The following is a 114953-nucleotide window of genomic DNA, read 5'->3' on the forward strand; positions in this document are numbered from 1 at the left end:
TATCCCGACCGGCGTTCCGCTGGTGTACGAGTTCGATGAAAACTTCAAACCGATCAAACATTACTACCTGGGTGATGCTGACGAGATCGCAGCGAAAGCCGCGGCCGTTGCCAATCAGGGTAAAGCGAAGTAATTTTGCTTCCGTGCAAAAAGGGCCAGACAATGTCTGGCCCTTTTTTATTGCGCCCTGCTTACCTGCGACGCTTTATAACCGCATCGGCCAGCTGACGCAGCACCTTTTCGGTATCGGCCCAGCCAATACAGGCATCCGTGACGCTCTTGCCGTAAACCAGCGGCTCGCCGCTTTCCAGGCTCTGATTCCCTTCAACCAGATGGCTTTCAATCATCACGCCGATAATACCGCGCTCACCGTTGATCATCTGCTGTGCCACATCGTCCGCCACCTGCATCTGCTTCTGAAACTGCTTGCTGCTGTTAGCATGGCTGAAGTCGATCATTACCTGCTGAGGCAACCCGGCTTTTTCCAGACCGGCTTTCACCGCGCTGACATGACTGGCGCTGTAGTTCGGCTCTTTACCGCCGCGCAGGATGATATGGCAGTCGCCGTTACCGCGGGTTTCCACAATCGCGGAGTGACCGTATTTGGTCACTGACAGGAAACAGTGCGGTGAACCGGCTGCGTTGATGGCATCAATCGCCACTTTAATGGTGCCGTCCGTACCGTTTTTAAACCCTACCGGGCAGGAAAGGCCGGAAGCCAGCTCGCGGTGAACCTGTGACTCGGTGGTACGGGCACCGATGGCCCCCCAGCTCATCAAATCCGCCACGTACTGCGGCGTAATCATATCCAGGAATTCGCCAGCGGCAGGCAGGCCGGAATCGTTGATCTCCAGCAGCAGCTTACGCGCGAGGCGCAGGCCGTCGTTTAGCTGAAAGGAGCCATCCATGTAAGGGTCGTTGATCAGCCCTTTCCAGCCAACGGTGGTACGCGGTTTTTCAAAATAAACGCGCATGACCACTTCCAGCTCGCCTTTAAGCTGCTCACGCAGGGTTAACAGGCGCGCCGCGTACTCTTGTGCGGCTTCCGTATCGTGAATTGAGCAGGGCCCAATGACCACCAGCAGGCGATCGTCCTGGCCGGTCAGAATCTGGTGAATGGCCTGGCGAGCCTGAGACACGGTCTGCGCTGCACGTTCGGTGGCAGGAAATTTTTCCAGTAAGGCTACGGGGGGCAGGAGCTCTTTGATCTCTTTGATGCGTAAGTCATCGTTCTGGTAATTCATACTCATTCCATATAATTTCTGGCCCGGCGCCCGCCGGACACAACCCAGCCAATGTAGCCCGAAGCGCACAGGGTGTAAATTCCTGATGAGCGCATAATGTATGCGTGAAATTTGCATAAATGGGTTATGCGTCTAGACTTTTAAAGGTAATCACTGAGGAACGGTGGCTTACTTTTATTAACACCTGTCTTTAAGCTAACCAGCGAAATTTTATTTCGCTCAGGGCGCTTTTTCTCTGAACCTTATCTGGCAGCGGTTAGAGACAGCAAATATCATTTATTAACGGGAGCATAATGATGAATAAGTTTGCAATAATTTTTCTGACGGCAGCAATGACTCTGGGCAGTGGCGCAGCAATGGCTGCCAACGGAAACTCTAACCAGGCCGCAGCAGCAGGCGCAGTCGCCGGCGGCGCGAATGAGAATCTGCCACCGAACAAAGTGGATAACAGCAAAATTAATAACACCGGCACTGAGATGTCTTCTCCAACCCGAGACAGCACCTCCAGCAGCAAACACATGACTGCCGATGAAATTGACAAGAACACGCAGTGTAAAGATGGCAAATGCCCTGACATGAACAAAAAAGTGCATACCAAAAAAGGTGGCGGTCACGTTAATACCAAAACTGACGGCACCACGCAGTAATCATTGACTGTTGAGCTGATAAGGAGAGCCTGGCTCTCCTTTATTTTATCCCGCCGCAACTTCCGCTATGCTGAGCCTGTTAACTTGACAGGGAAATGTTCATGGCCTCACTGCTTCTGATAGACGATCATCCACTGGTTGAAGTAGCACTCGAAGCTGCATTGGCTAAATCCCCCATTCCTCTTCAACTTTATTCCGCCTGCAGCGAACAGTCTGCCCGCGCTTTTCTCTCGCTTCCGCCCGATATCATCGTGCTGGACATCGGCTTGCCCGATGGTGATGGGCTGGAGATCCTGCGTCGCCTGAAGATCCATTTACCCGACTGCCCGGTGCTGATTTATTCTGCCCAGCAAACTAGCCACTACGTCAGGCGCGCTCAGGCCCTGGGCGCGGCAGGCTATGTGGTGAAGAGCCAACGCATGGAGCAGTTACTCAGCGCGATTCTGGCGGTACTCGGTGGACACGTCGCCTTCCCCGACTGTCCTGACGAGCCGGAACTGCCGTTGACCAGTAAAGAGCGCCAGATACTGGCTTTGCTGGCCAGTGGCTTATCCAATCTGCAAATTGCCGAGCGGCTGCATATCAGTAACAAAACCGTCAGCACTCACAAAAAGAATATTCTGGAAAAAACCGGCACCCGCTCCGTCGTTGAGCTGGCTGATTTATGGAAAGCACAGCAGTGAGACGCTGGCTGCTCCTGTTCCTGCTGATGTTTACCACGCTAGCGCAGGCCGATGTGCGCCCGGTCAGCAGCATCAGTCTGCCCATGATGATGCCGGTCAAAGGCGCCGAGCTGATGCAGGGCAAAGTCTTGCGGGTCGGCCTGCTGGAGGAGAATAATGCGCCCTGGACAATGCGGGTGGGTAACGATCTCTACGGCATCGATGCCGATTACCTGGCCGCGCTGCACCAGTTAACCGGGGCGCAGTTCACGCTCAGTCTGTATGCCACTCAGGCTGACTTATTAGGCGCACTAACGGACGGCCGGATAGATTTTGCTTTGGGAATGATTGCCCCGCCCCTGCCAGCCAATACGGTCGCCAGCGACAGCTGGTTTAGCAGTCCGTTGCGTATTTATCGCAATCAGCAGAACCAGCGTGCCGTGATGTTCAATAGTCATAATGCTCAGTTGGCTATCAGTCATCTCACGCTGGCCCAGCTGCCCCCGGCCTTGGCGGCCCGTCATCAGTGGCGAACCTACGGCAGCGATCTTCAGGCGCTCTATACGTTGTTGAATCAGCAGAACGATTACGTTGTGGCGGATGAAACCAGCGCGGGTTTTCTGTTGAGTCAGTTGCAACAGGGACAAATCTACCAAATCGCTTCCGGCATCGATGCCGGTCAGCTCAACCTGCGCGCCGTGGCACGCGATCCGGCGCTTATCGCGTGGCTGAACGAGAGTCTGCGCCAGCTCCCCGCCGAGCTGATGAGTACCCTGCAGGCGCGCTGGAGCAGCAGTCTTCCCCGCTATCAGGACACGCAGACGCTGATGCTTAGCGCCAGCGAGCGCGAGTGGATAACGGCCCACCCGGTTGTGGCCTACGCGGCTGAAGCGGATAACTATCCCTGGAGTTACCGTGACAGCAACGGCACCGCGCGGGGCTACGGTATTGATCTGCTCAACGCGGTGGCCCAAAGCACAGGATTACGTTTTACCCCGCGCTGGGTTAGTAACCCTCAGGAGGCCGCCAGTCTGATCGCTCAGCACCAGGTGATGTTACAGCTGATGCAGCCGCTTAACGGCGAAACGCAAAGTACCAGCCTGCCGGTCTGGCGCGCGCTGTGGGGCATTTATATCCGCCAGCCAGCTGACTGGTCACACTGGAGCGATCTGGCAGGCAAGCGCATCGGAATTCTGCAGAATAACCTGGCGCAACGCCTTATTCCTGAGAACGCGCAGGTTCAACGCTACAGCGACCGAAACAGCCTGTACGATGCGCTGGCAACCGGGCAGATTGACGCCTTAGTCGATAACGTGTTGTCCGCGCGCTGGCGGATTGCCAGCCGTAACGATCCGCAGATTCATCTGGCTTTTGCCGCCAGCGATATTGCGTGGCCCATCGCGGTGGGCATCGCGCCCGATCGGCCCGAGCTGCGTTCCCTTCTGGATCGCGCATTGCAGCAGATCCCCGCCGATACGCAAAACCAGATGCGCGATCGCTGGTCGATGCCACCGCAACCTGGCAGCGTTGCGGCGATGCGTGTCCTGCCGGTGGCCGTATTGTTGACGGGCGGCGTCGCCATCGTGATTTTGCTGGTGCTGCTTGCCCGGCGTTACTGGCAACAGCGACGTGACCGTCAACAGCGTGAGCAGGCCGAACGCGCCAACGCGATGAAAAGCCAGTTTTTAGCGACGGTCAGTCACGAGCTGCGCACGCCCATGCAGGCGATACTGGGCTTGCTGGAGCTGGAAAAACAGCAGCGTTCCAGTGACAACCTGCAACTGCTGCACCGCAGCGCGCAGTCACTGATGACGCTGCTTAACGATCTGCAGGATCATGCGCGAATTGAAAACAACAGTTTTGCCCTGTCGCCCCGTCCGCTGGCGCTAGCCCCCTGGCTGGCGCAGCAGCGCCATTTCTACCACCCGCTGATGCGCCCGGAGGGGCCGCGGCTGCAGGTTGAAGCCCTGACCCCGCTGCCTGACGCGATTATGATGGATGCCGATCGCCTGCAGCAGGTCGTGAATAATCTCATCACCAACGCGTTTAAATTTACCCGGCAGGGCCTGATTCGCCTGACGCTGTCGGCCACGGACAGGTTGCAGTTAACCGTGAGCGACAACGGCAGCGGCATCCCGGCAGAGGAGCAGCGTAAACTGTTCGATCCCTGGTACCAGGCACCGTCGGGAAAAGCCGTATCGGTCCAGGGCAGCGGACTGGGGTTGTTTATCTGTCGGGAGATGGTGCAGCGGATGGGCGGCGATATTGCACTCCATTCCGTACCCGGCAAAGGCACGGATGTCACGATCGTGCTGCCACTGATCCCCTGTGATCCCGTTCCTGACAGCGACCCGACGGCCCTGCCGGGCTTTCCGGGGCTGCGCGTGGCGGTGGTTGACGATCATCCCACCAACCTGATCGTCATGGAGCAGCAGCTTGCCCGCTTTGCTGTTCAGGCTGACTGTTTTGAGCATGGCCGCGATCTGCTGCTGGCCGATGCGCGCTGCCCTTACGACCTGCTGTTTATCGATCAGATGATGCCGCGTCCTGATGGCACGCTGCTGCTGCGCCTGTTACGCCGTCGGCAACGACAGCGTGGCGGCAGGCAGCGACGGGTGCTGTGTTCCGCCGACGCGCAGTTACTTAACGTGCAGCTGGCTGCGAACGAGCGCGTGCTGATTAAACCAGTTCAGCTTCAGGATATCGGCGAGATACTGGCAGACTTCCGCGACGATCCGCTCGCGTCAGTGGAGGACAATCTGTGGCAGCTGGCACAGCAAAACGAGAAATTTCTTAACCGACTGGGTAAAACATTACGTGATACCCTGGAGAAAGATCGGGCACAGCTGTATGCCGCGCACCAAGCCGGTGACGCGACGCAGCTGGCCGAGTCAGCACACCGTATGAAAGGAAGCTGGCTGTTGATTGGCATTGAAGAAGGGGCAAGGCTCTGTCAGCAGCTGTCTGACAAGGCGAAGCACCAGCAGGACAGCTCAGCAGAATGGCAATTGCTGATATCATTGACCGACAGGTTATTACTCAAACTGGATACTTATGGCACACACCCACTCTCATAGCGGTCAGGACACCAACCGTAAGCGCCTGATGGCGGCCTTTGCCGTGACGGCGCTCTTTATGGTCGCGGAAGTGATTGGCGGCTGGATTTCAGGCTCACTGGCCCTGCTGGCGGATGCAGGTCATATGCTGACCGACGCCGCCGCGCTGCTGATGGCATTACTGGCCGTACAGTTTGCCAAACGTAAACCCAACGATCGTCATACCTTTGGTTTGCTGCGGCTTACCACGCTGGCCGCCTTCGTTAACGCCATTGCCCTGATCCTGATTACCTTCCTGATTGTCTGGGAAGCCATTGAACGCTTCTCCCATCCGCAGCCCATCACCGGCGGCCTGATGCTGGGCATTGCGATTGGCGGGCTGCTGGCGAATATTCTCTCATTCTGGCTGCTGCATCACGGCAGTGAAGAGAAGAACCTCAACGTGCGGGCGGCCGCCTTGCATGTGATGGGCGACCTGCTGGGTTCGGTAGGTGCCATCGTCGCGGCGGTCATCATTCTGTTGACGAACTGGACGCCTGCTGACCCTATTTTGTCGATTCTGGTATCACTGCTGATACTGCGTAACGCCTGGGCGCTGCTGCGGGAGAGTTTTCATGAGCTACTGGAAGGCGCGCCTGATTCGCTGGATGTGACTAAGCTCAGACGCGATCTGAAGCGTAATATTGCAGAGGTGCGCGATGTTCATCATGTGCATGTCTGGCAGGTGGGCGAGAAGCCGATTTTAACGCTGCATGTTCAGGTGATCCCGCCGCGCGATCACGATGGTTTACTGCGCCGCATTCACACCTATCTGCACGACCATTATCAAATTGAACACGCGACGGTGCAGATGGAGTTTCAGCCCTGTGTGGGACCGGACTGCGCGCTTAACACGCCGGTGATTGAGGGTGCTCACCACCATCACGAGCACGGTGAGCACGCACATCATCACTGAGCAGACAGCGCACGAGAACCCTGTTTTCGTGCGCTGATTATCCACATCCTTGAGCCATTGAGCGCAATCAACGTCAAAATAGCGTACTCCAGCGCCATCGCGTAAACCCCCTGACGGGCAAATATCATCACGCTGATGACGTTGATAATCACCCAAAGCAGCCAGTTCTCGACGTACTTACGCGTCATCAGCACCATGGCCACAATCGACAGCACCATCAGGCAGGCGTCCCAGAAGGGAAACGCATCCGGCTGCAGCGTGGGCATCGCCACGGCAAAGCCCGCCGCATTCATGAGGCTCACCGCCATTTGAGTGAGAAAGGCAAAGACCGGATCGATATACACCGTCATAAACGCAATCGCGATCACGCAGCCAACCGCCCAGCCAATGGCTTTTGCGCGCGGTAACCAGCGTATAGTTAACTCGGCCTGATGATCCGACGTTTGCCGACTCCAGGCGTACCAGCCATAAACGTTAGCCGCAAAAAAGAACAGCTGTAACAGCAGGCTGGCATAAAGCTGAATTTGAAAAAAGATCACCGCAAACAACGTGACGTTTAGCAGACCAAACGCATAGTTGACGATCTTTTCCAGACTGGCGAGCCAGATACACAGCAGGCCCGCCAGTGTCCCAATGGCTTCAATCCATGACAGATCGTAGCCCGTGGCCCCCAGGGGGATGTGCACTAAAATATTTTGTGTGCTAAAAAAATCCATATCAGCCACCTGTCAAAGACGCGCGTTACGCGTTTCCTTTCACGTTATGTTTGAGATTTGCAGCAAAGGATAGCATACGGTTCAGCGGCACCAGTGCGGCTTCACGCAGGGCCGCATCCACGTGAATTTCATGTGCCTGCCCACCTGACTCCAGCGCCTCGGCAATGGCTTGCAGTCCGTTCATGGCCATCCAGGGGCAGTGCGCACAGCTTCGGCAGGTCGCACCTTCGCCTGCCGTCGGCGCTTCCAGCAATATTTTGTCGGGCACCGCCTGCTGCATCTTGTAAAAGATGCCGCGATCGGTCGCCACGATCATCTGCGGATGCGGCAGGCTTTTGGCAGCCTGAATCAGCTGGCTGGTCGAGCCTACCGCATCGGCCAGATCCACAATCGCCTGGGGCGATTCGGGATGAACCAGCACCGCCGCATCCGGATAAAGCGCCTTCATCCGCTGCAGTGCCTGGGTTTTGAACTCATCATGGACGATGCAGGCGCCCTGCCAGCACAACACATCGGCCCCGCTTTTTTGACTGACGTAGCGCCCCAGATGCCGATCGGGTGCCCAGATAATCTTTTCACCCAGGCTATCCAGATGCTCGATTAATTCCACCGCGATACTGGAGGTGACCACCCAGTCGGCGCGCGCTTTCACCGCCGCCGAGGTATTCGCGTAAACCACGACTGTACGATCGGGATGGGCATCGCAAAAGGCGTTAAATTCCTCAATCGGACAGCCCAGATCCAGCGAGCATTCGGCTTCAAGCGTGGGCATCAGGACGGTTTTTTCCGGGCTGAGGATTTTGGCCGTCTCCCCCATAAACCGGACGCCGGCCACCAGCAGCGTACCGGCCGCATGCTGGCTGCCGAAGCGCGCCATTTCGAGCGAGTCAGAGACGCAGCCACCGGTTTCTTCCGCCAGGGCCTGAATCTCAGGATCGGTGTAGTAATGCGCCACCATCACGGCATTGCGAGCCTTAAGCAGCGCTTTAATTTTTTCCCGATAAAAGGTTTTTTGCTCGTCGTTCAGCCGGGCAGGCTTCGGCGGAAAAGGATAAACAGCATTTTCTGGATCAAAGATTGCGCTCATGACACCGCTCTCGTTCTGTAAAATTAACGAAAATCGCCAGTTAAGGCTTAACAGGACGTAAATATCGCCATCGTGTTTTATATGCTAAACACGATAGCGGAAAAGCGGCAGAGTGTCGTGTTTTATTTGTTCGCTACGATGAAGAGAGGTCGACAAGCCCCTGCTGGGGCGCTTCCAGCTTGAGTAAGAAGGCTTTGACCGCCAGCCCGCCCGCAAAGCCGGTCAGTTTGCCATTCGTCCCAATCACTCGGTGACAGGGCGCCACAATCGACAGCGGGTTTCGGCCATTCGCCGCGCCCACCGCGCGCACCGCGGCAGGATGACCAATCGCCTCGGCAATTTGTCGATAACTGCGCGTTTCGCCAAAGGGAATGGTGAGCAGTGCCTGCCACACTTTTATCTGAAAGTCGGTTCCGGCGAAATCCAGCGATAAGGTAAAACGCCGGCGCGTCCCCGCGAAATACTCGTGCAGCTGGGTTTCGGTTTCGCGCAGCACCGGATGGTTATCGTCGCGTTCTACCGGCGATAAGCGGGGATGTCTGCGCACTTCGTCCTGCCATAAAATGGCCGCCAGACCGCGATCGCTGGCGATAAGCGTGAGTTCGCCGACCGGGGTTGTCACAGGTTTGCAGTAATACATGCTGTTCCTCCCATCATCATTCTGTCGGGCATTATCGCACTTTTTTAGCGTCAAACTGGCTGTTTTCGGTCATTACAATAAACTGATGTGCTGTCCGAAAACAGCCAGTCAATCTCATCCGCCAGCGCTACGCTGTCGCTATTTGCCGGAGAGCAACCATGTTTGATCCAGATACGGCTTACCAGGCGTTAACGTCGCGGGATACGCGTTTTGACGGCGTGTTTTTTGTTGGCGTGACCTCAACCGGCATTTATTGTCGTCCGATATGTCCGGTTAAGCCGCCGATGCAAAAAAACTGCGTGTTCTTTAGCAGTGCTGAGGCCGCGGAGAAAGCGCGTTTTCGCCCCTGCCTGCGCTGTCGTCCTGAACTGGCACCCGGTAATGCGCCCGTCGACAATGCCCACAGAGTCGCTGACCGTCTGGTGCAGCGCATTGAAGAGGGGTTGCTGGAAGAGCACGCAGGGCTGGACGACATCGCCACCGAGTTTGGCATGAGTGCCCGTCAGCTGCGGCGGATTGTGCAGCAGGAGTTAGGCGTTACCCCGCTGGAGCTGAAACAGACACGGCGCATGTTGCTGGCCAAGCAGTTACTGACTGAAACCACGCTCCCGGTTACCGATGTTGCCTACGCCAGCGGCTTCGGCAGTTTACGGCGCTTTAATGACGTGTTCCAGGCCCGCTATCGCATGACACCCGGCGCCTTGCGAAAAACCGCGCCGCAAGCCACACAGCAGCCAGGCGATACCATGCAACTGCAGCTCAGCTATCGCCCGCCCTATGACTGGCAGGCGATGCTGGATTTTCTGCAGTTGCGGTTGATGAAAGAGATTGAAGCCGTTGAGGGCCAAACCTACCGCAGAACCGTGGCGCTGGGTCAGTATCGCGGCTGGGTCAGCGTTTCACCGCTCCCGGCCAGGCATGCGCTCCGCGTTGAGTTCACGCTGTCCCTGACGCCGGTATTACCTGCACTCCTGCGCCGCCTGCGCGATCTGTTCGACCTGAACGCGCAGCCGCAGCGAATTGCGGCTCACCTGCAGCAGGATCCTCTGCTGGCACAAAGCCTTCATGACGCTCCCGGCCTGCGCGTGCCTGGCGCGTTTGACAGCGTTGAAATGGGCGTCCGTGCCATTCTGGGTCAACAGGTCACCGTGAAAGCGGCGACCACCCTCAGCAGCCGTTTTGCCCAGGCGTTTGGTGAGCCCTGCTCGACGCCATTCCCGGACCTGTCCCGCTATACTGTCCAGCCACAGCGCATCGCACAGGCGACGGTCGATGAGATTGCCAGCCTTGGGATTGTCAGCGCGCGAGCCAGAGCGATTCTGGCGTTTGCAGGTGCCTGTGTTGAGGGCAGCCTGCGTTTTAACGCTACGCTCACGCCTGATGAGATCATGACGCGGCTGGTCGCGCTGCCGGGCATTGGCCCCTGGACCGCGCATTACATCGCCATGCGCGCACTGCGCTGGCCTGATGCTTTTCCCAAAGAGGATATTGCTATACGCAATAAGCTGGGAGGCCTGACGCCTAAGGCCGCAGAAGTTCGTTCGCAGCAGTGGCGCCCGTGGCGCAGCTATGCCGTGATGCATATCTGGAAAAGCCTGTAAGCCTTACGCGGCGCGCTCATAATTTCTGCATTATCAAAAAAATAACCGCGTTCTTACTAAACTCCTGCCCTGTGCAACCGATAACCAATTTGGCTTAACATCGTTGACATGGGCAGGAGGCAGAAGTCATGGGGTTGCGGTTAGAAAATACAAAAATTGCGCACAAACTCAGTTTAGGATTTGGACTCGTTTTATTGTTAGTGGTGGGCTCGGGCAGTATCAGCGTATTACGCTTTAAAAATATTCGTGATGTTTATGAACAAAGCACCCTGATTTACGATATCAACATTGATGTCTTTCAGGCCAAAGTCAACCGGCTCAAACTGCTTTATGGGGATGAAAAAGCCGGCAAAGTGATGGCAGATTACATTGCCCACGCCTCTCAGCTCACTCAGGATGCTCAGCAGTTCACATGGCAGCCTGAACAGCAGGCTGAACTTCAGGCTATCGCCAGTCAACTCAGTCACTTTCAAAGCAGCATCACCACCATGACCCAGGCAGTCCAGACGTTGGCCGCCACGGGTAAACAGCTCGATCAGCGCAACATGCAAAGCCAGTCAACCCTGTACGAAGCGTTAATTAAAACGCAGATGACCGATGCCAGCGTACTGTTCCAGCAGCTTCTCGCCATCAGCCAGCTACGCGATCAGCTTCAGTTACTGCGCTACGACCCGGTTAATGCCGCTACGCTTCAGGTGCAGCTTGAACAACAAGCCAGGACGATTCAGTCCAGCGTCTCCGCCTTATTACCGCAGTTGCCCCCGGAGGCACAGACGCAGTTGAACGCACTGTGGAGCGCAACGCTTGACGTGAAACAACTCAGTGAGCGTTACGCGGCAGGCTTTCGCGAACTCAGCGTTGCGGAAAGCGCCGTTAAAACGGACGGTGATAAAAGCAGTGCCATCATTAAAATGCTTCTGCAGCAGATGAAAGCGGAAAACAGCAACCTGACCCACGGTTCAATTAATCTGACGCTGCTGACGGTCAGCATTGCGGTTCTGCTGGGTATTCTCATCGCCTGGCTGATCAGCCGTCAGATCACCGCCCCTGTCCGAAACAACCTGCTGCTGGCCGAGCGCATCGCCAGCGGGGATTTAAGTGCCGATATCAAACCGGGCGGCCGTGATGAGCTTAGCAAGCTGGCCGGTGCAATGGGCGCAATGAATCACCGCCTGCGGACGATGATTCAGGAAGTCCGCGACAGCGTCTTCACCGTCTCCCAGGCGGCGAGCAGTATTAACAGCGACAACCACAACCTTTCCTCACGGACTGAGCAACAGGCAGCGGCTGTCGTGCAGACTGCTGCCAGCATGGAGCAGCTCACCGTGACGGTGAAGCACAACGCGGATAACGCTCGCCATGCCAGCCAGATAGCGGCGGAAGCCTCTTTGCAGGCTGAGCAAGGCGGTGCTGCGGTGAGTGAAGTGGTGCAAACCATGGGCGACATTTCTGCCAGTTCCAAAAAAATTGCCGAGATTACTGCCGTCATTAACAGCATCGCGTTTCAGACCAATATCCTGGCACTGAATGCGGCGGTTGAAGCGGCGCGGGCGGGCGAACAGGGGCGCGGATTTGCGGTGGTCGCCAGCGAAGTGCGTAATCTGTCTCAGCGCAGTGCTCAGGCGGCGAAAGACATTGAGCAGCTCATCAGTGCATCCGTTGGTCAGATTGCCGAAGGCAATAACCGCGTTGCGCGTGCGGGCGAGAGAATGGGACAGGTGGTGAATGCCATTTCCCGCGTCAATCATATTGTGGGTGAGATCTCTTCGGCTTCTGACGAGCAAAGCCGCGGTATTGAGCAGATCGCCCGGGCGGTATCGGAGCTGGACAGCACCACGCAGCAAAACGCCTCGCTGGTCTCCGCCTCTGCCCTGTCCGCCAATGCCCTGGAAGATCAGGCGCTGCGGCTCGAAACGCTGCTGAAACAGTTCAATCTCGAACCGGGCCAGCAGACCGCCGCACGCTAATCCTGCTGATGCCTCACGCCACACAAGCGCCCACAGGGCGCTTTTTTTATGGCAGATAGCAGCAAGGAGGCGGATGATTCAGTCGGCCTGTGGCGGGCGCTTATCGCACGTTTAACCGCACTGCACGCCTGACGAAATTCCCGGTGGGTGTGCTTTTGTGAATGGGTGGGTCGTGCAGGATTGCCTCGGCCGGCAGGCCTCGCCCTCCGGGTAATGCTGACGCATCAGCCTAATCGTTCCGCGATTCAGTCGAACCTGCTGCAGGTTCTCATCCCGCACGCTTAACTACGCGGCGCGACAAACGACAAGAGCGCCCACTGGGCGCTCTTTTCTGAATGGGTGGGTCGTGCAGGATTGCCTCGGCCCGGCGGGCCTCGCCCTCCGGGTAATGCTGACGCATCAGCCTGAATCGCTGCGCGATTCAGTCGAACCTGCGGCAGGTTCTCATCCCGCACGCTTAACTACGCGACGCGACAAACGAAAAGAGCGCCCGGAGGGCGCTCTTTTCTGAATTGGTGGGTCGTGCAGGATTGCCTCGGCCCGGCGGGCCTCGCCCTCCGGGTGATGCTGACGCATCAGCCTGAATCGCTGCGCGATTCAGTCGAACCTGCGGCAGGTTCTCATCCCGCACGTTTAACTACGCGGCGCGACAAACGAAAAGAGCGCCCGGAGGGCGCTCTTTCCTGAATTGGTGGGTCGTGCAGGATTCGAACCTGCGACCAATTGATTAAAAGTCAACTGCTCTACCAACTGAGCTAACGACCCGCTCGGGGCTGACAACCGCTCAAACACATTCACCAATAATGCCTGAGGTTAAGATGGTGGGTCGTGCAGGATTCGAACCTGCGACCAATTGATTAAAAGTCAACTGCTCTACCAACTGAGCTAACGACCCATCTTAAGGTTGTGAAGCAATACTGAAGGTTCTCTTGGGGAACAACGTCCTGCGGGAGATGGTGGGTCGTGCAGGATTCGAACCTGCGACCAATTGATTAAAAGTCAACTGCTCTACCAACTGAGCTAACGACCCATCTTCAGGCTTGCCAGACACATCTGCAATGTGTCCCGGCAACGGCGGCATATATTACTGATTTACCGAGGTAGCGCAACCCTTATTTTCTGTTAAAGGGTTCAATTGCCTACCTTTCATGCGGCAAGACCAGAAATCACTCGATATCCGGTCAAACCTGCACAAATTACATACCAGACAACCGTTTTTGCGCCTGCTTAGCAGATTCGGTATCAGGATAAAGTTTGATCACCTGTTGATAAACGGCTTTGGCTTTCGCCGTGTCGTTTTTCTCCTGCATGATCACGCCAACCTTTAACAACGCTTCAGCAGCCTTGGGGGATTTTGGATACTGCTTTACCACCGTGGCGTAATAATACGCGGCGTCGTCTTTCTTGCCTTTGTTATAAAACAGCTGCCCCAGCCAGTAATTGGCATTCGGCTGATACGTCGAATCCGGATAGCGTTTCACCCACGCCTGTAGCGCAGCGATCGCCTGGTCATACTGTTTTTTCTCCAGAATGAGCGCGACAGCAGCATTGTAATCGCTGTTGGCATCGCCACTCTGTACCGGCGCACTGCCGCCGGCTGCTGCGGCACCGGAATCCGTGCCAGAGGCTGCTGCCGCGCCCGCACCGGCGCTATCACCGGCACCTGCGGCTGGCTGGCTGGCGTTGCTGTTATTGCTGCTCAGACTGTCGATCTGCTGATAGATCTGCTTCTGGCGCTCAACAACCTGGTTCAGCTGATAGGTATTTTGCTGGATTTCCCCACGCAACGAGTCGATATCCCGCTGGTTATCACTCATCTGCTGCTGCAGTTGCTGCATCAGCTGTGCCTGGGCGTTTGAGATTCTTTCTAGACTGGTGACGCGGTCTTCGACCGAGCCGGAGCCAACGCTACTGATTGACGCTTGGGCATTAGCGGCCCAGGGGGCCGCTACGCCAATCAGTAACGACAGACTCAACAGGTGATGTCTGAAGTTACTAACCATATGATTCTCTTAGTATACCAGTACGGCACGACGGTTTTTAGCGTAAGCCGCTTCGTCGTGGCCCAGAACGGCCGGCTTCTCTTTACCGTAAGAAACGATAGACATCTGGTCAGCTGACACGCCTTTACCTTGCAGATACATCTTAACGGCGTTAGCACGACGCTCGCCCAGGGCGATGTTGTATTCTGGCGTACCGCGCTCATCCGCATGACCTTCGATGGTCACTTTGTATGATGGATTGCTACGCAGGAAGTTAGCGTGCTGATCCAGCATCTGAGCGTAGTCAGACTGAACGTCATATTTGTCCAGACCGAAGTAAACGATGTTGTTCTGTTGCAGCTGTTGCATCTGCAGACGCGCCTGCTCATCAGAAGACATGTTACCGTTGCCGTTCATGCCAGAGTTAGCACCGTAAGCGCCATCAGCACCTGCGCCAGACTGGTCATTGTTGTTATTTTTGTGTGAGCTACACGCCGCAACTGCCATGATTGGCAGAGCCAGCATTAAACCCTTCAGTACTTTGTTCAGTTGCATTTGAAAATTCCCATTATTGTTTATTTTTTTGTAATGTCAGAAAGCTCAAACATTACAGGTACGGCGACCAGGCAGGAAATTTGACCTGTCCATCAGTTGCCGGAAGACGCGCTTTGAAACGACCGTCAGTCGAGACCAACTGCAACACGGAACCCATGCCCTGAGTAGAGCTGTAGATCACCATAGTGCCGTTTGGTGCCAGGCTCGGCGTTTCATCCAGGAACGTGTCCGTTAACGTTTGAACGGCTCCCGTTACCAGATCCTGTTTGGCGACGTGTTGAGCACCGCCACTGGTGCTAATCATCACCATTGATTTACCATCGCTGGCCACATCAGCATCCTGGTTCTGAGCCCCTTCCCAGGTAATACGCTGTGGTGAACCACCATTGATACCAATCTTATAAATTTGTGGTGCGCCAGCCTGGTCAGAGGTGTAAGCCAGCGTCTGGCTGTCCGGGAACCAGGTCGGTTCAGTACTGTTATAACGGCCGTCGGTGATCTGACGAATCTGACCAGAAGCCAGGTCCATTACGTACAGATTCAGGCTACCGGTTTTCGATAAGGCGAACGCCAGTTTGGTGCCGTCAGGCGAGAACGCCGGAGCACCGTTATGACGTGGGAATGAAGCCACCTGACGCACCGCGCCGTTCGAGAGCGTCTGAATAACCAGCGCCGACTTGCCGCTTTCAAAGGTCACGTAGGCCACTTTGCTGCCGTCTGGCGACCAGGCCGGTGACATCAGTGGCTGTGGTGAACGATGCACGACGAACTGGTTATAGCCGTCGTAGTCCGCCACGCGCAGTTCGTAAGGGAACTGACCGCCGTTGGTCTGCACCACATAGGCGATACGAGTACGGAATGCCCCTTTGATGCCCGTCAGTTTCTGGAACGCTTCATCACTCACGGTATGCGCCGCGTAACGCAGCCACTGTTTCGTGATTTTGTAAGAGTTCTGCGCCAGCACGGTACCCGGAGCACCTGCCGTATCGACCAGCTGGTAAGATACCTGATAGCTGCCGTCGGCGTTAGGCTGAATCTGTCCTACGACGACAGCATCAATGCCCAGTGCACTCCATGCAGCAGGCTGAACTTCCTGCGCGCTGGTCGGCTGCTGTGGCAGGCGAGAACGATCGAGCGGATTAAACTTACCGCTGTTACGCAGGTCAGCCGCGACGATGCCACCGATATCTTCCGGTGCCGCGCCAGGGCCTGCCCACTTGAACGGAACCACACCAATGGGACGCGCGCTGTTGACGCCCTGGGTGATTTCAATGCGAACCTCTGCGTGCAGCACTGCTGCCCACAACAGGATAAAAAAGCCTAACGTTACGCGAAGAGCTTGCTTCATTTTATCTCCCTTATCTGAACCTGAGTCCGCGATAATTGGCACTGTTCCTGGAAACCACGAGTACAACTAGAGTACGGCAAGCTAACCATAGATCAACCTGCCGCCGGTTACTGCATTATTGCGGTCTGAAACGCATCGGCGCGTTTTTAAACACTTCGTACACCGCTTGTGAAGGCGGTTTCGGAATACGTGCCTGCTTCGCTGCCGCGATGGCAGCCTGACAGAGCGCCGGATCGCCCCCTTCTGATTTCACATCAATCAGCATACCGTCAGGAGCAAGTTTAATACGTAAGTCACAGCTTTTGCCGCTATACAGATCCGCATCGTAAAAACGGCTCTGGATAGCACTGGTAATCTGGCCAAGGTACGCGTTCACATCTGCGCCAGAGGCACCCGCTTTCTTCTGGTTGCCCTGCCCTGCAGCACCGCCAGAGGCGCCGCTTTTCGGTGCATTCTTACCGGACGCTAAGCCGCCCAGCAGATCGTCGACGTCGCTGTCGTTCGCTGCCTCAGCCGCCGCTTTCGCTTTTGCTTCCGCTTTTGCCTTCGCGTCTGCTTTGGCTTTTGCGGCAGCATCGGCCTTGGCTTTTGCTGCGGCTTCGGCTTTTTCTTTCGCGGCTTTCTCTTTGGCTTCAGCCGCCGCTTTCTCTTTAGCTTCCTGCGCGGCCGCGGCTTTAGCTTCGGCGGCGGCTTTCGCTTCTGCCGCTTTGGCTTCTTTAGCGGCTTCCGCTTTAGCCTGCTTCGCGGCTTCAGCCTTGGCCTGTTTCGCGGCCTCGGCAGCCTCGGCTTTCGCCTGTTGTTCAGCCTGTTTCTTTGCTTCGGCCGCGGCGGCTTTCGCCTGTTGCTCAGCCTGCTTCTTCGCCTCGGCCGCAGCCTGCTTAGCGTCTTCCTGAGCCTTTATTTTCGCGTCAGCGGCGGCTTTGGCCTGGGCATCGGCTTCCGCTTTAGCATCCGCTTTGGCTTTCGCGGCGGCCGCCTCGGCCGCTTTCTGCTGAGATTCAGCCTGTTTCGCCGCCGCTTCGGCTGCTTTCTGCTGTTCAGCCTGGGCTTTCGCCTGCTGCTTCGCGTCTTCCTGGGCCTGCAGGCGTTCTTTTTCCAGCTCTTTCAGCCGCTGTTGTTCAGCCGCCTGCTTCTGCTGGAGCTCTTCGGCCTGCTGTTGTGACTGTTTCTGGCGCTGCTGCTCGGCACGCTGACTGTCGCTTTGCTGATTCTGCTGACGATTATATTGCTCGACCACCGCACCGGGATCGACCATAACTGCCTCGATATCGCTCCCGCCGCCGCCGCCGCTGGCTTCAATGTGCTCATTAAATGAGCTCCATATCAGCAGCGCAATCAGCACGATATGCAGAATCACCGAAATGATTATCGCGCGCTTTAATTTTTCGTTTTGCTCGGTTGCCTTCGACACACTCGGTTCCCAAAAACGGTTCGACTTTAAATCGGCTGCGTCATCAAACCGACAGATTTAACTCCAGCCTGATGCAGCAGGTTCAGCGCCTTAATGATTTCATCATAAGGGACCTCTTTGGCACCGCCGATCAGAAAGACAGTTTTCGGATTGGCTTCCAGACGACGTTGCGCTTCGCTAATCACCTGTTCAGGGGGTAGCTGCGATAAACGATCGTGATCCACCACCATGCTGTATTGGCCCACACCGGACACTTCTACAATTACAGGCGGATTATCATCACTGGAAACCGTCTTCGAATCCGTCGCATCCGGCAAATCCACTTCCACGCTTTGGGTAATGATCGGGGCCGTCGCCATAAAAATCAGCAACAGCACCAGCAAGACGTCCAGCAGTGGAACAATGTTGATTTCCGACTTTAGCTCGCGGCGACCGCGACCACGCACTCGGGCCATCATTTACCTCTGTTTACTTAGCGCTGTCGCTGGAAAAAGCCTGACGATGCAGGATAGCCGTGAACTCTTCCATGAAGTTGTCATAGCCCTGTTCCAGTTTATTGACGCGCTGGTTCAGTCGGTTATAAGCCATTACCGCAGGAATTGCCGCGAATAAACCAATAGCGGTCGCGATCAACGCTTCTGCGATACCCGGCGCAACCATCTGTAGCGTGGCCTGCTTTACGGCGCCCAGGGCAATAAAGGCATGCATAATCCCCCACACCGTACCAAACAGACCAATATACGGGCTGATGGACCCCACGGTGCCAAGGAAGGGAATGTGATTTTCCAACGCTTCCAGCTCACGATTCATGGAAATCCGCATCGCCCTGCTCGCCCCTTCCACTGCCGCCTCAGGCGCATGGTTGTTGACCCGATGCAGACGTGCGAACTCTTTGAAGCCGGCGTAAAAGATTTGCTCCGAGCCTGCCAGCTCTTCGCGACGCGCCTGACTTTCCTGATACAGGCGAGAAAGCTCAACGCCGGACCAGAATTTGTCTTCAAAGGCATCAGCTTCCCTTCCCGCCGCATTCAGAATACGCGTGCGCTGGATAATGATTGCCCATGAAGCAATCGAAAAGCCGATCAAAATCAACATGATAAGTTTGACCAGAAGGCTCGCCTTCAGGAACAAATCAAGAACGTTCATGTCAGTCACTGCTTGAACTCCGCGACAATAGACTTGGGAAGCGCAATCGGCTTCATTAGGTGTGGGTTGATGCAGGCAATCAGGACTTCTGCCTCATTGAGCACTTTGCCTTCTGCATTCACGATACGCTGGGTAAATGTCATCGTCGCCCGGGTCATTGATGTCACTTCACTCTGAATTTCCAGAAGATCGTCAAGACGCGCCGCCGAAAGATAGTCCACCGTCATGCGCCGCACCACAAAAGCAATCTGCTGTTCTAACAGCGTCTGCTGATTGAAATGATGCTGACGCAACATTTCGGTACGTGCTCGTTCATAAAAAGCGATATAGCTGGCGTGATAAACCACACCACCGGCATCGGTATCTTCATAGTAGACCCGAACCGGCCAGCGAAACAGCGTTGTACTCACTCTACATCCCGGCCTCGTTTTAAACGTTGCTACTATACGCAAGACAATTGGGGTTGGGAATGGGCTGCCAGGGCCAGGAGAAAATAATTATCAGTTGGTTACAACCGGAAGGCTTTAGTGGAGGTTTCTTGACCAGACGCTGAAGTAAACTCACGCTTCAGCGTAAAATGCTGACGGGCTGTCAGAGATAAAACCGGCTTACGCCCCACAAGAGTATCACTAATGCGGGTAAAGGGGTAAACAGAGCACGCCAGCGTAATCGTCGCGGACGAAACCCAACACCGTAAATCACGCCGGTGCATACCGCCCAGATGAGCAACACGCCCTGCCACAGCAGAATGCCGCCAGCACCGCTGGCATAACGTGCGGGATTCCACAGCAGACATCCCGCCAGCCAGAGTGCCAGCACCAGTGAAAGGGCCCGGAACGGGCCCTTATCCATCAGACGACAGGTCGTCTGTAGCCATCCGCTCATCAGGATTGTCGATCCGATGCGGCGCTGTCTTCGATATGCTCTATGGCCAGCGCCGTGATGATACCAAAGGCGCAGGCCAGCAAGGTGCCAAGAATCCAGGCAAAATACCACATGTGTTGACTCCTTATCAGTACAGTGAGTTGCTGTTGCTCTCAACATGCTCTTTGGTGATACGGCCAAACATCTTCCAGTAACACCAGCTGGTGTAAAGCAGGATGATGGGCACAAAAATAATCGCGGCAAAGGTCATGGTTTTCAGCGTCAGCAGACTGGAGGTTGCATCCCACATGGTCAGACTGGTGCCCGGTACCGTGCTGGAAGGCATAATAAACGGAAACATGGCAATACCGGCCGTCATAATGACGCAGGCAAGCGTCAGTGAAGAGAACACAAACGCCCATGCGCTTTTGTGCATACGTGAGCACAGCACCGTCAGCAGAGGCAGCACAACGCCCAGCAGTGGGAATAACCACAGCACGGGATGCTGCTGGAAATTCACCATCCAGGCACCGGCTTCGCGCACCACGGTTTTACCCAGCGGATTCGAGGCCGCATAGTGATCAAGCGTACTGGTCACCACATAACCGTCAATGCCGTACTTCACCCACACGCCCGCCAGTGCGAAGCACACCATCATCACCAGCGTGGAAATCTGGGTCGTGGCGCGCGCGCGCAGGTACAGTTCGCCGTTCGTACGCATCTGCAGGTAGGTTGCGCCCTGCGCCAGTATCATGGCGACGCTCACCACCCCTGCCAGCAGGCCGAAGGGATTAAGTAACTGGAAGAAGTTACCGGTGTAATACAGGCGCATATACTCATCAGCATGAAACGGAACGCCCTGGAGCAGGTTGCCAAAGGCCACGCCAATCACCAAAGGAGGGACGAAGCTGCCGATGAAAATGCCCCAGTCCCAGGCACCGCGCCAGCGCTTGTCTTCAATCTTAGAGCGGTAATCAAAGCCCACCGGACGAAAGAACAGCGACGCCAGCACCAGAATCATTGCCACATAAAATCCTGAAAACGCCGCCGCATAAACCATCGGCCAGGCGGCAAACAGCGCACCACCCGCAGTAATTAACCAGACCTGGTTACCGTCCCAGTGCGGCGCAATGGTGTTAATCATTACCCGACGCTCGGTATCGGTGCGTCCCAGCAGGCGCGTCAGCATGCCCACGCCCATATCAAAGCCATCAGTGACGGCAAAGCCCACCAGCAAAATGCCGATCAGCAGCCACCAGACAAAGCGCAGAACTTCGTAATCAAACATGGCGGTTCTCCTTATCCACGTGCCGGCTGAACGGTTTTCGCCATCTGCTCATGGTGATAACGACCCGTTTTCAGGCTACTTGGACCCAACCGGGCAAATTTAAACATCAGGTACATCTCGGCGACCAGGAACAGGGTATACAGACCGCAGATCAGCCCCATGGAGAACAGGATATCCCCGACGGTGAGCGACGAGTTCGCCACGGCCGTAGGCAGCACTTCGCCTATCGCCCAGGGTTGACGGCCGTACTCCGCCACAAACCAGCCTGCTTCAACCGCAATCCACGGCAGCGGAATGCCATACAGCGCGGCCTTGAGTAACCAGCGATGTTTGCCGATACGATTACGAATGACGCTCCAGAACGACAGCGTGATAACGCCGAGTAACAGCACGCCGCAGAGCACCATGATGCGGAAGGCAAAATACAGCGGCGCCACGCGTGGTATGGAATCCTGTGTTGCCTGCTTGATTTGCGCCTCGCTGGCATCTGAGACGTTTGGCGTATAGCGCTTCAACAACAGACCATAACCCAGATCTTTTTTGCTGTGATTAAAGGCATCACGCACGGCCGGATCGGTATTCCCGCTGCGCAGTTCATTTAACAGTGCATAGGCTTTCATCCCGTTACGAATGCGAACTTCATGTTGGGTCATAAGCTCTTTCAGGCCCGTTACAGGCGTATCCGTAGAACGGGTGGCGATGAGTCCCAGCAGATAAGGAATTTGAATGGCGTAGTGGTTCTCTTGTGATGCCTGATCGGGCAAACCGAACAGCGTAAACGCAGCCGGTGCGGGCTGGGTTTCCCATTCGGCTTCAATGGCCGCCAGCTTGGTTTTCTGCACATCGCCCATTTCGTAACCGGACTCGTCGCCCAACACGATGACTGACAATACGGCTGCCATACCGAAACTTGCCGCGATAGCAAAAGAGCGTTTGGCAAACGCCGTGTCGCGGCCTTTCAGTAAATACCAGGCGCTGATACCCAAAATAAACATTGCACCGGTGGTATACCCTGCCGCGACGGTGTGAACAAATTTCACCTGGGCGACTGGATTTAAGACCAGCTCAGAGAAGCTCAGCATCTCCATGCGCATGGTTTCAAAGTTAAACTCAGAGGCAATTGGGTTTTGCATCCAGCCGTTTGCCACCAGAATCCACAGCGCCGACATATTGGATCCCAGCGCCACCAGCCAGGTCACGGCCAGGTGCTGAACTTTGCCCAGCCGATCCCAGCCGAAAAAGAACAGGCCAACAAAGGTGGACTCAAGAAAGAAAGCCATTAATCCTTCAATAGCTAACGGCGCGCCAAAAATATCGCCGACATAATGAGAATAGTAAGACCAGTTGGTGCCGAACTGAAACTCCATGGTCAGTCCGGTCGCCACGCCCAGCGCAAAGTTAATACCAAATAACTTGCCCCAGAATTTTGTCATATCCTTATAAACTTGTTTGCCACTCAGCACATAGACCGTTTCCATTATCGCCAGCAAAAACGCCATACCGAGCGTTAAAGGTACGAAAAGGAAATGGTACATGGCTGTTAAGGCAAACTGTAAACGCGACAGCTCGACAATATCTAGCATAATGACTCCTTGCTCCTCACCTTAACTCTGTATCCGTACAGACTGAATAAGAGTCAGGAACGACTGATTATTGATTCCAGTTTTGTCATCGACAGGACAGTACTGTGTGCGGCCTGGGATGAGGGCGTAACCGTTAACGGTAACCTGTGAAACACCAATGCAGCCGCGTGGTTCAGACGTTTAACGGGGCATAATTTAAAAATTGATGCTTTCCCGTATTTGAACAAACGTTTGATTATTTTTTTAAAAGGCTGGATTGATGCAGCGCAATTTAAGCGCTTAACCGCGCCCTTTGCTAGCAGTAAAGTTTGTTATATATGGCGGGAAATTGATTTGGAATAAGGAAATAATGTGGGAAATATGTTTAAACGGAAGCTTTGTTAAAAATGTGTCACCGGGCAATTTAATTTTATATAAATATTTAACTTTATAGCGTGTTTAATAACGCCCATTCTTTTTGCGCCCCAAAAGCCAGGTCAGATAAAGCATAGCAAACACCACGGAAATACTTAAGATTATTTTATGTTATTTAAAGCACGACGCCAATCAGTTATGCGGCAAAAAGGCGTGCTCAGGTTTAAGCGATAAAAAAAGCCACCCGAAGGTGGCTTAATGCATTCCGCTCAGACCGCTTATTTGGCTGGCAGAACCGCTTTCACGGCATCGCCGATGTCAGCCAGGCTGCGTACGGTTTTCACACCTGCGGCTTCCAGCGCAGCAAACTTCTCGTCTGCCGTTCCTTTACCACCGGCAATGATGGCGCCAGCGTGGCCCATACGTTTGCCCTTCGGTGCCGTTACGCCCGCAATGTAGCCGACAACCGGCTTGGTCACGTGCTCTTTGATGAACGCAGCAGCTTCTTCTTCCGCACTACCACCGATTTCACCGATCATGACGATCGCTTCAGTCTGTGGATCGTCCTGGAACATTTTCAGGATGTCGATGAAGTTAGAGCCCGGGATCGGGTCGCCGCCGATGCCGACACAGGTAGACTGACCGTAACCGATATCGGTGGTTTGCTTAACGGCTTCATAGGTCAGGGTACCGGAACGCGAAACGATACCGACACGGCCAGGCTGGTGAATGTGGCCCGGCATGATGCCGATCTTACATTCGCCAGGAGTGATCACACCCGGGCAGTTTGGCCCGATCATGCGCACGCCTGCTTCATCCAGCTTCATCTTCACGGTCAGCATATCCAGCGTTGGAATGCCTTCGGTGATGGTGATGATCAGCTTGATACCGGCATCGATAGCTTCCAGGATACCGTCTTTGCAGAACGGAGCTGGCACATAGATGACGGTTGCGGTCGCGCCTGTGGCTTCAACGGCTTCACGCACGGTGTTGAACACCGGCAGGCCCAGATGGGTCGTGCCGCCTTTGCCCGGTGTTACGCCGCCAACCAGCTGCGTGCCGTATGCCAGCGCCTGCTCAGAGTGGAAAGTTCCCTGTCCGCCGGTGAATCCCTGGCAAATGACTTTGGTGTTTTTGTCGATCAAAATGGACATTATTTACCCTCCGCAGCAGCAACAACACGCTGTGCCGCGTCTGTCAGACTGGTTGCTGCAATGATGTTCAGACCACTGTCCGCCAGTTTCTTAGCGCCCAGTTCAGCGTTGTTACCTTCCAGACGTACCACGACCGGTACGTTAACACCGACTTCTGCTACTGCACCGATGATGCCGTCTGCGATCAGGTCGCAACGCACGATGCCGCCGAAGATGTTAACGAATACCGCTTTCACCGCGTCGTCAGACAGGATGATTTTAAAGGCTTCGGTTACGCGCTCTTTGGTCGCGCCGCCGCCGACATCCAGGAAGTTCGCTGGCTGGCCACCGTGGTGCTTAACGATGTCCATCGTACCCATCGCGAGGCCTGCGCCGTTAACCATACAACCGATGTTGCCTTCCAGCGCAACATAGTTCAGTTCCCACTGTGTCGCGTGCGCTTCACGAGGATCTTCCTGGCTTGGATCGCGCATTTCACGCAGCTCTGGCTGACGGAACAGGGCATTGCCATCGGCACCCAGTTTGCCATCCAGACAGATCAGGTCGCCCTGCTTGGTGATCACCAGCGGGTTGATCTCAACCATCGCCAGATCGCGCTCCAGGAACATGGTGGCCAGACCCATGAAAATTTTGGTGAACTGGCTGACTTGCTTACCGGTCAGGCCCAGTTTAAAGGCTAACTCACGGCCCTGATAAGGCTGTGGACCGGCCAGTGGATCAAGCGCCATTTTGTGGATCAGGTGTGGCGTTTCTTCTGCCACTTTCTCGATTTCCACGCCGCCTTCGGTCGATGCCATAAAGATGACGCGACGGGTTGCACGGTCAACCACGGCACCCAGGTACAGCTCCTGATCGATATCGGTTGCCGCTTCAACCAGAATCTGGTTTACCGGCTGACCATTGGCGTCAGTTTGGTAGGTAACCAGACGTTTGCCCAGCCAGTTTTCAGCGAAAGCACGGATGTCTTCTTTGCTGTTAACCACTTTCACACCGCCCGCTTTACCGCGGCCACCGGCATGAACCTGACATTTAACTACCCACGGGCCTGCACCGATTTTCGATGCCGCTTCTTCTGCTTCACGTGGTGTAGTACAGGCGTAGCCGGTCGGTGCTGGCATGCCATACCGTGCAAACAGCTGTTTAGCCTGGTATTCGTGTAAGTTCATGATGTTCTATCCATTCAGATCTGAAAAGAGTATTGAGATTGGGCACGCAACGCGTGCCCAGTGATGAATCAGACATCCAGCAACAGACGCGCCGGATCTTCCAGCATCTCTTTCACCGCGACCAGATAGCCGACAGATTCACGACCATCGATTAAACGGTGATCGTAGGAGAGAGCCAGGTACATCATTGGCAGGATCACAACCTGACCATTGACCGCCATAGGACGATCTTTAATGGCGTGCATGCCCAGAATCGCGCTCTGTGGCGGGTTGATGATTGGCGTAGACATCAGCGAACCGAACACACCACCGTTGGTGATGGTAAAGTTACCGCCCGTCAGATCGTCAACCGTCAGCTTGCCGTCACGGCCTTTCACTGCCAGTTCTTTAATTTTCTTCTCGATGTCAGCCATGCTCAGCGCATCAACGTCACGCAGGACAGGCGTCACCAGTCCGCGTGGCGTAGAGACGGCAATACTCACATCGAAATAGTTGTGGTACACCACGTCTTCGCCATCGATAGAGGCGTTGACTTCTGGATAACGCTTCAGCGCTTCGACCACGGCCTTGATGTAGAAAGACATAAAGCCCAGACGCACACCGTGACGTTTCTCGAACGCATCACCGTACTGCTTACGCAGGTCCATAATCGGCTTCATGTTGATTTCGTTGAAGGTCGTCAACATGGCGGTGCTGTTCTTGGCTTCCAGCAGACGCTCCGCGACGCGCTTACGTAAACGCGTCATCGGAACACGTTTTTCGCTGCGGTTGGCAACAGGCTGCTGAGCCGTTGCTGCACCCGCCGCTGGCGCGGCGGCTTTCTCAGCCTGCGGTTTGTTCGCCAGATGTTTTTCAACGTCTTCACGCGTTAAACGTCCGCCCACGCCGGTGCCTTTGATCTGCGCAGCGTCAAGATTATGCTCCGCAATCAGGCGACGGATCGCCGGGCTGAGCGCATCGCTGCTCTCTTCTTCAAGCGACGCTGTCTGACGCTGGGCTGGCGTGGTGTCATTGCTTTCCGCTTTGGCACTGCTTTCTTTACCCGCACTGTTGCCTTCTTTCAGGCGACCCAGGATCTGGCGGGACGTAACGGTTGCCCCTTCGTCTTCCAGCACGGCTTCCAGCACGCCATCGGCAGATGCCGGCACTTCCAGCACGACTTTGTCAGTTTCAATTTCGACGATGACTTCATCGCGGCTGACTGCATCGCCTGGTTTCTTGTGCCAGGTTGCTACTGTGGCATCTGCAACCGATTCAGGCAGGTCGGGAACGAGAATATCTACGCTACTCATTATCTTTCCTTTTAATTAATTGACGTTCAGTGCGTCATTAACCAGGTCTTGCTGCTGTTGTTGGTGTACGGACATATAACCCACGGCCGGAGAAGCCGATGCCGGGCGACCTGCATAACGCAGGGTGGCGCCAAACGGCACGACATCACGGAAATGATGCTGGCTACAGTACCAGGCGCCCTGGTTCAGTGGCTCTTCCTGGCACCAGACAAAGTCCTGTACGTGAGAATAGGCTTTCAATGCTTCCTGTACCGCCTGATGCGGGAACGGGTAAAGCTGTTCGATGCGCACGATGGCAACATCGGTTTTCTCGTCTTTACGACGCTGTTCCAGCAGATCGTAGTAAACCTTACCGGAGCACAGCACGACGCGTTTCACGCCCTGCGGATCCAGATCGTCGATCTCACCAATGGCCGGCTGGAAACTGCCGTTTGCCAGTTCATCCAGCGACGAGATCGCCAGCGGATGGCGCAACAGCGACTTCGGCGACATCACCACCAGCGGACGGCGCATCCCGCGCAGCGCCTGACGGCGCAGCATGTGATACACCTGAGCCGGCGTCGACGGGACGCAAACCTGCATGTTCTGCTCGGCGCAAAGTTGCAGATAGCGTTCCAGACGGGCAGAGGAGTGTTCCGGGCCCTGACCTTCGTAGCCATGCGGAAGCAACATCACCAGGCCACACATACGGCCCCACTTCTGTTCGCCAGAGCTGATGAACTGGTCAATCACCACCTGAGCACCGTTGGCAAAGTCACCAAACTGCGCTTCCCAGATGGTCAGCACGCGCGGCTCAGCCGTGGCGTAACCGTATTCAAACGCCAGCACCGCTTCTTCAGACAGCACCGAATCCCAGACTTTGAACTCGCCCTGGCTGTTATGAATATGGTGCAGCGGCGTATAGGTTGAACCGTTAGCCTGGTTGTGCACGACCGCGTGGCGATGGAAGAAGGTTCCACGACCGGAGTCTTCACCCGAGAGGCGAACCGGAATACCTTCATCCACCAGCGTGGCGTACGCCAGATTCTCGGCACCGCCCCAGTCGAACGCTTTCTCGCCTTCGGCCATCAGCTTGCGATCGTTATAGATCTTAGCCACGCGCGACTGCACTTCAATCTGCTCAGGGACCTGGCTGATACGCAATGCCAGTTCCTTCAGGCGTTTCATGTCAACCTGTGCCGGATAAGGCTCATCCCATTCGTGGTTCAGATAAGGCGACCACGTGAAGGAGTGCAGGCTCATCGGACGCCATTCCGGCACCACGCATTCGCCCGCATCGAGCGCATCGCGGTACAGGTTCACCATCTCGGTGGCATCTTCCTGCGACGCGACACCTTCGCCTTCCAGACGATCGGCGTAAATTTTACGCGGCGTCGGATGCTTTTTGATTTTCTGGTACATCAACGGCTGGGTAGCACTTGGCTCATCCGCCTCGTTGTGACCATGACGGCGATAGCACACCAGATCGATAAACACATCGCGTTTGAAGGTGTTGCGATAGTCCAGCGCCAGGCGGGTAACAAAGGCCACCGCTTCCGGATCGTCAGCATTGACGTGGAAAATCGGTGCCAGCACCATCTTGCCGATGTCAGTACAGTACGGGGTTGAACGCGCATCTTTCGGGTTGGAGGTGGTAAAACCAACCTGGTTGTTAATGACGATACGTACCGTGCCGCCCACTTCGTAGCCGCGCGCCTGAGACATGTTCAGGGTTTCCTGAACCACGCCCTGACCAATCACCGCCGCATCACCGTGAATGGTGATAGGCAACACTTTATTGCTGACCGGTTCGGCCAGACGATCGAGACGTGCACGTACCGATCCCATGACCACCGGGCTGACAATTTCCAGGTGAGACGGGTTAAACGCCAGCGCCAGATGCACCAGACCACCTTCGGTTTCGATATCCGAAGAGAAGCCCATGTGATACTTCACATCACCGGTGCCCAGATGCTCTTTGTGTTTACCGGAGAATTCGTCGAACAGATCCTGTGGCTTTTTACCCAGTACGTTAATCAGTACGTTAAGACGACCACGGTGCGCCATCCCCAGTACCACTTCACGTGTGCCGCTTTTGCCCGCATGACGAATCATCTCGCGCAGCATCGGCACCAGCGCATCACCGCCTTCCAGCGAGAAGCGTTTTGCACCCGGGAATTTCGCGCCCAGATATTTTTCCAGCCCTTCTGCCGCGGTCAGCTCTTTCAGGAAACCTTTTTTCTCTTCGCCACTGAATGACGTCTGGCTCGCACCGGATTCGATACGCTGCTGGATCCAGCGTTTCTCTTCAGTGTTATTGATGTGCATATACTCTGCACCAATCGAGCCACAGTAGGTCTGCTTCAGCGCGTCGAACAGATCGGCCAGCTTCATGGTTTCTTTGCCAATGGCAAAAGAACCTACGTTAAAGCTTTCCTGAAAATCGGCGTCGGTCAGATCGTGAAAGGCAGGATCGAGATCGGCAACGCGGTCCTGTTTCCACAGGCCAAGCGGATCGAGATTTGCTTCCTGATGTCCGCGGAAACGAAACGCGTTGATCAGCTGCAGCACTTTCACTTGTTTGGAGTTGGTTGCCGGATCGGTAACTGAGGAGGTGTAACGAGATGCGTCTTTCGCCAGGCGACGGAAATATTCGCGAGTTGCGGAGTGGAACTGCTCAGGTTTCACTCCCGTGCCTGGTAACTGTTGGAACATCGAGCGCCACACTGCATCCACAGAGTCAGGATCGGTCAGGAAATCCTCATAGAGTTGCTCTATGTAAGACTGATTCGCGCCGGCCAGCCAGGAGGAGTCCAGCCAGGGCTTCATCGCGCTGTTCTGCATTGTGATCCCTTAAGCAATGTTATGCTTTTTTGAGGTTTCATTTGTTGCCGCTTTCGCGGTTTGCCGTAGTGAGTTCAGCGATACGAGCACTGTGCGCAGCGCGCGCCCGGCCCGTAAGGGAACCTTTGTAAACGTGGTCGGGACCGCGTTTACAGAGGCTTCCGTAAAATACCGGGAACCTGAGGTTCCCGGTGGTACAACTACGCGCTGCGTTGCAGCAGCATCGACTTAATGTGGCCGATAGCACGCGTCGGGTTTAGCCCTTTAGGACAAACACTTACACAGTTCATGATGCTGTGACAGCGGAAAACGCTGAATGCATCGCTCAGATTATCCAGACGCGCATCCGTTTCCGTATCACGGCTGTCAATCAGGAAGCGGTAAGCGGCCAGCAGGCCTGCAGGACCAATAAACTTGTCCGGGTTCCACCAGAACGACGGGCAAGAGGTTGAGCAACAGGCGCAGAGAATACACTCATACAATCCGTCCAGATGCTCACGCTCGCCCGGCGACTGCAGATGCTCACGCGCTGGCGGGTTTTCACCGTTATTCAATAAGAAAGGCTTAATTTTCTCATACTGGGCATAAAACTGGCCCATGTCCACCACCAGGTCGCGCACGACCGGCAGGCCCGGTAGAGGACGGATAACGATTTTCTGCTTGCCGTTGCCTAACGCCGAGACCGGCGTGATACAGGCCAGGCCGTTTTTCCCGTTCATGTTCAGGCCGTCTGAACCGCACACGCCTTCACGGCATGAGCGACGAAACGCCAGGGTAGGATCCTTCTCTTTCAGACGGATCAGCGCATCCAGCAGCATCATGTCACGGCCGTCTTCCGCTTCCAGGGTATAGTCCTGCATGCGCGGTTTGTCATCGACGTCCGGGTTGTAACGATAGATCGAAAATTCAAGTCTCATGATGATCTCCGCAATTAGTAGGTACGCGCTTTCGGCGGGAAGGCCGCACGCAGTTTCGGTTGCATGTTCACCTCACGGCGCGTCATGCTTTCCGTTTGCGGAACATAGAGGCTATGGCACAGCCAGTTGGCATCATCACGTTCCGGATAGTCGAAGCGGCTGTGTGCGCCACGGCTCTCAGTGCGGTAGTTGGCCGCCACTGCGGTGGCATAAGCGGTTTCCATCAGGTTATCCAGCTCAAGGCACTCAATACGCTGTGTATTGAAGTCAGGTGAGCGGTCATCCAGGCGCGCGGACTTCAGACGCTCACGGATCTCTTTCAGTTCAGCAAGCCCTTCACGCATCGCATCGCCTTCACGGAATACCGAGAAGTTGTTCTGCATGCAGCGTTGCAACGCCTTGCGGATTTCAACCGGATCTTCACCCGTGGTGTTATTTTCCCAGCGGTTGAAACGCGCCATCGCGGCATCAATGTTTTCCTGGCTGGCTTCTCGCAGTTCACCCTGCTCTTCCAGACATTCAAGCAGATGCACGCCAGCCGCACGACCGAAGACCACCAGGTCCAGCAGCGAGTTGCCACCCAGACGGTTCGCCCCGTGTACCGATACGCAGGCGATTTCACCCACCGCGAACAGGCCAGGAATCACTTCGTCTTCGCCCTGCTCATTCACACGCAGCGCCTGACCGGTGACTTTGGTTGGCACGCCGCCCATCATGTAGTGACAGGTTGGGATAACCGGAATCGGCTCTTTAATCGGGTCAACGTGAGCAAAGGTACGGGACAGCTCAAGGATGCCCGGCAGGCGCGATTCCAGCACTTCCGCACCCAGGTGATCGAGTTTCAGCTTGATGTGCGGGCCCCATGGACCGTCGCAACCACGCCCTTCACGGATCTCCACCATCATCGAACGGGCCACAACGTCACGACCGGCAAGGTCTTTGGCGTTAGGCGCATAGCGCTCCATGAAACGCTCACCGTGTTTGTTTAGCAGATAACCGCCTTCACCACGACAGCCTTCGGTGACCAGTACGCCAGCACCGGCGATACCGGTTGGGTGGAACTGCCACATTTCCATATCCTGCACGGGCACGCCCGCGCGCAGCGCCATGCCAACACCGTCGCCGGTATTGATGTGGGCGTTCGTCGTGGACTGATAAATACGTCCTGCACCGCCCGTCGCCAGAATGGTGGCCTTGGCTTTGAAGTAAACCGTTTCGCCGGTTTCCATGCAGATTGCCGTACAGCCTACGATGGCACCGTCGTCATTTTTGACCAGATCCAGTGCATACCATTCCGAGAAGATAGTGGTTTTATTTTTCAGGTTCTGCTGATACAGCGTATGCAGCAGTGCGTGGCCGGTACGGTCGGCCGCTGCGGCAGTACGCGCCGCCTGCTCACCGCCGAAGTTTTTCGACTGACCACCAAACGGACGCTGATAAACGCGGCCGTCATCAAGACGGGAGAAGGGCAAGCCCATGTGCTCCAGTTCCAGAATCGCTTCCGGACCGACGTGACACATGTATTCAATCGCGTCCTGGTCACCGATGTAGTCGGAACCTTTGACGGTGTCATACATATGCCATTCCCAGTTATCGTCATGGGTGTTACCCAGCGCAACGGTAATTCCGCCCTGCGCGGAGACCGTATGGGAACGGGTCGGGAAGACTTTGGACAACAGGGCACAGGTCTGGCCCGACTGGGAGATTTGCAACGCCGCGCGCATACCCGCGCCGCCTGCGCCGATCACCACGGCATCAAATTCTCTTACTGGTAAACTCATTTACACACCCCACACCACAACAAATCCATAAATTGCATATGACAACAGCGCCACTACGATGACCAACTGCAACAGCAGACGCGTTGCCAGCGGTTTAACGTAGTCCGTTAAGACCTGCCACATACCGATCCAGCCGTGGATCAGAATGGAAAACAGCGTCAGGAGCGTGAACACTTTTGTAAATGCAGAAGCGAAGAAGCCACGCCAGATGTCATACGTCAGCGTGTCTGTCATCACCACGAAACCGAGGAGATAGATGATGTAAAGCGTGATGAGGATTGCCGTCGCGCGCAGCAGCAGCCAGTCCTGAATGCCATTGCGACCCAACGCGGATGCATTGCTTACCATACGAGGACTCCTGCTAAAATTGAAAGCACGACAGTAATACCAAACGTCACCTGCGCAGAACGCTTACCTGCTTCGAGCGTTTCGGCCAGATAACCAAAATCCATTAACATATGACGTATCCCGCCCACTGCATGATAGGCCAGCGCAGTCAAAATGCCCCACATGATGAACTTCGCAAAGAAACCATTCATGACAGATGCAGCGTGCTGGAAACCTTCAGGAGAAGAGAGGGAAAGACCGAGAAGCCATAACAGGATGCCGAGAGCAACCAGGGTGATGACGCCGGAGACGCGGTGAAGAATGGACGATATTGCAGTAACGGGAAACCGGATCGTCGAGAGATCCAAGTTGACAGGTCTTTGTTTTTTCACGGTTTTGCCCACACAGCTCTTTTTTATTTTGCTTCCTCCGGACATAAGACCTGAACCCTAAACGTGTTCAGACTTTATCCGTCACCAAAATAGCAACATCCAGTGTTAAATGACGTGTTACAAACGCTGGGTGGCTCCTGGTGTCAGGGTATTCCGGAGACCTGGCCGGAAGTATAGGACGATCACATTCTGATTACAATTCCCCTACAAACTCTTTGGAGAATTTTGGGTGGAACAGTGATCATTCTCACGTTTTTCACAATTCATACAAATTTAATTATCTGATTTGACAATAGTTCAACAATTCAGTTACAAACTATCCCGATAAAATCCTATGATGCACAAAAGTTATGGGGATACACTTTCTCCTAAGCTCAAGTTATGTAACATTGCCACTAACAGCTTTTAAAACCATCAGGTTATTGGTTACAAAGAAGTTATGTCCTGACCGGATCTTTAACAACCGCGATATGCACATGTCACGGCTTTACATTTCCTGTGGAACGCGCCTCTCACTCTGTACCCTTCACTGCTTATAATGCAGAGTGACATCGTGAAGTACTGCCTAAATGCAACATGCGCGCGTTTCAGGTGTCGAAAGATCCTTACCTGCCCAAGGCGCTATGGAGACGAAAATGACAGATAAAAAAGTGACGCTAACCCTACCCGACGAAAAGCCTATTGAACTGAAAGTGCTGCAAGGCACGCTGGGCCAGGATGTCGTCGATGTCCGCGAACTGGGTTCTAACGGCCTGTTTACCTTCGATCCTGGTTTCACGTCTACCGCGTCCTGCGAGTCAAAAATCACCTTTATCGATGGCGATGAAGGTATCCTGCTTCACCGTGGTTTTCCCATCGATCAGTTGGCCACCCACTCTAACTACCTGGAAGTGTGCTATATCCTGCTGAATGGTGAAGCCCCGACGCAGAAACAGTTTGAAGAGTTCAAAGTCACCGTTACCCGCCACACCATGATTCATGAGCAGATCACGCGTCTGTTCCACGGCTTCCGTCGCGACTCACATCCAATGGCTGTGATGTGCGGCGTGACTGGCGCCCTGGCCGCGTTTTATCACGACTCGCTGGATGTGAACATTGAGCGCCATCGTGAAATCGCCGCTTTCCGCCTGCTGTCTAAAATGCCTACCATGGCAGCGATGTGTTACAAGTATTCAATCGGCCAGCCGTTCGTTTATCCACGTAACGACCTTTCCTACGCCGGTAACTTCCTGCACATGATGTTTGCAACGCCTTGTGAAGAATACAAGGTCAACCCTGTGCTTGAACGCGCCATGGATCGCATTCTGATTCTGCATGCCGATCACGAGCAGAACGCCTCAACCTCAACCGTCCGTACGGCAGGTTCATCAGGCGCTAACCCGTTTGCCTGTATCGCGGCCGGTATCGCCTCCCTGTGGGGACCGGCGCACGGTGGCGCAAACGAAGCCTGTCTGCGCATGCTGGAAGAGATCAGCACCGTTGAACACATTCCTGAGTTCGTGCGCCGTGCTAAAGACAAAAACGACTCCTTCCGCCTGATGGGCTTTGGTCATCGCGTTTACAAAAACTATGACCCACGCGCGACCGTCATGCGTGAAACCTGTCATGAAGTGCTGAACGAGCTGGGCATGAAAGATGACCTGCTGGAAGTGGCGCTGGAGCTGGAACACATTGCGCTGAACGACCCGTACTTCATCGAGCGTAAACTCTATCCAAACGTGGACTTCTACTCCGGTATTATCCTGAAAGCCATGGGCATTCCGTCTTCCATGTTTACCGTGATTTTTGCCATGGCACGTACCGTTGGCTGGATCGCCCACTGGAAAGAGATGCACGACGAAGGCATGAAAATTGCCCGTCCGCGTCAGCTGTATACCGGTTATACCGAGCGCGACTTTACGTCACAGCTGGATAAATAAGCCTGTCGCCTGGGCGAATATCGCACCGGGCCATCGACGACAAAACGGCTATGCTGACAAGGCATAGCCGTTTTTTTGCCCGAAGGATGCAGGTTCCGTTGAGGCCGGACAGGTTTAACCTTATCGCTAAAGATGCTGTCGGATCACGGCAAAATGTTACTTTTTCGCGGCTGTTTCGCCAGCCTGAGCCGCTCTGAATTTGCGCCACTCATCCCGCGTCACCTCCCAGAGTTCAGAGTCATGTTCGCCTGAAACATAGCGTTGCTTTCCCGTTCTGATACAACGCATACCGCTTTTAACCGAGATAGCGACCGACCGCACGTTTGCTGCGGCTTTGGGCGTTCTTAATACCGGTTTATTCAGCACATTGAACCAGTAATCGGTAACGGCATTGCTGGCCTCCGACATGTAACCCTGCCCCTGCCAGTGGGGTACTAACCAGAAGCCGCGATGGTTGTCCGGCGTGTCCATCAGGCTGATGACCCCGATCAGCATCGTCTCCGCTTCCCTGCGCCGTATCGTCCAGTACCAGCCTTTTCCCGCCTCAACAGCGGGTAATGCCACGTTCGCAACAAAGTCTCTGGCGGCGCCGTCCGGATAGGGCCAGGGCACCGAATCGATCAGGTAACGGACAATTTCCCATTGGGGAAACGCCACCTGAATCGCATCCGCGTCCTGCAGGGTGAGCGGTTTTAAAACCAGCCGTTCGGTCAGGATTTCAGGCGTCATGATGATCTCCCTGCAGCAGAAAACGGAATGATTAACGGAGCCTTCCCGTCAGGCCCGCCTGTCTTTTTATACCTGACAGCCCGGACACCAGTAAAATGGCCGTGAGGATAAAACGCCCTTCTCAATCACCGTGCCGCAGCGCCGACACGTCTTGCCCTGACGATGAAAGACTTCAAAACGAAAGGCAGCTTCGCTGTGATACTTTTTCATCGTGCCACGCATGCGGTAGGCATGACGCGGTACGGACAGCAGCGCGTCGCTGAAGGCGTCAAGCTGTGACTCGCTCAGTGACTGCGCGTTATGGTGTGGAAGCAGCTGTGCCAGCCAGAGGATCTCCACGCGCAGATAGTTGCCTAATCCGGCCAGAAACGCCTGGTCCAGTAATAAACCGCTGAACTGGCGACGGCGGAAGCGCGCTGAGAGCAGGCGCTGCTTTACCTCCTCCGGCGTCAGCGCGTGGCTTAACACATCAGGCCCAATGCGATTCAGGAACGGATGACTGGCCAGGGTTTCCGCATTCAGCAATTCAATATCCGAAGCGCTGTAAAGCAGGATGGCCTGGTCTGCCGTTGCCAGGCGCACACGTAGCTGCCGTTTAGTCTCGGGCTGCACGTCTGGCGACACGATGCGCCAGACGCCGTAAAGTTGATTATGCGAATAGAGCGTCAGACCATTGCTGAAATGTGTCAGCAACGCTTTGCCGCGCGTTTCAATCGACTCTACCTTTTCCCCCACTAATGTGGGCTCGTAAGTTTTTAATGAAGGGAAAGCAAACCAGACGTCGGCCAAAGGCTGCCCGACAATGGCCATTTCAAGCTGATCCGCCACACGGCGAATCTCCGGTCCTTCTGGCATCTCTCGTCCTCTTAATGGGTTGCGCCACCCGCTTCCTTGAGATCGTTGGCGGTTTCCAGCGTGGTCTGCACCGCAATTTTCAGCGCCTCGATCACGGTTGCGGCGGGCATGCTGGGTGCGCCAGGATGGTGGACCGCCTGCTCTGGCAGGTAAGGGATATGAATAAATCCGCCACGCGCCGCGCTGTCATGTTGATGCAGCCAGTGCAGCAGACCATACATCACCCGGTTACAGGTAAAGGTGCCGGCGGTTTGCGACACCGAAGCCGGAATACCGGCTTTGCGCACGGCGGCCACAATGGCTTTGATCGGCAGGCGTGAAAAGTAAGCGGCCGGGCCATCCTGCGCAATCGGCTCATCCACGGGTTGATGGCCCGCGTTATCGGGAATGCGGGCGTCATCGACGTTAATGCCGATGCGCTCGACGGTGATATCGCTGCGCCCGCCCGCCTGCCCCACAGCAATAATGGCATCCGGCTTAATCTCTTCCAGCGCCTGATACAACACGTCCAGCACCTCGCTAAAGACCACCGGCAGTTGGCGCGTCACGATACGTGCCCCGCCAATCTGCTGGCCTTCAAGCGCGCTGACCGCCTGCCACGAGGGATTAATGGATTCGCCACCAAAGGGCTCAAACGCCGTCATCAATACCGTTTTCATGCTGCCTCACAGAAACATCAGGAAATAGAGTAAAAACACGTTAACAATTAACAGTAGCACACCGGTTGGGACCTGAGCTTTGATGACCGCGTTACGATCCGGCAACTCCAGCAGCGCGGCGGGCACGATATTAAAGTTCGCGGCCATTGGTGTCATTAAGGTTCCGCAGTAGCCGGAAAACATGCCGATTGCCGCCATGACAGCCGGATTACCACCATGTTGTAGCACCAGAATGGGAATGCCCACACCGGCGGTAATAATCGGGAAAGCGGCAAAGGCGTTGCCCATAACCATAGTCAACAACGCCATGCCAACAGCGTAAACGGTCACGGCAATAAAGCGGTTATCGACCGCCAGATAATGTTCGGTCAGATGCGAGATGGCGCCGCCCACGCCCGCAGCGGTGAACAACAGCCCCAGCGTGGCCAGAATTTGCGGTAGCAGGAAAGCCCAGCCCACACAATCCAGCAGACGCCGGGTTTCCTGCATCGACTGAACCGGCTTCTCATGCGTCAGTTTCATGGCGATTAGCCAGCCCAGCAGGCAGCCCACCGTCATGGAAAACAGCGTGACCAGGGTGGAATGATTGCCGGGTCCAAATACCCCGCTCTGCAAACCGGGAATATTATTAAAGGCCAGAACGCCAATCACCGTTACGACAGGAATCGCTAACGCAGGCAGAAAGAGTTTATTTTTAAGGCGTTGTGCGCTGGCCTCTTTTTCCTCTTCGCTACGTTGATGGTAGCGACCAAGCTTTACGCCACCACAGCCGGCAATTAAGCCCATCAGCACAACTGCCACGCCCACGGTAATATGCAGGGTGCGCGTGCCGCTCTGTGTAGATCCCATCAGCTGTGACATCAGCTGCGTTGTCCAGTCCCCCACCAAAAAAATCAGACCGTATAAGCCCCAAAACAGGCCGGTGGTAAAGCGACGTGGGTTCCCGCTGTCACGCCAGGATAAAAAAGCCACGACCAGCAGAATCACGCCAGCCAGCCACATCAAATATTGTTGCTGGAACATTAGCGATCTCCTCTGGCGTTGATGGCCTGGCTGTTGATGGCACTCAGTTCACGCGCAAGCTGACGGTCCAGCCTTATCAGGCGCGCGGAGTGAATCAGAAAAGCCGCAACGGCCGTTGGAATGCCCCACAGCGCGATATGCAGCGGCTCGGTCTGAATACCGGCGGACTCCTGCATAAAGTTGTGCATAAAGATGATGGCGCCAAAGGCGACAAAGATATCTTCGCCAAAGAACAGGCCGACGTTATCCGTCGCAGCGGACATGGCTCGCAGGCGATGGCGAATCTCAGGCGACAGTTCACCGTAACGGCTTTCGCTGGCCCCTTCGGCCATCGGTGCCAGCAGCGGTCGCACCATTTGCGGGTGACCACCCAGGCTGGTCAGCCCCAGCGCCGCAGTGATCTCGCGTACAAACAGGTAGATGATGAGCAGTCGCCCTGCCGTCGCCGTTTTAATCTGTGCGATCCACGTCTGGGCACGCTGTTTCAGACCATGGCGCTCCAGCAGGCCAATGACCGCCAGCGGCAACAGCAAAATAAGCGGCAGATTGCGGGTATTCAGGAAGCCCTCGCCCAGTTTTTGCAGAATATCGCCCAGCGGCATCATGGCGGCAATCCCGGTGACGAAGCCCGCAACGATCACCACCAGTACCGGATTAAAGCGTAAAACGAAGCCTGCGACGATGGCAGCAATGCCCAGTAGTGGCCAGAGATTCACTACGCTGTCCATATTTTCCCCTTGTGATAGACCAAAAAAAGCCTGAGCTTATCAGCCCGGCGGTGCTGTTTTATTGACTGGTTACAGCAATATTGTTATTTGCGAAGCTGGCCCGTAATCGTTGAGCGAACTGCAGCGCGTGTGCCCCGTCACCATGCACGCAGACGGTCTGCGCCTTAACCGCTACCCACTCACCACTTACGCTTTTTACCCGCCCCTGCTGCACCATCATCAACGTCTGATCGATTGCCTGAGCTTCCTCTTCAATTAATGCGCCGGGTTGACCGCGGGGCACCAGAGCACCGCTGCTGAGATAACCGCGATCGGCAAAAACTTCCTCGCGGGTTTTCAGGCCATGGTGCGCCGCCGCACGAATCGATTCGCTGTTCGCCAGCCCCACGACGATCAGTCCGGCATCGACGGCCTTAACGGCACGCGCAATGGTGTCCGCCAGGCCCGCGTCGGCGGCAGCCTGGTTATACAACATCCCATGCGGCTTTACATGGACCAACGATTGCCCTTCGCTCTCCGCCAGGCTTTTCAATGCGCCGACCTGATAGATGATTTGTGCGTAAAGGGTTTCTGGCGGCAGTTGCATGGCGCTGCGGCCAAAGTTTTCACGGTCAGGGAAGCTGGGATGCGCACCAATCGCCACACCAAACGCTTTGGCCCAGCGAACGGACTGCAGCATCATTTCTGCATCGCCCGCGTGAAACCCGCAGGCGATATTGGCGGAGCTTACCAGTTGCAATAGCGCACGATCGCTACTGCCGCCCTCGCCCAAATCGGCGTTTAAATCAATTTTCATTAGCCAGTCCCCATGCCATTTGATCCAGGGCGAGCTGTTGCTGCCGCTTTGCCGCCTGCGCTTCCTGAGTCGTGCAGAGAATAAAATGGATCGGTTCCCCCAGACGGATCTGCGCCAGATGGTAGAGATCGCTCTCTATCACACAGGCGATGCGCGGATAGCCCCCGGTGGTTTGTGCATCCGCCAGCAATACAATGGGTTGTCCGTTTCCCGGCACCTGAATAACGCCGGGTACCAGTCCGTGAGATAACAGCTCGCGTGAGGCCTCACGCTGCAAGGTTGGCCCCTGCAAACGGTAGCCCATGCGGTTGCTTTGCGGATTGAGTGTCCATGCCGCTCGCCACAGCTTTTGCTGTGCCTCTTCACTAAACTCATGATATTCCGGCCCCGGCAGCGCCCGAATGCGATTGCCCCACAGCAACTGCTTTACCCCTTTCTTATGCGTAAAGGGCTGCCCCGGTTTGCCCAGAGGAATACGATCGCCATCCTGCAACGTGCGCCCCTGGAAGCCGCCAAACCCGGCTTTGATATCTGTGCTGCATGAGCCCAGTACCTCTGGGACATCGAATCCTCCCTGTATCGCCAGATAACTGCGCATACCGTGAACCGGTTTCTTTAACACCAGCACCTGGCCTTTTTTAACCGGCAACCGCCAGCCGGTCCAGACGGGTTTCCCATCCAGTTCGGCCTGACAGCCGGCGCCCGTCAGGGCGAACCAGCCATCGCGTCTGAACTCGGCTTTAAACTGGCCCAGGACAATTTCCAGAACGGCGCTGCCCGGCGGATTACCGACCAGTAAATTTGCCGTGATCATGGCAGGCTGATCCAGAACGCCACTGATGCCGATACCGTACTGACGCCAGCGGTTGCGGCCCAGATCCTGAATGCTGGTGGCCAGCCCCGCCCGAAGAATTGTTAACATATACCTTCCTTTTGCGGCACAAACCGGACTTTGTCGCCGGGTTGCAGCAACGTCGGTGGCTGCTGTTGCGGAGTGAAAAGCGCCACCGGGGTTTGACCAATCAACTGCCAGCCGCCCGGAGAAGCCAGCGGATACACGCCCGTCTGGCTCCCGCCTATCCCCACCGAACCTGCCGGTACGGCTACGCGCGGTTCCGCGCGGCGCGGCATGTGCAGGCGGGGATCAAGCCCGGCCAGATAGGGGAATCCCGGCTGAAAACCAATAAAAAAGACGTCGTACTCGCTACTGCTGTGTAACTCGACCACCTGCTTTGCTGACAGTCCAGCATGATCGGCCACCTGAAGCAGATCGGGGCCTGCTTCACCGCCGTAGATAACCGGCACTTTTACCAGACGAGATCCGGTGGCCTGCGCTTCGCTTTCCAGCCACCACTGCTGAAGCTGCGCTGTGGCCTGCTGCGCGTCGGAGGGCGCCTCCTCCAGCAACAACGTGAGGTTGTTCATGCCGGGAATCACGTCCCGTATCGCGCCATGTGACTGTAAGCGCTCGCTCAACTGCCATATTCGCTGCTGACTGGTGAGGGAAACCGGCGGAGCCAGCTCCAGCACCACCGCGCGTTCGCCCAGCATGTAACATCGTGTTTCTTGCAACGCGCACCTCCCGGTTAAAAAAATGGTTGCGCTCAGGCAGTATGCTGGCGGTTGCGCTCAGGCAGTATGCTGGCGTCCAAAAGCAGGCACTGATGTTGCGGCCTTAGGAAGGTAGTTATGCGAAAGTGACAGAGAAGTGTCAATAGATTTGGGTTCTGCCGCGTGATACAGAACCCAGAGGATCAGGCAGGATTGGGGATATCAATAAAGGTCACATCAAGGCCATGCTCTGCTGCCAGCCACTCGCCCAGCGCCTGAATGCCGCAGCGTTCGGTGGCATGATGACCCGCGGCAAAAAAGTGCAGACCCTGCTCACGTGCGCTGTGAATCGTCTGCTCTGACACTTCGCCAGTAATAAATGCGTCTACCCCAAAGCCAGCCGCAGCGTCGATAAATCCTTGTCCACCGCCGCTGCACCAGGCTACACGACGAATTGCAGCAGGTGCATTATCACCGCAGTGCAGCGGTTGACGCCCTAATACCTCGGTAATACGCTGTGCCAGCTGCTCACCGGTAATGGGCTGAGCGAACTCGCCCCACGGCACCAGCGGCATGATCTCGCCTACCACATCGATCCCCAACAGCCTGGCCAGTTGCGCATTATTCCCTAACTGCGGGTGCGCATCGAGCGGCAGGTGCCAGCCATAGAGGTTAATATCGTTAGCCAACAGGGTGCGCAGCCGCTTGCGCTTCATCCCTTTAATGACCGCAGGCTCGCTTTTCCAGAAATAACCGTGATGGACCAGCACGGCATCGGCCTGGCGGGCCACCGCTTCATCCAGTAATGCCTGGCAGGCGGTCACGCCCGTAATCACCGTTTTTACCCTGGCGCGGCCTTCAACCTGAAGGCCGTTTGGCGCATAGTCGCTGAAGGCAGCGGTATTGAGCTGCTGGTTGACGATTTTTTCTAACTCGTAGTGATTCATTTCTGCTCCTTGCCGCCTCAGGCCGCGTTCTTCGCGCGCTCAAAGGCGTCGAGTGTCTTTTTACGTGCGTCCTTATGTTCCACGATTGGTGCCGGATAATCGAGTTTCTTGTTATTTTTCTGCGCCCATTGGTGAGGCTGATGGATATCGCTGTCAGGCACCTCTTTCAACTCTGGCAGATAGCGGCGAATAAACTCCCCCTCTTTATCGAAGCGCTCGCCCTGCGTGGTCGGGTTGAAGATGCGGAAATAAGGTGCGGCATCGGTGCCGGTTGACGCCGCCCATTGCCAGCCGCCATTGTTGGCAGCCAGGTCGCCATCGATCAACTGCTGCATGAAGTACCGCTCGCCTTCTCGCCAGTCGATAAGCAGGTCTTTCACCAGAAAGCTGGCGGTAATCATGCGAAGTCGGTTGTGCATCCAGCCGATGGTCTGCATCTGACGCATAGCGGCATCCACAATGGGATAACCGGTTTTCCCCGCCTTCCAGGCGTCGAAGTGCGCGCTGTTACGTTGCCACGCCACGTTGCGTGTCCAGTGAACAAAAGGCTGATGTTTGCACAGGCGCGGATGCGCCACGATGAGGTGACGGTAAAATTCACGCCATATCAGTTCGTTGATCCATACGGCAGCCGGACCGCTATCCAGCGCTTTGGGTTGTTCATGCAGGATTCGATGCAGGCATTGCCGCGGTGAGAGCACGCCGGTAGAGAGATAGACCGATAAACGACTGGTGCTGTCCAGCGCGGGCAAATCGCGCTGCTTTGCGTAATCGAGCACCGCCTGTTTGGCAAACTCACGTAACCGCTTAACGGCCGCCTGTTCACCGGGCGGAAACAGCGACGTGTCGATATCCGCTTTTGGATAATCAAAAGGCGGAAGGCTTTTTGGCTCTTTAAGCGGCGCACCTTCACGGGCTTTGGGAGCCGGCACACACTCGGGTAAACCCTGTTGTAGCCGCCGTAAGAAGGCCTTGCTGAACGGCGTAAACACTTTATACATCTCGCCATCGCCGGTTTGAATACTGCCCGGTGGCAGCAGCAGGCTGTCATCAAAGCCCTGGCAGACTACGTTCGCCTCATGCAGGCGTTTTTCTGCGCTGGCATCCCGTTCACGCTCATTGACTTCGTACTGGTAATTGTAGAAAAGCTTATCGACCTGCTGCTTTTGGCAGAAGCCGACCAGAAAATCGATGCTGGCCGCGAAATCATCACACTGATGAAAGTGAAGCGGAATGCCCCGCTCCGCGAGGGAGGACTGCAGCATATCCAGACTCTGATGAATAAATGCGACCTGGCGGGCCGCCATCTCATGTTGCTGCCACTGCCCGGGCGTTGCGATAAACAGCGCAATCACCCTGGCATCGGGTTGGGTGCAGGCCGCGTGCAGCGCCAGATTATCGTTAATACGCAGGTCGTTTCGCAGCCAGACTAAATGCGTGGTCATAGTACTCCTGAATCATTGTCCGTATCGCAGGCGCAGGGCTTCGGGGTAAGGATCGAAGTAACGCTGCTGCGTCAGCCAGGGGTGCGGATATTCCGCCATATAGTGCTTAAGAATCGTAATGGGTGCTAACAGCGGTTGCGTTCCCTGCCGGTAGCAGTCAATCAGCGACGTCAGCTCTTTACGCTGAGGAGAGCTTAACTGACTACGGAAATAACCCTGAACGTGCATCAAAACGTTAGTGTGATTCGTGCGGGACGCGGGCTGTGACATCAAATCCATCAGTCGGCTGCGGTATTCAAAGGCAAAAGCCTCCAACGATTCCCACTGGTTCATTGAGGCAACAAACGGCCCCAGCTCACGGTATTTCTTCTGGGAATGCGCCAACAGCAGCAGCTTGTAGCGGCTGTGAAAAGCCATCAGGTTGTGACGAGTCAGGCCCTGTTTCCATATCTGATTAAACTCATGCAGGGCACAAATCCGGCCAATAAAATTTTCGCGCAGGGTGGGATCGTTAAGGCGACCATCTTCTTCAAGCGGTAGCCAGGGCATTTCACGCTGCAAAAAGGCGGTAAAAATGCCGGTGCCTGCTTTGCGGTTATTGTTGGTGGCGGGTTCATAAATCCTGACCCGTTCCATGCCGCAGCTGGGTGATTTTGCACACAGGATGTAGCCACAGAGATGATGAAGGGATTTAACGCGGTTTTCGGACCAGTCGCGCATTTTATCGGTGATGTCCTCTCCGCCCTCTTTACTGAAACACAGGTGCAGAGCATCATCATCGCCCATTTTAACGAGGCGTAAGGCCGGGCGAGGCGTAGGAAGGCCAATCGCCATTTCGGGGCAGACAGGTTCAAAACGTACAAAAGGGGTGAGTTGATCAGTAGCGAAAGCCAGGCGCTTATGGCCGCCATCAAATCTGACGCTCTCACCAAGCAGACAAGCGCTGATTCCAACCGGAATTTTCTCACTCATACTTGTACAACCTCCGAAAACTTGTAGAGGTTTAAGTGTAGCGCAAAATAGTGGGGAAATCAGCCTGCGGGGCTTTGCAGATGACGATAATGCTCAAAAAAAGCCCGTTCCCCGTAATAAGATTCAGGGAACGGGCCAGAAATTCAGGGGCTGAGGCGGTTTAATGCAGTCTGATTACCAAAAGACACCGGCAGCGGCTTCAGACTGTGCCAACCAGACCGGCTTGGTGCTGGTTTTGCACCACATACGATGCAGATAGCTGTAAAAGCGGGCACGATCCTTGCGAAACAGCATGACCGGCAGAGCCAGCAGGCCCAACAGGATAACCAGCGTACGGCGCAAAATGATTTTATGACGAGAATAAGTCCGGTACATGGATTCCTCCTGACGAAAAGTCGGTTAAATGTGATCTGCATCCAATATTACGCCTGATTGTGTAATTTTACTACTCATCTGACCACTAAATTTGACTATTTTTTGTACTGTTAATGACAATCTGAAAATTAGTTACATTTTGGTTAAATAATGGTTTTGACGATGATCTTTAGCGCGATTCGATGGCAACACGGACGAAAGGCTGAAAAGTTGATACAGTGTATTTTCCCTTTTCAGGCAATGGCAGGATTGGCGTGACCACGGTTTTAATCATTGAAGATGAGAAAGAAATTCGCCGCTTCGTGCGCATCGCGTTGGAAAGCGAAGGCCTGAAGGTTTTCGATGCCGAAACGCTACAACGTGGGTTGATTGAGGCGGCGACGCGAAAACCCGATCTGGTCATTCTCGATCTCGGCCTGCCCGATGGCGATGGCAAAACCTTTATTGGCGAGCTGCGTCAGTGGAGCACGCTGCCCGTGATTGTGCTGTCGGCCCGAATCGACGAACAGGATAAAATTGACGCACTGGATGCAGGGGCAGACGATTACCTGACGAAACCCTTCGGTATTGGTGAACTGCTGGCACGCGTTCGCGTCGCCTTGCGCCGTCATGCCGGACAACATACCGATCCCAAGGTCAGCTTCGCCGACGTTACCGTGGATATTGCGGCCCGCAGAGTGTTGCGCGCTGGCGAGGAAGTGCACCTTACGCCGATAGAGTTTCGTTTGCTGACGACGCTGCTGAACAACGCGGGCAAAGTGCTGACCCAGCGGCAGCTGTTGAGCCAGGTGTGGGGACCAAACGCCGTTGAACACAGCCACTATCTGCGGATCTATATGGGGCACCTGCGGCAAAAGCTGGAGGCGAATCCTACCCAGCCGGTACATCTGCTCACGGAAACCGGCATCGGCTACCGGTTTATGCCATAAAAAAAGCGCCACTTAGGCGCTTTTTTCATTTAACAGGCAAATCAGGCGTTTTTCAGCACTTCGCTGACAATCTCTACCGCTTCTTTTTCTATCTGCGCGCGGTGTTCTGCGCCCAGGAAACTTTCACAATAGATTTTGTATGCATCTTCGGTGCCTGAAGGACGGGCAGCAAACCAGCCGTTTTCCGTCATCACTTTCAGGCCGCCGATAGACGCGCCATTGCCCGGCGCAGCGGTCAGACGCGCGGTGATCGGATCGCCCGCCAGCGTGTCAGCACTCACCATTTCAGGTGACAGCTTAGACAGCGCCGCTTTCTGTGCGGAACTGGCTGACGCCTGCAGGCGATTGTAGCTGGGTGCACCGAAACGCGCGGCCAGCTCATCATAGTGCTCCTGCGGGTTCTTGCCGGTGACCGCGGTAATCTCCGCTGCCAACAGACACATGATGATCCCGTCTTTATCGGTGGACCAGGGCGTACCGTCAAAGCGCAGGAATGAAGCGCCCGCACTCTCTTCCCCACCAAAGCCAAAGCTGCCGTCGAACAGGCCATCCACGAACCACTTAAAGCCAACCGGCACTTCCACCAGCTTGCGGCCGATGTCGTTAACGACGCGGTCAATCATGGCACTGGACACCAGGGTTTTCCCCACGGCAACGTCTTTGCCCCACTGTGGGCGATGCTGGAACAGATAGTTGATAGCAACGGCCAGATAGTGGTTCGGGTTCATCAGGCCGGCAGGCGTGACGATACCGTGGCGGTCATAATCGGGATCGTTGCCAAACGCCAGGTCAAATTTGTCCTTATAGGCCAGCAGGCCCGCCATGGCAGATTCGGACGAGCAGTCCATGCGCACCACGCCGTCTTTATCCAGATGCATAAAGCGGAACGTCTGATCAACGGCGTCATTCACCAGGGTCAGATCGAGTTTGTAGTGCTCAGCAATGCGCTGCCAGTAAGCGATGCCGGAACCGCCAAGCGGATCGACGCCGATTTTCAGGCCCGCTTTTTGAATCGCCGGGAAATCGATGATCTGTGAAAGGCCTTCAACATAAGGCTGGATCAAATCTTTCTCAACCACGTGACCGCTGGCCCAGGCCTGGTCCAGTGGCAGACGCTTCACGCCTTTCAGGCCCTCTTTCAACAGCTGATTCGCGCGATCTTCAACCACTTTGGTTACGTTGGTATCGGCAGGGCCACCGTTCGGCGGATTGTATTTAATCCCGCCGTCTTCAGGTGGGTTGTGCGAAGGCGTAATAACGATGCCATCCGCCAGCTGATCGCCCGATTTATTGTGCTCAAGGATGGCGTTTGAAATCGCCGGCGTTGGCGTATAGCCATTGTCCTGTTGAACAATCACGTCTACGCCGTTTGCGGCCAGCACTTCCAGCACGGACAACAGCGCAGGTTCCGAAAGCGCATGCGTATCTTTACCTACGTAGCACGGACCGGTAATCCCGTTCTTTTTACGCTCTTCGGCAATCGCCTGAGCTATCGCCAGGATGTGCTTTTCGTTAAAGCTGTGGCGTCCTGCGCTACCGCGATGGCCTGATGTGCCAAATTTCACCGCATGTTCTGGGTTAGCCACATCGGGCTGCAGGACATAATATTGTGAAGTTAATTGTGCAACGTTAATCAAATCGCTCTGCTGGGCAGGCTGCCCGGCACGGGGGTGATTGGCCATTGGCGCTTCTCCCTGACGCTTCAGTTTAAATGGTGCCGCAAACTTTCTCTGCCAGCTCCGACGGGAACTGCATCGACAGCATAATGTGTTCAACCATGCTGCGTTTACGACCGGTATTGGTATTGGTAATAACCCAGTACGGCGTGCCGGGAACGTGCTTCGGCTTGGTATGGGTACCGCTTTGCAGCAACGTATGTTCATCGCCCGCGAAATAGATGCGCGTGCGGCCCTGCAGCGACGTTGTCGCCTCGGCAAACGCTGCGGTATCCAGACGATAGAGCGTTGACAAGATTAGCATAAAGCGGTTAACCGCCCGCTTCTGCTCCGCATATTCATCCGACAGCATTAGCTCACGCACCGCGCGAACACGATCCTGAGGACGCGATTCATTACCTGCCGACGGTGCCGCTTTAGACGGGGCCGGTGCGGAGACGGGCTGCGTGTCATTGACCGCCGCGGGCTGACCGGCAGTAAACTTCAGCATACGGCGCAGAATATCGGATGCACTTTCGCCAATGTGTTGCGTGTGGCTGGCAATATAACGGTAGAGCTCTTCGTCAACTTCGATCGTTTTCATCTTATTCCGTACGGTTTTTTTACTCACGACAGAACCCGCGATTTTCTGAATACCCCGAGCTGCTGATCGGCATTTCAAAAAGGAGGCAGGTTCTAACATGAAGATTATAAAGTTAAATTCAGACAGGCTGATAGCATTCAAACGGTTTATGGGCAAAAGTCAGAATATGTCCTAATGCCGCCGGAAGCAGCGCGCCTGAAAAGGTGAAACCATGATAACCTAAGCTCAGGTCTCACACTTAAGAACTTTGCTATGATTTTGAATGCGCGCCTGCAAACTGAACAATCTTCTTCTGATTCCACACCTGTCCTGCTGATTCATGGTCTGTTTGGCAGTCTTGATAACCTTGGCATTCTGGCCCGAGGGCTTAAAGACGATCGACCGCTTATTCAGGTTGATATACGCAACCACGGGCTATCGCCGCGCGCAGACGAGATGAACTACAGGGTGATGGCTCAGGACATGCTGGATACGCTGGATGCTCAGGGGATTGGGCGGATCGCGGTCATTGGTCATTCCATGGGCGGTAAGATCGCCATGACAATGAGCGCGCTGGCACCAGAACGTATCGAACAGATGGTGATGATCGACATCGCGCCCGTTGACTATCAGACACGTCGGCATGACGAGATTTTCGCCGCTATCCGGGCCGTCACGGCCGCTGGCGTCACCTTGCGCACTGAAGCCGCAGAGATCATGCGCAACCACATTGATGAGGACGGCGTCATTCAGTTCATCCTGAAATCATTCAGTCAGGGCGAATGGCGCTTTAATGTCCCGGTGTTATGGGACAACTATGCGCTGATCTCCGGCTGGCAGGAGGTGCCTGCCTGGCCACATCCCGTGCTGTTTATTCGCGGTGGCGACTCACCTTACCTGGATAATCAGTATCGTGACGCGTTACTCAGGCAGTTCCCGGCCGCGCATGCACATGTGATCGGTGGTGCTGGTCACTGGGTCCATGCTGAAAAACCTGATGCCGTTTTACGCAGTATTCGACGCTTTTTTGCGCTTTAAAACATCTTAACTGGCTGTAAAAGTTTAAGATTGGCGTCCGCGGTTAGCCTGGAGTATGATGGCGCGCTAAATTTTTGCCGTGGGCGCGGTTGCCCGCGGGAAGAGTCAATACTTTAATCTGCGCAGCGGAAACGTCTCGTTCGCGCCCACTCAGTTGTACTAAGTCATGGCAAAAGAACACACTGACCGTACGACGCTCGATCTGTTCGCTAACGAGCGTCGCCCTGGTCGCCCAAAAACCAGTCCGCTTACGCGTGATGAACAACTGCGTATCAACAAACGCAATCAACTGAAACGTGACAAAGGGCGCGGACTTCGTCGTGTCGAACTCAAAATGAACAGTGAAGCCGTTGAAGCGCTGAATATGCTGGCTGAGCAGCGCAATCTCAGCCGCAGCGAATTAATTGAACAAATGCTGCTGGCACAACTCAAACTGGACTCACGCGGGTAAACCGCACACAGAAACAAATGTCGCGGCTTTACACATTCCGCCCTTTTGCGCGGTCTGCTATCATTTGCTGAACAGGCTCCGGCATTCATTCTATCATCAGGATTTAAGAGGTTATTTTACCCATGGCAATCGTAGGCATCTTCTTTGGCAGCGATACCGGTAACACCGAAAACATTGCAAAAATGATCCAGAAACAACTGGGTAAAGACGTTGCAGAAGTTCACGACATCGCGAAAAGCACTAAAGAAGACTTAGAAGCCTTTGACATTCTGCTGCTGGGCATCCCCACCTGGTATTACGGTGAAGCCCAGTGCGACTGGGATGACTTCTTCCCGACGCTGGAAGAGATCGACTTTAACGGCAAGCTGGTTGCGCTGTTTGGCTGTGGCGATCAGGAAGATTACGCAGAGTACTTCTGTGATGCCATGGGAACCATTCGTGACATCATCGAACCTAACGGCGCCATCATCGTGGGCCACTGGCCGACCGAGGGTTACCACTTCGAAGCGTCAAAAGGCCTGGCTGATGACAACCACTTCCTGGGTCTGGCTATTGATGAAGATCGCCAGCCAGAGCTGACCAACGAACGCGTTGATAAATGGGTTAAGCAAATTTTTGATGAGCTGCAGCTCAAAGAAATCATTGAAGCCTGATCGCGCTGAGCTCAGTGTGGACGCAGGTTCACACTGAGCAAACGGCTTTTCCTATAAAAATAATAGCTACATTTTTGTAACTTTCCCCATTTAATCTGTAGAATACCCGCATCGATCATCTGCTTATTTCCCAGGAACTGAGATGACAAAACGCGAAATGCGACTCGTCCGCTTTCCATGCCATGCGCAGCGAACATCGCCGCTGGCGCATCGCAAGGACATCGGTTTTCATTTCAGCGCATCAGTTCTATAATGAGACGCAAATGAGAATGGCGGTCGATCGACATACAGGCTACGTGCCACAAGAGTGACTAAAGTAACAGGACAATATCCGCATGACTGACAACAATACCGCATTAAAGAAGGCTGGCCTGAAAGTCACATTGCCCAGACTCAAAATTCTGGAAGTGCTTCAGGAACCTGCATGCCATCACGTCAGCGCGGAAGATCTGTATAAACGCCTGATCGACATGGGCGAAGAGATTGGACTGGCCACGGTCTACCGTGTGCTTAACCAGTTCGACGATGCAGGCATCGTGACCCGCCACAACTTTGAAGGCGGTAAATCGGTGTTTGAGCTGACGCAGCAGCACCATCACGACCACCTGATCTGTCTGGATTGCGGTAAAGTGATTGAATTTAGTGACGAATCCATTGAGACGCGTCAACGTGAGATCGCGACCCGTCATGGTATTAAGCTCACCAACCACAGCCTGTACCTGTACGGTCACTGTGCACTGGGCGACTGCCGTGAAGACGAAACGCTGCACGACAAATAAGCGCTTTCGGGTACAAAGTAAAAAAGCCGATGTTCACATCGGCTTTTTTATTGCTGTCGCTCAGGTCACGAGCGTTTCCTGCAGGTAGCGCCAGCGTGGAACAGAGGTGGTGCAGTCCAGAATCGCCAGCGAAATACGGCTTTTATTTTCACCATTCATCATCTGCAGTTCGCGATACTGAATCGTCACTTCGTTCGCATGCTCAGAAAGAATTACATGCTCACTGGTCGCAATGCGCATCCCTTCCCTTGCCCCCTGCAGTCGTCGAAAAAGATCTTCAACCTGATCCAGATTCAGCTGTTTTCCCTGCGGCGTGACCATCTTAAAATCGGGATGAAAGTGCGAGAGCAGCAGATGAAAACTGTCGCTACCATCCCGACCATGATTAAAAATATGTTCAATAAGCTGATGTAACACGACAACGCTATGTTTGGCTTCCTGTGCAAAAAGTGTCATTTTTTCCTTTTAAACCCACAAACTGATACTTCAGAGGGTTAGCCTACCTGAAAAAAAAGAATTAACACTGGGAAATTTATTAAAAAAATTAAACTGAGAGCGGTTCCACAAAAATAAAATTAATACTCTGACTCTGCTCAGGAGAAACGTCGGTATTAAAAAAAATCGCTGCAATAAAAAAGGGCGATAAGTCGCCCTTTCGATTACCCTGCGGTCAACATCACAGAGAAATTATTCGCCGATTTTCGCCCAGGTATCGCGTAAACCTACCGTGCGGTTAAACACTAACTGTGAAGGGGTTGAATAAACGCTGTCGGCACAGAAGTAGCCTTCGCGCTCAAACTGGTAAGGCGCGCTGACCACCGCATCACGCAGGCCGGGTTCAACGAAGCCCTGTTTGACTTCCAGCGAGTCGGGATTAATCGTGGTCAGGAAATCGTCTGCCGCGCCAGGATTGGGTACGCTAAACAGGCGATCGTAAAGACGGAACTCAGCGGGCAGCGCATGTTCAGCGGACACCCAGTGAATCACGCCTTTAACTTTACGGCCGTCAGCAGGATCTTTGCTCAGCGTATCCACATCACAGGTGCAGTAGATGCAGGTGATATTGCCTTCTTCATCTTTCGCGATGCGCTCGGCTCGGATCACGTACGCATTACGCAGGCGCACCTCTTTACCCAGCACCAGGCGTTTATACTGCTTGTTAGCTTCTTCACGGAAATCGGCCCGATCGATCCAGATTTCGCGGCTGAACGGCACGTCGCGCGTCCCCATCTCCGGTTTGTTAGGATGGTTCGGCATGCTAAGCACTTCGTTATGGCCTGCCGGCAGGTTTTCCAGCACCAGCTTAACCGGATCCAACACCGCCATCGCGCGTGGCGCATTTTCGTTGAGATCGTCGCGGATACAAGACTCCAGCGAGGCTATTTCAACAATGTTGTCCTGCTTGGTGATACCAATACGCCGGCAAAACTCACGGATTGAGGCCGCGGTATAACCACGGCGACGCAGGCCGGACACGGTTAACATACGGGGATCGTCCCAGCCTTCCACATGCTTCTCACTGACCAGCTGCGTGAGTTTGCGTTTTGACATCACCGCATATTCAAGATTCAGGCGCGAAAATTCGTACTGACGTGGATGAACCGGAATCGTGATGTTGTCCAGCACCCAGTCATACAGACGGCGGTTATCCTGGAACTCCAGTGTACAGAGTGAATGCGTAATGCCTTCCAGCGCATCGGAAATGCAGTGGGTAAAATCGTACATCGGGTAGATGCACCATTTGTTGCCGGTTTGATGATGCTCAGCAAACTTAATGCGGTACAGCACCGGGTCGCGCATAACGATAAAGCTGGAAGCCATATCAATTTTTGCACGCAGACAGGCTTTACCTTCTGCAAATTCACCGTTGCGCATTTTTTCAAACAGGGCAAGGTTCTCTTCCACGCTGCGATCGCGGTATGGGCTGTTTTTACCCGGCGCGGTTAACGTTCCCCGGTATTCACGAATTTCTTCAGGGGTCAGTTCATCAACATAGGCAAGTCCCTTTCCGATCAGTTCAACCGCATACTGGTAAAGCTGATCAAAATAGTCAGATGAATAACGAACGTCGCCACTCCACGAAAAACCCAACCACTGCACATCACGCTTGATGGACTCAACAAATTCCATATCCTCTTTAACCGGATTGGTATCGTCAAAACGCAGATTGCACTCGCCCTGATAGTCTTGTGCAATACCAAAATTCAGGCAGATTGATTTAGCATGACCGATGTGCAGATAACCATTTGGCTCTGGCGGGAAACGGGTATGCACACTGCTGTGCTTCCCGCTCGCCAAATCCTCGTCAATAATCTGACGAATAAAGTTAGTTGGGCGGGCTTCAGCCTCACTCATCTCAAAATCCTCAACGCGTAGAAAGGGTGGTTTATACCACGTAATATCCGGGTATGATCCACAAAGCGTTGCAGAGAAACAACCGTTTGTTGGGCGTTTAAAATAAAAAAGGCAGGAATCGCTTCCTGCCTTTTGTTGTTGATACAGCGAATTAGCCTTTAATTTCATACAGCGGGGTTTCACCCGCGATCACCTGGCCCTGCGTCAACAGCGTTAATCCTGCGAAGTCTTCAATATTGCTGACCACCACCGGACTTATCATCGAGCGGGCATGGGCGTTGAGATAGTCAAGATCCATCTCCAGCACCGGCTGACCTGCCGTGACCTGAGCGCCCTCTTCCACTAAACGGGTAAAGCCCTGACCGCCCAGCGCCACGGTATCCAGCCCCATGTGCACCACGATCTCCACCCCGTTTTCACTTTCCAGGCAGAACGCATGGTTAGTGTTAAAGATTTTCACCACGGTGCCCGCAATGGGGGCCACAACGCGCTTGTCGCTGGGTTTGATTGCCACACCGTCGCCGACCGCTTTACTGGCAAAAGCCTCATCCGGTACGGCATCCAGCGGCACAATTTCACCGCTCACGGGCGCCACTAAGGTCGCGATAACGCGTTTTTCACTGTTTAACACAGCCTGAGGTTTCACGTCGCTGGCCGCAGCGGGTGCGCTGGCGGTGCTGGCGGTAGCGGCTGCAACCGGACCTTTCACCAACACTTTTTTCATGGCCATAGCGATACTTTCAGCCTGTGTGCCGACGATTATCTGAACGCTCTGCTTGTTCAGGCGGATGACACCTGAGGCACCCAGGCGTTTCGCCACGCCTTCATTAACCTGCCCGGCATCCTTCACATTCAGACGCAGACGCGTAATGCAGGCATCGATCGCGGTTAAGTTGTCTGAACCGCCCACCGCGCCAATGTAACGACGCGCCAGAGATTCGGTCGCGCTCTCACCATTGTCGGTAGTATCCACATTCACGTCATAGCCATCGGTTTCATCGCCAGCAACCGCCAGCTCACGGCCCGGCGTCATCAGGTTGAATTTTTTGATGGTGAAACGGAACACAACATAGTAGATAACGAAGAACACCAGCCCTTGCGGAATCAGCATGTACCAGTGCGTCGCCAGGGGATTGCGGGATGAGAGCACCATGTCCACCAGCCCCGCGCTGAAACCAAAGCCGGCAATCCAATGCATGCTGGCAGCAATAAACACAGACAGACCGGTCAACACAGCATGGATGACATAGAGTACCGGTGCCACGAACATAAAGGAAAATTCCAGTGGTTCGGTAATGCCGGTAAAGAAGGCTGCAAAAGCCGCCGCCAACATGATCCCGCCGACCTTCGCCCGATTTTCAGGACGAGCACAATGGTAAATCGCCAGCGCTGCGCCGGGTAAACCGAACATCATGATAGGGAAGAAGCCCGCCTGATAACGGCCCGTGATGCCCGGAATAGCGGTGCCATTCGCCAGCGACTGTGCACCGCCGAGGAATTTAGGAATATCGTTGATGCCCGCGACGTCGAACCAGAACACGGAGTTCAGCGCATGATGTAAGCCTACCGGAATAAGCAATCGGTTGAAGAAGGCATAGACGCCAGCCCCTACCGATCCCAGCTTCTGGATATGCTCACCAAAGCTCACCAGACCATTAAAGATGACTGGCCAGATATACATCAGGATGAACGCGACCAGAATCATCAGGAAGGAGACCAGAATCGGGACCAGACGACGGCCGCTGAAGAAAGAGAACGCTTTGGGCAGTTCAACATGGCTAAAGCGGTTGTAGACTTCGGCTGACAGAACCCCAACCAGAATACCGACAAACTGATTGCTGATTTTCCCAAAGGCCGCAGGGACGTCAGCCACCGGTATTTTCTGAATCATCGCCACGGCGGCAGGCGAACACAACGTCGTCACGACCAGGAAACCAACAAAGCCGGTGAGTGCGGCCGCGCCGTCTTTATCTTTTGACATACCGTACGCCACGCCAATCGCGAACAGAACCGACATGTTTTCAATGATCGCGCCACCGGATTTAATCAGCAGGGCGGCAAAGGCATTGCCCGCGCCCCAGCTGTCCGGATCGATCCAGTAGCCGATCCCCATAAGTATTGCTGCAGCAGGCAAAGTGGCGACCGGCACCATCAGCGCCCGTCCCACTCGTTGTAAATAACTTAACATTGACCCTTCCCCCTATGAACTGACTCTGTAGCTATACTGCCGCTTAATGTTGTTATGTCAGCAGCAAGCCTCTTACGGCATTACACTCAATGCTGAGGAGTGTAATAACAATTTAATTCGCTTCACAAATTAATAGCTACTATCTGTGACAATTATCACCATAAATCGATTTTTAAGGTCACTCTCACTGGCTATAAAGGCAAACTTATTTTATGATGCGAAATATCAAGATGTGCGCTTTCTAATACCCTTTGCGCCTGCCACTTCAGGCCTGACCCGCATATTAGCTGCACGTCTGACCGTTAACTCACATTCGAGGTGCAATATGAGACTGATTCCTTTATCCACCCCAACTCAGGTCGGCAAATGGGCGGCACGCCATATCGTCAATCGCATCAATGCGTTTAATCCCCGTGCTGACAAGCCTTTTATCCTGGGACTGCCCACGGGCGGAACGCCGCTGGAAGCCTATAAACACCTGATTGACATGCACAAAGCGGGCCAGGTCAGCTTTAAACATGTCGTGACCTTTAACATGGACGAATACGTTGGCTTGCCGAAAGAGCATCCGGAAAGCTATCACAGCTTTATGTACCGCAATTTCTTCGACCACGTTGATATCCAACCAGAAAATATCAATTTACTGAATGGTAATGCGCCAGATATTGACGCAGAATGTCGCCGTTATGAAGATAAAATTCGGACACTGGGTAAAATTCACCTGTTTATGGGCGGCGTTGGTAACGATGGGCATATCGCGTTTAATGAACCCGCCTCCTCTCTGTCTTCACGCACCCGGATTAAAACCCTGACGCACGACACGCGCGTAGCGAACTCGCGTTTTTTTAACGGTGATGTGGATCAGGTACCCAAATACGCGCTGACAGTCGGCGTTGGTACGCTGCTGGATGCCGAAGAAGTCATGATCCTGGTCACCGGGCACGTAAAAGCCCAGGCGTTGCAGGCTGCTGTTGAAGGGAACGTGAACCATATGTGGACGATTAGCTGTCTGCAGCTTCATCCTAAATCCGTAGTGGTCTGTGATGAGCCTGCCACCATGGAGCTAAAAGTAAAAACGGTGAAATACTTCCGTGAAATGGAAGCGGAAAATATGCAGGGCGTTTAACACAATCATTTCGTCACCTGCGGTTAGACGCGTTAACGGCAGGCAAGCCGGGAGAACAAGATGTACGCATTAGTGAACGGCCGTATCTACAGCGGCGATGACATTTTCGATCATCATGCTGTCGTCATCGCTGACGGCAAAATTGAGCGGGTTTGCTCTCTGGCAGCCTTGCCGCCAGAAATAGAACAGCAGGATGTTGGGGGCGCGATTATCGCACCCGGCTTTATTGACCTGCAGCTTAACGGCTGTGGAGGCGTGCAGTTTAATGACGATATCAATGCCATCAGCGTGGAAACGCTGGAAACCATGCACCGCGCCAATGTTAAATCCGGCTGCACCAGCTTTCTGCCAACGCTGATTACCAGCAGTGACGAACTCATGGTGCGCGCCGTCGAAACAATGCGCGCCTTTTTGCAGAAGTATCCCCACTTTCTGCTGGGATTACATCTGGAAGGTCCGTGGCTGAACGTCGCCAAAAAAGGCACCCATAACCCTGCCCTTATTCGCCAGCCCGATCCGAAGATGGTCGATTTCCTGTGTGAGAACGCGGATGTGATTAGCAAGGTCACACTGGCGCCAGAAAGCGTCGGAAGCGCCGTGATTCGCCAACTCAGCGACGCCGGTATTGTGGTGTCTGCGGGTCATTCCAATGCCACCTTCGAAGAAGCCAAAGCGGGTTTTGCCGCCGGCATCACCTTTGCGACGCACCTTTATAATGCCATGCCGGCCTTTGCTGGGCGTGAGCCGGGCCTAATCGGTGCGCTGTTTGATGCGCCTGATGTATACTGCGGCATCATTGCGGATGGTTTACATGTTCATTACGCTAACGTTCGTAATGCCAAACGCATTAAGGGTGACAAGCTGGTCCTGGTAACCGATGCCACTGCGCCCGCAGGTGCCACAATCGATAAGTTTATTTTTGCTGGTAAAACAATATATTATCGTGATGGACTCTGTGTTGATGAACATGGCACGCTGAGCGGTTCAGCACTGACGATGATCGAAGCCGTGCAAAACAGCGTTGAACATGCAGGCATTCCACTGGATGAAGCGCTGCGCATGGCATCACTTTATCCGGCACGGGCAATGGGCGTAGAAAAACAGTCAGGCACTATCCAGGCAGGAAAACTCGCCAATCTGACCGTATTTACACGCGACTTTAAAATTATTAAGACGTTAGTCAATGGAGATAACGTCCTGAGCGAGTAAGCACTGAATGACTACTGGCGGCCAGACACAAATTGGAAATGTCGATCTTGTCAAACAACTGAACAGCGCAGCCGTCTACCGGTTAATCGACCAACAGGGACCGATTTCGCGCATTCAGATTGCGGATCTGAGCCAACTCGCGCCCGCCAGTGTCACCAAAATTACCCGCCAGCTTATTGAGCGCGGCCTGATCAAAGAGGTGGACCAGCAGGCGTCCACCGGCGGACGCCGCGCGATCTCCATCGTCACTGAAACCCGTCACTTTCACACTATCGGCGTGCGCCTCGGCCGCAACGATGCGACCTTAACGCTGTTCGATTTAAGCGGCAAATCACTGGCTCAGCAGGATTATCCCCTGCCGCAAACCACGCAGGACACGCTGGAGCAGGCGCTGTTCGATGCCGTTGCGCATTTTATTGAGCAGAGCGAAGCGAAAATTCGTGAGCTAATAGCCATTTCGGTGATTCTGCCTGGCCTGGTCGATCCGCATAATGGCGTTATCCGTTATATGCCGCACATTACGGTGGACCAGTGGCCTCTGGTGGCCAACCTGAAAAAACGCTTTAAGGTGACCAGCTTTGTGGGTCATGACATTCGCAGTCTGGCGCTGGCAGAGCACTATTTTGGCGCAACCCGTGATTGTGCTGATTCCATATTAGTGCGACTGCATCGGGGAACGGGCGCAGGGATTATTTCCAACGGACAAATATTCCTGGGCAGTAATGGCAACGTGGGTGAAATCGGCCATATTCAGGTCGATCCGCTCGGGGAACGCTGCCATTGCGGTAACTTTGGCTGCCTTGAAACCATCGCGGCGAATGGCGCCATTGAACAGCGCGTCAGAGAGCTGTTGAATAAAGGCTACCCCAGCATATTGACTCAGGATGCCTGCCAGATGCCGCACATCTGTCAGGCGGCGAACCAGGGCGATGCGCTGGCAAGTGAAGTTGTCGAATACGTGGGTCGCTATCTGGGTAAAGCCATTGCTATCGCCATTAACCTGTTTAATCCGCAAAAAATTGTGTTGGCCGGCGAAATTACGGAAGCTGAACGCGTGTTGCTCCCGGCCATAGAAAGTTGCATTAATACCCAGGCGCTGGCGGCCTTCCGTAAACATCTGCCGGTGGTGCGTTCACAACTCGATCACCGCTCCGCGATTGGGGCCTTTGCCCTGGCAAAACGGGCGATGTTAAACGGCATTCTGCTGCAACATCTTTTGGAAGACTAAGCGCGGCCTTACTCAGCGCGGCGCGTATCGGAACCCCTTTATGACGATTAAAAATGTAATTTGTGATATCGATGGCGTGCTGATGCACGACAATACCGCAGTGCCCGGCGCGAAAGAATTTTTGCAGCGCATCCTGGCGAAAGACATGCCATTGGTGGTGCTGACCAATTATCCTTCACAAACGGCGCGTGATTTGGCAAACCGTTTTTCCTCAGCGGGAATCGACATACCGGATTCGGTGTTTTACACCTCAGCCATGGCCACCGCGGACTTTTTACGCCGCCAGGAAGGCAAAAAAGCCTATGTCATTGGCGAAGGTGCGCTGGTACACGAGCTGTATAAAGCCGGTTTTACCATCACTGACGTTAACCCGGATTTCGTTATCGTCGGGGAAACCCGCTCATTCAACTGGGACATGATGCACAAGGCCGCTTTCTTTGTGGCAAACGGCGCGCGGTTCATTGCAACCAATCCCGATACGCATGCCCGGGGCTTTGTGCCCGCCTGTGGCGCACTGTGTGCCGGTATTGAAAAGATTTCAGGTCGCAGGCCATTTTACGTTGGCAAGCCCAGCCCCTACATCATGCGCGCCGCGCTGAACAAGATGCAGGCCCATTCAGAGGAAACGGTTATCGTGGGCGATAATCTTCGTACCGATATCCTCGCTGGTTTTCAGGCCGGTCTGGAAACGATTCTGGTGCTTTCTGGCGTATCCACGCTTACCGACATTGATGCGATGCCTTTCCGTCCTGACTGGATTTTCCCGTCTGTTGCCGATATCGACCTCTTTTGATTCATTTCTCTTATGACGCACTGCCAGATTCTGTGGTGCGTCTCACCTTTATGGCTCTCTGCGCCCGTTATCCTCGCTCAAAAAGCGTGCTGAAATTTCATTTCATTGCCGATTCAACAATAAAAACCCGATTCTGTTAGATAAAATTCAATATACCTCGCCACACAACAACATTTTCATCAGCAAAATACGATTCCTCTTGCATTGGGGACCGTAAATAACGCATTTTCTTATACATCACGCAGCCACAGGCTGCCGGACAAACGTAAAATTACATCGCCGCAGGTGAGTTCAGGAGTCAGATATGTGTTCTATTTTTGGTGTGCTGGATCTGAAAAGCGATCCCGTTGAGTTACGTAAAAAAGCATTGGAAAGCTCACGTTTGATGCGTCACCGTGGGCCGGACTGGTCAGGCGTTTACGCCGATGACCACGCCATTCTTGCTCATGAGCGCCTCTCAATTGTTGACGTGAACAACGGTGCACAGCCGCTGTATAACGCTGACCACACCCACGTACTGGCAGTCAATGGTGAGATATACAACCATCAGGCCCTGCGCGCAAAATTGAGCGATCGCTACGCGTTTCAGACCGGTTCTGACTGCGAAGTGATTCTGGCGCTGTACCAGGAGAAAGGTGTCGATTTTCTTGACGAACTGGAAGGCATGTTTGCCTTCATCCTGTATGACAGCGTCAAAGGCACCTATCTGATTGGCCGTGACCATATCGGTATCATCCCGCTGTATATGGGCAACGATGAGCACGGTAACCTGTTTGTCGCCTCAGAAATGAAAGCGCTGGTGCCGGTGTGCCGTTCAATCAAAGAATTCCCGCCGGGAAGCTACCTTTCCAGCACCGACGGTGAAATTCGTCGTTACTGGCAGCGTGACTGGATGGAATACCAGAACGTTGAGAACAACGTGACCGACGCAGCAGAACTGAAACATGCGCTGGAAGAGTCAGTGAAAAGCCACCTGATGTCCGATGTTCCGTATGGCGTGCTGCTGTCTGGTGGTCTGGACTCGTCAATTATTTCAGCGGTAACCAAACGTTTCGCGGCCAAACGCGTGGAAGATCAGGATAAAAGTGACGCCTGGTGGCCACAGCTGCACTCGTTCGCGGTCGGTCTGGAAGGATCACCGGATCTGAAAGCGGCCAAACTGGTGGCAGAGCATCTGGGTACGGTGCACCACGAAATTCACTTCACGGTGCAGGAAGGCCTGGATGCGATTCGTGACGTGATCTACCACATTGAAACCTATGATGTGACCACGATTCGCGCCTCCACGCCGATGTACCTGATGTCGCGTAAGATTAAAGCCATGGGCATCAAAATGGTGCTGTCGGGCGAAGGGGCTGACGAAGTCTTTGGTGGTTATCTGTATTTCCATAAGGCGCCAAACGCGAAAGAGTTCCATGAGGAGAACGTTCGCAAACTGCTGGCCCTGCACATGTTTGACTGCGCACGCGCCAACAAAGCGATGTCTGCCTGGGGCGTTGAAGCACGCGTGCCGTTCCTGGATAAGAAATTCCTGGATGTCGCCATGCGTATCAACCCACAAGACAAGATGTGCGGTAGCAACGGTAAAATGGAAAAACACATTCTGCGTGAATGCTTCTCCTCTTACCTGCCCGAAAGCGTGGCCTGGCGCCAGAAAGAGCAGTTCTCTGACGGCGTGGGTTACAGCTGGATTGACACACTGAAAGAAGTCGCGGCCAAACAAATCAGCGATCAGCAACTGGCGACGGCGCACTTCCGTTTCCCGTATAACACGCCGGGGTCGAAAGAAGCGTATTTGTACCGTGAAATCTTTGAAGAACTCTTCCCACTGCCGAGCGCTGCAGAGTGCGTACCAGGCGGGCCGTCTGTTGCCTGTTCATCGGCAAAAGCCATCGAGTGGGACGAAGCCTTTAAAAACATGGATGACCCGTCAGGACGTGCCGTAGGCGTTCACCAGTCTGCCTACAAATAAGTGCTATACTGAGTGACAATATGGGCCGTATACGGCCCATCTTTTTTGTTATTGCCGTTGTATTCACTGAAAAATTGCCGAATAAAGCATCACCCTGGTTATAAGCCAGACAAACAGGCGTTTGAAGGCAAAAAACGGCAAAAAACTTGTTGACGCTGTGTAGTCAACTCCGCATAATGCGCCCCGCAACGCCGATGAAGGTTGCGCGAAAAAAAGATGGCTACGTAGCTCAGCTGGTTAGAGCACAGCACTCATAATGCTGGGGTCACAGGTTCGATTCCCGTCGTAGCCACCATCTTTTTTCTGCGGGAGTGGCGAAATTGGTAGACGCACCAGATTTAGGTTCTGGCGCCGCAAGGTGTGCGAGTTCAAGTCTCGCCTCCCGCACCATTTCATGATTCGGCAGCATGGATGGGGTATCGCCAAGCGGTAAGGCACCGGTTTTTGATACCGGCATTCCCTGGTTCGAATCCAGGTACCCCAGCCAATTTCGATGTATCTCGCGGCTGCGAGTGGACGAATGGGATATCGCCAAGCGGTAAGGCACCGGTTTTTGATACCGGCATTCCCTGGTTCGAATCCAGGTATCCCAGCCATCATCGAAAGGCAGTACAATTTGGCTACGTAGCTCAGCTGGTTAGAGCACAGCACTCATAATGCTGGGGTCACAGGTTCGATTCCCGTCGTAGCCACCATTTTCTTGGGGTGTCGCCAAGCGGTAAGGCACTGGTTTCTGATACCAGCATTCCGGGGTTCGAATCCCTGCACCCCAGCCATTTTTAGACAATTTGATTTGACACCATTGGGGTGTCGCCAAGCGGTAAGGCACTGGTTTCTGATACCAGCATTCCGGGGTTCGAATCCCTGCACCCCAGCCAAATTAAGCAACAAAGCCCGCTTCTGCGGGCTTTATTGTTTTTGTCTTTCGGTCAAACAGGCCACGCATCACCTCAAGGCAACGCGCAGCCGATGCTTACAATCCCAGTGCGTATCGCAAAACCTGACGCTTCAGTACGCCTGAATGCTCAGCGGCAATGAGCCCCAGATTGCGCACCAGCTTTAGCGGCCCAACCTGGTTACTGAAGGTAAAATAGAACAGGTCCATGCCACTCTGCATCAGTAGGTTATCGTTGCGCCGCTGGCGTTGATAGCGCAGCAGTATGCGTTCGGATGACCAGTCCTCTGCTTTATCGCGCGCCTCAATCAATACGTCCATTAATGCATCGGTATCCCGATAGCCCAGATTGACGCCCTGCCCCGCCAGAGGATTAATGGTGTGCGCGGCATCCCCCACCAGCGCCAGCCCTGGCATAACATAGCGCGAGGCGTGACGACGCACCAGCGGGAAGCCCCCGGCTGCATGGGCGTGAAAGCGTCCCAGCCGTGCCGGGAAATGCCGGGCAATTTCTTTTTCCAGCTGCGCCATCGGCATAGTCTGTAGCTGACGAATGCGTGCAGCGGAGTCGTACCACACCAGAGAAGCATGGTTGCCAAACAGCGGCAGAAACGCACGTGGCCCCTGCGGCGTAAAATGCTGCCAGGTGGCATCGCCAGCGGGATGTTCACAGGTGACGCTGACCAGCAGACAGGACTGCGCGTAGCGCCAGCCACGAATGCCGATACCGGCCATTTGCCGCACCTGCGAGTTGGCACCATCGGCCCCCACGACTAATGCCGTGCTGACCGCAGCCCCATTGCTCAATGACAGCGTCCAGCCGCCATTGCAGGGCTGGAGATCGTCCATCGTCGCCGGGCACAGCAGGGTGATGCCGCGCTGTTCCATCTCTTCCCACAGGGCGCGTTGCAACACATTATTTTCAACCATGTAACCGAGTTCAGGCAGCCCCAGCGATTCGGCGTCGAAATTGACCTGCGCCGTTTGCCACTCCCAGGTTTCAAGTTTGCGATAAGGCGCACAGCGCATCGCCTCAACACGTTGCCAGACGTTGAGCTGTTTCAGGAGTGCCACGGAAGAGGATCCGACCGCGGAAATACGCACATCGGGCAGGCTGTGTGGATCAAAAGGAGGTGGTGTTGCCCGCTCTACAACCGCCACACGAAACTGGTGCTGCGTCAGACCACATGCCAGCGCGGCGCCGACCATGCCACCGCCCACTATCACCACATCAAACCGGTTATCCTGCATAACTTTTTTCCCTCTTATCTGCCGTCACTTTTCAGCGCGGTTGTCTTACGGCAAAGTGTACCGGAAAAATCAGACACGATCAGAAAAGCCCTCAGGCTGGTCACATCCGCAGCAAAGCATTACAATACGCCCCCAGCACTTCACTGCACTGATTTAATGGCTAGCTCGATGACAAAAAAACTGCATATCAAAACCTGGGGATGTCAGATGAATGAGTACGATTCATCTAAGATGTCTGACCTACTGAACAGCACGCACGGCTATACCCTGACAGAGGAAGCCGAAGAGGCGGATATTCTGCTGCTCAACACCTGCTCTATCCGCGAGAAAGCGCAGGAGAAGGTCTTCCACCAGTTGGGGCGCTGGAAAAAACTGAAAGAGCGCAACCCGGATTTGATTATCGGTGTCGGCGGCTGCGTTGCGTCACAGGAAGGCGATCATATTCGCCAGCGTGCGCCGTGCGTGGACATCGTCTTTGGTCCGCAAACCCTGCACCGTCTGCCCGAAATGATCAACACAGTGCGCGGCAGCAAAAGTCCGGTTGTGGATATCAGCTTCCCGGAAATCGAAAAGTTTGACCGCCTGCCTGAACCGCGTGCCGAAGGGCCAACCGCGTTTGTCTCCATCATGGAAGGCTGCAACAAATACTGTACGTTCTGCGTGGTGCCTTATACCCGCGGCGAAGAAGTCAGCCGTCCCTCAGATGATATTCTGCTGGAGATCGCCCAACTGGCTGCACAGGGGGTTCGCGAGGTCAACCTGCTCGGTCAGAACGTCAACGCCTATCGCGGCGCAACCTTCGATGGTGACGTTTGCACCTTTGCTGAGCTGTTGCGTCTGGTCGCGGCCATTGACGGCATTGACCGCATTCGTTTCACCACCAGCCACCCGATTGAATTCACTGATGACATCATTGAGGTCTATCGCGATACGCCAGAGTTGGTGAGCTTCCTGCATCTGCCCGTACAGAGCGGTGCCGACCGTATTCTGACGATGATGAAGCGTGCGCATACCGCGCTGGAATACAAGGCCATCATTCGCAAACTGCGGGCGGCGCGTCCGGATATTGAAATCAGCTCTGACTTTATCATTGGCTTCCCGGGGGAAACCCAGCAGGACTTTGAACAGACCATGAAGCTGATTGGCGATATCAACTTTGATATGAGCTACAGCTTTATCTACTCCGCGCGTCCCGGTACACCGGCGGCAGACCTGCCTGACGACGTCAGCGAAGACGAGAAGAAACAGCGTCTCTATATTCTGCAGGAACGTATCAATCAGCAGGCGATGGCCATCAGCCGTCGTATGATGGGCAGCGTGCAGCGCATTCTGGTCGAGGGCATCTCACGTAAAAACGTGATGGAGCTGACTGGCCGCACCGAAAACAACCGTGTGGTCAACTTCAAAGGGCCCGTGGAGATGATTGGTAAATTTGCCGACGTGGAAATCGTGGACGTTTATACCAACTCACTGCGCGGCAAGCTGGTGCGTACAGAAGAGGAACTGGGCCTGCGTGTGGCAGAAAGCCCGGCGTCCGTTATCGCCCGTACCCGCAAGGAAAACGACATCGGCGTTGGCGTATTCCAGCCCTGATGCTTCGTTTTGTGCGGCGGCCCAGCATTCGCCGCCGCACATTCTGCTGTTTTGCACTTGGTTTATGCCAGTGCCGCCCAAATATCACTTCACAAGCTTGCGCCCCGGCGCTACCGCATAAATAATTTCGTTACGATGCATCCGCTTAACGCGTTTGATGCAGCAGCAAACCCTTTCAACTGGCCCTGAGTGACCCAAAGGATTCGTTTGAATATTGAAACCCGTGAAATCGCCCTTGAACCGGCTGATAACCGCCGTCTGATGAGCCTGTGTGGTCCGTTCGACGATAATGTGAAACAGCTGGAACGTCGTCTTGGCATTGAGATTAATCGCCGTGACAACCAGTTTAAACTGGTTGGTCGGGTGCTGTGTGTGAATGCCGCGGTTGAAATCCTGAAAACGCTCTATGTCGATACTGCGCCAGTGCGCGGGGAGATCCCGGATATTGAGCCTGAACAGATTCACCTGGCGATTAAAGAGAGCCGGGTGCTGGAACAAACGGCGGAAAGCGTGCCGGACTATGGTAAGGCGGTCAACATTAAGACCAAACGTGGCGTCATTAAGCCACGTACGCCGAATCAGGCACAGTACATTGCGAATGTTCTCGACCATGACATCACCTTTGGCGTGGGTCCGGCCGGTACGGGTAAAACCTATCTGGCCGTGGCCGCCGCGGTCGATGCGCTTGAGCGTCAGGAGATTCGACGTATCCTGCTGACGCGTCCCGCGGTCGAAGCGGGGGAAAAACTGGGCTTTCTGCCGGGCGACCTGAGTCAGAAAGTGGACCCGTATCTGCGCCCTCTTTATGACGCCCTGTTTGAGATGTTGGGATTCGAAAAGGTCGAGAAACTCATGGAGCGCAACGTCATTGAAGTGGCCCCGCTGGCCTACATGCGCGGCCGTACGCTCAATGACGCCTTCATTATTCTTGATGAAAGTCAGAACACCACTATCGAGCAGATGAAGATGTTTCTGACCCGTATTGGCTTTAACTCTAAAGCGGTCATCACCGGTGACGTGACGCAGATTGACCTGCCGCGCCACACGAAATCCGGTTTACGTCACGCCATTGAGGTGCTGTCTGAAGTGGAAGAGATCAGCTTCAACTTCTTCCACAGCGAAGACGTTGTGCGTCATCCCGTAGTGGCACGCATTGTGACCGCTTATGAAGCCTGGGAAGAAGCCGATCAAAAACGCCGCGATCAGCAAGCGGAAGAGCGTAAACGTGATGCCCTTGCGGCCCAGCACAGCGCCCAGGAGAATTCATGAGCGACGTGATCCTCGATCTGCAGCTGGCCTGCGAGCAGACCGATAATTTACCGACTGAAAGCCAGTTTCAACGCTGGCTGGAAGCGGCGGTAACGCCCTTCCAGCCAGAAAGTGAAGTGACCATTCGTCTGGTGGATGAAGCCGAAAGCCATGAACTTAATCTGACCTATCGGGGCAAAGATAAACCAACCAATGTGCTGTCATTTCCCTTTGAAGCCCCGCCCGGCATTGAATTACCGCTGTTAGGCGATCTGATCATTTGTCGTCAGGTCGTTGAGCAGGAAGCGCAGGAGCAGGGAAAAACCCCAGAAGCCCACTGGGCGCACATGGTGATCCATGGCACGCTGCATCTGTTGGGTTATGATCACATTGAAGACAGTGAAGCCGAAGAGATGGAAGGTATTGAGACAGAGATAATGCTTGCTCTTGGTTATCCTGATCCGTACATTTCGGAGAAAGAAAACACCTGAGTATCTGATTCAGGCCACCCTGCTGCTGGTGAACAGGCCGGCAGCGTAATTTCCTTACCAGAGAGATCTTTAAAAACCGCCATGAGCGACGACCATTCTCAAAACAGCGATGCACCCAGTAGTAAAAAGGGATTTTTTTCCCTTCTCATCAACCAACTGTTCCACGGTGAACCTAAAAACCGTGACGAGCTACTGGGCCTGATCCGTGACTCCAATCAAAAAGATCTGATTGATCAGGATACCCGGGACATGCTCGAGGGCGTGCTGGATATTGCAGAACAGCGCGTGCGTGACATCATGATCCCCCGCTCCCAGATGATTACGCTGAAACGTAATCAGAACCTGGAAGAGTGCCTCAGCGTGATTATCGATTCCGCGCACTCCCGCTTTCCGGTCATCAGCGAAGACAAAGACCACGTTGAAGGGATCCTGATGGCGAAAGATCTGCTGCCGTTTATGAGCAGCGAATCTGAGCCTTTCAGCGTGGAAAAAGTCCTGCGTCCGGCGGTCGTGGTCCCTGAGAGCAAGCGCGTTGACCGCATGCTGAAAGAGTTTCGCTCACAGCGCTATCATATGGCGATTGTGATCGATGAGTTTGGTGGTGTGTCCGGGCTGGTCACGATTGAAGATATTCTGGAACTGATCGTGGGCGAAATCGAAGACGAATATGACGATGAAGAAGATCGTGATATCCGCCAGCTCAACCGTCAGACTTATACCGTTCGCGCACTTACCCCGATTGAAGATTTCAACGAGGTATTTGGCACCCAGTTCAGCGACGATGAAGTGGATACCATCGGTGGACTGGTGATGCAGGGCTTTGGTCACCTGCCGGCGCGCGGCGAAAGCATCGACATCGATGGTTACCAGTTCAAAGTTGCCATGGCTGACAGCCGTCGTATCATCCAGGTGCACGTAAAAATTCCGGAAAATTCGGCGCAACCTCAACTGGATGACGAATAAATTTATGGCATTAGCCTCACTTTACCAGCAGCAGCGGGTCCGTCTGCTGCTGGCTTTACTCAGCGGTGCCTGCGGCACGCTGGCGTTTTCCCCCTATGATTTTTGGCCTGCTGCCCTCGTCTCGCTGTGTGGGTTGCAAATCCTTACGTTAAACCGCACCAGCCCGCAGGCCAGCGCCATAGGTTTCATCTGGGGGTTTGGCCTTTTTGGCAGCGGGATTAACTGGGTCTATGTCAGTATCGCTACCTTTGGCGGAATGCCAGGCCCGGTTAACGTATTCCTGGTGGTTTTGCTCGCGGCTTATCTGGCCGTTTATCCGGCGCTGTTTGCCGGACTGCTCAACCGCATTTGGCCGCGAACTACCCTGTGGCGACTGGCCCTGGCCGCGCCGGCGCTGTGGCAGATCACCGAATTTTTACGCGGCTGGATATTAACCGGCTTTCCGTGGCTGCAGTTCGGCTATAGCCAGATTAACGGCCCGTTAAAAGGGATTGCGCCCCTGGCCGGTGTGGAAACCATCACCTTCCTGCTGATGATCGTTGCGGGCTTACTGGTTTATGCTCTGCAGCAACGCCATCTTAAAAGCCTGCTGGGCGCGTTGGCATTACTGGCGGTATGCTGGCCGTTACGCTATCTGCACTGGTATCAGGCGCTGCCGAAGCAGGCGGTCAACGTGGCGCTGGTACAGGGTGATATTCCCCAGTCAATGAAGTGGGATCCGCAGCAGCTGCTAAATACCCTGCGCATCTACAGCGATTTGAGTCAGCCGCTGATGGGCAAAGCCCCCATTATTATCTGGCCTGAGTCGGCCATTACCGATCTGGAAAGCAACCAGCAGCCTTTCCTGCGTTCGCTGGATAATGAACTGCGCGCGCGCGGCAGCTCGCTGGTAACCGGCATCGTCGATTCACGGCTGGAACAGAATCGTTACCACGACTACAACACGGTCATCGTGCTGGGCGGCCCGAAACCCTATAACTACTACAGCACTAACCGCTACCAAAAAAACCACCTGGTACCGTTTGGGGAATTCGTGCCCATGGCCGATCTGCTGCGTCCGCTGGCCCCTTTCTTTGATTTGCCGATGTCCGCCTTTAGCCGCGGCGCTTATTTGCAACCTCAGCTTAATGTGGCGAATTATCATCTGACCACGGCCATTTGCTATGAGATTGTGTTGGGTGAACAGGTGCGCGCCAACTTCCGTCCGGATACCAATTTCCTGTTAACCGTTTCTAACGACGCCTGGTTTGGTCACTCGATTGGCCCCTGGCAGCATTTCCAGATGGCGCGTATGCGAGCGCTGGAACTGGGCAGGCCACTTCTGCGCGGCACTAACAACGGCGTAACGGCCGTGGTAAATGCCGATGGCGATGTGGAGAAAGTGCTGCCCCAGTTCACCCGGGATGTTTTAGTGGATAACGTGACGCCCACCCGCGGTGAAACGCCCTATTCTAAAGCCGGCATCTGGCCGGTGTGGTTAGCCGCGCTGCTGAGCGGCGTCATTGCCTTTATCAGGCGTAACCGCTAATCCTCTGCGGCGAAGCGCTGTTTCGCCGCCTCTTCTTCTGTCTGCCTCTGCCTCTGCCTCTGCCTCTGCCTCTGCCTCTGCCTCTGCCTCTGCCTCTGCAGTAAAACGGCCATTTCACCCAATTGTCATTATGTTTTGGCACGATGATTGCAAAATGTTTCTGTATTCATCGACATTCGGGCCAGTTAACGGACGAGACGCACTAAAAAGAGTCCAGATGCGCACCTTTTACGTGCAATGGCGATTATTTGCCTTTTTTTGGTGCGAATGACATCGCAAAAAAGAAACTTTTTTGTTTCATTGAGTTAACAATCCGCTATGTTAGTGAATATTCTTAGCGCAGTCGCGCGAAGGGATAACAAAAAAAGCAGCGCAAAATACACACAACATCACACAATCAGTACAGGGTAGATCCTGTGCACTTTCCACATGAAGGAGTTGGAACATGCAATTACGCAAAGTGGCATTATCTCTTCTGCTGTTAAGCGCAGCGGCGGGAGCGGCCCAGGCGGAAGATCTGAGCGGTACCCTGAAGAAAATCAATGACAATGGCGTCATTGTCATCGGGCATCGTGAATCATCAGTTCCCTTTTCTTATTACGACAACCAGCAAAAAGTCGTTGGCTATTCTCAGGCGTATTCAAACGCTATCGCAGAAGCCATTAAAGCCAAGTTAAATAAGCCCGATCTGCAAATCAAAATGATCCCGATCACCTCACAAAACCGTATTCCCCTGCTGCAAAACGGCACATACGATTACGAATGTGGCTCTACCACTAACAACCTTGAGCGCCAGAAACAGGCGGCGTTCTCCGATACCATTTTTGTTATCGGCACCCGTTTGCTGGTTAAGAAAGGCAGCCCGATCAAAGATTTTGACGATTTGAAAGGCAAAACCGTTGTAGTGACCTCGGGTACCACGTCAGAAGTGCTGCTGCACAAACTGAACGACGAGAAAAAGATGGATATGCGCATCATCAGCGCCAAAGACCATGGTGATTCATTCCGCACGCTGGAAACCGGTCGCGCCGTGGCCTTTATGATGGATGATGCCCTGCTGGCAGGCGAACGCGCCAAAGCGAAAAAGCCGGATGACTGGGTCATCATCGGTACGCCACAGTCTAAAGAAGCCTATGGCTGTATGCTGCGTAAAGACGATCCGCAGTTCAAAGCCCTGGTCGATGACACCATTGCCAAAGCCCAGACCTCCGGTCAGGCAGAGAAATGGTTCGACACCTGGTTTAAACAGCCTATTCCGCCAAAAAACCTGAACATGAACTTTGAACTGTCTGACGACATGAAAACGCTGTTCAAAACGCCGAATGACAAGGCACTGAATTAACAACGATAACAAGGGCGGCCTCGTCGCCCTCTCGATTGCTGAAACCGCGGCGTGGACAGACAGCCTGAACGGGTCGTTCCCCCGAATCAGGCGAAATTAGCCGCTCATCAATCTTCAGGGTAGCTCTGCTACCCTTTTTTACCGGAGCTCGTTATGGGTATCGATTGGAACTGGGGCATATTTCTCGAACAGGCCCCGTTCGGTAATACCACCTATCTCGGCTGGCTGTGGTCCGGTTTTCAGGTGACGATTGCCGTCTCCTGTTGTGCCTGGATTATTGCTTTCTGTGTGGGTTCATTTTTCGGCATTCTGCGTACTGTGCCTAATCGTCTGTTATCAACGATAGGAACCTGCTATGTCGAACTGTTTCGTAATATCCCCCTGATTGTTCAGTTCTTCTTCTGGTATCTGGTTGCGCCAGAGTTGGTAGGACAGGATCTGGGGATGTGGTTTAAGTCGGAGCTGGATCCCAATCTGCAATTCTTTATCTCCTCTGTTGTCTGTCTGGGACTGTTCACCGCTGCCCGTGTGTGCGAGCAGGTGCGTGCAGCCATTCAGTCTTTACCGCGTGGACAAAAGAATGCCGGGCTGGCCATGGGGCTGACGCTGCCCCAAACCTATCGCTATGTGCTGTTGCCCAATGCTTACCGGGTAATCGTGCCGCCAATGACGTCAGAAATGCTTAATCTGGTGAAAAACTCGGCTATTGCCTCGACGATCGGCCTGGTGGATATGGCGGCTCAGGCCGGCAAACTGCTGGACTATTCCTCGCACGCCTACGAATCCTTTACGGCGATTACCCTGGCTTACGTGGGAATTAACCTGGTGATTATGGTACTGATGGGCCTGGTCGAACGCAAAGTGCGCCTGCCTGGCAACGTGGGAGGCAAATAATGTACGCATTTGACTGGAGTTCGATTCCTCCCAGCCTGCCTTATCTGTTCAGTGGCCTGATGATCACCTTTAAGATCACCCTGACGGCCGTTGTGTTTGGCATCCTGTGGGGCACCCTGCTGGCGGTGATGCGCCTGTCCACTTTTAAACCTGTCAGTTGGTTTGCCAAACTGTATGTCAACCTGTTCCGTTCAGTGCCGCTGGTGATGGTGCTGCTGTGGTTTTATCTGGTCGTTCCCAGCTTTTTACAGCAGGTGCTGGGGATTTCGCCCAAGACCGACATCCGCCTGATCTCAGCAATGGTGGCCTTTTCCCTGTTTGAAGCCGCCTACTATTCTGAAATCATTCGTGCCGGGATTATCAGTATCGCGCGTGGGCAGTCCAGCGCTGCGCTGGCGCTGGGAATGACGCAGTGGCAGTCGATGAGGCTGGTTATTCTTCCTCAGGCGTTTCGCGCCATGGTGCCGCTGTTACTGACGCAGGGCATCGTCCTGTTTCAGGATACCTCGCTGGTTTATGTATTGAGTCTGGCTGACTTCTTCCGTACCGCTTCCACCATTGGCGAGCGTGACGGCACCCAGGTAGAAATGATTTTGTTTGCTGGTCTGGTCTACTTTGTGATCAGCCTGAGCGCGTCGCTGTTGGTCAGCTATCTAAAAAGAAAAAGGACGGTTTAAATGATTAACCTGAAAAACGTTTCCAAGTGGTATGGTCAATTTCAGGTGCTAACCGACTGCTCTACCGAGGTTCAGACCGGTGAAGTGGTGGTGGTATGTGGACCGTCAGGTTCCGGCAAATCAACTCTGATTAAAACCGTCAATGGCCTGGAGCCGATCCAGCAGGGCAGCATTACGGTAAACGGCACAGAGGTAAACAATAAAAAAACCAATCTGGCCACGCTGCGCAGCAAAGTCGGCATGGTGTTTCAGCATTTCGAACTGTTTCCTCACCTGAGCATTATCGACAATCTGGTACTGGCGCAGGTCAAAGTGCTAAAGCGTGATAAAGCCGCCGCCCGTGATAAAGGCCTCAAGCTTCTGACTCGCGTCGGTCTGTCTGCCCATGCGGAAAAGTTTCCCGGACAGCTTTCCGGCGGTCAGCAGCAACGTGTCGCCATTGCCCGGGCGCTGTGCATGGATCCCATTGCCATGTTGTTCGATGAACCCACATCGGCGCTCGATCCTGAAATGATCAACGAAGTGCTGGACGTGATGGTGGAACTGGCGCAGGAAGGCATGACCATGATGGTTGTTACGCACGAAATGGGCTTTGCCCGTAAGGTAGCCAACCGGGTGATCTTTATGGATGAAGGCAAAATTATCGAAGACACGAATAAAGACGACTTCTTTAATAATCCGCAGTCAGAACGGGCGAAGGATTTCCTGGCAAAAATTCTGCACTAAAAAACAGGCGGGCACCCTGCCCGCCTGCTTCTTTTACGGCTCAAAAGGCTGACGATAAAACTGATCGTGGTGACATTCCGGGCAGCGCGACAGGGTTTCTGGCGTATAAATCGCCCGGGTAAAATGGCATTTTTCGCAGACCAGGTTGCCCAGGCCCACCACCTCACCACTTTGGTAAACGCCGTGGTGTTGCAAATCCTGAAAGACTTCCCGCCATTCCAGCTGACTTTTATCGGTGATGTCCGCCAGCTCTTTCCAGATACTTTCCCGGATCACGCGCATAAAGACCGAGTCCGCAACCGGTTCTTCTGCTTCGGCATAGTTACGACCAAACTCAGCCAAATCGCGGCGCACCGACGCCAGCGCCCGATCGATTTCGTCCGGTGTCAGATCGGAGTGCGCACGTAAATAACTGCGTCTATCTTCTACCAGCGTATCCAGATCGCGATCGCCGTGGCGAAGACGTTCGGTTAATACCGCCAACGACTCATGATACTCCTGTGCCACTTTATTCATTTTATTCTCCTTTTTGCGCTCGGTACCTGTACTAAGTTTAGCTACTTTGTCACATTTGCCCGGTTCCCTGGGTAAGGAATGGTAAAAGAGTGAAAGCACTGACGCTTTGACGATAAATCGCCTCTGCAAAAGTGGGAAGTGTTGTTGATGCGCGGCCTTATGGGTATGCTATGCGGATCGTAAAGTCAGCAAAGTGTCATTTATTAAGGACCACAGGCAGCCATGCAAGAGCAATACCGCCCGGAAGAGATTGAATCCCGCGTTCAGCAGCAGTGGGATGAAAACGAAACGTTTAAAGTGACTGAGCAGGAAGGCAAAGAGAAATATTATTGCCTGTCCATGTTGCCCTATCCTTCTGGCCGCCTTCATATGGGTCACGTTCGTAACTACACCATCGGCGACGTCATCGCGCGTTATCAGCGCATGCTCGGCAAAAATGTGCTGCAGCCTATCGGTTGGGATGCGTTCGGTCTGCCTGCGGAAGGCGCGGCGGTAAAAAACAACACCGCGCCCGCCCCCTGGACTTATGACAACATCGCGTATATGAAAAACCAGCTTAAACTGCTGGGCTTTGGCTATGACTGGAGCCGCGAACTGGCGACCTGTCAGCCAGAGTATTACCGCTGGGAACAGTGGTTCTTTACCAAACTCTATGAGAAAGGCCTGGTTTACAAAAAAACCTCGGCGGTGAACTGGTGCCCGAACGACCAGACGGTACTGGCCAACGAGCAGGTTATTGACGGCTGCTGCTGGCGCTGTGACACCAAAGTTGAGCGTAAAGAGATCCCACAGTGGTTTATCAAAATCACCGATTACGCCGAAGAGCTGTTAAACGATCTGGATACGCTGGAAGAGTGGCCTGAGCAGGTCAAAACCATGCAGCGTAACTGGATCGGCCGCTCTGAAGGCGTGGAAATCACTTTTGACGTCGCGGACAGCCTTGAGAAAGTCACGGTTTATACCACGCGTCCAGATACCTTCTACGGCGCGACCTATGTCGCCGTGGCCGCCGGTCATCCGCTGGCGCTGCAGGCGGCTGCCAGCAATCCTGCCCTCGCTGACTTTATTGCCGAATGCCGCAATACCAAAGTGGCCGAAGCCGATATGGCCACCATGGAAAAGAAAGGCATGGCCACTGGCCTGTCTGCGGTGCACCCGTTAACAGGTGAGGCTGTTCCTGTCTGGGTCGCGAACTTTGTGCTGATGGAGTACGGCACGGGTGCCGTGATGGCGGTTCCGGCACATGACCAGCGTGACTGGGAGTTTGCCACGAAATACGATCTGCCGATCAAGCCGGTGATCCTGAACCTGGACGGCAGCGAGCCGGACGTAAGCACTGGCGCGATGACCGATAAAGGTACGCTGTTTAACTCCGCCGAGTGCAGCGGTCTGGATCACAGTGCCGGTTTCAACGCCATTGCGGATGCGCTGGCGGCGAAAGGTGTTGGCGTACGTAAAGTCAATTATCGCCTGCGCGACTGGGGTGTTTCCCGTCAGCGCTACTGGGGCGCGCCCATTCCGATGGTGACGCTGGAAGATGGCACCGTGATGCCCACGCCAGAAGATCAGCTTCCGGTTATCCTGCCTGAAGATGTGGTCATGGACGGCATCACCAGCCCGATTAAGGCCGATCCCGAGTGGGCAAAGACCACCGTGAACGGTCAGCCTGCGCTGCGCGAAACCGATACCTTTGACACCTTCATGGAGTCTTCATGGTATTACGCGCGCTACACCTGTGCGGACTATAAAGATGGCATGCTGGACCCGGCTGCAGCGAACTACTGGCTGCCAGTGGATCAGTATGTGGGCGGTATCGAACACGCCATCATGCACCTGATGTATTTCCGTTTCTTCCATAAGCTGCTGCGCGATGCAGGCCTGGTAAACTCGAATGAGCCTGCTAAACGTCTGCTGTGCCAGGGCATGGTATTGGCGGATGCGTTCTACTATCTGGGCGTCAACGGCGAACGTAACTGGGTGTCTCCAGTTGACGTCACCGTCGAGCGTGATGAGAAAGGCCGCATTACCAAAGCCGTGGACACCCAGGGCCGTGAGGTGATCTACGCAGGCATGAGCAAAATGTCGAAGTCGAAAAACAACGGCATTGACCCACAGTTGATGGTTGAGCGCTACGGCGCCGATACCGTACGTCTGTTTATGATGTTTGCCTCACCGGCCGACATGACGCTGGAGTGGCAGGAATCCGGTGTTGAAGGCGCGAACCGCTTCCTGAAGCGCGTCTGGAAACTGGCCTATGACCATTCACAGAAAGGCGCGACTGTCGCTCTGGACGTTGCCAGCCTGAACGATGATCAGAAAGGCTTACGTCGCGATCTGCATAAAACTATTGCCAAAGTGTCCGACGATATCGGCCGCCGTCAGACCTTTAACACCGCGATTGCCGCCGTGATGGAACTGATGAACAAGCTGACGCGTGCACCACAGGACAGCGAACAGGATCGTGCACTGATGCAGGAAGCGTTACTCGCCGTGACGCGTTTACTGTATCCGTTCACGCCTCATGCCTGCTTCGTACTGTGGCAAACGCTGGGCGGCCAAGGCACCATCGACAATGCAGAATGGCCGGTTGCCGATGACGCCGCGATGGTTGAGGACGCCTTATTGGTTGTCGTGCAGGTTAACGGTAAAGTCCGTGGTAAAATTACCGTGGCAGCCGATGCTACCCAGGAACAGGTTCAGGCTCGTGCGGCTGAGGAACCATTAGTGGCGAAATACCTTGATGGTGTTAGCATTCGTAAAGTCATTTATGTACCGGGCAAACTGCTTAACCTGGTTGTGGGTTAAGTTCAGGAGGAACTGTGCGACATCCGATTATCAGGTTGTTTGTCATGCTGGCGGTGGTGATCACCGCTGGCTGTGGTTTTCATCCGCGCGGCACCACTCAGGTGCCAACCGAACTGAGAACGCTGATTTTAGACAGTGGTGACCCTTATGGCCCGCTGACGCGTACCGTGCGCCAGCAGCTGCGGATTAACAACGTCAATATTGTTGAGGCGACGCAGAAAAACAGCCTGACCGTCCCGACGATGCGTCTTGGTGGAGAAGCACAAAGCCGCAGTACCGCATCCGTATTTATCAGCGGTACCACAGCGGAATATCAGTTGACGATGTCGGTTTCTGCTCAGGTGCTGATCCCCAATAAAGGGATCTATCCGATCAGCGCAACCGTCTACCGCTCGTTCTTTGATAACCCGAACGCGGCGCTGGCGAAAGATGCTGAGCAGGACATGATTATGCAGGAGATGCGTCAGCGCGCTGCCGAACAGCTGGTTCGTAAGCTGCTTACCGTGCATGCCGCGCAGATGGAAAATCAGCAGATGCCCTCTACATCGACGGTTTCAAAAGCGGTTCAGCCTGCTGCCGGGGTCTCTTCCTCTGCGGCAACCAAGTCGAAATGATCAGGATTTATCCGGAACAACTCAGCGCGCAGCTCCGTGAGGGGCTGCGCGCCTGTTATTTATTAACCGGTAATGAACCCTTGCTGTTGCAGGAAAGTGCAGATGCGATTCGGGCCAGTGCCCTGGCACAGGGCTTTGAAGAACATCTGAGTTTTACACTGGATGCGCAGACCGACTGGGACAGCCTGTTTATGAGCTGCCAGTCGCTGAGCCTGTTTGCCCAGCGTCAAACGTTAACGTTGCAGTTCCCGGAAAATGGCCCTAACGCGGCGATTGCCGAGCAGTTGATCAAGCTGGCCCCGCTGCTTCACGCCGATATTTTGCTGATTTGCCGAATGGCGAAGCTCAGTAAAGCCCAGGAAAACAGTGCCTGGTTTAAAGCGCTTTCCGCTCATGCCGTGCTGGTCCCCTGCCAGACACCCGAACAGGCTCAGCTCCCCCGCTGGGTTGTCAGCCGAGCAAAAACCCTCAAGCTCGATATCGATGACGCGGCCGTCCAGCTGTTGTGTTACTGCTATGAAGGTAATCTGCTGGCTCTGGCCCAGGCGCTTGAACGGCTGTCACTGCAATGGCCCGATGGCAAACTGACCCTGCCGCGCGTTGAAGCCGCCGTCAGCGATGCCGCTCACTTCACGCCCTACCACTGGGTGGATGCGCTACTCGGCGGCAAAAGCCGCCGCGCCTTACACATCCTGCAGCAGTTAGAAAGAGAAGAGAGCGAAGTGGCGATATTGCTCCGCACCCTGCAGCGCGATTTGATGACCCTGCTGCATCTGCAACGGCATCAGTCGCAACAGCCGCTGCGTACGCTAATGGATCAGCAGCGTATCTGGCAAAACCGTCGCAACCTGTTTACGGAAGCACTTCAGCGCCTTGATGCCTCCAGGCTACAGCAGGCCATTCATCTGTTGATGCAAATCGAACTTACTCTAAAGCAGGATTATGGTCAGTCGGTCTGGCCGCAGTTGCAGACGCTGTCGATGTTGATTGCCAATCGCGCTTTCCCTGCGAGCCTCGCCCATGTCTGATTTACACGCGCTGTTTGGCGGTACCTTCGATCCTGTGCATTTTGGTCATCTGCGCCCGGTGGAAACGCTGGCCGGGCAAATTGGCCTGTCGAGGATCACACTGCTGCCCAATAATGTGCCGCCGCACCGGCCCCAACCAGAGGCCAGTCCGCAGCAGCGGGTTGAAATGCTCGAGTGCGCTATTCGCGATTTGCCGCTTTTTGACATCGACACGCGGGAATTACAACGTGATACGCCCTCGTGGACGGTCGATACCTTAGAAGCGCTGCGTGCCGAACGGGGTGAACAACCTCTGGGTTTTATTATTGGTCAGGACTCTCTGCTGTCGCTGGAAAAATGGCATCGCTGGCAGGAGCTGCTTAGCCTGTGCCATCTTTTGGTCTGCAAGCGACCGGGCTATCCGACGGAAATGGCGTCTCCAGCAATGCAACGCTGGCTGAACCGCCATGTAACACAAGACAGCCAGCAGCTTCACCAACGTCCTGCAGGGGCGATCTGGCTGGCGGAAACCCCGCTTTATGCAATATCGGCCACCGAGATCAGACAGCGCCGCCATCAGCACCTCGCCTGCGACGATTTATTGCCCGCCTCTGTGATAACCTACATCGACCGCGCCGGCTTATATCGCGACTGATATGGGCGTGATATACTGCGCCGCTAAATTTTTTGGCTGTCTTCCGGGTTTCAGCCAGCCCGCTATCACCAGTTTTGAAGGGGAACCTTTTGCAAGGTAAAGCACTCCAAGAGTTCGTTGTTGATAAGATTGATGATTTGAAAGGCCAGAACATCGTGACTCTCGACGTTCAGGGCAAATCGAGCATCACTGATTTCATGATCATTTGTACCGGTACCTCAACGCGCCACGTGACCTCTATCGCGGAACACGTCGAGCAGGAATCCCGTGCCGCTGGCCTGATGCCGCTGGGCGTGGAAGGTAAAGCCGCCGCTGACTGGGTCGTTGTGGATTTGGGCGAAGTGATCGTGCACGTCATGCAGGAAGAGAGCCGTCAGTTGTATGAACTGGAAAAGCTCTGGGGTTAAGCGGTGAAATTGCAGCTTGTTGCCGTCGGCACCAAAATGCCTGACTGGGTTCAGACCGGTTTTATGGAATACCTGCGTCGGTTTCCCAAAGACATGCCGTTTGAGTTAACGGAAGTCCCTGCGGGGAAACGGGGGAAAAATGCCGACATCAAACGCATTCTGGAAAAGGAAGGCGAAGCGATGCTGGCAGCGACAGGTAAAGGCAACCGCATTGTGACGCTGGATATCCCCGGACAACCCTGGGAAACCCCACAGCTGGCGCAGCAGCTGGAACGCTGGAAGCAGGATGGCCGTGACGTCAGCCTGTTGATTGGCGGGCCTGAAGGATTAGCGCCGGCCTGTAAAGCGGCGGCGGAACAAAGCTGGTCTCTCTCAACGTTAACGTTGCCTCATCCGCTGGTGCGCGTGCTGGTTGCAGAGAGCCTCTATCGTGCATGGAGCATTACGACAAATCATCCTTATCATCGTGAATAACCGATAAGCTCACTCCAGACATTACAAGTAGCGGATGAAATTACAAAGCAACGCCTTTCGCGATTACAGCGCCGAACAAAAAGTCTTTGTCCGCAGGGCCTTTATCGCTTTTGTCGGCATCTTACTGCTCTCCTCCGTGCTGGTGGTTAATCTCTATCACCTGCAGATTTTACGTTTCGACGACTACAGTACCCGGTCAAATGAAAACCGCATTAAGCTGGTGCCGGTTGCACCCAGCCGCGGCATTATTTATGACCGTACCGGCACGCCGCTGGCCCTGAACCGTACGATTTATCAGGCAGAACTGGTGCCGGAAAAGGTCGACGATTTAAAACAAACGCTGCAAAACTTACGCCCGGTGCTCGAACTCACCGATGACGATATTGAGGCGTTTGAAAAAGAGCGTAAGCGCTCACGTCGCTTTACCTCTATCCCGGTAAAAACCGGCCTTAATGAGGTGCAGGTTGCACGCTTTGCCGTGAACCAGTACCGCTTTCCCGGCGTGGAAGTCAAAGGCTACCAGCGCCGCTACTATCCCTTTGGGCAAACCCTGACCCACGTTGTGGGCTACGTATCGAAAATCAACGATCGGGATGTGGCGCGTCTGGACAAAGAAGGGAAATGGCCAAACTATGCGGCTACGCACGATATCGGTAAACTCGGTATCGAAGCCTATTACGAAGACCTGCTGCACGGTAAAACCGGTTATGAAGAGGTTGAGGTAAACAACCGTGGCCGGGTTATTCGTCAGTTGCACGAGCAATCCCCGCAGGCCGGGCGTGATATCTATCTGACCATTGATCTGAAACTGCAGCAGTACATCGAAACGCTGTTAGCCGGCAGTCGTGCTGCAGTGGTGGTAAGCGATCCCCGCACCGGAGAAATTCTGGCCATGGTGTCCACGCCCAGTTACGATCCGAACCTGTTTGTTGACGGAATTTCCAGCAAAGACTATCGCGGATTACTGAGCGATGAAAACCGTCCACTGTATAACCGCGCGATTCAGGCCGCCTATCCGCCAGCCTCAACGGTCAAACCCTATGTCGCCGTTTCCGCGCTCAGCGCAGGCGTTATCAACCGAAATACCAGCCTGTTCGATCCCGGCTGGTGGCAACTGCCCGGCTCTGAAAAACGCTATCGCGACTGGAAAAAGTGGGGCCACGGTCGTCTGAACGTCACCAGATCGCTGGAAGAGTCTGCGGACACCTTCTTTTATCAGGTCGCCTATGACATGGGCATCGATCGCCTGTCGGAGTGGATGACCAAATTCGGCTACGGTGAACGTACGGGCATTGATTTACCCCAAGAGAGCGCGGGTAACATGCCGACGCGTGACTGGAAAATGCGCCGCTTTAAAAAGCCCTGGTATCAGGGTGATACCATTCCTGTTGGTATCGGTCAGGGCTACTGGACGGCAACACCATTGCAGATGAACAAAGCGATGATGATCCTCATCAACGACGGGGTTATCAAAGTGCCGCATATGCTGCGCGCCACGCGCGAAGGCCGCACCCTGGTGCCTTATCGTCAACCGCCTTCCCAGCCGATAGGCGATATCCACTCGGGCTACTGGGAAATTGCCAAAGACGGGATGTATGGCGTGGCCAATCGCCCCAATGGTACGGCTCACAAGAGCTTTGCCGATGCGCCATACAAAATTGCCGCGAAATCGGGTACGGCTCAGGTCTTCGGTCTGAAAGAGAACGAAACCTATAACGCACACAAAATCGCAGAACGCCTGCGTGACCACAAGCTGATGACCGCGTTTGCCCCTTACGATAAACCGCGTGTCGCCGTGACCATGATTCTGGAAAACGGCGGAGCCGGACCCGCCGTAGGCACGGTAATGCGTCAGATACTGGATCACATCATGTTAGGTGACAATAATACTGCCCTGCCGAATGCGGCCCCCACACCGCCAGGCTACGAAGGTGAATAATCATGTCGATGAATGACAGCCCGCAGAAGCGGTCAATATGGATGCGCATGCATATTGATCCGCTATTTATGCTGATTATCCTCGCGCTGCTGACCTTTAGCGCCATTGTTATCTGGAGCGCCAGCGGTCAGGATCCCGGCATGATGGAGCGTAAGCTCGGCCAGATCGCCATGGGGCTGATCATTATGCTGGTGCTCGCCCAGGTCCCGCCCCGGGTATACGAAGGCTGGGCGCCTTACCTGTATATTGTCAGTGTCATCCTGCTCGTCGCCGTGGATGCCTTTGGCCAAATCAGTAAAGGGGCGCAGCGTTGGCTGGACCTGGGTTTTATCCGCTTCCAGCCCTCTGAGATCGCTAAAATCGCCGTTCCTTTAATGGTCGCGCGCTTTATCAACCGCGACGTGTGCCCACCGACCCTGAAAAACACCGCCATCGCTCTGGTGCTGATTTTCCTTCCTACGCTGTTAGTGGCCGCGCAGCCTGACCTCGGAACCTCGATTCTGGTCGCGGCCTCGGGATTATTTGTGCTGTTCCTCTCTGGCATGAGCTGGAAGCTGATTGGTATCGCCGTCCTGTTAGTTGCGGCCTTTATCCCCATATTGTGGTTCTTCCTGATGCATGACTATCAGCGAGACCGCGTGATGATGCTGCTCGATCCCGAAAGCGATCCGCTTGGCGCGGGTTACCACATTATTCAGTCTAAAATCGCTATTGGCTCTGGCGGACTGCGCGGTAAAGGCTGGCTGCATGGTACGCAATCACAGCTGGAGTTCTTACCGGAGCGTCACACCGACTTCATTTTCGCCGTGCTGGCAGAAGAGCTGGGACTGGTGGGCGTACTGTTGCTGCTGGTGCTGTACCTGCTGTTGATTATGCGTGGACTCATCGTGGCTGCCCGTGCGCAAACCACCTTTGGCCGGGTGATGGCCGGGGGGTTAATGTTGATTTTATTCGTCTATGTTTTCGTTAACATTGGTATGGTTAGTGGTATCTTACCGGTGGTTGGCGTTCCGTTGCCGCTGGTCAGCTACGGCGGCTCGGCGCTTATTGTGCTTATGGCGGGATTTGGCATCGTAATGTCGATCCACACACACCGAAAAATGTTATCTAAAAGTGTTTAAGAGGTCGCAGATGCGTAAGGACTGGCTTGGCGTTGTATTGGCTTCAATGGTTTTAGCTGCATGTTCTACCCAGGAACCGCAACAACAAAGTGCGCCCCCCCAGCCTGCCTATAACGGCCCGGTGGTAGAGATTCCTGGCGTTGAGCCTCGTTATGAGCCGGTCAATCCGTCGACCAATCAGGACTACAGCGTCAACGGTAAAAACTACCGTATCATCAAAAATCCGGCCAACTACAGTGAAGTGGGGCTGGCCGCCTGGTACGGTGAGGAAGCCCAGGGTAATCGTACTGCGACGGGCGAGACCTTTGATCCCGATGCCCTGACGGCTGCCCATCCAACGCTGCCCCTGCCCAGCTACGTTCGCGTGACAAACCTGGCAAACGGCCGCCAGATTGTGGTGCGGGTTAACGATCGCGGCCCGTATACGCCGGGACGCATTATCGATCTGTCCCGTGCGGCAGGTGACCGCCTGAATATCTCCAACAATTCCCGCGTGCGGGTTGATTACATCAGTGTCGCACCGGATGGCACGCTTTCCGGCCCCGGCACCATCGGCACCGTCGTGGCAAAACAGAGCTATGCCCTGCCTGCGCGTCCCGACCTGAACGGTCCGGTCATGAGCAGCCCACAAGGCATGAGCGGTGGCAGTCAACCCATCATGAACGGTAGCAGCCAGCCGCAGACCGCCCCGGTCGCTGAACCCGAGGCTCAGGATATTTCACCCGTCAGCAATGCGACGCTGCAAAGCAATAATGCTATGGGCGCGCCGGTGCAAAGTAGCGGCTTCCTGGGCGCGCCGCAGCCGTTACCCAGCGGCGTGCTGGAAAGCAGTGAGCCCGCTGCCAGCACCCCTGTCGCAGCCGCGCCTGTTGCCGCTGCGCCGGTTGCGGCCAGTGCCGCCGCATCACCCCGCCAGCCCGCCGCCAGTCAGAGTGCCTCATCCCTTTCAGGCTATGTCGTTCAGGTGAGTGCCATTAATGATGCAGCACGTGCCCGGCAGTTAGTTAACAGTTTACGCCAGCGCTTTGGCGTTCCTGGCGCTGTGGAAAACGCAGGCAATGTGTACCGCGTGCAGCTTGGTGGTTATAAAACCCGTGCAGAAGCCGTGGCCTTACAGCAACGGCTGAGCAGCGAAGGCCAGAGTGCGGCCTTCGTTACCACCGCAGGTCGTTAATCGACAGAGGTTACCGTAACAGGTAACCTCTGCTAACAACTCATTCACTAAGCCGGATGTCTGAAAATCAGGCATTTGTTATGATGAGTGACTTTTTTAAACCTTAAACCCATGGATGTTGTCGTCCCACACATGAACACGCTGAAACCTTCTCGTTTGTTAAAACGCCTGACAGTGGGATCACTGATCGCCTTCTCCCTCAGCCATGCTGCCATCGCTGATGATGTTAATCTCAAGACCATGATTCCCGGCGTACCGGACATTGATGCCGAAGCTTATGTCCTCATCGACTACAATTCAGGCAAAGTGCTGGCAGAGAAAAACGCGGACGCACGCCGCGACCCGGCGAGCCTGACGAAGATGATGACCAGCTACGTCATCGGTCAGGCAGTTAAAGCAGGAAAAATCCACCAGGACGATATCGTTACCGTAGGGCAGGATGCGTGGGCGACCGGTAATCCGGTATTCAAAGGTTCATCCTTAATGTTCCTGAAGCCTGGCGACCGCGTTCCGGTTTCCCAGTTAACGCGCGGTATCGTTCTGCAGTCCGGTAATGATGCCTGTGTGGCGATGGCCGATTATGTCGCCGGCAGCCAGGATGCCTTTGTTGGCCTGATGAACAACTACGTGAAAGCGCTGGGTCTGCAAAACACGCATTTCCAGACCGTTCATGGCCTGGATGCGGAAGGTCAATACAGCTCAGCACGCGACATGGCACTGATTGGCCAGGCGCTGATCCGTGATGTTCCTGAAGAGTACGCGGTTTATAAAGAGAAAGAGTTCACCTTTAACAATATTCGTCAGATGAACCGCAATGGTCTGTTGTGGGATACCAGCCTGACCGTTGACGGCATCAAAACCGGTCACACCGCGTCAGCAGGTTATAACCTGGTGGCCTCTGCGACAGAAGGACAGATGCGTTTGATCTCTGCCGTGATGGGCGGTCATACCTTCAAAGGCCGCGAAACGGAAAGTAAAAAGCTGCTGACCTGGGGTTTCCGCTTCTTTGAAACCGTCGCACCGCTGAAAGCCGGAAAAGAGTTTGCCTCTGAACCCGTGTGGTTTGGTAACAGCGATCGCGTCCAACTGGGCGTTGAAAAAGATGCTTATCTGACCATTCCACGCGGCCGGATGAAAGATCTGAAAGCCAGCTATGTCCTCACCAATACCGAGCTGCATGCGCCACTGAAGAAAAACCAGGTGGTTGGCAGTATCAATTTCCAGCTCGATGGCAAAACTATCGATCAGCGTCCTCTGGTGGTGTTAAATGAAGTCTCTGAAGGCGGCTTCTTCAGTCGTATCGTTGACTATATCAAACTGATGTTCCACCACTGGTTCGGTTAATGGTGCCTGGCGGTTGAAAAACCGCCACTCTGTCCCCATTACAGGTTAATATGATGCTCCCGCTTCGGCGGGAGCCTGTTTTTTATGTACCGGAGTGATTATGAAAACCAAACTGAATGAACTGCTCGAATTCCCTACCCCATTTACCTACAAAGTAATGGGGTTGGCACAGCCGGAGCTGGTTGATTTGGTGCTTGAGGTCGTGCAACGCCATGCACCCGGCGATTACAGCCCAGAAGTGAAACCCAGCAGCAAAGGTAACTATCACTCGGTAAACGTCACGATCAATGCCACCCACATCGAGCAGGTCGAAACCCTGTACGAAGAGCTGGGCAAAATTGAAATCGTGCGGATGGTGCTGTAACGCTGTCAACACCGGTCAGCGGGTCAGGCTGCGCAGATAACGCGCTGACCCGTATTTTCTGCCCTACCGACCCAGCCGCTCTGTACTCATCCTCTCATCCCGAAGGCGTTTAACTTCATCGCCGCCAGCGTTATACTCAGCGTCTCCCCTCTTTAACGGATACTCGTTTTGTCTGCAGACACGCTTCTTATTCGCCAGTTTGGGTTATGTGACTGGCAATCGACCTCAGACGCCATGCACCACTATACCGATCAGCGTGATAGCGAAAGCCGGGATGAAGTCTGGCTGGTGGAACATTATCCGGTCTTTACACAGGGCCAGGCGGGAAAAGCCGAGCACCTGCTGATGCCCGGCGATATTCCTGTGGTACAAAGCGATCGTGGGGGGCAGGTGACCTATCACGGGCCAGGACAACAGATCATGTATGTTCTGATTGATGTGAAACGCCGTAAAACCGGCGTGCGCCAGCTGGTGACCGCCTTAGAAGAAACGGTCATTGCCGTACTGGACCGCTTTGGCGTGGCGGCGCGGGCCCGACCCGATGCGCCAGGCGTCTATGTTGGGGATGAAAAAATTTGCTCGCTGGGGCTGCGCATTCGTAAGGGCTGCTCGTTTCACGGGCTGGCATTAAATGTGGCGATGGACCTGTCGCCATTTTTACGGATTAACCCGTGCGGCTATGCCGGAATGCACATGACGCAGTTGCAACACTTCCGGCCTGAAGTCACGTTAGGCGATGTTCAGCCGTTGCTGGCCGAAACCTTTGCCCGCCAGTTGGGTTATCAGCAGGTTGAATGGCATCAGGATGAAAACCCACGCTGAGTTAACGGTGAATGCGTATTTACAAATATGTAACTTATCGGTGGTGTCTTTGGCTGCTTCCTGGCCGTTGAGATGATATAATTTTTGCACTTTTTTCAAATAAAGTTGAAAGCCGCCTTCTCTGATTGAGTGAGACAGCTTTCAAATCGCAATCCGACCGGAACCTGCTGATTTATGAGTAAACCAATTCAGATGGAACGCGGCGTCAAATATCGTGACGCAGACAAAATGGCGCTGATCCCGGTGAAAACCGTGGCCGTCGACCGGCAAGAGATTCTACGCAAGCCGGAGTGGATGAAAATCAAACTGCCGGCGGACTCCAGTCGTATTCAGGGCATTAAAGCCGCAATGCGTAAAAACGGGCTCCACTCCGTTTGTGAGGAAGCCTCCTGCCCTAACCTTGCTGAATGTTTTAATCACGGCACGGCGACCTTTATGATCCTGGGCGCGATCTGTACCCGCCGTTGCCCGTTCTGCGACGTGGCCCACGGTCGTCCTAACGCACCCGATGCAAACGAACCGGGTAAACTCGCCCAGACCATCGCCGACATGGCACTGCGTTATGTGGTTATTACCTCGGTGGATCGCGACGATTTACGTGACGGCGGCGCTCAGCATTTTGCCGACTGTATTACGGCTATCCGGGAAAAAAGCCCCAGCATCAAAATTGAAACGCTGGTGCCTGACTTCCGTGGCCGCATGGATCGTGCGCTTGAAATTCTGACTGCCACACCGCCGGATGTGTTTAACCACAACCTTGAGAACGTGCCACGCGTGTATCGCCAGGTGCGGCCGGGTGCAAACTATGAATGGTCGCTGAAGCTGCTGGAACGCTTTAAAGAAGCCCATCCCGAGGTACCGACAAAATCCGGTTTAATGGTAGGCCTGGGAGAAACTAACGCTGAAATCGTCGAGGTCATGCGTGACCTGCGTCGTCATGGCGTGACAATGTTAACCCTGGGTCAGTATCTGCAGCCCAGCCGCCACCATTTGCCTGTTCAGCGCTATGTCAGCCCGGCGGAATTTGATGAAATGAAAGAAGAGGCACTGGCGATGGGCTTTACCCATGCTGCCTGCGGTCCTTTTGTCCGCTCGTCTTACCATGCCGACATGCAGGCAAAAGGCCTGGAAGTGAAATAACCGTTCGCCTGCTGGCTGCCTTAAAAAACAAAAAACCAGATTGCCCGCAATCTGGTTTTTTTATGGCTGTCAGAAATAAAAATTAACACTTTTCTAAAACTGACGCCGCGTTAGTCTTTATGAGAAACGCGTTCCGCAGGGGTTTCTTCTGCCGTGGTGCGCGCTGCACTGGTGTCTTCGTCTTTCATGGCCTTTTTAAAGCCTTTGATTGCGGAGCCCAGATCGCCACCCAGAGAACGTAACTTGTTGGTGCCGAAAAGCAGTACGATAAGCGCACCGATGATCAGCAGCTTGGCAATACTGATACCTTCCATATATAACCTTTATAATCTGGCGAATAACGGTAACGCTTATTTAGGCGCAGTTTAGCGCTAACCTCAAGCGTAATCTGTAACAGATTAAGATCGCGCAGCGGCGCCGTCAGGTTTCAGGCCCAATCGGGTAGCGATGATCCCTGCCCCCGGTTAGCGCGTTCCATCCAGTTCGGGCCGGCTAAAACGGCGGTTATCCAGCACCGGCAGCATTGCGCGCGCTGTTGCGATTCTTTGTGGATCGAGTTCGGCAAAAATAAGTGCCCGGGACTCGGCCGCCCGGCTTATCGGTACGCCAAGGGGATCGACCACCATGCTATTGCCAATATTACGCATACCGCACTCGCCTACAGCCACCACATAACAGGTATTTTCCAGCGCGCGCGTGCGGGTAAGTAAATCCCAATGCATCTCTTTTAGCGGTCCTTTGACCCATGCGGAGGGTAAGACCAACACCTCAGCCCCCTCCAGCGCCAGACGCCGCGACAGCTCGGGAAAACGCACATCGTAGCAGGTCATCAGCCCGACTTTCATGCCCGCAACGTCCACCAGCGGCGGAATCTCTTGTCCGGCTTCAACCCGCTTTGATTCCTGCATCGCGAACGCATCGTACAGATGCAGCTTGCGGTATTCTGCCACGATCTTGCCATCGCGAATGACCACCAGCACGTTAAACACTTTGCGCTCACTGCCCGGCATATGCATTCCCAGCACGGTAGTCAGCCCATGGCCTTTGCTGGCGCTAAGCAGTTGCGACAGAAACGGCCCGTCAGGCGACTGAGCGGCTTCCAGTATGAAATCGGGGTTAGTGATATCAGTGGCCAGCACCGCTTCTGGCAGAACCAGCAGATCGGCCCCGGCACGGCTGGCCTGGTCCATCATGTCCTGGCAGGTTATGACGTTTTCCTGCCAGTCACGCTGAACCGCAAATTGCCCTAATGCGACTTTCATCGTGGGTTCTCCCTGAAAGCAGTACTGCCGTGATACAGGCCCTTTGGTAACCTTTCAATGCTCTTACAAAGGCTGAAGGGCTTTCACATGGTAGCGTGGTGATTCAACATAGCCTTCACGGCCATAAAACTGGTTAGCTTTAAGACGTGAAGCATGACAGTGAACTTCCATGCGGTCGCAGCCGTGCTGCGCTGCCAAGGCTTCTGCATGCTGGAGCAGTTTCTGGCCCACACCTTTGCTGCGCTCACCGTCCGCGATGCAAAAATAGCTGATACGGGCAAAATCCCCTGCCAGCGCCAACTGAGGGATAAAATGCAGGGAAAGGAATCCCAGTACATGATTACCCTGTTCTGCGATCAGCAGCTTTTCATTGGGATCCGTCATCAGCTGGGCCAGACGTTGTTCAATAAAATGCTCTGTACCGCCATAACCGAGTTCACTTAACAACGCGCTCAGTACGAAGCTGTCTTTCGCCTGAGCCGGACGAATATCCATCCTGGCACCTCTTTATCTGTTATGCGGAGAGTCAGTTATAACCTGAGACGCGCTAAAATGCTCCCCCTGCGAGTTGTTATGATTATGTTACAAGGATTATCTGTGACTCGCGCCGCAGTTTGCTGGCGGTTATCGTGCTGCAGTAGCCTGTCTGGCGCCGTGTGCCAGCGTGATATCGAAAAGCGCGGGAGAGCGTGATGTGCAGGAAATGATACGGGGACGAGGCAGCGGCAGCACTGCAATTGCGCCTTAAAGCCGCTTCTTCCTTCAGCCAGAAATGTGACGCATACCGGCATAAAAAAACCCGCCAGAAGGCGGGTTTTTAGAATTCTGACTGTTAACTTACAGACTGATAACGTTAGCAGCAGATGGGCCTTTTGCGCCGTCAGTGATTTCAAACTCTACACGCTGACCTTCAGCCAGAGTTTTGAAGCCATTGCTCTGGATCGCAGAGAAGTGTACGAATACATCTTTGCTGCCATCTTCAGGAGTAATGAAACCGAATCCTTTAGATTCATTAAACCACTTAACGTTACCTTTAATCTTAGACATCTATATTACCTTTACATGAAAAATGGACACTAAACTGTGTCGCCATCTAGTACAGCAATTGCTGAGGGTTTTGTCCAGCCTGATTTGATGAAAAAGTGATAAATATCGCTATTATTTACCCTTTGATTACTTTTTCACTGGCTCCAGAGCTTAAAACTGCCAGCGCAGCCAGGCAAAATACACGTTACCGTTGTTGTAAGTGCCTGGAATATAAGTCATTTGAAAGTTCAGCGAACCATAACCTATTGACGCCAACGGTAATATGGCCGGAACGGGATAGTATCCCCAGTTATGCCGTGCCGTTACCCCTGCGGTATAGCCCAGACCATAGTGAAAATTTTGATCCTGCAAAGGTCGCCAGGCGGCCTCCCAGCCATAACCGCCAAACGGTTCCCACTTGTTGAAAGAATCTTTGAACGCCATCAGGTAAAGGCCGTGCCAGTTCCCTTTCTCATCGTAACGCGAAACGCCACCACCTGCGCCCCAGGGACGTTCGTTATATCTGTGAATATGCTCTTCATCATACGTCCAGCGGTTGTGCCAGGTGATGGCGGGCACATAAACATCAATTGCATCAGGCTGTTGCCAGGTTTGCTGGACGTTGCCGGTAAAGGTATCCCAGCCTGATTTAATCTCTTGGGAGAGCATAGCGGCCTGGAGGGAAAAAGAAAAAAACAGCGCCAGTAATGGAGCTGATAACGTTGTTAAAAGGTACCTGTTCACTTCGGTATTACCTGTCTCTTATTGATTGAACGCAGTGTTCCATGCTGAAAATCAGCAACAGGAAGACCCGCCTGACCCGAAATTTAAAAAAAATGCTCAGGGTATTCAGCATGTAATTATCATTGACGTAATAAAGCACGAGCAATTTTAGCGCAAAAAAGATGAACCAAGCCCAAACAGCAAGAACTTTCAACATTTCCACTTAGTTCTGTAATTTTCACAACCAAACTCAACACTTACGCAACATCACGTCGCGCCTTCATACAGGCGCCGAACGGGGCGAGCAGTGATAAACAGCGACTTTTACCATCACACCACCTCAGGTAAACCACATAAAGAATGATTAAGGATTGGGGCAATGCCAGTAAAAATGCGCTCGCTTAACCAGGTAGCAGGTAGCAGGTAGCAGGTAGCAGGTAGCAGGTAGCAGGTAGCAGGTAGCAGGTAGCAGGTAGCAGGTAGCAGGATGAAAATCTTACCGGCTCGCGGTGTCAAGAGAAACGCTCACTGGTCGGGCTGCGGGCACCCGTCAAGATGCCCGTCGAATCAGAAAATCAGTTTGAATACCCCTGTCAGGGTCAACAGTCCCACGATAAAAATAATGGCGATAATCCACAGAATTATTTTCATTTCCTCTCCCTTACCATTAAAAAACATTCCCATAACAGTATAGGCAAAATTCAGCGATGTGCTTTTTGCTTATTGCCTTCTCAACTATGAAAGCAACATTCAGCTTTAATTGTGATTTTCTGTGAGAAGCATCGCATAGCGGCCTTTTTGTCATTCCTGTCGCTTCGTTTTAAGAATCATCTCTGGCTAAAATTTAGGCGGACAGGACAGCTCGACGGTTTTGACACTAAAAATGCAAAGCAGGGAGAGAGACCTTATGAGTAGCATTAATACCAGCATGGGCCGCTACAGCCTGAAGGCAAAAGACAGCGGTGAACAAATCAAAGGTTTTTTCGCCATTAATGATGAAGGCGGCACGCAACTTACCCGACAGGAATTTGCGGAGCATTACCTTGATGATGTGGTGAATAACGTGATTTATCCGGTTACCGGAGGTAACCGGGAGATCGCCCGCGCACTGCGAGAACAGATGGTAAAAGCGGGCTTTGAAGCGTCAGATTAACGGCAGGGGCCGCCATGTTTGCGCGGCCCTTTTGTCACGTGCAGGCGCCCTTACACCACGTAAGAAAGTAGCAAGCATCCCACTAAACCACACACTGATATAATCGTTTCCAGTGCTGACCAGGAGCGGATGGTTTCGCCTATCGTCAGGTTGAAATACTCTTTAAACAGCCAGAATCCTGGATCGTTAACGTGTGAAAAAATCACACTGCCCGACCCCACGGCTATCACCATTAATTCAGGACTGGCACCGCTGGTTACAATTAACGGCGCGACAATGCCTCCGGCGGTAATCGCCGCCACGGTTGCCGAGCCAAGCGCGATACGCAGCACAGCAGCAATAGACCAGGCCATAAACAACGGCGACAAATTGGTGGCATGCATCATATTGGCAATGTATTTATCCACGCCGCTGTCCACCAGAACCTGCTTGAAGGCCCCACCGCCGCCGATAATCAGCAGCATCATGGCAATAATTTTGATGGAATCGCTTAACGTGTCCATCACCTGTTCCATGCTGCGCCCGCGGTTCAGACCAAAGGTGAAGATCGCAATCAGCACGGCAATTAGCGTCGCCATAACAGGATCGCCAAAGAACTCGGCATAAGGCAACAGCGCGTGTCCCTTGGGCAGCACCATCTCCGCTACCGCACGCAGTGCCATCAGGATGACCGGAACAAGCGATGTCCAGACGCTGACGCCAAAGCCTGGCATTTCGGTTTCACTAAAGGTTTTGGGGTTGTAGAGCCCTTCAGGGATAGGCTTATCAATGCCTTTGAGGAAACGCGCGTAAACCGGACCCGCCAGGATAACGGTCGGAATGCCCAGTAAGGTACCAAAAAGCAGGGTTTTTCCCATATCGGCGTTAAACAGCGTCGCTATTGCCGTGGGGCCAGGATGAGGCGGTAAAAACCCATGGGTGACAGACAACGCCGCCGCCATAGGAACGCCAACAAACAGCAGCGGTACCCGTGCAGAAGCCGCAACGCTAAACACCAGCGGCAGCATCAGCACAAAGCCCACTTCGTAGAACAAGGCAAAACCAACGATAAAACCGGTCAGCACCAGCGCCCACTGGATGTGCCTTGTGCCAAATTTATCGATCAACGTGGTGGCGATACGTTGTGCACCACCACAGTCGGCCAGTAATTTACCGAGCATGGCACCAAATCCCATGATCAGCGCCAGTCCGCCCAGCGTCCCGCCGACGCCGTTTTTAATCGAAAGAATGACTTTGTTGACCGGCATGCCCTGCATGATCCCCACCGCCAGGGCGACCAAAATCAGTGCGATAAAGCCGTTGAGTTTAAAGCGAATCATCAGCAGTAACAGTAATGCCACGCCAATCGCCACATAGAGTAATGGCATAATTTTTCTCCACCTGATGCTCTGAATCTTTTCAGTGCCGCTTTGTTATCGTCGTCCCGGAGGACGCGCAAAATTGGGGCGCTGCCATGGTCGTAACATTTTGACAACCCCTGTTACCGATAACATGTTAAGGGTAACATCCGTGTTAAAGCATCACTCCACGTCGTTGAATTTGCGTTTTGCGAAGACGATCAACTTTTGCTCCCCTCGCTATAAGAAAGTTTCGCGGGGCCGATCGCCCGCTTTTCGTTACACTCAGATTTTAGCGAAGATATAAAAGGATGCGCTGGTGAGTGACAATCTGAGTGAGCTGTACAGCAATCAACAAACCCTTTTCGGCCAGGGAAGCCTTAACAAACTGATTCCCCTGTTGGCCGCCCAACCCCAGGCTACCCTGCTCTTTTGCGGCCGTTCGTTCTTACAGGGCGACGCCTATGCCCGAATTAAAACCACGCTGAACGATCACATTGTGGGTTATGAAATTGTGAGCAACGAGGCCTCGCCTGCCGATATTGATGGCTGGGTGGCGCGCTGGCGCGGCCATGTCGATCGGGTTATCGCCGTAGGAGGCGGCAGTGTTCTGGATGCCGCCAAGGCCTTCAGCGCCATGATTCAGCACCCGCTTCCCACCGCCCGCTACCTGGAAAAAGTCGGAGACACGGCAGTCAGCGCCGTTACCTTGCCGCTCATCGCGATTCCCACCACGGCGGGCACCGGCAGTGAGGTCACGCAGAACGCCGTCGTGACTGACCAGCGGGATATCCAGATAAAAGCATCGTTGCGCCATCCGGTGTTCGTGCCACAGGTCGCGATTCTCGATCCCGACTTGCTTAAGGGCGCCCCCAATAAGGTGCTGGCCACCTGTGGAATCGACGCGTTTACCCATTTATTTGAAGCCTATCTTTCCAGCAAGGGCAACCTCTTTACGCGCCAGTTAGCCCTTACCGGACTGCGTCAGTTTATTCAGGGATGGCCTCGGCAAAACCAGCAAGACGAAACCGGCGATCGCGCGCGTGAGGCGATGATGATGGCGTCCTGGTTGGGCGGTGTCAGCCTGAGCAGCGCGGGGCTGGGCGTCATTCACGGCATCGCCGGAGAGCTGGGCGCGATTAAACCCTTCCATCATGGTGAAGTGTGCGGCAGGCTGCTGTTCACGTTTCTGGATCATCTTGCAGACAGCCAGCATGCGCGCCAGCGTCAGCTCATGGATGAAATGCATGCGCAGCTTTTTGACGAGGAGACCGATTCACCCGCGCGCTATCTTAAAGCCTGGCTACAACGCTCAGCCATTATGACGTTCTGGCAGGAGGGGCCAACGTTAAGCCCGTCGGATATCGACTGGATCCTGGCCCGGGCCAACAGTAAAAACAGCCTCGTCAGCTACAGCAAAGATGAGATGCGCGACATGATTACGCGCGCCTGGCCGGTCAGCGCGTAAGCATAGTGCGGGCGGTGTTTTAGCCCGCACATTCCCCCTGTTCCGCCCCGCTAAAGGGCGTTTCACCTGCAAGCATTTGCTCGATCACCTGTAGCACACCTTCATCATTATTCGCGGGTGCCAGGAAGCGCGCGGCGTCTTTAACCCGCTGCGGCGCATTGCTCATCGCGAAACTGAAACCCGACTGCTGCAGCATCTCGAGATCGTTACCGCCGTCGCCAAAGGCCAGTACCCGATCGTGAGAAATGCCCCAGCGCTGCGCCAGCAGGTTCAGGCCGTTAGCTTTATGCTGACCAGGAACGATTAAGTCAACCGAACCGTGCCCGCTCGATGTTGCCGCCGCCGAACCTTCGTGCAGGCGCTGGATATCCGCCATTAAAGGCTCGACATACTCATCCGACAGATTAAGGGCAAACTTAAGTATCCTGTCGTCGGCAACCTCATCAAGAGAACGAATGGGCCTGAGCCGGTGGCAATAATGCCGCATCTTGACCAGCCACTTCTCATCCATCCCTTCGAAGTAGTAGGCGCTCTCACGTCCGCAGAGCAGATAGCGCAGATCAGGATAGTGGCCATTTTCAAGCGTATCGAGTACCGCATCGATGTCATTGCGGCTAAAAGCACCGCAGAACAGTTCTTCATCACGATCGATAATTAACGCGCCGTTTTCTGCGACAAACGCAATCTCACTGGCGATCTCAGGGAAAAATGAGCGGAGTTGATGGTATTGATTGCCGCTGGCCACGACAAATTTGATATGTCGCTGAGTGAGCTGGTGGTAACAGGCGAGGAACCGCGCGCGGTTATACTGCTTTTTGTCATCCAGAAAGGTGCCATCCATATCAACAGCAACCATCTTAACCGTGGTCATCAGAACTCCTTAGCCGGTAAACGTTCAGGATTAACTGTCAGAATAGCCTGGTAACGGGCGTTCGGTGCATAAAAAAGGGATGGCATCGGCCATCCCTGTGTCGCTATTGAAACGCGTTATTCAGGATTAACGAGGTAATAATGCCGGTGGCGGCGGCAATCAATACATAGTTACCGTCGATGTCGGCCCAGTGCTGACCCGGCGGCGGTTCTCTCAGACCACGCTCACGCCAGTCATCAACCCGATAATCTTCACCGCAGTACTCTCGCGGTACAGGACCACCACGGCGAAACTCATGACCGCGCCAGGCAAAGCGATCGTGATGATAATCGCGCCGCACATCTGGCGGTGGCGGGCCAGGCCGGTGGCCGGGAGGTCCATCGCGATCCAGGCCTGGCGGGCCATCGCCGTCGGGACCGCGGCCAGGATGATGCCACGGACCGTCTGGGCCGCCTGGCCCCTGTGCCAGCCCAGGGCTGCTGTACATCGTGCTGTATGCTAAAAGGGCGATAATCAAACCTGATTTTATTTTTTTCATGGTACTGCCTCCAGTGGTAACGGCGACTCAGCGCCGTTGCCATTACTATTGTCGTAACTGGAAGAAATAAGAATGACCAAAACTCTTAAAAGTCAGCGCGCTAAACAGGCGCGGACGGCGTCTCTCTCTCGTCAGGCACGCTGCATCAGGCGTGAAACACAGATACCTTGCGGAAAATCGTTTGGGGACTCAAACCTGGCGAGGCATCAAAATAAAACCCCGATCCTGAGATCGGGAAGTTATCGTCAAAGCCAGTAAACTGGAAAATGCCCCTTAAGAGAAAAAGGGAGAAGCAAAGCAGACAACACCACATCACAAGTGTCGGGATGAAATAATAACCTCTGGTTAATGACAGTTGGATGAAAAACGGCTCGGATATATTTTACATGCCGGTTTGATCCAATAAGAAATACACCGCTGCACATCGCAAACCTGAAAACGGGTGTTCAGTTTTATCCGTTCAGGCGCGCTTTACGCCTGAACGGATGACCATCAGGGGTAACTCAGCAGCACAGGCGCATCCGGTAATTTTGTAAACCTGCGGATGATTTGATGGTAATCCGCCACCGGATCGAGCTGACTAAACTGCTTTGGATACAAATCTTTTGCCAGAATCTCCATCCCGATAATGTTGTAAGGATGGTTGTAGAAGTGGTGATAGATCCCGTAGGTGCGCCCCTGTTTTACCGGCTCAATCTGCGCTAATCCTGTACGCTTCAACAACGTCGTAAAGGTTGCCGCCACCGCTTTCCTGTCCGATCCGTAACCGAACGGCAGTACATTACTGTTGGAACGTTTTGACCCCGTCATGATGTAAACGTCCGGCTTCATGGCAATGATTTTCTCAAGGGAAACAAAACCTGCGTTACCCGGCAGCAAAGTCGATCCGATATTTTTGCCGCCGACCGCTTCCACCAGTCCACCCCAGCCGCTGTGGCTATGCGTAAAGCAGCAGCTGTCGCTGTTACCGGCTATCGGTTCAATAAAGACGGTGGGTTTGGTTTTAACCTGGTCAATGCCCTTCTGCAGATTCTGCCAGTGCTGCTGGTAAAAATCGGTGTAGGCCTTCGCCTCGGCTTCACGGTTCAGCACTTTACCCAGCAGCGTAATACCCGGCACGGTGTTTTCTTTAGGATGCAGTTCATAGTCAACAAACACGACCGGGATGTTCAGGCTTTTGAGCGTGGTCAGCACTCCCGACTGCATCAGCGCAGGTTTGGCACGCAACTGCGCAATCATGATATCCGGTTTCTTTGCCAATACGCTTTCGAGGTTCACCTGCCCCTGATCGTTGAAGCCCATATCCACAATCTTCTCAGCCTGCGGCCAGGTTTTCTTCAGCAGCGCCCAGGTTTGCGTATCCTGTTTCTTTGGCAGGTTATTCCATGCCACAACCCGTTTAAAAGGGTTATCCCGGTCCAGCAGCGCCAGCGTCATGATGTCTCGCCCGTCCTGGAGAATGACGTGCTGAGGTTCTTTCTGCAGCGTAATCGTCTGTCCATCCACATCCGTTACGGTCAGAGGATAGGTGGTGGCCGAACAGACCGTTGAGGCCAGCAACGTGGCTGCAAAAATACCGAATTTCATGTTTATTAACCCTGTTGAGAAATAAGAATTATTCTCGTTAACTTTACCATGCTAATTCGTAACAAATATAAACCTTTGTTTAATGAATACGTCTGAACGCTGTCTCAGGTTGGCGCCGTCCCGGCATAAGGATCGGACGGCGCCTTGATATCAATGAGAATTACGCCTTAAGCAGCGAATAAAAAATGGCCGAAATGGCGATCAGACCGGCGAGCATCACAAACAGATTACTGAGTTTGCCACTGTATTGACGCATAGCGGGCACCCGCTGGATAGCGTACATCGGCATCAAAAACAGAATTACGGCAATGATCGGGCCGCCCAGCGTTTCAATCATTTTGAGTATATTGGGATCGAGCGTTGCCACCAGCCAGGTTGTCAGCAGCATAAACACGGCCGTCAGACGATTCAGCCTGTCAGGGGCCATCGCTTTGCCCCGGCTACGGAGCGCTTTATTCACCATGCCGTTGAACCCTTCACGTGCGCCCAGATAGTGGCCGAGGAATGACTTGGTGATCGCCACCACGGCTATCAACGGCCCAATCCAGGCGATAAGCGGCGCATTAAAATGGTTGGCAAGGTAGGACAAGATCGAAATGTTTTGCGCTTTAGCGGACTGTAAGTCTTGCGGCGAGAGGCTGAGTACGCAGCTGAAGACAAAGAACATCACGGTTAGCACCATCAAAAGGTGCGCGCAGGCCAGAATCCGGGAGCATTTTCGCTCGGCCTGCTCGCCGTACTCCTGCCGCTTCGCCAGGGCGAACGAGGAGATGATTGGCGAGTGATTAAACGAGAATACCATGACCGGCAGGGCAAGCCACAGCGTCATCCACAGGTTGCGCCCGCTGCCCGTATTGAGGGTTTCCAGTGCGGCCCCGTGCCAGTAAGGAATCAGACAACACGCCATCAGCATCAACACGGCGACAAACGGATAAACCAGGACGCTCATCGCTTTCACAATCATGCTTTTGCCAAAGCGCACCACCGTCATCATGCCGATAATCAATATCAACGACAGGAGCGCACGCGGCGGCGGCACCAGGCCCAGTTGGTTCACCATCAGGCTTTCAACGGTATTAGTCATGGCTACGCTGTACATCAGCAAAATAGGGTAAATGGCAAAAAAATAGAGCAGCGTAATCAGTTTGCCCGCCCCTGCGCCAAAATGCTCTTCAACCACGTCGGTGATATCCCCTGCCGGATTGCTGCCAGAGAGGACAAAACGCGTTAAGGCCCGATGGGCAAAGAAGGTCAAGGGAAACGCCAGCACCGCCATAACGATCAAGGGTAACAGTCCCCCCATGCCCGCATTGATCGGCAGAAACAACACGCCCGCACCGATAGCGGTGCCATATAAACCCAGCATCCAGACGGTATCCGTTTTTCGCCAGCCAGTTTCATCATTAACGTGAGGGGTTTCCAGCGTGCGGGTTTGCGAGGTTTTCATCAGATCTTCCAGAATATGCATCAGCCTGAATCAAGGCTTGCAGCGGGTAAAGGGTTGGCGTTTTCGCCATCAACGCATGTGTGCAACCTGCCAGATTCAGCCCGCCCCGTCAGGACGTAATCGATTGCGCCCCATTTTTTACACTATCTGACGGTAAAAATTCAAGTTAAGCGCCATATCGTGCACCTGTCCGGCAAAAACAGGGGAAAACGTGTGATGACGGCGTTACGGCCTGCCCCGTCCGCCATAGTTTGCGGATACCGCTCTGCTTACCCATTTTTTCCTCACTACACTTCAATCACCTTTAACGTTTTGGACAGGACAGTGCGCTCAACCGCGCTGTTAATGCAGCCGCCGCCCGATCGGCGGTTGCCGTCCAGTGATTTACAGGAGTCGACTCTATGAAAGCGTTAACCTATCACGGCCCTCATAAAGTCAGCGTTGATAACGTTGCCGATCCCGGACTGGAAGCCGCCGATGATATTATTCTGCGCGTAACGGCCACGGCGATCTGTGGCTCTGACCTGCACCTTTATCGAGGAAAAATTCCCGGCACCGATCATGGCGATATTTTCGGCCACGAGTTCATGGGTGAAGTGGTGGAAGCCGGCAGTGCGGTAACGGCCGTGGCAAAAGGCGACCGCGTGGTGATCCCGTTTGTTATCGCCTGCGGTGACTGCTTTTTTTGTCATCTGCATCAGTATGCCGCGTGTGAAAACACCAACAGCGGCAAAGGCGCGGCGCTAAACCGCAAAAGCATTACGCCGCCGGCGGCCCTGTTTGGCTACAGTAAACTCTATGGCGGAGTGCCCGGTGGTCAGGCAGAATACGTGCGCGTGCCTAAGGCCAACGCCGGCCCTTTTAAAGTGCCGAACACCCTTTCAGACGAAAAGGTTCTGTTCCTGTCCGACATTTTGCCTACGGCCTGGCAGGCGGTGAAAAATGCCGAGATTAAACAGGGATCGAGCGTCGCTATTTTTGGCGCAGGTCCTGTGGGCCTGCTCAGTGCCGCCTGTGCCCGACTGGAAGGTGCAGAGCAGATCTACATGATCGATCACAATGACTACCGGCTGAATTTTGCCAGAGAGCGCTACGGCGTGATCCCCATCAACTTTGATAACAACGACGATCCCGCCGCCTGGATTATTGAGCACAGCGCGGGACACCGCGGTGTGGACGCCGTGATTGACGCGGTGGGTTTTGAAGCCAAAGGCAGCATGACCGAAACAGTGCTAACCAACCTGAAGCTAGAAGGCAGCAGCGGGAAAGCGTTACGTCAATGTATCGCTGCGGTTCGCCGTGGCGGCATTGTCAGCGTGCCCGGCGTGTATGCGGGATTTATTCATGGTTTCCTGTTTGGCGATGCGTTTGACAAGGGCCTGACCTTTAAAATGGGCCAGACGCATGTGCATGCTTACCTGCCCGATCTGTTGAATCTGATTGAAAAAGGGCATTTAAAACCGGAAGAAATCGTGACGCATCATATGCCGCTGGAAGATGCCGCTCGCGGTTATGAGATTTTTGAAAAGCGTGAAGAAGCGTGCCGCAAGGTTATTCTGGTGCCTGGCATGATGCCAAACCAGGCCACGCTGTAAAAACATGGGCGGGAGATTCCCGCCCATGTTTTTTATCTGTGGGATTTGGCCTGTGCGTAAGCGGCGTCCAGATCCAGCCTCTGCCAGAATGCCTGATCGGCGCCCGGTCCACCCAGCGGATAACCGGCAGATAAGGCACTTTTCACCATCAGTTCACGGCGCTGTTTTGCGGACAGCTGTGGTAAGGCCGTTTCCAGCAGCACCTCGGCCCCGTCCGGTACCCGCAGTTTGGCCGTGTTCCCGGCGACCTTGGGCAGGTTATAGCTCATCGTAAAGCGATAAAACGGCTTCATGCTGCCATTGCCGTAAGGATCGTCGCTACCGGCAGGTTTTGCGCACGCCGCCAGGGTTGTTCCACACTCTTTTTCCAGCGCGCTACGCAGTTGTTGACGGGCATCGTTGAATAACGTCCGATAAGCGGCATCGTTCAGATAATGGGCAACGTTGTATTGCGCCACCATGCGCGAGCCCATCACGTCGAGCGGGTAGTGTACGCCCAGAACCAGCCGTGAATAGCCGTAGCGTGCGCCGCGTTGCAGTAAGGCTTCAAACCGCTCCGGCACCATCTCGGCCAGCAGCAGCGCATCGGTATAGCCCGTGTTGGTGTGCCCGCTGGGGAACGAGCCGCCATCGGCCGTGTAGGGATGATTGTCTTTGATCACCGTATCATCCGGCACCAGATGAATCGTATTCCCTTTGTGCAGGAAAGGACGCGGATAGTTAAAATGTTTTTTTGCTTCACCAGTACTGACTTCACTGGCTTTGAGCAGGGCTGCCGCCTTATTGATTTCGCCTTTGTCATAGGCGGCCAGGAAGGCTTTACCTAAACGCGGCCCGAGGGCATCGGCGAGAAAATAGAGATAGCTGATCCCCTCTGCGTCCGCCAGCGCCTGATGTCGCTCGCCCTGAGTGGCATTGAGATTAATTGATGTCACCGTGGCACGATTGGCGTCCAGTACCGCTTTCGGCAGCGTGCTGAACCCTGATAACAGGGCAATACCTGCCTTTTGCAACGCAGTCCCCTGGAAATCATAACCACTGGCTTTCAGCCACTGGTAGTCAGCGAGTTTATCACTCTGCTTCGCCTGCTTGAGTTGGTCACGGCTGAGCGCAGGCGCGCCATGTTGTATGGCCGCCCGCTCTGCCGCCAGCGCCTGTAATTCAAGTGCGTTAAAAGCCGGGCTGGACGATCCCTGCGAGGTGTTGTTTGCCAGCGTGCTGGCCTCGGACAACGAAATTGCCTGTGCCTGCTGCGCCACCAGCAGTGCCGCCGCAATCAGCGTGAATTTCATTTTCATTATTATTCCTTTGATGTCTGATTATCTCTGACCTTGCCGGTTGTCACGCTAGCATTGCCCTATGACATTTTTATTTCAGCTGCTATGCCAGAGGTTTACCCCCAAAGCGTGTTGCGCGCTGAATAAACCACCGCGAACAGGCAGCATAAACGGCCAAACCCGCTACGCTAGTGTAGGATTGACCGGTGTTATTCACAGATAACGAGGTCTTGCCCAATGGCGATGTCAAGACTACGCCCCGCCACCTCTTTACGACGTTGTGAGGGCGTTACCGCACGAATGCCGTCTGACATTGATTAAAAAACAGAATTGATCGTTGATTACCGTTGCGACATTCATACACTCTCGGGTTGCGAATGGCCGCATCGGCGTGCGTGCTTATTAAGGGATGTTTACATGAGGTTATCCAATGCGCTTTAAAGGACTTACTGTCGGGTTTTTCCTTCTGATTTTAGCAATGGCCACCATTGCCTTTTTTGAAGTATTAGCGCCCTACTTTTCGGCCATTTTGTGGGCAGCGGTGCTGGCCGTCATCTTCCACCCGCTCAAAAGGTATCTGCGCGGCAAACTGGGCGATCGTAACGGTCTTGCCTCACTGCTGACGCTGGTTTGCATCTGCCTGATCGTTTTCACCCCGTTAGCGATCATCGCCTCATCCATGGTGGTGGAGGTGAACACGGTTTATCACAAGCTGCAAACCAACTCCGCCCAGTTTCCGGTGGTCTTCGCCGATTTGTTACAGCACCTACCGGGCTGGGCTAAACATTATCTGGCTGAAAATAATCTGGACAATGCTACGCAGATTCAGCAGAAGCTGTCGGCATTTGCCCTTAAGGGCGGTCAGTATCTGGCGGGCAGCGCCTTTATCATCGGTAAAGGTACGTTCAGTTTTACCGTTGGCTTCGGCATCATGCTTTACCTGCTGTTCTTCCTGCTGAAAGATGGTTCCTATCTGGTGCATCTCATTCTGGAAGCGCTTCCGCTGTCTACCTACGTTAAACATCATCTGTTTATGAAGTTTGCCGCGGTGTCACGCGCAACGGTGAAAGGCACGGTCGTCGTTGGCGTCGTGCAGGGGATTCTGGGCGGGCTGGCTTTCTGGTTTACCGGCATCGATGGCAGCCTGCTATGGGGCGCATTGATGGGCTTCCTGTCACTGGTTCCTGCGGTCGGTTCCGCCATTATCTGGGTTCCAGCGACCATTTTCTTCTTCGCCACCGGTGCGCTGTGGAAAGGGTTGTTCCTCGTCGGCTTCTTTGTCGTGGTTGTCGGCCTGGTAGATAACATTCTGCGCCCGCTGCTGGTGGGCAAAGACACCAAAATGCCTGACTACCTGATTCTGATTACGACACTGGGTGGGATGGAAATCTACGGCATTAACGGCTTCGTGATTGGCCCGGTGATCGCCGCGCTGTTCATTGCCTGCTGGAATCTGCTGTCCGGACGCGATAACCGTGAAAACATCGAAGAGATCGATGAAGAGTTTATTGAAGAAGGAAAAAAACAGTCTGATACCGCACAACAGGATGCGGCAGAAGCAGAGGCCGCAAAGGCCGAGGCCTTGGAGGCGAAAACGGTTCCGGCCGAGCCGGCTCGAAAATAAGCCATAAAAAAACCCACCATCGGTGGGTTTTTTCACACTAAAGCGGCTTAGTTAGTCGCTTTATTTTTCAGGTCTTCAGCACCCTGCTTGGTTTTATCCCAGCCTTTCTCGGTGCCTTCTTTGGTTTTGTGCCAGCCTTTCTGCGTGCTTTCAGAAATTTTGCTGGAGGTCGAGTTGCTCTTGCCTTCTGCGGCATGCTCAGACTTCAGCTTCAGCTCTTCGCCTTTATGCTCGGTCTGATGCAGTTTTTCTTTAGCGGTATCTGCGCCTTTGTGCGCTTCAGCGACAGTTTCATCCGTTGTGGTAGCAGCGAAAACTGGCGAGGCCAGTAAAACAGCAGACAGTGCAATAATTGCTTTCTTCATCGTAATTCCCTCTTGTGTGAAATTTGTCGTCTTGCGTGATTATCCTGGCACAGGAGACCAAAGAACGATTTAAGAATAGACCTGAAATGAAATATGGCGAACCTGACTGGTTAAAAGTCCATCAGCCGCATAATCTTTTCTACCACAAATCCAGCTGCTGGCTGCCCGGCGAAGGTGATTTGGCGGCGGCTCTGGCCTTACGTACGCGCGGCACAGGCGCGGGTTGCGCCATCGCCTGATGGATCCAGTGCATAATCACCGCGACCACATAAGCCTGATGTTTATCATCCAGCGCCTGATGCTGAGCAATCCCGTGCCATTTCGCCAGACAGCCACGACAACAGGTCGCGGTGGCGTGCTGCGCGATGAAAACCGGATGACCGCGCATCGGCGTCTGCTTACCGTCATTAGGCGGTGCGCTGGCAGCCAGCCGCTGCTGGATAAACGTGGCCGCATGGGCTGCCACATCGGCCTCTCCCTTCGTCAGACAATAGTCATATTCCGCCCGCCCCAGACGGAAACGCTGACGAAAAGGCGATTGGGCTAAGCGCTGAAACAGCGCGTCAAAGGTGTTCATCACTGGCACATCATCGGATTAACTTTTTCTGCCTGACAGATAGCGAACGCCTCGGTCGCCAAACGTCTCGCGGTGCGGCTGCCCTGCATGCAGGTGAAAAATATCGCCTTCGCGATAGGTGGTCGCCTGATTTTCGGTGTACAAGGTAATATCGCCACTCAGGATCAGAGCCATCGCCTCAAAGGGATGTTCATGATGATCCAGCTCGCTGTTTGCGCCCCGCTCCACAATAACCGGCTCTGCAAACCCTTTTTCTGCCAGAAGGGTTCGAAATTGCTGTTCTGTCATTTGTGCTCCCGTGAGTCGTGCCATTTTCTGGCAGTGTAAACAATCCTGGCGCAGTTTGTCAGGGCCATCCCCCGTCCAGAGCTTACGTAAAGTAGCGCAAGCAAGGTTGTAAGAGATAATCCCGCATGTGTACTTTCTGGTTACTTCATCACTAACATTTCATTAAAAATGGACGAAGCATGCAGCAAAGGGTAAAGACGGCATTACTTTTAATCAACCAGCGCTCACGTAAAGGTCGCATTGATGCCGCGCGCGCCACGCAGCTGCTGCAGCAATCCGGTTTGATTCTGCTAGAACCCGCTTACGACGACAGCCGTCCTTACGCTGAGCTCATCACCGCGTATGCCAGCCAGGTGGATCTGGTGATTGTCGGCGGGGGCGACGGCACCCTCAATGCGGCGGCTGCGGGCCTTATGCAGACCGGCTTACCCTTAGGCATTTTGCCGCTGGGCACCGCTAACGATTTTGCCCGTACGCTAGGAATTCCGCCTCAGCTGGAGCAGGCTGTCAGCATCATTTGCCAGGGACACGTACGCTTTGTGGATTTGGGTGAGGTAAATGGTCATTTGTTCCTGAACGTATCCAGCATCGGTTTTTCGGCAGAGCTGGCGCGGAACCTTACGGCTCAGGCCAAAAAACGCTGGGGCGTGCTGGGTTATGCTTTTGCAGCACTGCGCATCTTGCGGCAAAGCCGCCCCTTTAGTGCGACGTTACATCATGAGGGACAGGCTATTGCGATCAAAACCGTTCAGGTTTCGGTCGGTAACGGACGTTTTTACGGCGGTGGCATGACCGTAGAGCAAAGCGCGGCCCCGGACGATGGGCTGCTGGACGTCTACAGCCTGGAGTTGAAAAGAAGCTGGCAGTTGCTGGCGCTCTTCCCCTCTTTGCGGCGCGGCACCCAGGGCCGCTGGCGTAACGTACGCACCTTCAGCACCACGGCACTCACGCTGCATACGCGCCGTCCGCACTACATTAACGCCGACGGCGAAATTATTGGGCAAACGCCCGCGCAGTTTTGCCTGATTAATGATGCGCTCAAGGTGCTGGCCCCTGAAAAGCGCCACCCTTAACGGGCAACATCAGCAGGCTGAGGTTTTAGCATAGCGACCAGCGCCATGCCCATCAGTCCCAGACCGATAAGCACCAGAAAATAGTAGTTCAGCAAATGCCACAGCCAGATACCGGCCACGCCGCCCACCAGAAAAGCAAGAATCGTGTAGGTATGCAGTCGCAGGCGTTCCAGATAGAGTGGCGCATCTTTGGGTGATTCTTTTCGCCGGAGGACATCAAACAGCATGGCCAGTTCGATGCCAATGTCTGTGGAGGTACCGGACACGTGCGTCGTTCTGACGCGCGCATTCGAGATACGCGTGACCACCGCATTTTGCAGCCCCATTAAAAAGCTCAGGCTCAGGATCAGCACCACACCGGATGCAGCAATGGGATAGCGGGCCTCAATCACGCCCAGCGCCACCAGCGCAATGCCTTCTATAAAGATATTCACCGCGTAAATAGTGCGAATTTTGCGTCTGCGTCCGGCATTAATAATTAATGTGGAAAAGAGCGCGCCCACAATAAACATGCAGACGATAAACAGGAAAAACAGACCGTTGTGAAACTTTGCCTTGGCCAGAAAATCGGACAGCGAAGAGACGTTACCGGTCATATTGGCGGAAAAGAATCCTACAATCTCAAACGCGGCGGTATTTAAGGCGCCCGCCACGGCGGCAAGGGTGCAGGCAAGACGGCTATCAGCGATATACGTCCGTTCTGTTTCTGTGCTGATAAGCATAAGGTCCACTCTGCAAGACAACCCACTCAGGTTGGCCGATTTTACGCCAGCCGCCTGTTATCGTGAAGAAACGCCGGAATAATTTTTTAGGCGGACATAACGATTGGGCCTGGTAATACGCGGTTAAGGCCAGCAGGTTAACGATGACCGCTGGCCTGTCTGGATGTCACAGCCGAATTTTCTTTAGTCCTTCAAGCGCTTGTTGCAGATACGCTCGCGGACAGCCCAGATTTAACCGGATAAATCCTTTACCTTCGGGTCCAATTGGATAACCCATGAAGGGGCATGAGAAGTTGAAAAGCAGAGCGAAGATACCTGGTTGTTCGCCAGGGTTTATATCGCTCTGGAACAGTAAATTAAGCGCATGATGTCACTCTTTTATCATCCGGTTTTCCCGGCGGCGTGTTACAGAGGTTGTCTGTCCGGCATATTTTATCGCGCCTGCTCACCCTGGTGCGATAAAACACATCGCGTAACCGGTCAATCCCGCAGATGACAATCTGTTGCGCTTTTCATGTAACAGATCAAGATGGCGAAGCGTTAAAACATGCAGGCTCTGCAATCTGATGATTTTTTATTTGATACAGGGCTTTATGAAACGCGCGACGACTGCTTTTTTTCTTTTTATATCGACAGTTTCAATCTCAAACAGCGCCCTTGCGGAGCGCGCACCGCTGCTGGGTAATCTGCCTGCAAGCGGACAGCAACTGTGCGGCAAAACCATAAAGCTTCAACTGGTGAAAACGTCCGATAACATCATGCTTTTAGGTTTGAAAAACCGGGAAAGTAGTGAGATGGATCTGTTTATGTCCAGCGTGGCGTTTACTGCAGACAATACCTATTCACGCTTCGTGCCCGTGAAGTTTGATCAGTTATCGAAGCACTTCATTGAAACGCACAATCCAGCGCTGGAAGTGGTCTGGGGCGCGGCCATAGACGATAAGAACGTGCTGAGCTATAAACTGGCGTTAGGCAGTTATACCTATTCCTGCGGTGACATTGAATCCTGGCCAAACGACACGGCAAACCAGCTGTATGGTGAATCAGAAAATGGCGCTGAAGCAGAGATAAAATAGCGCGATGAAGATCAAAACAGACTGCCAGAGTAAGTCGCGGGCAGCCCACCATGCGGTTAACGGCACGCTGTTTGAGGTGCCCGCGTAAAGCGCCCATGAACGATAGCAAAGCGTTCCTCTATCGTTGCCTGCTCACCGACAGTGACATTCTTTAAGGTCATCTCAAGCGGATAAACCTCGCTGTAACCATCCAGCGTAAGTTTCCCCTTGCCTGTTTTGACGTTATCGAAGGTGATATCGCGGTAATCCGGGATCATCGTGCCGCTCGCGTGCGTATCATAGTGCGTATCCATGACCACGGGATTGTCCACGTTCTGCATACAGACATTTTGATAGCGAATCGCCCGGACCTGCCCGCCCCGCGAGCGATCGCTTTTGATACGCAGGCCATTCGTCGTGCCGGTTAACGTCAGCCCGTCAACCAGTACATCACTAACGCCACGGTTGATTTCACTGCCAATTGACATACCGTGCCCAAAGCCAAACTGGTTATTCAGGATGGAGATATGGGAGGCAGGCGCATTGCCCGCTTTAATCGCCACATTGTCATCGCCGGTGCTGATTCGACTGTTAATTAGCGTGACATCGGAAGAACCCATCGGGTCCACGCCATCGGTGTTTCGCGCGGTGGCAGGCGTGTCGATGGTGATGCCCCACAGCGTAATGCCCTGACTGTCATTGATGACTACATGAAAGTTTGGCGCATTCTTCAGGGTGATCTGGTACAGCGTAATATCACTGGCATGATCAATCTGGATCAGTCTCGGGGCGTTTTGCTTCGCCTCATCATTCCTGGCGCTGGCTGCCAGTTGCCACCAGGTTTGCCCCTCACCTGCCATGCTGGCAGCGCCCTGCCCGTCGATCACGCCTTGCCCGTAAATCCCGCTGCCGTGGACGTGATTAAGCGTAATAAACGCCCGACAACCATTGCCCTGATTATCCAGCTTTCCGCAGCTCCCGCGGCCGTTATCATATAAGCGTGGATCCGGGATGGCGCTCAGCACCGCACCCTTATCAACTCCCAGGCTGACGCCCGAGGGCAAAGACAGGGGGCCGCTCGTCAACGTCTTTACAGTGGGCGATGGCACTAACAGTACCATCCTGCCAGGTGGACAGTTGTTCAGCGCCTGTTGAATGTGCGGACCGATATTGGATTGATTGCTCGCATAAATCCGCTGGCAAACGGGCGGCGAGACAGGCTGTGTCACCCTTCTTCGATCGCCAGCCTGAGCCGTAAAACTCATCAATACGCTCAAAACTGCGAACAGAATAGAGGCGCTGCGGCACATCGTCACATTCAGATTCGTCATAGTGAAAAGGCGATAAGGAAACAGGGCCTCACAATACGCAACTCCTTCTTTGCAGGTAAAGCAGAATCACGGTGGCAGCGCCAAGAGTGGTCAAAATGTTAAATTCTTACTGCTTGCCGTGCTTCAGGTCATCATCTTTTTATTGCGCTGATGCCTGATACGCCGAGTTTGTTACCTGCTGATGCCCTGTGGTAAAAGCCGCTAAAAATCACGTAATCTGTCATGACGCTCTTTGAATAAAAGGTGAGCCTGACGTGGAAAGCTATGACGCTATTTATCGTCGCCTTCAGAGGGAAGGCCATGAAGCCTGGACCGGCAGCAGTTATCAACGGGCGCATCAGCAACTTAACGCCACCATTGGCTGGCTGGATGCTGCGCAGTTCATCCCAACTGGCGGAACGTTCCTTGAGTTGGGCTGCGGCAACGGTGCCATGGCCTCACATTGTTTTGCCGAAAAAGGCTTTCGGGTTTTTGGCGTGGATATTTCAGCCGTCGCCGTGGACTGGGCCAGATCGCGATTCGCGGCGTCAGGCTTAAGCGGCTGTTTTGATCAGGGCGATGTCTGTGACCTGGCACATTATCCGGATGCAACGTTTGATGTCGTCTTTGACGGCAGTTGCTTTCACTGCCTGATCGGTCCCCAGCGCGCGGCGTGCCTCAAGGCTCTGCATCGGGTTTTGGCTGCCAACGGCACATTGATCATCAGCAGTATGTGTGGTGCGCCTAAACAGCGAACCGACCTTGACCGCTATGATGCCCACAGCGGGGTTTTAATGGTTAACGGTCATCCCTGGCGCACCCTGAAGCCGCTGGATGCACTTATCGCCGAGATCGCGGACGCGGGATTTATGCTGGTTGGGCAGTCGGTGAATGTTAATCCTTGGTGGGATCACGCGACGCTGGTTTATCACAAAGCGCCTTCTCCGTCTGTAAAAGACCAGGCGTGCTTTTAGAGTGTAATGGCGCTGAAAACAGGCGTTTGTCGGTCTGTTACAGCCTTAACGCGGTGCATAAAAAAAGCCCATAACATGGGCTTCATCAAACAGGCAACCATTACCTGCAACATCCTGACCCGGCTGGGTCAGGATTCAGAAGTCATGTTACTGGTTAGCCGCGCGCTCTTGCTTGATCTTGTGCGCGTAATCAATGACTTCTTCACCGGTCTTGCCAGCCAGCGCGCCTTTGATCTTTTTATCGATCAGTGCGCGTCCGCCTTCGTCACCGCTGCCCGCCTGCATCAACTCTTTCATACTGACCTGGCTGAACGCAATGACTTGAATGGCGTCGTTAAAGGCCGCGCGTTTATCTTCGGCAAGAGAATCACGGACTTTTTGCATAGAGGTTTGAAAGGCCTGTTCGGATGAACCATCGATCTTTGGCTCGCCACAACCTGTTAACGCGAAAGCTAATAAAATGACTGCCACTGCTTTTTTCATATCGTCTTTATCCTAAAAAAGTTCTTCGCAATGGTAAGTTTTTGTGATGTTTTTTTAAAGAACTATTTATTGTAAGGCATCAGCCTGTATGCCTTATCAACAGCACCGTTGAAAGCTCAGGGGCTTTGTTGAATAAATCAAATTTCGGGTAAGTATCCCCGTGCCGGGCTGCGTTTTCAGGCGATACGCTCGCTTTCAGGCATACCTGCTTTCGTCATTTTGTTCAACGCGCGCACCATGGCTATAGCCTCCGTAACCTGACCATCATAATCCCGCAGCGTCAGTGAACCGCCGAACAGCTGCTTTACCTGGTACATCGCCGTTTCCGCTATTGAGCGGCGATTGTAATCTGTTGTCCATTTCCATCGGGCATTGCTTCCGCTCAAGCGCTGATTCGCAACAGCACGGTTGCGATCCGCGTATTCACCGGGCCAGTAACCCATGCTCTTCCTGGGCGGGATAAGCGCGCTGATTTTCTTGCGCCGCAGTTCATCGTGACAGAGCCAGGTGTCGTAAGCTCCGTCTACCGCTGCTGCCCTGATTTTTCTGTGCGTCTGCCGGATAAGTCCCGGGAAGGCCTCTGAGTCCGTTACGTTGTTAAGCGACAGGTCTGCACAGATGATTTCATGTGTTTTACCATCGACAGCAAGGTGCAGCTTTCGCCAGATACGACGGCGCTCTTTGTCGGTTTTTTGACCTTCCATTCGCCTTCACCGAAAACTTTCAGCCCGGAGGAATCAATCACCAGATGCGCGATTTCACCCCGGGTGGACGTTTTGAAACTGACATTGACCGGCTTCGCCCGCTTGCTGACACTGGTGTAATCCGGGGATCGCAGAGGAACGTCCATCAGGGCAAAAACGGAATCATTAAAGCCCTGTGCAGCTCGCAGGGTCAGCCGGAACAGGCGTTTAATCATCAGGACAGTCGTGATAGCAAGGTCAGAATAACGCTGAGGTCTTCCCCGGGATGAAGGCGCTGCTGACTCATACCAGGCCTGAATCGCCTCATCGTCAAGCCAGAAAGTGATGGAGACACAGTTGATGAGGGCTTTGTTGTAGGTAGGCCAGTTGGTGATTTTGAACTTCTGGTTTGCCACGGGACTGCCTGTATTGTCAGGAGAATGCGTGTTCTGATCCTGCAACTCAGCAAAAGTTCGATTTATTCAACAAAGCCGGAGAGTATATAAATGCTCATGCCGTGCAACGCTTTGACAGGTAACAGACGAAAATTCAGCGGCCATTACCTGTCCTGAATTAATTAAGGAAATGCATAGTTGGATACTGTCATGAAAGTAATTATCGCCCCAAATCCCGCAACTTCTCACCCGCCATCAAATTCCTCTCAATCCGTTCCAGCGTCACATTCTTGGTTTCCGGCACCAGGTACACAGTAATGACAATAAACACCAGGTTAAACCCGGTATACAGCCAGAAGGTTCCGGCTGCGCCGATGCTGCCCAAGAGTGAAAGGAAGGTCGCACCGATAATCATGTTCGCCACCCAGTTCGTCGTGGTGGAACAGGTAATACCAAAGTCACGGCATTTTAGCGGCTGGATTTCAGAACACAGGATCCAGACGACGGGTGCTGCACTCATTGCGTATCCACCAATGCATAACATGGTCATGCCGACTGAAACCCAGGACAGGCCGTCACTGATATTTCCCTGCCCTGCTTTCATCAGGCAGTAACCTAATACCAGAGTGGCAAAGGCCATCACCGAGAAGCCAATTTTCAGGATGGGTTTTCTGCCCGCTTTGTCTACGGTAAAAACGGCAATAAAGGTGGCAAACATAAAGGTCAGGCCAACGATAACGGTGGCGATCATCTGCTCCTGAGTGCTTTTAAAGCCCGCCATTTTAAAAATCTGCGGCGCGTAATACATGATGATATTCATCCCGGTAAACTGCTGCATGCCCTGCAATAACATTCCCATAAAGACCGCACGCCTGACATTTTTATTGCTTTTGAAAAGCGAAAAACCGCCCTGCTTCATGCGCAGACTTTCCCGAATCTCATTGAGTTCCTGGCGGGCTTTTTCCGACGTATCGCGCAGCATGCGCAGCACTTCCTCCGCCTCAATATGCATCCCCTTAGCCGCCAGCCAGCGTGGACTGTTCGGTAGGAAAATGACCATAATAAAAAGTACAACGGCGGGAATGGCCAGAACCCCCAGCATGGCCCGCCAGTTACCGCTGTAGCTAAAAGCAGTATCCGATATAAAGGCCATTACGATGCCCAGGGTAATCATCAGCTGATACAGGCTTATCATTTTGCCACGCACGTTTTCAGTGGCCATTTCAGATAAATAAAGCGGCGCGGTATAGGATGCCACGCCAACGGCCAGGCCCAGCAGCAGACGAAAGATCAACAGCATTTCAACGCTGGTTGCGCCTGCGGAACCGAGCGATCCGATAGCAAACAACACGGCGCCCGCCATCAGGCTGTATTTTCGGCCAAGCCGATGCGATACCCAGCCATTACATAGCGCCCCTAGCGCGGCACCCAGCATCATGATGCTGACCACCCACTCCTGCTCATGGCTGCTCAGGCTAAAATGATGAGTCAGAAAAGGTAGCGCACCGGAAATCACGCCAATATCCAGTCCAAACAGCAGCCCGGCTAGCGCGGCTGAAACTGAGATGAACAGGTTCATACGACGAACTTTTTGCTTATGTTCGCTTTGAATAGTGAAAGTATTTACATGAGACATCATTAAGCTCCGCTCATACAACATGTCGTGTCCATGCAGCATATAAAGTAGCGATAGCGGGCGATGAGGGCAAATGAGGTCAGGATATGGACGATTTTACTGATCCCACTCTAAGTGTGATGCAGATCTCACTGAATGAGGGAGGGCGCATTTATCGTTTTATGACCTGATATTTCAACACGCTTTTTTTGGCGATAATGTGTAAAAAGCCCGATGGTGACCGCTGACCTGTGGAATCATCCAAACCCGGCGGGTAATTAACCTAAGCCATCATCGCGGCAGTTTTGCATGAAGCGTCGCCAGAAGACCTGACCGTCACGGTGCCGCGCTGGCGATATGATGCATCGTATAAGAATAAATAGCCGCTATGTACCCGTCTTCTTGTTAACCACGCTCACCGCACACGCGATGAAATATCGTAATTTACTTTTCTGGTTATCGATGCTTCTTGCTGCTCATTTAGGCAATACAATACTGCACAGCAAAGCGCATCAATTTATTACCTGAGGGTGACAACGACGAAATACCGTTTTTTTAACACGTTCTTGTTCGACCCAATGCGCGCCCTTTCCTTTTACATCATTTTTTAACAGTCACTTTCCCTGTCTGCCGTGTTTGGAGCGTTCATCCTCAAGGAAAAGTGACGACAGGAAACAGGCAATGACCAGCATCATTTTATTATTACTGTTCTTTATTAATTTGATTCTTATCCTGGGTTTGATGGCTATCCAGGAAATACTTGATGATCGTTATTCGCCCCATTACGAGAACGGTGACTACGATTAATAACGGCCACATTTCCGCACCGCCTGGCGATGCTCAAGAATCCCTGTTCATCATGGGATCCTTCCGGATTAAACTGTTATCGTTTCTGGATAAGCCCAGTTATAAACCGCAAATACCAGCCTGATGTCGCCCGAAATGGCCCCATATCTTCGGTGCATATTGTCGGTAAAATACGATTTGAGCGTGTCGGGCAGGCTTGTTGAACGATAACGTAGCAACGTGGTGTGCCAGTATTCCGGTGGCGTTGTTTTTCCACCATGTCTTTGCAGAAGCAAATCCCGCCACTCTTCCAGTGACAGCAGCGCATTCCAGCATGCTGCTCTTTGCGCTACGGCGTGGCCTTCAGGAATACCTGCCAGTAGCAGTTGATCGGGAAGCGCCACCAGCCGTAATGCGTCAACCCTGAGTGACGAGTCGGTCACGTTCTGGCGAAAGGCATCCCTCAGGCCCGCTAAAGCCGGGAGCTGCTGCGGGCTTTGATAGCGCGCTGGCGTGACGGGCAGGAAGGTAACGTGAAAATGTTCGGCCCGCATGACGTCTGCCAGCGGATCCCCCTGAGTTAAGCCACGAAGATCGGCAAGGAGTGACTGAATTTGCGGATTCAGGACGGGCTGAATGCCACTGGTCAGGGCGTGAAGCCCGGCAGGATAGAAAAACTTGTCTGCTTGCTGATGTGCACTCGCTGTTTCTTGCCGCCAGCATTGCTGGGTTTCCCTGTTACGCTGCGCGTAGAGAGCGTCAAAATAAGCGGCCGCCGTCATCTTCTCTCCTGAGATATCGTTAAACATCATG

General features: G+C 54.0%; 109 protein-coding genes, 10 tRNA genes, 3 other RNA genes and 2 pseudogenes (2 of these 124 cut by a window edge). 55 read left to right on the forward strand and 69 right to left on the reverse strand.

Going from position 1 to position 114953, the window contains the following annotated elements; all coding sequences use genetic code 11:
• Nucleotides 1-133, forward strand: partial view of a 2,3-diphosphoglycerate-dependent phosphoglycerate mutase gene (gene gpmA, locus NXS97_RS06965; protein ID WP_013025088.1) — the 3' portion only. Its footprint begins 620 nt before the window's first position; the window shows 133 of its 753 coding nt (coding positions 621-753); its start codon lies off the left edge, out of view; the stop codon is at nucleotides 131-133.
• 58 nt (nucleotides 134-191) lie between these two features.
• Here gpmA and aroG read toward each other — a convergent pair whose 3' ends face one another.
• Nucleotides 192-1244 carry a 3-deoxy-7-phosphoheptulonate synthase AroG gene (aroG, locus tag NXS97_RS06970; RefSeq protein WP_014606285.1) on the reverse strand — a complete coding sequence of 351 codons (1053 nt, stop codon included), beginning with the start codon at nucleotides 1242-1244 and terminating at the stop codon, nucleotides 192-194.
• Between the two features lie 293 nt (nucleotides 1245-1537).
• On the opposite strand from aroG, the gene NXS97_RS06975 reads away from it, so the two are divergent.
• The 4 genes from NXS97_RS06975 to zitB all read left to right on the forward strand — a co-directional run bounded on the left by NXS97_RS06975 (nucleotide 1538) and on the right by zitB (nucleotide 6564).
• The gene (locus NXS97_RS06975) at nucleotides 1538-1891 is read left to right on the forward strand and encodes a YbgS-like family protein (protein ID WP_013025086.1); all 354 of its coding nucleotides are present in this window, start codon (nucleotides 1538-1540) and stop codon (nucleotides 1889-1891) included.
• Between the two features lie 101 nt (nucleotides 1892-1992).
• The gene (locus NXS97_RS06980) at nucleotides 1993-2574 is read left to right on the forward strand and encodes a response regulator transcription factor (protein WP_015700728.1); all 582 of its coding nucleotides are present in this window, start codon (nucleotides 1993-1995) and stop codon (nucleotides 2572-2574) included.
• A complete protein-coding gene (locus NXS97_RS06985; protein ID WP_116219552.1) occupies nucleotides 2556-5630 on the forward strand; it encodes an ATP-binding protein in 3075 nt (1024 codons plus the stop codon). The genes NXS97_RS06980 and NXS97_RS06985 overlap by 19 nt, the downstream gene beginning before the upstream one ends.
• On the forward strand, nucleotides 5608-6564 hold the full coding sequence (gene zitB, locus NXS97_RS06990; protein ID WP_013025083.1) for a CDF family zinc transporter ZitB: 957 nt from the start codon (nucleotides 5608-5610) through the stop codon (nucleotides 6562-6564). Before NXS97_RS06985 ends, zitB begins: the two co-directional genes overlap by 23 nt.
• On the opposite strand, the gene pnuC is transcribed toward zitB, so the two are convergent.
• The 3 genes from pnuC to NXS97_RS07005 form a co-directional block, all read right to left on the reverse strand.
• Complete coding sequence (pnuC, locus tag NXS97_RS06995; RefSeq protein WP_014593205.1) at nucleotides 6558-7280, reverse strand: nicotinamide riboside transporter PnuC; 723 nt, start codon at nucleotides 7278-7280, stop codon at nucleotides 6558-6560. The genes zitB and pnuC overlap by 7 nt on opposite strands.
• Before the next feature lie 25 nt (nucleotides 7281-7305).
• A complete protein-coding gene (gene nadA, locus NXS97_RS07000; protein WP_014593204.1) occupies nucleotides 7306-8367 on the reverse strand; it encodes a quinolinate synthase NadA in 1062 nt (353 codons plus the stop codon).
• A gap of 133 nt (nucleotides 8368-8500) precedes the next feature.
• Nucleotides 8501-9007 (reverse strand): methylated-DNA--[protein]-cysteine S-methyltransferase, encoded by a 507-nt coding sequence (locus NXS97_RS07005; protein WP_116219551.1) that lies wholly within the window; start codon nucleotides 9005-9007, stop codon nucleotides 8501-8503.
• A 158-nt stretch (nucleotides 9008-9165) separates the two neighbouring features.
• On the opposite strand from NXS97_RS07005, the gene NXS97_RS07010 reads away from it, so the two are divergent.
• Entirely contained in the window at nucleotides 9166-10608 is a 1443-nt protein-coding gene (locus NXS97_RS07010; RefSeq protein WP_015700733.1) for an AlkA N-terminal domain-containing protein, read from the forward strand.
• A gap of 128 nt (nucleotides 10609-10736) precedes the next feature.
• Nucleotides 10737-12575: a methyl-accepting chemotaxis protein gene (locus tag NXS97_RS07015; protein ID WP_116219550.1), complete on the forward strand. Its 1839-nt coding sequence runs from the start codon at nucleotides 10737-10739 to the stop codon at nucleotides 12573-12575.
• Nucleotides 12576-12738: 163 nt separating this feature from the next.
• On the opposite strand, the gene NXS97_RS07020 is transcribed toward NXS97_RS07015, so the two are convergent.
• The 25 genes from NXS97_RS07020 to sdhC all read right to left on the reverse strand — a co-directional run bounded on the left by NXS97_RS07020 (nucleotide 12739) and on the right by sdhC (nucleotide 33003).
• Nucleotides 12739-12868: non-coding RNA, RtT sRNA (locus NXS97_RS07020), on the reverse strand.
• Between the two features lie 44 nt (nucleotides 12869-12912).
• A non-coding RNA gene (locus NXS97_RS07025) (RtT sRNA) lies at nucleotides 12913-13044 on the reverse strand.
• A gap of 44 nt (nucleotides 13045-13088) precedes the next feature.
• A non-coding RNA gene (locus NXS97_RS07030) (RtT sRNA) lies at nucleotides 13089-13220 on the reverse strand.
• A gap of 44 nt (nucleotides 13221-13264) precedes the next feature.
• Nucleotides 13265-13340: transfer RNA gene (locus NXS97_RS07035), tRNA-Lys, on the reverse strand.
• 54 nt (nucleotides 13341-13394) lie between these two features.
• Nucleotides 13395-13470 (reverse strand) — tRNA-Lys (locus NXS97_RS07040).
• A gap of 59 nt (nucleotides 13471-13529) precedes the next feature.
• Nucleotides 13530-13605, reverse strand: a tRNA-Lys gene (locus NXS97_RS07045).
• 166 nt (nucleotides 13606-13771) lie between these two features.
• On the reverse strand, nucleotides 13772-14578 hold the full coding sequence (gene cpoB / locus NXS97_RS07050) for a cell division protein CpoB (RefSeq protein ID WP_013025077.1): 807 nt from the start codon (nucleotides 14576-14578) through the stop codon (nucleotides 13772-13774).
• A gap of 9 nt (nucleotides 14579-14587) precedes the next feature.
• On the reverse strand, nucleotides 14588-15112 hold the full coding sequence (pal, locus tag NXS97_RS07055; RefSeq protein WP_014593199.1) for a peptidoglycan-associated lipoprotein Pal: 525 nt from the start codon (nucleotides 15110-15112) through the stop codon (nucleotides 14588-14590).
• A 52-nt stretch (nucleotides 15113-15164) separates the two neighbouring features.
• Nucleotides 15165-16460 (reverse strand): Tol-Pal system beta propeller repeat protein TolB, encoded by a 1296-nt coding sequence (tolB, locus tag NXS97_RS07060; RefSeq protein WP_014593198.1) that lies wholly within the window; start codon nucleotides 16458-16460, stop codon nucleotides 15165-15167.
• 115 nt (nucleotides 16461-16575) lie between these two features.
• Nucleotides 16576-17871 carry a cell envelope integrity protein TolA gene (gene tolA / locus NXS97_RS07065; RefSeq protein ID WP_013025074.1) on the reverse strand — a complete coding sequence of 432 codons (1296 nt, stop codon included), beginning with the start codon at nucleotides 17869-17871 and terminating at the stop codon, nucleotides 16576-16578.
• 26 nt (nucleotides 17872-17897) lie between these two features.
• Entirely contained in the window at nucleotides 17898-18326 is a 429-nt protein-coding gene (gene tolR, locus NXS97_RS07070; protein ID WP_014606291.1) for a colicin uptake protein TolR, read from the reverse strand.
• Between the two features lie 13 nt (nucleotides 18327-18339).
• Nucleotides 18340-19026 (reverse strand): Tol-Pal system protein TolQ, encoded by a 687-nt coding sequence (gene tolQ / locus NXS97_RS07075; RefSeq protein ID WP_013025072.1) that lies wholly within the window; start codon nucleotides 19024-19026, stop codon nucleotides 18340-18342.
• A complete protein-coding gene (ybgC, locus tag NXS97_RS07080) occupies nucleotides 19023-19427 on the reverse strand; it encodes a tol-pal system-associated acyl-CoA thioesterase (RefSeq protein WP_013025071.1) in 405 nt (134 codons plus the stop codon). The genes tolQ and ybgC overlap by 4 nt, the downstream gene beginning before the upstream one ends.
• A 181-nt stretch (nucleotides 19428-19608) precedes the next feature.
• Nucleotides 19609-19902, reverse strand: coding sequence for a cyd operon protein YbgE (gene ybgE / locus NXS97_RS07085; RefSeq protein WP_014606292.1), 294 nt, complete (start codon nucleotides 19900-19902; stop codon nucleotides 19609-19611).
• Nucleotides 19902-20015, reverse strand: coding sequence for a cytochrome bd-I oxidase subunit CydX (cydX, locus tag NXS97_RS07090; RefSeq protein WP_013025070.1), 114 nt, complete (start codon nucleotides 20013-20015; stop codon nucleotides 19902-19904). The genes ybgE and cydX overlap by 1 nt, the downstream gene beginning before the upstream one ends.
• A gap of 14 nt (nucleotides 20016-20029) precedes the next feature.
• Nucleotides 20030-21169 carry a cytochrome d ubiquinol oxidase subunit II gene (cydB, locus tag NXS97_RS07095; protein WP_013025069.1) on the reverse strand — a complete coding sequence of 380 codons (1140 nt, stop codon included), beginning with the start codon at nucleotides 21167-21169 and terminating at the stop codon, nucleotides 20030-20032.
• Between the two features lie 11 nt (nucleotides 21170-21180).
• Nucleotides 21181-22752, reverse strand: coding sequence for a cytochrome ubiquinol oxidase subunit I (gene cydA / locus NXS97_RS07100; RefSeq protein WP_014593195.1), 1572 nt, complete (start codon nucleotides 22750-22752; stop codon nucleotides 21181-21183).
• 632 nt (nucleotides 22753-23384) lie between these two features.
• A complete protein-coding gene (sucD, locus tag NXS97_RS07105) occupies nucleotides 23385-24260 on the reverse strand; it encodes a succinate--CoA ligase subunit alpha (RefSeq protein ID WP_013025067.1) in 876 nt (291 codons plus the stop codon).
• Nucleotides 24260-25426 carry an ADP-forming succinate--CoA ligase subunit beta gene (gene sucC / locus NXS97_RS07110; protein ID WP_013025065.1) on the reverse strand — a complete coding sequence of 389 codons (1167 nt, stop codon included), beginning with the start codon at nucleotides 25424-25426 and terminating at the stop codon, nucleotides 24260-24262. The genes sucD and sucC overlap by 1 nt, the downstream gene beginning before the upstream one ends.
• A 68-nt stretch (nucleotides 25427-25494) precedes the next feature.
• A complete protein-coding gene (gene odhB, locus NXS97_RS07115) occupies nucleotides 25495-26718 on the reverse strand; it encodes a 2-oxoglutarate dehydrogenase complex dihydrolipoyllysine-residue succinyltransferase (RefSeq protein ID WP_013025064.1) in 1224 nt (407 codons plus the stop codon).
• Nucleotides 26719-26733: 15 nt separating this feature from the next.
• Nucleotides 26734-29541, reverse strand: a complete 2808-nt coding sequence (gene sucA, locus NXS97_RS07120; protein WP_013025063.1) for a 2-oxoglutarate dehydrogenase E1 component — start codon at nucleotides 29539-29541, stop codon at nucleotides 26734-26736.
• 200 nt (nucleotides 29542-29741) lie between these two features.
• Entirely contained in the window at nucleotides 29742-30458 is a 717-nt protein-coding gene (locus NXS97_RS07125; protein ID WP_013025062.1) for a succinate dehydrogenase iron-sulfur subunit, read from the reverse strand.
• Between the two features lie 14 nt (nucleotides 30459-30472).
• Nucleotides 30473-32239, reverse strand: coding sequence for a succinate dehydrogenase flavoprotein subunit (sdhA, locus tag NXS97_RS07130; RefSeq protein WP_013025061.1), 1767 nt, complete (start codon nucleotides 32237-32239; stop codon nucleotides 30473-30475).
• The gene (gene sdhD, locus NXS97_RS07135; RefSeq protein WP_013025060.1) at nucleotides 32240-32587 is read right to left on the reverse strand and encodes a succinate dehydrogenase membrane anchor subunit; all 348 of its coding nucleotides are present in this window, start codon (nucleotides 32585-32587) and stop codon (nucleotides 32240-32242) included. It lies immediately after the preceding gene.
• Nucleotides 32581-33003, reverse strand: coding sequence for a succinate dehydrogenase cytochrome b556 subunit (sdhC, locus tag NXS97_RS07140; RefSeq protein WP_013025059.1), 423 nt, complete (start codon nucleotides 33001-33003; stop codon nucleotides 32581-32583). The genes sdhD and sdhC overlap by 7 nt, the downstream gene beginning before the upstream one ends.
• A 590-nt stretch (nucleotides 33004-33593) precedes the next feature.
• Here sdhC and NXS97_RS07145 point away from each other — a divergent pair.
• A complete protein-coding gene (locus NXS97_RS07145; RefSeq protein WP_014606294.1) occupies nucleotides 33594-34877 on the forward strand; it encodes a citrate synthase in 1284 nt (427 codons plus the stop codon).
• Nucleotides 34878-35033: 156 nt separating this feature from the next.
• Here the strand turns inward: NXS97_RS07145 and NXS97_RS07150 are convergent, their stop codons facing one another.
• The 12 genes from NXS97_RS07150 to NXS97_RS07205 all read right to left on the reverse strand — a co-directional run bounded on the left by NXS97_RS07150 (nucleotide 35034) and on the right by NXS97_RS07205 (nucleotide 44957).
• Nucleotides 35034-35606, reverse strand: a complete 573-nt coding sequence (locus NXS97_RS07150; protein WP_014593193.1) for a GNAT family N-acetyltransferase — start codon at nucleotides 35604-35606, stop codon at nucleotides 35034-35036.
• Nucleotides 35607-35672: 66 nt separating this feature from the next.
• A complete protein-coding gene (gene nei, locus NXS97_RS07155; RefSeq protein ID WP_089517490.1) occupies nucleotides 35673-36461 on the reverse strand; it encodes an endonuclease VIII in 789 nt (262 codons plus the stop codon).
• An 11-nt stretch (nucleotides 36462-36472) separates the two neighbouring features.
• Nucleotides 36473-37120 (reverse strand): pyroglutamyl-peptidase I, encoded by a 648-nt coding sequence (gene pcp / locus NXS97_RS07160; protein ID WP_014593191.1) that lies wholly within the window; start codon nucleotides 37118-37120, stop codon nucleotides 36473-36475.
• 6 nt (nucleotides 37121-37126) lie between these two features.
• Nucleotides 37127-38143 (reverse strand): DUF979 domain-containing protein, encoded by a 1017-nt coding sequence (locus tag NXS97_RS07165; protein WP_014606296.1) that lies wholly within the window; start codon nucleotides 38141-38143, stop codon nucleotides 37127-37129.
• The gene (locus NXS97_RS07170) at nucleotides 38143-38871 is read right to left on the reverse strand and encodes a DUF969 domain-containing protein (protein WP_089517491.1); all 729 of its coding nucleotides are present in this window, start codon (nucleotides 38869-38871) and stop codon (nucleotides 38143-38145) included. Before NXS97_RS07170 ends, NXS97_RS07165 begins: the two co-directional genes overlap by 1 nt.
• A gap of 58 nt (nucleotides 38872-38929) precedes the next feature.
• Nucleotides 38930-39667 (reverse strand): 5-oxoprolinase subunit PxpA, encoded by a 738-nt coding sequence (pxpA, locus tag NXS97_RS07175; RefSeq protein WP_116219549.1) that lies wholly within the window; start codon nucleotides 39665-39667, stop codon nucleotides 38930-38932.
• The gene (gene pxpC / locus NXS97_RS07180; protein WP_064373409.1) at nucleotides 39657-40589 is read right to left on the reverse strand and encodes a 5-oxoprolinase subunit PxpC; all 933 of its coding nucleotides are present in this window, start codon (nucleotides 40587-40589) and stop codon (nucleotides 39657-39659) included. The genes pxpA and pxpC overlap by 11 nt, the downstream gene beginning before the upstream one ends.
• Nucleotides 40583-41239 (reverse strand): 5-oxoprolinase subunit PxpB, encoded by a 657-nt coding sequence (pxpB, locus tag NXS97_RS07185; RefSeq protein ID WP_013025050.1) that lies wholly within the window; start codon nucleotides 41237-41239, stop codon nucleotides 40583-40585. Before pxpB ends, pxpC begins: the two co-directional genes overlap by 7 nt.
• A 182-nt stretch (nucleotides 41240-41421) precedes the next feature.
• Nucleotides 41422-42165 carry a type 2 GTP cyclohydrolase I gene (locus NXS97_RS07190; RefSeq protein WP_116219548.1) on the reverse strand — a complete coding sequence of 248 codons (744 nt, stop codon included), beginning with the start codon at nucleotides 42163-42165 and terminating at the stop codon, nucleotides 41422-41424.
• Nucleotides 42166-42182: 17 nt separating this feature from the next.
• Nucleotides 42183-43610, reverse strand: a complete 1428-nt coding sequence (gene phrB, locus NXS97_RS07195; protein WP_028714942.1) for a deoxyribodipyrimidine photo-lyase — start codon at nucleotides 43608-43610, stop codon at nucleotides 42183-42185.
• A gap of 12 nt (nucleotides 43611-43622) precedes the next feature.
• Nucleotides 43623-44582: a 2-thiouracil desulfurase family protein gene (locus tag NXS97_RS07200; RefSeq protein ID WP_116219547.1), complete on the reverse strand. Its 960-nt coding sequence runs from the start codon at nucleotides 44580-44582 to the stop codon at nucleotides 43623-43625.
• Between the two features lie 174 nt (nucleotides 44583-44756).
• Nucleotides 44757-44957, reverse strand: coding sequence for a DUF2517 family protein (locus NXS97_RS07205; RefSeq protein WP_013025046.1), 201 nt, complete (start codon nucleotides 44955-44957; stop codon nucleotides 44757-44759).
• Between the two features lie 254 nt (nucleotides 44958-45211).
• Between NXS97_RS07205 and kdpE the strand changes: the two genes are divergently transcribed.
• A complete protein-coding gene (gene kdpE / locus NXS97_RS07210) occupies nucleotides 45212-45886 on the forward strand; it encodes a two-component system response regulator KdpE (RefSeq protein WP_014606301.1) in 675 nt (224 codons plus the stop codon).
• A 41-nt stretch (nucleotides 45887-45927) separates the two neighbouring features.
• Here the strand turns inward: kdpE and pgm are convergent, their stop codons facing one another.
• Both pgm and seqA read right to left on the reverse strand, forming a co-directional pair.
• Nucleotides 45928-47568, reverse strand: a complete 1641-nt coding sequence (pgm, locus tag NXS97_RS07215) for a phosphoglucomutase (alpha-D-glucose-1,6-bisphosphate-dependent) (RefSeq protein ID WP_013025044.1) — start codon at nucleotides 47566-47568, stop codon at nucleotides 45928-45930.
• Nucleotides 47569-47593: 25 nt separating this feature from the next.
• Nucleotides 47594-48145 carry a replication initiation negative regulator SeqA gene (gene seqA, locus NXS97_RS07220; RefSeq protein ID WP_019104980.1) on the reverse strand — a complete coding sequence of 184 codons (552 nt, stop codon included), beginning with the start codon at nucleotides 48143-48145 and terminating at the stop codon, nucleotides 47594-47596.
• 252 nt (nucleotides 48146-48397) lie between these two features.
• On the opposite strand from seqA, the gene ybfF reads away from it, so the two are divergent.
• The 4 genes from ybfF (at nucleotide 48398) to fur (ending at nucleotide 51045) form a co-directional block, all read left to right on the forward strand.
• On the forward strand, nucleotides 48398-49162 hold the full coding sequence (gene ybfF, locus NXS97_RS07225) for an esterase (RefSeq protein ID WP_116219546.1): 765 nt from the start codon (nucleotides 48398-48400) through the stop codon (nucleotides 49160-49162).
• 166 nt (nucleotides 49163-49328) lie between these two features.
• A complete protein-coding gene (gene ybfE / locus NXS97_RS07230) occupies nucleotides 49329-49613 on the forward strand; it encodes a LexA regulated protein (protein WP_013025041.1) in 285 nt (94 codons plus the stop codon).
• A 122-nt stretch (nucleotides 49614-49735) separates the two neighbouring features.
• Nucleotides 49736-50266 carry a flavodoxin FldA gene (gene fldA, locus NXS97_RS07235; RefSeq protein WP_006118431.1) on the forward strand — a complete coding sequence of 177 codons (531 nt, stop codon included), beginning with the start codon at nucleotides 49736-49738 and terminating at the stop codon, nucleotides 50264-50266.
• A 335-nt stretch (nucleotides 50267-50601) separates the two neighbouring features.
• A complete protein-coding gene (gene fur, locus NXS97_RS07240) occupies nucleotides 50602-51045 on the forward strand; it encodes a ferric iron uptake transcriptional regulator (protein ID WP_013025040.1) in 444 nt (147 codons plus the stop codon).
• 60 nt (nucleotides 51046-51105) lie between these two features.
• Here the strand turns inward: fur and NXS97_RS07245 are convergent, their stop codons facing one another.
• The 3 genes from NXS97_RS07245 to nagE form a co-directional block, all read right to left on the reverse strand.
• On the reverse strand, nucleotides 51106-51501 hold the full coding sequence (locus tag NXS97_RS07245; RefSeq protein WP_015700747.1) for a hypothetical protein: 396 nt from the start codon (nucleotides 51499-51501) through the stop codon (nucleotides 51106-51108).
• Between the two features lie 231 nt (nucleotides 51502-51732).
• Nucleotides 51733-53400 carry a glutamine--tRNA ligase gene (glnS, locus tag NXS97_RS07250; protein WP_109706409.1) on the reverse strand — a complete coding sequence of 556 codons (1668 nt, stop codon included), beginning with the start codon at nucleotides 53398-53400 and terminating at the stop codon, nucleotides 51733-51735.
• A 151-nt stretch (nucleotides 53401-53551) separates the two neighbouring features.
• Entirely contained in the window at nucleotides 53552-55588 is a 2037-nt protein-coding gene (nagE, locus tag NXS97_RS07255; RefSeq protein WP_014593180.1) for an N-acetylglucosamine-specific PTS transporter subunit IIBC, read from the reverse strand.
• 325 nt (nucleotides 55589-55913) lie between these two features.
• Between nagE and nagB the strand changes: the two genes are divergently transcribed.
• From nagB to NXS97_RS07315, 12 genes are all read left to right on the forward strand, one after another.
• Nucleotides 55914-56714 carry a glucosamine-6-phosphate deaminase gene (gene nagB, locus NXS97_RS07260; protein WP_014593179.1) on the forward strand — a complete coding sequence of 267 codons (801 nt, stop codon included), beginning with the start codon at nucleotides 55914-55916 and terminating at the stop codon, nucleotides 56712-56714.
• Between the two features lie 60 nt (nucleotides 56715-56774).
• A complete protein-coding gene (gene nagA, locus NXS97_RS07265) occupies nucleotides 56775-57923 on the forward strand; it encodes an N-acetylglucosamine-6-phosphate deacetylase (protein WP_029569794.1) in 1149 nt (382 codons plus the stop codon).
• A 7-nt stretch (nucleotides 57924-57930) separates the two neighbouring features.
• The gene (locus NXS97_RS07270; RefSeq protein ID WP_116219545.1) at nucleotides 57931-59151 is read left to right on the forward strand and encodes an N-acetylglucosamine repressor; all 1221 of its coding nucleotides are present in this window, start codon (nucleotides 57931-57933) and stop codon (nucleotides 59149-59151) included.
• Between the two features lie 40 nt (nucleotides 59152-59191).
• Nucleotides 59192-59944, forward strand: coding sequence for an HAD-IIA family hydrolase (locus NXS97_RS07275; protein ID WP_013025033.1), 753 nt, complete (start codon nucleotides 59192-59194; stop codon nucleotides 59942-59944).
• Between the two features lie 304 nt (nucleotides 59945-60248).
• Nucleotides 60249-61916 carry an asparagine synthase B gene (gene asnB, locus NXS97_RS07280; protein WP_013025032.1) on the forward strand — a complete coding sequence of 556 codons (1668 nt, stop codon included), beginning with the start codon at nucleotides 60249-60251 and terminating at the stop codon, nucleotides 61914-61916.
• Between the two features lie 218 nt (nucleotides 61917-62134).
• Nucleotides 62135-62211, forward strand: a tRNA-Met gene (locus tag NXS97_RS07285).
• A 10-nt stretch (nucleotides 62212-62221) separates the two neighbouring features.
• A tRNA-Leu gene (locus NXS97_RS07290) sits at nucleotides 62222-62306 on the forward strand.
• A gap of 22 nt (nucleotides 62307-62328) precedes the next feature.
• Nucleotides 62329-62403 (forward strand) — tRNA-Gln (locus tag NXS97_RS07295).
• A 34-nt stretch (nucleotides 62404-62437) separates the two neighbouring features.
• Nucleotides 62438-62512: transfer RNA gene (locus NXS97_RS07300), tRNA-Gln, on the forward strand.
• Between the two features lie 22 nt (nucleotides 62513-62534).
• Nucleotides 62535-62611, forward strand: a tRNA-Met gene (locus NXS97_RS07305).
• A 6-nt stretch (nucleotides 62612-62617) separates the two neighbouring features.
• Nucleotides 62618-62692 (forward strand) — tRNA-Gln (locus NXS97_RS07310).
• A 27-nt stretch (nucleotides 62693-62719) separates the two neighbouring features.
• Nucleotides 62720-62794: transfer RNA gene (locus NXS97_RS07315), tRNA-Gln, on the forward strand.
• A 95-nt stretch (nucleotides 62795-62889) separates the two neighbouring features.
• Here the strand turns inward: NXS97_RS07315 and ubiF are convergent.
• Entirely contained in the window at nucleotides 62890-64062 is a 1173-nt protein-coding gene (gene ubiF, locus NXS97_RS07320) for a 3-demethoxyubiquinol 3-hydroxylase (RefSeq protein ID WP_116219544.1), read from the reverse strand.
• A gap of 168 nt (nucleotides 64063-64230) precedes the next feature.
• On the opposite strand from ubiF, the gene miaB reads away from it, so the two are divergent.
• The 9 genes from miaB (at nucleotide 64231) to NXS97_RS07365 (ending at nucleotide 73524) form a co-directional block, all read left to right on the forward strand.
• Nucleotides 64231-65655 carry a tRNA (N6-isopentenyl adenosine(37)-C2)-methylthiotransferase MiaB gene (miaB, locus tag NXS97_RS07325; RefSeq protein WP_259231872.1) on the forward strand — a complete coding sequence of 475 codons (1425 nt, stop codon included), beginning with the start codon at nucleotides 64231-64233 and terminating at the stop codon, nucleotides 65653-65655.
• Nucleotides 65656-65862: 207 nt separating this feature from the next.
• Nucleotides 65863-66924 carry a PhoH family protein gene (locus NXS97_RS07330; protein ID WP_116219542.1) on the forward strand — a complete coding sequence of 354 codons (1062 nt, stop codon included), beginning with the start codon at nucleotides 65863-65865 and terminating at the stop codon, nucleotides 66922-66924.
• On the forward strand, nucleotides 66921-67394 hold the full coding sequence (gene ybeY, locus NXS97_RS07335; protein ID WP_013025028.1) for an rRNA maturation RNase YbeY: 474 nt from the start codon (nucleotides 66921-66923) through the stop codon (nucleotides 67392-67394). Before NXS97_RS07330 ends, ybeY begins: the two co-directional genes overlap by 4 nt.
• 81 nt (nucleotides 67395-67475) lie before the next feature.
• Entirely contained in the window at nucleotides 67476-68357 is an 882-nt protein-coding gene (corC, locus tag NXS97_RS07340; RefSeq protein ID WP_014593173.1) for a CNNM family magnesium/cobalt transport protein CorC, read from the forward strand.
• 4 nt (nucleotides 68358-68361) lie between these two features.
• Nucleotides 68362-69885 (forward strand): apolipoprotein N-acyltransferase, encoded by a 1524-nt coding sequence (gene lnt, locus NXS97_RS07345; protein WP_026021048.1) that lies wholly within the window; start codon nucleotides 68362-68364, stop codon nucleotides 69883-69885.
• A 445-nt stretch (nucleotides 69886-70330) separates the two neighbouring features.
• Nucleotides 70331-71227, forward strand: coding sequence for an amino acid ABC transporter substrate-binding protein (locus NXS97_RS07350; RefSeq protein WP_013025024.1), 897 nt, complete (start codon nucleotides 70331-70333; stop codon nucleotides 71225-71227).
• A gap of 153 nt (nucleotides 71228-71380) precedes the next feature.
• On the forward strand, nucleotides 71381-72121 hold the full coding sequence (locus NXS97_RS07355) for an amino acid ABC transporter permease (RefSeq protein WP_013025023.1): 741 nt from the start codon (nucleotides 71381-71383) through the stop codon (nucleotides 72119-72121).
• Nucleotides 72121-72798 carry a glutamate/aspartate ABC transporter permease GltK gene (gene gltK, locus NXS97_RS07360; protein ID WP_013025022.1) on the forward strand — a complete coding sequence of 226 codons (678 nt, stop codon included), beginning with the start codon at nucleotides 72121-72123 and terminating at the stop codon, nucleotides 72796-72798. The genes NXS97_RS07355 and gltK overlap by 1 nt, the downstream gene beginning before the upstream one ends.
• Nucleotides 72799-73524, forward strand: coding sequence for an amino acid ABC transporter ATP-binding protein (locus NXS97_RS07365; protein WP_013025021.1), 726 nt, complete (start codon nucleotides 72799-72801; stop codon nucleotides 73522-73524).
• A gap of 33 nt (nucleotides 73525-73557) precedes the next feature.
• Here the strand turns inward: NXS97_RS07365 and NXS97_RS07370 are convergent, their stop codons facing one another.
• Complete coding sequence (locus NXS97_RS07370) at nucleotides 73558-74040, reverse strand: zinc ribbon-containing protein (protein ID WP_014593169.1); 483 nt, start codon at nucleotides 74038-74040, stop codon at nucleotides 73558-73560.
• 222 nt (nucleotides 74041-74262) lie between these two features.
• On the opposite strand from NXS97_RS07370, the gene leuS reads away from it, so the two are divergent.
• The 13 genes from leuS to lipA all read left to right on the forward strand — a co-directional run bounded on the left by leuS (nucleotide 74263) and on the right by lipA (nucleotide 87906).
• Nucleotides 74263-76845, forward strand: a complete 2583-nt coding sequence (leuS, locus tag NXS97_RS07375; RefSeq protein WP_014593168.1) for a leucine--tRNA ligase — start codon at nucleotides 74263-74265, stop codon at nucleotides 76843-76845.
• Between the two features lie 14 nt (nucleotides 76846-76859).
• On the forward strand, nucleotides 76860-77459 hold the full coding sequence (gene lptE, locus NXS97_RS07380) for an LPS assembly lipoprotein LptE (RefSeq protein ID WP_014606312.1): 600 nt from the start codon (nucleotides 76860-76862) through the stop codon (nucleotides 77457-77459).
• On the forward strand, nucleotides 77456-78487 hold the full coding sequence (gene holA / locus NXS97_RS07385; protein WP_014606313.1) for a DNA polymerase III subunit delta: 1032 nt from the start codon (nucleotides 77456-77458) through the stop codon (nucleotides 78485-78487). Before lptE ends, holA begins: the two co-directional genes overlap by 4 nt.
• A complete protein-coding gene (gene nadD, locus NXS97_RS07390) occupies nucleotides 78480-79121 on the forward strand; it encodes a nicotinate-nucleotide adenylyltransferase (RefSeq protein WP_088900399.1) in 642 nt (213 codons plus the stop codon). Before holA ends, nadD begins: the two co-directional genes overlap by 8 nt.
• An 89-nt stretch (nucleotides 79122-79210) precedes the next feature.
• Entirely contained in the window at nucleotides 79211-79528 is a 318-nt protein-coding gene (rsfS, locus tag NXS97_RS07395) for a ribosome silencing factor (protein WP_014606314.1), read from the forward strand.
• Between the two features lie 3 nt (nucleotides 79529-79531).
• Nucleotides 79532-80002, forward strand: coding sequence for a 23S rRNA (pseudouridine(1915)-N(3))-methyltransferase RlmH (gene rlmH, locus NXS97_RS07400; protein WP_013025014.1), 471 nt, complete (start codon nucleotides 79532-79534; stop codon nucleotides 80000-80002).
• A gap of 34 nt (nucleotides 80003-80036) precedes the next feature.
• Nucleotides 80037-81941: a peptidoglycan DD-transpeptidase MrdA gene (gene mrdA, locus NXS97_RS07405; RefSeq protein ID WP_116219541.1), complete on the forward strand. Its 1905-nt coding sequence runs from the start codon at nucleotides 80037-80039 to the stop codon at nucleotides 81939-81941.
• An 8-nt stretch (nucleotides 81942-81949) separates the two neighbouring features.
• The gene (mrdB, locus tag NXS97_RS07410) at nucleotides 81950-83062 is read left to right on the forward strand and encodes a peptidoglycan glycosyltransferase MrdB (RefSeq protein WP_024471157.1); all 1113 of its coding nucleotides are present in this window, start codon (nucleotides 81950-81952) and stop codon (nucleotides 83060-83062) included.
• 10 nt (nucleotides 83063-83072) lie between these two features.
• The gene (rlpA, locus tag NXS97_RS07415) at nucleotides 83073-84236 is read left to right on the forward strand and encodes an endolytic peptidoglycan transglycosylase RlpA (protein WP_116219540.1); all 1164 of its coding nucleotides are present in this window, start codon (nucleotides 83073-83075) and stop codon (nucleotides 84234-84236) included.
• Between the two features lie 132 nt (nucleotides 84237-84368).
• Nucleotides 84369-85580, forward strand: coding sequence for a D-alanyl-D-alanine carboxypeptidase DacA (gene dacA, locus NXS97_RS07420; RefSeq protein ID WP_019106261.1), 1212 nt, complete (start codon nucleotides 84369-84371; stop codon nucleotides 85578-85580).
• 100 nt (nucleotides 85581-85680) lie between these two features.
• On the forward strand, nucleotides 85681-85944 hold the full coding sequence (ybeD, locus tag NXS97_RS07425) for a DUF493 family protein YbeD (protein ID WP_006118404.1): 264 nt from the start codon (nucleotides 85681-85683) through the stop codon (nucleotides 85942-85944).
• Between the two features lie 168 nt (nucleotides 85945-86112).
• Entirely contained in the window at nucleotides 86113-86766 is a 654-nt protein-coding gene (gene lipB / locus NXS97_RS07430; protein WP_041930726.1) for a lipoyl(octanoyl) transferase LipB, read from the forward strand.
• A 174-nt stretch (nucleotides 86767-86940) separates the two neighbouring features.
• On the forward strand, nucleotides 86941-87906 hold the full coding sequence (lipA, locus tag NXS97_RS07435) for a lipoyl synthase (RefSeq protein WP_013025007.1): 966 nt from the start codon (nucleotides 86941-86943) through the stop codon (nucleotides 87904-87906).
• 110 nt (nucleotides 87907-88016) lie between these two features.
• Here the strand turns inward: lipA and tatE are convergent, their stop codons facing one another.
• From tatE to pagP, 5 genes are all read right to left on the reverse strand, one after another.
• A complete protein-coding gene (gene tatE, locus NXS97_RS07440) occupies nucleotides 88017-88220 on the reverse strand; it encodes a twin-arginine translocase subunit TatE (protein WP_013025006.1) in 204 nt (67 codons plus the stop codon).
• Nucleotides 88221-88370: 150 nt separating this feature from the next.
• Nucleotides 88371-89168 (reverse strand): deaminated glutathione amidase, encoded by a 798-nt coding sequence (locus tag NXS97_RS07445; RefSeq protein WP_089517496.1) that lies wholly within the window; start codon nucleotides 89166-89168, stop codon nucleotides 88371-88373.
• A 63-nt stretch (nucleotides 89169-89231) separates the two neighbouring features.
• The gene (locus NXS97_RS07450; RefSeq protein WP_013025004.1) at nucleotides 89232-89663 is read right to left on the reverse strand and encodes a GNAT family N-acetyltransferase; all 432 of its coding nucleotides are present in this window, start codon (nucleotides 89661-89663) and stop codon (nucleotides 89232-89234) included.
• Nucleotides 89664-90005: 342 nt separating this feature from the next.
• Nucleotides 90006-90215: a transcription antiterminator/RNA stability regulator CspE gene (gene cspE / locus NXS97_RS07455; protein ID WP_006118399.1), complete on the reverse strand. Its 210-nt coding sequence runs from the start codon at nucleotides 90213-90215 to the stop codon at nucleotides 90006-90008.
• A gap of 150 nt (nucleotides 90216-90365) precedes the next feature.
• Complete coding sequence (gene pagP, locus NXS97_RS07460; protein WP_116219539.1) at nucleotides 90366-90938, reverse strand: lipid IV(A) palmitoyltransferase PagP; 573 nt, start codon at nucleotides 90936-90938, stop codon at nucleotides 90366-90368.
• 886 nt (nucleotides 90939-91824) lie between these two features.
• Here pagP and NXS97_RS07465 point away from each other — a divergent pair.
• On the forward strand, nucleotides 91825-92070 hold the full coding sequence (locus NXS97_RS07465; RefSeq protein ID WP_014606320.1) for a hypothetical protein: 246 nt from the start codon (nucleotides 91825-91827) through the stop codon (nucleotides 92068-92070).
• 50 nt (nucleotides 92071-92120) lie between these two features.
• On the opposite strand, the gene gntT is transcribed toward NXS97_RS07465, so the two are convergent.
• Nucleotides 92121-93437 carry a gluconate transporter gene (gene gntT / locus NXS97_RS07470; protein WP_013025000.1) on the reverse strand — a complete coding sequence of 439 codons (1317 nt, stop codon included), beginning with the start codon at nucleotides 93435-93437 and terminating at the stop codon, nucleotides 92121-92123.
• Between the two features lie 289 nt (nucleotides 93438-93726).
• Between gntT and NXS97_RS07475 the strand changes: the two genes are divergently transcribed.
• Nucleotides 93727-94875 carry an iron-containing alcohol dehydrogenase gene (locus NXS97_RS07475; RefSeq protein ID WP_370620421.1) on the forward strand — a complete coding sequence of 383 codons (1149 nt, stop codon included), beginning with the start codon at nucleotides 93727-93729 and terminating at the stop codon, nucleotides 94873-94875.
• 19 nt (nucleotides 94876-94894) lie between these two features.
• Here NXS97_RS07475 and NXS97_RS07480 read toward each other — a convergent pair whose 3' ends face one another.
• The 4 genes from NXS97_RS07480 to NXS97_RS07495 form a co-directional block, all read right to left on the reverse strand.
• On the reverse strand, nucleotides 94895-95746 hold the full coding sequence (locus NXS97_RS07480; RefSeq protein ID WP_019105990.1) for a Cof-type HAD-IIB family hydrolase: 852 nt from the start codon (nucleotides 95744-95746) through the stop codon (nucleotides 94895-94897).
• Between the two features lie 103 nt (nucleotides 95747-95849).
• A complete protein-coding gene (locus tag NXS97_RS07485; RefSeq protein ID WP_013024997.1) occupies nucleotides 95850-96284 on the reverse strand; it encodes an RcnB family protein in 435 nt (144 codons plus the stop codon).
• Nucleotides 96285-96776: 492 nt separating this feature from the next.
• Complete coding sequence (locus NXS97_RS07490; RefSeq protein ID WP_013024996.1) at nucleotides 96777-97871, reverse strand: ABC transporter substrate-binding protein; 1095 nt, start codon at nucleotides 97869-97871, stop codon at nucleotides 96777-96779.
• A gap of 160 nt (nucleotides 97872-98031) precedes the next feature.
• Nucleotides 98032-99318, reverse strand: a complete 1287-nt coding sequence (locus NXS97_RS07495; RefSeq protein WP_041456164.1) for an HAAAP family serine/threonine permease — start codon at nucleotides 99316-99318, stop codon at nucleotides 98032-98034.
• A gap of 401 nt (nucleotides 99319-99719) precedes the next feature.
• Here NXS97_RS07495 and NXS97_RS07500 point away from each other — a divergent pair, with 401 nt between their 5' ends.
• Nucleotides 99720-100913 carry a zinc-dependent alcohol dehydrogenase gene (locus NXS97_RS07500; protein WP_116219537.1) on the forward strand — a complete coding sequence of 398 codons (1194 nt, stop codon included), beginning with the start codon at nucleotides 99720-99722 and terminating at the stop codon, nucleotides 100911-100913.
• Between the two features lie 32 nt (nucleotides 100914-100945).
• On the opposite strand, the gene NXS97_RS07505 is transcribed toward NXS97_RS07500, so the two are convergent.
• Nucleotides 100946-102211, reverse strand: a complete 1266-nt coding sequence (locus tag NXS97_RS07505) for a phosphatase PAP2 family protein (protein WP_116219536.1) — start codon at nucleotides 102209-102211, stop codon at nucleotides 100946-100948.
• 409 nt (nucleotides 102212-102620) lie between these two features.
• Between NXS97_RS07505 and NXS97_RS07510 the strand changes: the two genes are divergently transcribed.
• Complete coding sequence (locus NXS97_RS07510) at nucleotides 102621-103814, forward strand: AI-2E family transporter (protein WP_013024992.1); 1194 nt, start codon at nucleotides 102621-102623, stop codon at nucleotides 103812-103814.
• A 47-nt stretch (nucleotides 103815-103861) separates the two neighbouring features.
• Here the strand turns inward: NXS97_RS07510 and NXS97_RS07515 are convergent, their stop codons facing one another.
• The 3 genes from NXS97_RS07515 to NXS97_RS07525 all read right to left on the reverse strand — a co-directional run bounded on the left by NXS97_RS07515 (nucleotide 103862) and on the right by NXS97_RS07525 (nucleotide 105044).
• Nucleotides 103862-104179, reverse strand: a complete 318-nt coding sequence (locus NXS97_RS07515; protein ID WP_013024991.1) for a hypothetical protein — start codon at nucleotides 104177-104179, stop codon at nucleotides 103862-103864.
• A 139-nt stretch (nucleotides 104180-104318) separates the two neighbouring features.
• Entirely contained in the window at nucleotides 104319-104756 is a 438-nt protein-coding gene (locus tag NXS97_RS07520; RefSeq protein ID WP_116219535.1) for a DUF4186 domain-containing protein, read from the reverse strand.
• Between the two features lie 18 nt (nucleotides 104757-104774).
• The gene (locus tag NXS97_RS07525; protein WP_014606329.1) at nucleotides 104775-105044 is read right to left on the reverse strand and encodes a cupin domain-containing protein; all 270 of its coding nucleotides are present in this window, start codon (nucleotides 105042-105044) and stop codon (nucleotides 104775-104777) included.
• A 179-nt stretch (nucleotides 105045-105223) separates the two neighbouring features.
• Between NXS97_RS07525 and NXS97_RS07530 the strand changes: the two genes are divergently transcribed.
• The gene (locus NXS97_RS07530) at nucleotides 105224-106117 is read left to right on the forward strand and encodes a lipid kinase (RefSeq protein WP_015700765.1); all 894 of its coding nucleotides are present in this window, start codon (nucleotides 105224-105226) and stop codon (nucleotides 106115-106117) included.
• Here the strand turns inward: NXS97_RS07530 and NXS97_RS07535 are convergent.
• The gene (locus tag NXS97_RS07535; protein ID WP_014606331.1) at nucleotides 106114-106839 is read right to left on the reverse strand and encodes a YoaK family protein; all 726 of its coding nucleotides are present in this window, start codon (nucleotides 106837-106839) and stop codon (nucleotides 106114-106116) included. The genes NXS97_RS07530 and NXS97_RS07535 overlap by 4 nt on opposite strands.
• 166 nt (nucleotides 106840-107005) lie before the next feature.
• Nucleotides 107006-107122: pseudogene (locus tag NXS97_RS07540) on the reverse strand (class I and II aminotransferase); the annotation flags it as partial.
• A 310-nt stretch (nucleotides 107123-107432) separates the two neighbouring features.
• Here NXS97_RS07540 and NXS97_RS07545 point away from each other — a divergent pair.
• Nucleotides 107433-107915, forward strand: coding sequence for a hypothetical protein (locus NXS97_RS07545; protein WP_246874094.1), 483 nt, complete (start codon nucleotides 107433-107435; stop codon nucleotides 107913-107915).
• A gap of 56 nt (nucleotides 107916-107971) precedes the next feature.
• Here the strand turns inward: NXS97_RS07545 and NXS97_RS07550 are convergent, their stop codons facing one another.
• Nucleotides 107972-109204, reverse strand: coding sequence for a glycoside hydrolase family 28 protein (locus NXS97_RS07550; RefSeq protein WP_210481227.1), 1233 nt, complete (start codon nucleotides 109202-109204; stop codon nucleotides 107972-107974).
• 275 nt (nucleotides 109205-109479) lie between these two features.
• On the opposite strand from NXS97_RS07550, the gene NXS97_RS07555 reads away from it, so the two are divergent.
• Nucleotides 109480-110178 carry a bifunctional 2-polyprenyl-6-hydroxyphenol methylase/3-demethylubiquinol 3-O-methyltransferase UbiG gene (locus NXS97_RS07555; RefSeq protein WP_112899949.1) on the forward strand — a complete coding sequence of 233 codons (699 nt, stop codon included), beginning with the start codon at nucleotides 109480-109482 and terminating at the stop codon, nucleotides 110176-110178.
• A 147-nt stretch (nucleotides 110179-110325) separates the two neighbouring features.
• Here the strand turns inward: NXS97_RS07555 and NXS97_RS07560 are convergent, their stop codons facing one another.
• From NXS97_RS07560 to NXS97_RS07570, 3 genes and pseudogenes are all read right to left on the reverse strand, one after another.
• Nucleotides 110326-110661 carry a DUF6694 family lipoprotein gene (locus tag NXS97_RS07560; RefSeq protein WP_014606334.1) on the reverse strand — a complete coding sequence of 112 codons (336 nt, stop codon included), beginning with the start codon at nucleotides 110659-110661 and terminating at the stop codon, nucleotides 110326-110328.
• Nucleotides 110662-110837: 176 nt separating this feature from the next.
• Nucleotides 110838-111805, reverse strand: a pseudogene (locus tag NXS97_RS07565) (IS5 family transposase).
• Nucleotides 111806-111959: 154 nt separating this feature from the next.
• Nucleotides 111960-113378: a sugar porter family MFS transporter gene (locus tag NXS97_RS07570; RefSeq protein ID WP_105078715.1), complete on the reverse strand. Its 1419-nt coding sequence runs from the start codon at nucleotides 113376-113378 to the stop codon at nucleotides 111960-111962.
• 657 nt (nucleotides 113379-114035) lie between these two features.
• Between NXS97_RS07570 and NXS97_RS07575 the strand changes: the two genes are divergently transcribed.
• Nucleotides 114036-114161, forward strand: coding sequence for a hypothetical protein (locus NXS97_RS07575; RefSeq protein ID WP_015700783.1), 126 nt, complete (start codon nucleotides 114036-114038; stop codon nucleotides 114159-114161).
• Between the two features lie 68 nt (nucleotides 114162-114229).
• Here the strand turns inward: NXS97_RS07575 and NXS97_RS07580 are convergent, their stop codons facing one another.
• Nucleotides 114230-114953, reverse strand: partial view of a hypothetical protein gene (locus tag NXS97_RS07580; RefSeq protein WP_105077374.1) — the 3' portion only. It continues 65 nt past the right edge of the window; the window shows 724 of its 789 coding nt (coding positions 66-789); its start codon lies off the right edge, out of view — the gene reads right to left on this strand; the stop codon is at nucleotides 114230-114232.

The organism is Pantoea sp. B623, assembly GCF_024814475.1.
Taxonomy (GTDB): domain Bacteria; phylum Pseudomonadota; class Gammaproteobacteria; order Enterobacterales; family Enterobacteriaceae; genus Pantoea; species Pantoea ananatis.

Coding starts and splice junctions, on each gene's coding strand:
- aroG (WP_014606285.1), bottom strand. CDS start 1,244: ATGAATTACCAGAACGATGACTTACGCATCAAAGAGATCAAAGAGCTC.
- NXS97_RS06975 (WP_013025086.1), top strand. CDS start 1,538: ATGATGAATAAGTTTGCAATAATTTTTCTGACGGCAGCAATGACTCTG.
- NXS97_RS06980 (WP_015700728.1), top strand. CDS start 1,993: ATGGCCTCACTGCTTCTGATAGACGATCATCCACTGGTTGAAGTAGCA.
- NXS97_RS06985 (WP_116219552.1), top strand. CDS start 2,556: ATGGAAAGCACAGCAGTGAGACGCTGGCTGCTCCTGTTCCTGCTGATG.
- zitB (WP_013025083.1), top strand. CDS start 5,608: ATGGCACACACCCACTCTCATAGCGGTCAGGACACCAACCGTAAGCGC.
- pnuC (WP_014593205.1), bottom strand. CDS start 7,280: ATGGATTTTTTTAGCACACAAAATATTTTAGTGCACATCCCCCTGGGG.
- nadA (WP_014593204.1), bottom strand. CDS start 8,367: ATGAGCGCAATCTTTGATCCAGAAAATGCTGTTTATCCTTTTCCGCCG.
- NXS97_RS07005 (WP_116219551.1), bottom strand. CDS start 9,007: ATGTATTACTGCAAACCTGTGACAACCCCGGTCGGCGAACTCACGCTT.
- NXS97_RS07010 (WP_015700733.1), top strand. CDS start 9,166: ATGTTTGATCCAGATACGGCTTACCAGGCGTTAACGTCGCGGGATACG.
- NXS97_RS07015 (WP_116219550.1), top strand. CDS start 10,737: ATGGGGTTGCGGTTAGAAAATACAAAAATTGCGCACAAACTCAGTTTA.
- cpoB (WP_013025077.1), bottom strand. CDS start 14,578: ATGGTTAGTAACTTCAGACATCACCTGTTGAGTCTGTCGTTACTGATT.
- pal (WP_014593199.1), bottom strand. CDS start 15,112: ATGCAACTGAACAAAGTACTGAAGGGTTTAATGCTGGCTCTGCCAATC.
- tolB (WP_014593198.1), bottom strand. CDS start 16,460: ATGAAGCAAGCTCTTCGCGTAACGTTAGGCTTTTTTATCCTGTTGTGG.
- tolR (WP_014606291.1), bottom strand. CDS start 18,326: ATGGCCCGAGTGCGTGGTCGCGGTCGCCGCGAGCTAAAGTCGGAAATC.
- ybgE (WP_014606292.1), bottom strand. CDS start 19,902: ATGAGCGGATGGCTACAGACGACCTGTCGTCTGATGGATAAGGGCCCG.
- cydX (WP_013025070.1), bottom strand. CDS start 20,015: ATGTGGTATTTTGCCTGGATTCTTGGCACCTTGCTGGCCTGCGCCTTT.
- cydB (WP_013025069.1), bottom strand. CDS start 21,169: ATGTTTGATTACGAAGTTCTGCGCTTTGTCTGGTGGCTGCTGATCGGC.
- cydA (WP_014593195.1), bottom strand. CDS start 22,752: ATGCTAGATATTGTCGAGCTGTCGCGTTTACAGTTTGCCTTAACAGCC.
- sucD (WP_013025067.1), bottom strand. CDS start 24,260: ATGTCCATTTTGATCGACAAAAACACCAAAGTCATTTGCCAGGGATTC.
- sucC (WP_013025065.1), bottom strand. CDS start 25,426: ATGAACTTACACGAATACCAGGCTAAACAGCTGTTTGCACGGTATGGC.
- odhB (WP_013025064.1), bottom strand. CDS start 26,718: ATGAGTAGCGTAGATATTCTCGTTCCCGACCTGCCTGAATCGGTTGCA.
- sucA (WP_013025063.1), bottom strand. CDS start 29,541: ATGCAGAACAGCGCGATGAAGCCCTGGCTGGACTCCTCCTGGCTGGCC.
- NXS97_RS07125 (WP_013025062.1), bottom strand. CDS start 30,458: ATGAGACTTGAATTTTCGATCTATCGTTACAACCCGGACGTCGATGAC.
- sdhA (WP_013025061.1), bottom strand. CDS start 32,239: ATGAGTTTACCAGTAAGAGAATTTGATGCCGTGGTGATCGGCGCAGGC.
- sdhD (WP_013025060.1), bottom strand. CDS start 32,587: ATGGTAAGCAATGCATCCGCGTTGGGTCGCAATGGCATTCAGGACTGG.
- sdhC (WP_013025059.1), bottom strand. CDS start 33,003: ATGTCCGGAGGAAGCAAAATAAAAAAGAGCTGTGTGGGCAAAACCGTG.
- NXS97_RS07145 (WP_014606294.1), top strand. CDS start 33,594: ATGACAGATAAAAAAGTGACGCTAACCCTACCCGACGAAAAGCCTATT.
- NXS97_RS07150 (WP_014593193.1), bottom strand. CDS start 35,606: ATGACGCCTGAAATCCTGACCGAACGGCTGGTTTTAAAACCGCTCACC.
- nei (WP_089517490.1), bottom strand. CDS start 36,461: ATGCCAGAAGGACCGGAGATTCGCCGTGTGGCGGATCAGCTTGAAATG.
- pcp (WP_014593191.1), bottom strand. CDS start 37,120: ATGAAAACGGTATTGATGACGGCGTTTGAGCCCTTTGGTGGCGAATCC.
- NXS97_RS07165 (WP_014606296.1), bottom strand. CDS start 38,143: ATGTTCCAGCAACAATATTTGATGTGGCTGGCTGGCGTGATTCTGCTG.
- NXS97_RS07170 (WP_089517491.1), bottom strand. CDS start 38,871: ATGGACAGCGTAGTGAATCTCTGGCCACTACTGGGCATTGCTGCCATC.
- pxpA (WP_116219549.1), bottom strand. CDS start 39,667: ATGAAAATTGATTTAAACGCCGATTTGGGCGAGGGCGGCAGTAGCGAT.
- pxpC (WP_064373409.1), bottom strand. CDS start 40,589: ATGTTAACAATTCTTCGGGCGGGGCTGGCCACCAGCATTCAGGATCTG.
- NXS97_RS07190 (WP_116219548.1), bottom strand. CDS start 42,165: ATGAATCACTACGAGTTAGAAAAAATCGTCAACCAGCAGCTCAATACC.
- phrB (WP_028714942.1), bottom strand. CDS start 43,610: ATGACCACGCATTTAGTCTGGCTGCGAAACGACCTGCGTATTAACGAT.
- NXS97_RS07200 (WP_116219547.1), bottom strand. CDS start 44,582: ATGAGTGAGAAAATTCCGGTTGGAATCAGCGCTTGTCTGCTTGGTGAG.
- NXS97_RS07205 (WP_013025046.1), bottom strand. CDS start 44,957: ATGTACCGGACTTATTCTCGTCATAAAATCATTTTGCGCCGTACGCTG.
- pgm (WP_013025044.1), bottom strand. CDS start 47,568: ATGGCCAATCACCCCCGTGCCGGGCAGCCTGCCCAGCAGAGCGATTTG.
- seqA (WP_019104980.1), bottom strand. CDS start 48,145: ATGAAAACGATCGAAGTTGACGAAGAGCTCTACCGTTATATTGCCAGC.
- ybfF (WP_116219546.1), top strand. CDS start 48,398: ATGATTTTGAATGCGCGCCTGCAAACTGAACAATCTTCTTCTGATTCC.
- ybfE (WP_013025041.1), top strand. CDS start 49,329: ATGGCAAAAGAACACACTGACCGTACGACGCTCGATCTGTTCGCTAAC.
- fldA (WP_006118431.1), top strand. CDS start 49,736: ATGGCAATCGTAGGCATCTTCTTTGGCAGCGATACCGGTAACACCGAA.
- fur (WP_013025040.1), top strand. CDS start 50,602: ATGACTGACAACAATACCGCATTAAAGAAGGCTGGCCTGAAAGTCACA.
- NXS97_RS07245 (WP_015700747.1), bottom strand. CDS start 51,501: ATGACACTTTTTGCACAGGAAGCCAAACATAGCGTTGTCGTGTTACAT.
- glnS (WP_109706409.1), bottom strand. CDS start 53,400: ATGAGTGAGGCTGAAGCCCGCCCAACTAACTTTATTCGTCAGATTATT.
- nagE (WP_014593180.1), bottom strand. CDS start 55,588: ATGTTAAGTTATTTACAACGAGTGGGACGGGCGCTGATGGTGCCGGTC.
- nagB (WP_014593179.1), top strand. CDS start 55,914: ATGAGACTGATTCCTTTATCCACCCCAACTCAGGTCGGCAAATGGGCG.
- nagA (WP_029569794.1), top strand. CDS start 56,775: ATGTACGCATTAGTGAACGGCCGTATCTACAGCGGCGATGACATTTTC.
- NXS97_RS07270 (WP_116219545.1), top strand. CDS start 57,931: ATGACTACTGGCGGCCAGACACAAATTGGAAATGTCGATCTTGTCAAA.
- NXS97_RS07275 (WP_013025033.1), top strand. CDS start 59,192: ATGACGATTAAAAATGTAATTTGTGATATCGATGGCGTGCTGATGCAC.
- asnB (WP_013025032.1), top strand. CDS start 60,249: ATGTGTTCTATTTTTGGTGTGCTGGATCTGAAAAGCGATCCCGTTGAG.
- ubiF (WP_116219544.1), bottom strand. CDS start 64,062: ATGCAGGATAACCGGTTTGATGTGGTGATAGTGGGCGGTGGCATGGTC.
- miaB (WP_259231872.1), top strand. CDS start 64,231: ATGACAAAAAAACTGCATATCAAAACCTGGGGATGTCAGATGAATGAG.
- ybeY (WP_013025028.1), top strand. CDS start 66,921: ATGAGCGACGTGATCCTCGATCTGCAGCTGGCCTGCGAGCAGACCGAT.
- corC (WP_014593173.1), top strand. CDS start 67,476: ATGAGCGACGACCATTCTCAAAACAGCGATGCACCCAGTAGTAAAAAG.
- lnt (WP_026021048.1), top strand. CDS start 68,362: ATGGCATTAGCCTCACTTTACCAGCAGCAGCGGGTCCGTCTGCTGCTG.
- NXS97_RS07350 (WP_013025024.1), top strand. CDS start 70,331: ATGCAATTACGCAAAGTGGCATTATCTCTTCTGCTGTTAAGCGCAGCG.
- NXS97_RS07355 (WP_013025023.1), top strand. CDS start 71,381: ATGGGTATCGATTGGAACTGGGGCATATTTCTCGAACAGGCCCCGTTC.
- gltK (WP_013025022.1), top strand. CDS start 72,121: ATGTACGCATTTGACTGGAGTTCGATTCCTCCCAGCCTGCCTTATCTG.
- NXS97_RS07365 (WP_013025021.1), top strand. CDS start 72,799: ATGATTAACCTGAAAAACGTTTCCAAGTGGTATGGTCAATTTCAGGTG.
- NXS97_RS07370 (WP_014593169.1), bottom strand. CDS start 74,040: ATGAATAAAGTGGCACAGGAGTATCATGAGTCGTTGGCGGTATTAACC.
- leuS (WP_014593168.1), top strand. CDS start 74,263: ATGCAAGAGCAATACCGCCCGGAAGAGATTGAATCCCGCGTTCAGCAG.
- holA (WP_014606313.1), top strand. CDS start 77,456: ATGATCAGGATTTATCCGGAACAACTCAGCGCGCAGCTCCGTGAGGGG.
- nadD (WP_088900399.1), top strand. CDS start 78,480: ATGTCTGATTTACACGCGCTGTTTGGCGGTACCTTCGATCCTGTGCAT.
- mrdA (WP_116219541.1), top strand. CDS start 80,037: ATGAAATTACAAAGCAACGCCTTTCGCGATTACAGCGCCGAACAAAAA.
- mrdB (WP_024471157.1), top strand. CDS start 81,950: ATGAATGACAGCCCGCAGAAGCGGTCAATATGGATGCGCATGCATATT.
- rlpA (WP_116219540.1), top strand. CDS start 83,073: ATGCGTAAGGACTGGCTTGGCGTTGTATTGGCTTCAATGGTTTTAGCT.
- dacA (WP_019106261.1), top strand. CDS start 84,369: ATGAACACGCTGAAACCTTCTCGTTTGTTAAAACGCCTGACAGTGGGA.
- ybeD (WP_006118404.1), top strand. CDS start 85,681: ATGAAAACCAAACTGAATGAACTGCTCGAATTCCCTACCCCATTTACC.
- lipA (WP_013025007.1), top strand. CDS start 86,941: ATGAGTAAACCAATTCAGATGGAACGCGGCGTCAAATATCGTGACGCA.
- tatE (WP_013025006.1), bottom strand. CDS start 88,220: ATGGAAGGTATCAGTATTGCCAAGCTGCTGATCATCGGTGCGCTTATC.
- NXS97_RS07445 (WP_089517496.1), bottom strand. CDS start 89,168: ATGAAAGTCGCATTAGGGCAATTTGCGGTTCAGCGTGACTGGCAGGAA.
- NXS97_RS07450 (WP_013025004.1), bottom strand. CDS start 89,663: ATGGATATTCGTCCGGCTCAGGCGAAAGACAGCTTCGTACTGAGCGCG.
- cspE (WP_006118399.1), bottom strand. CDS start 90,215: ATGTCTAAGATTAAAGGTAACGTTAAGTGGTTTAATGAATCTAAAGGA.
- NXS97_RS07465 (WP_014606320.1), top strand. CDS start 91,825: ATGAGTAGCATTAATACCAGCATGGGCCGCTACAGCCTGAAGGCAAAA.
- gntT (WP_013025000.1), bottom strand. CDS start 93,437: ATGCCATTACTCTATGTGGCGATTGGCGTGGCATTACTGTTACTGCTG.
- NXS97_RS07480 (WP_019105990.1), bottom strand. CDS start 95,746: ATGACCACGGTTAAGATGGTTGCTGTTGATATGGATGGCACCTTTCTG.
- NXS97_RS07485 (WP_013024997.1), bottom strand. CDS start 96,284: ATGAAAAAAATAAAATCAGGTTTGATTATCGCCCTTTTAGCATACAGC.
- NXS97_RS07490 (WP_013024996.1), bottom strand. CDS start 97,871: ATGAAATTCGGTATTTTTGCAGCCACGTTGCTGGCCTCAACGGTCTGT.
- NXS97_RS07495 (WP_041456164.1), bottom strand. CDS start 99,318: ATGAAAACCTCGCAAACCCGCACGCTGGAAACCCCTCACGTTAATGAT.
- NXS97_RS07500 (WP_116219537.1), top strand. CDS start 99,720: ATGAAAGCGTTAACCTATCACGGCCCTCATAAAGTCAGCGTTGATAAC.
- NXS97_RS07505 (WP_116219536.1), bottom strand. CDS start 102,211: ATGAAAATGAAATTCACGCTGATTGCGGCGGCACTGCTGGTGGCGCAG.
- NXS97_RS07510 (WP_013024992.1), top strand. CDS start 102,621: ATGCGCTTTAAAGGACTTACTGTCGGGTTTTTCCTTCTGATTTTAGCA.
- NXS97_RS07515 (WP_013024991.1), bottom strand. CDS start 104,179: ATGAAGAAAGCAATTATTGCACTGTCTGCTGTTTTACTGGCCTCGCCA.
- NXS97_RS07520 (WP_116219535.1), bottom strand. CDS start 104,756: ATGAACACCTTTGACGCGCTGTTTCAGCGCTTAGCCCAATCGCCTTTT.
- NXS97_RS07525 (WP_014606329.1), bottom strand. CDS start 105,044: ATGACAGAACAGCAATTTCGAACCCTTCTGGCAGAAAAAGGGTTTGCA.
- NXS97_RS07530 (WP_015700765.1), top strand. CDS start 105,224: ATGCAGCAAAGGGTAAAGACGGCATTACTTTTAATCAACCAGCGCTCA.
- NXS97_RS07535 (WP_014606331.1), bottom strand. CDS start 106,839: ATGCTTATCAGCACAGAAACAGAACGGACGTATATCGCTGATAGCCGT.
- NXS97_RS07545 (WP_246874094.1), top strand. CDS start 107,433: ATGAAACGCGCGACGACTGCTTTTTTTCTTTTTATATCGACAGTTTCA.
- NXS97_RS07550 (WP_210481227.1), bottom strand. CDS start 109,204: ATGTGCCGCAGCGCCTCTATTCTGTTCGCAGTTTTGAGCGTATTGATG.
- NXS97_RS07560 (WP_014606334.1), bottom strand. CDS start 110,661: ATGAAAAAAGCAGTGGCAGTCATTTTATTAGCTTTCGCGTTAACAGGT.
- NXS97_RS07570 (WP_105078715.1), bottom strand. CDS start 113,378: ATGATGTCTCATGTAAATACTTTCACTATTCAAAGCGAACATAAGCAA.
- NXS97_RS07575 (WP_015700783.1), top strand. CDS start 114,036: ATGACCAGCATCATTTTATTATTACTGTTCTTTATTAATTTGATTCTT.